The sequence below is a fragment of the Pseudarthrobacter raffinosi genome, assembly GCF_023913735.1.
GTDB lineage: Bacteria > Actinomycetota > Actinomycetes > Actinomycetales > Micrococcaceae > Arthrobacter > Arthrobacter raffinosi.
The window spans coordinates 114068-225982 of sequence record NZ_JAMXBH010000003.1; the positions used below are offsets into that span (position 1 = coordinate 114068).

At 65.6% G+C, this 111915-nt stretch carries 115 protein-coding genes, 2 pseudogenes and 1 riboswitch (2 of these 118 only partly in view); of the genes and pseudogenes, 52 read left to right on the top strand and 65 right to left on the bottom strand.

All coding sequences use genetic code 11. The annotated features are described in order from the left end of the window. Positions 1-485, bottom strand: the 5' end (the start) of a protein-coding gene (locus NG698_RS03765) for a DEAD/DEAH box helicase (RefSeq protein WP_252608129.1). The gene continues 2968 nt to the left of window position 1, outside the view; the window shows 485 of its 3453 coding nt (coding positions 1-485); the start codon lies at positions 483-485; its stop codon lies off the left edge, out of view. A 192-nt stretch (positions 486-677) separates the two neighbouring features. Between NG698_RS03765 and NG698_RS03770 the strand changes: the two genes are divergently transcribed. Next, entirely contained in the window at positions 678-1529 is an 852-nt protein-coding gene (locus NG698_RS03770) for a DMP19 family protein (RefSeq protein WP_252599092.1), read from the top strand. 72 nt (positions 1530-1601) lie between these two features. On the opposite strand, the gene NG698_RS03775 is transcribed toward NG698_RS03770, so the two are convergent. Continuing rightward, complete coding sequence (locus tag NG698_RS03775) at positions 1602-2096, bottom strand: hypothetical protein (RefSeq protein ID WP_252608130.1); 495 nt, start codon at positions 2094-2096, stop codon at positions 1602-1604. 154 nt (positions 2097-2250) lie between these two features. On the opposite strand from NG698_RS03775, the gene NG698_RS03780 reads away from it, so the two are divergent. The 3 genes from NG698_RS03780 (at position 2251) to NG698_RS03790 (ending at position 4428) form a co-directional block, all read left to right on the top strand. Then, complete coding sequence (locus NG698_RS03780; RefSeq protein WP_252608131.1) at positions 2251-2886, top strand: protein tyrosine phosphatase; 636 nt, start codon at positions 2251-2253, stop codon at positions 2884-2886. A gap of 170 nt (positions 2887-3056) precedes the next feature. Beyond that, the gene (locus NG698_RS03785; protein WP_374209992.1) at positions 3057-3620 is read left to right on the top strand and encodes an RNA polymerase sigma factor; all 564 of its coding nucleotides are present in this window, start codon (positions 3057-3059) and stop codon (positions 3618-3620) included. After that, positions 3613-4428, top strand: coding sequence for a hypothetical protein (locus NG698_RS03790; RefSeq protein WP_252608132.1), 816 nt, complete (start codon positions 3613-3615; stop codon positions 4426-4428). Before NG698_RS03785 ends, NG698_RS03790 begins: the two co-directional genes overlap by 8 nt. A 67-nt stretch (positions 4429-4495) precedes the next feature. Here NG698_RS03790 and NG698_RS03795 read toward each other — a convergent pair whose 3' ends face one another. After that, positions 4496-5014 (bottom strand): COG4315 family predicted lipoprotein, encoded by a 519-nt coding sequence (locus NG698_RS03795; RefSeq protein WP_252608133.1) that lies wholly within the window; start codon positions 5012-5014, stop codon positions 4496-4498. A gap of 210 nt (positions 5015-5224) precedes the next feature. On the opposite strand from NG698_RS03795, the gene NG698_RS03800 reads away from it, so the two are divergent. Beyond that, the gene (locus NG698_RS03800; RefSeq protein WP_252599083.1) at positions 5225-5725 is read left to right on the top strand and encodes a sigma-70 family RNA polymerase sigma factor; all 501 of its coding nucleotides are present in this window, start codon (positions 5225-5227) and stop codon (positions 5723-5725) included. Beyond that, entirely contained in the window at positions 5722-6387 is a 666-nt protein-coding gene (locus NG698_RS03805; protein ID WP_252599082.1) for an anti-sigma factor family protein, read from the top strand. Before NG698_RS03800 ends, NG698_RS03805 begins: the two co-directional genes overlap by 4 nt. 29 nt (positions 6388-6416) lie before the next feature. On the opposite strand, the gene NG698_RS03810 is transcribed toward NG698_RS03805, so the two are convergent. Beyond that, positions 6417-6899: a type II toxin-antitoxin system RatA family toxin gene (locus NG698_RS03810; RefSeq protein WP_252608135.1), complete on the bottom strand. Its 483-nt coding sequence runs from the start codon at positions 6897-6899 to the stop codon at positions 6417-6419. A gap of 76 nt (positions 6900-6975) precedes the next feature. Beyond that, positions 6976-7854 (bottom strand): DUF1206 domain-containing protein, encoded by an 879-nt coding sequence (locus NG698_RS03815; protein WP_252599080.1) that lies wholly within the window; start codon positions 7852-7854, stop codon positions 6976-6978. Positions 7855-8042: 188 nt separating this feature from the next. Between NG698_RS03815 and NG698_RS03820 the strand changes: the two genes are divergently transcribed. Together NG698_RS03820 and NG698_RS03825 are read left to right on the top strand one after the other, a co-directional pair. After that, on the top strand, positions 8043-8423 hold the full coding sequence (locus NG698_RS03820; protein ID WP_252599079.1) for a hypothetical protein: 381 nt from the start codon (positions 8043-8045) through the stop codon (positions 8421-8423). Between the two features lie 230 nt (positions 8424-8653). After that, on the top strand, positions 8654-9100 hold the full coding sequence (locus tag NG698_RS03825) for a hypothetical protein (protein ID WP_104063209.1): 447 nt from the start codon (positions 8654-8656) through the stop codon (positions 9098-9100). A 72-nt stretch (positions 9101-9172) separates the two neighbouring features. Here NG698_RS03825 and trmB read toward each other — a convergent pair whose 3' ends face one another. Both trmB and NG698_RS03835 read right to left on the bottom strand, forming a co-directional pair. Continuing rightward, positions 9173-10096: a tRNA (guanosine(46)-N7)-methyltransferase TrmB gene (trmB, locus tag NG698_RS03830; RefSeq protein ID WP_104063208.1), complete on the bottom strand. Its 924-nt coding sequence runs from the start codon at positions 10094-10096 to the stop codon at positions 9173-9175. A 116-nt stretch (positions 10097-10212) separates the two neighbouring features. Continuing rightward, positions 10213-10608: a hypothetical protein gene (locus tag NG698_RS03835; RefSeq protein WP_252599077.1), complete on the bottom strand. Its 396-nt coding sequence runs from the start codon at positions 10606-10608 to the stop codon at positions 10213-10215. 124 nt (positions 10609-10732) lie between these two features. On the opposite strand from NG698_RS03835, the gene NG698_RS03840 reads away from it, so the two are divergent. Then, the gene (locus NG698_RS03840; protein ID WP_374209919.1) at positions 10733-12073 is read left to right on the top strand and encodes a CynX/NimT family MFS transporter; all 1341 of its coding nucleotides are present in this window, start codon (positions 10733-10735) and stop codon (positions 12071-12073) included. Between the two features lies 1 nt (position 12074). Next, positions 12075-13457: an MFS transporter gene (locus NG698_RS03845; RefSeq protein ID WP_252599075.1), complete on the top strand. Its 1383-nt coding sequence runs from the start codon at positions 12075-12077 to the stop codon at positions 13455-13457. 67 nt (positions 13458-13524) lie between these two features. Here NG698_RS03845 and NG698_RS03850 read toward each other — a convergent pair whose 3' ends face one another. Continuing rightward, positions 13525-14250 carry an SAM-dependent methyltransferase gene (locus NG698_RS03850; RefSeq protein WP_252599074.1) on the bottom strand — a complete coding sequence of 242 codons (726 nt, stop codon included), beginning with the start codon at positions 14248-14250 and terminating at the stop codon, positions 13525-13527. Positions 14251-14575: 325 nt separating this feature from the next. Between NG698_RS03850 and NG698_RS03855 the strand changes: the two genes are divergently transcribed. Continuing rightward, positions 14576-16501: a DEAD/DEAH box helicase gene (locus NG698_RS03855; protein WP_252608139.1), complete on the top strand. Its 1926-nt coding sequence runs from the start codon at positions 14576-14578 to the stop codon at positions 16499-16501. A 91-nt stretch (positions 16502-16592) separates the two neighbouring features. Here NG698_RS03855 and NG698_RS03860 read toward each other — a convergent pair whose 3' ends face one another. The 7 genes from NG698_RS03860 to NG698_RS03890 all read right to left on the bottom strand — a co-directional run bounded on the left by NG698_RS03860 (position 16593) and on the right by NG698_RS03890 (position 21260). Then, positions 16593-17243, bottom strand: coding sequence for an MBL fold metallo-hydrolase (locus NG698_RS03860; RefSeq protein ID WP_252608141.1), 651 nt, complete (start codon positions 17241-17243; stop codon positions 16593-16595). A 10-nt stretch (positions 17244-17253) separates the two neighbouring features. After that, complete coding sequence (locus NG698_RS03865; protein ID WP_252608142.1) at positions 17254-18249, bottom strand: aldo/keto reductase; 996 nt, start codon at positions 18247-18249, stop codon at positions 17254-17256. A gap of 66 nt (positions 18250-18315) precedes the next feature. Further along, positions 18316-18954: a nucleoside/nucleotide kinase family protein gene (locus NG698_RS03870; RefSeq protein ID WP_252608144.1), complete on the bottom strand. Its 639-nt coding sequence runs from the start codon at positions 18952-18954 to the stop codon at positions 18316-18318. A 111-nt stretch (positions 18955-19065) separates the two neighbouring features. Then, on the bottom strand, positions 19066-19440 hold the full coding sequence (locus tag NG698_RS03875; RefSeq protein ID WP_252608146.1) for a DMT family transporter: 375 nt from the start codon (positions 19438-19440) through the stop codon (positions 19066-19068). Next, positions 19440-19763 carry a DMT family transporter gene (locus tag NG698_RS03880; RefSeq protein WP_252608148.1) on the bottom strand — a complete coding sequence of 108 codons (324 nt, stop codon included), beginning with the start codon at positions 19761-19763 and terminating at the stop codon, positions 19440-19442. The genes NG698_RS03875 and NG698_RS03880 overlap by 1 nt, the downstream gene beginning before the upstream one ends. 9 nt (positions 19764-19772) lie before the next feature. Beyond that, a riboswitch (guanidine-III (ykkC-III) riboswitch) is annotated at positions 19773-19838 on the bottom strand. Positions 19839-19985: 147 nt separating this feature from the next. Further along, a complete protein-coding gene (locus NG698_RS03885) occupies positions 19986-20516 on the bottom strand; it encodes a ferritin (protein WP_252599062.1) in 531 nt (176 codons plus the stop codon). Between the two features lie 84 nt (positions 20517-20600). Further along, the gene (locus NG698_RS03890; RefSeq protein ID WP_252608150.1) at positions 20601-21260 is read right to left on the bottom strand and encodes a HutD/Ves family protein; all 660 of its coding nucleotides are present in this window, start codon (positions 21258-21260) and stop codon (positions 20601-20603) included. A gap of 53 nt (positions 21261-21313) precedes the next feature. Between NG698_RS03890 and NG698_RS03895 the strand changes: the two genes are divergently transcribed. From NG698_RS03895 to NG698_RS03905, 3 genes are all read left to right on the top strand, one after another. Then, positions 21314-22153 (top strand): phosphotransferase, encoded by an 840-nt coding sequence (locus tag NG698_RS03895; RefSeq protein ID WP_252608152.1) that lies wholly within the window; start codon positions 21314-21316, stop codon positions 22151-22153. 89 nt (positions 22154-22242) lie between these two features. Then, positions 22243-22842 carry a phosphoribosylanthranilate isomerase gene (locus NG698_RS03900; protein ID WP_252608154.1) on the top strand — a complete coding sequence of 200 codons (600 nt, stop codon included), beginning with the start codon at positions 22243-22245 and terminating at the stop codon, positions 22840-22842. A gap of 90 nt (positions 22843-22932) precedes the next feature. After that, on the top strand, positions 22933-23334 hold the full coding sequence (locus tag NG698_RS03905) for a YccF domain-containing protein (RefSeq protein ID WP_248763765.1): 402 nt from the start codon (positions 22933-22935) through the stop codon (positions 23332-23334). On the opposite strand, the gene NG698_RS03910 is transcribed toward NG698_RS03905, so the two are convergent. From NG698_RS03910 to NG698_RS03920, 3 genes are read right to left on the bottom strand one after another with little or no spacing between them, the layout of a single operon-like run. Then, positions 23331-23765, bottom strand: coding sequence for a VOC family protein (locus tag NG698_RS03910; RefSeq protein WP_252608156.1), 435 nt, complete (start codon positions 23763-23765; stop codon positions 23331-23333). The two genes, NG698_RS03905 and NG698_RS03910, sit on opposite strands and share 4 nt — an antisense overlap. A 59-nt stretch (positions 23766-23824) precedes the next feature. Further along, complete coding sequence (locus tag NG698_RS03915; protein ID WP_252608157.1) at positions 23825-24694, bottom strand: DUF4031 domain-containing protein; 870 nt, start codon at positions 24692-24694, stop codon at positions 23825-23827. Positions 24695-24731: 37 nt separating this feature from the next. After that, positions 24732-26066 carry an FAD-binding oxidoreductase gene (locus NG698_RS03920; protein WP_252608158.1) on the bottom strand — a complete coding sequence of 445 codons (1335 nt, stop codon included), beginning with the start codon at positions 26064-26066 and terminating at the stop codon, positions 24732-24734. A gap of 181 nt (positions 26067-26247) precedes the next feature. Between NG698_RS03920 and NG698_RS03925 the strand changes: the two genes are divergently transcribed. The 4 genes from NG698_RS03925 to NG698_RS03940 are packed head-to-tail and all read left to right on the top strand — an operon-like array spanning position 26248 to position 29411. Further along, positions 26248-26658, top strand: a complete 411-nt coding sequence (locus NG698_RS03925; RefSeq protein ID WP_252608159.1) for a TOBE domain-containing protein — start codon at positions 26248-26250, stop codon at positions 26656-26658. A 44-nt stretch (positions 26659-26702) separates the two neighbouring features. Then, positions 26703-27467 (top strand): molybdate ABC transporter substrate-binding protein, encoded by a 765-nt coding sequence (modA, locus tag NG698_RS03930; RefSeq protein WP_252608296.1) that lies wholly within the window; start codon positions 26703-26705, stop codon positions 27465-27467. Positions 27468-27489: 22 nt separating this feature from the next. After that, entirely contained in the window at positions 27490-28353 is an 864-nt protein-coding gene (locus tag NG698_RS03935) for an ABC transporter permease (RefSeq protein ID WP_252608160.1), read from the top strand. Next, positions 28350-29411: a sulfate/molybdate ABC transporter ATP-binding protein gene (locus NG698_RS03940; protein WP_252598998.1), complete on the top strand. Its 1062-nt coding sequence runs from the start codon at positions 28350-28352 to the stop codon at positions 29409-29411. Before NG698_RS03935 ends, NG698_RS03940 begins: the two co-directional genes overlap by 4 nt. Positions 29412-29645: 234 nt before the next feature. Here the strand turns inward: NG698_RS03940 and NG698_RS03945 are convergent, their stop codons facing one another. After that, on the bottom strand, positions 29646-29897 hold the full coding sequence (locus NG698_RS03945; RefSeq protein WP_252598997.1) for a YciI family protein: 252 nt from the start codon (positions 29895-29897) through the stop codon (positions 29646-29648). Between the two features lie 208 nt (positions 29898-30105). Between NG698_RS03945 and clpB the strand changes: the two genes are divergently transcribed. Beyond that, the gene (gene clpB, locus NG698_RS03950; protein ID WP_252608161.1) at positions 30106-32763 is read left to right on the top strand and encodes an ATP-dependent chaperone ClpB; all 2658 of its coding nucleotides are present in this window, start codon (positions 30106-30108) and stop codon (positions 32761-32763) included. A 25-nt stretch (positions 32764-32788) separates the two neighbouring features. On the opposite strand, the gene NG698_RS03955 is transcribed toward clpB, so the two are convergent. From NG698_RS03955 to NG698_RS03970, 4 genes are all read right to left on the bottom strand, one after another. Beyond that, entirely contained in the window at positions 32789-33184 is a 396-nt protein-coding gene (locus NG698_RS03955) for a VOC family protein (protein WP_252598994.1), read from the bottom strand. Beyond that, on the bottom strand, positions 33181-33330 hold the full coding sequence (locus NG698_RS03960) for a ribbon-helix-helix domain-containing protein (RefSeq protein ID WP_252598992.1): 150 nt from the start codon (positions 33328-33330) through the stop codon (positions 33181-33183). Before NG698_RS03960 ends, NG698_RS03955 begins: the two co-directional genes overlap by 4 nt. 223 nt (positions 33331-33553) lie before the next feature. Beyond that, positions 33554-33922, bottom strand: coding sequence for a hypothetical protein (locus NG698_RS03965; RefSeq protein ID WP_252598990.1), 369 nt, complete (start codon positions 33920-33922; stop codon positions 33554-33556). A 98-nt stretch (positions 33923-34020) separates the two neighbouring features. Further along, positions 34021-34662, bottom strand: coding sequence for a septum formation family protein (locus tag NG698_RS03970; RefSeq protein WP_252598988.1), 642 nt, complete (start codon positions 34660-34662; stop codon positions 34021-34023). A 275-nt stretch (positions 34663-34937) separates the two neighbouring features. Between NG698_RS03970 and NG698_RS03975 the strand changes: the two genes are divergently transcribed. Beyond that, the gene (locus NG698_RS03975; RefSeq protein ID WP_056341155.1) at positions 34938-35171 is read left to right on the top strand and encodes a DUF3073 domain-containing protein; all 234 of its coding nucleotides are present in this window, start codon (positions 34938-34940) and stop codon (positions 35169-35171) included. 230 nt (positions 35172-35401) lie between these two features. Continuing rightward, positions 35402-36181: a VOC family protein gene (locus NG698_RS03980; protein WP_252608162.1), complete on the top strand. Its 780-nt coding sequence runs from the start codon at positions 35402-35404 to the stop codon at positions 36179-36181. Positions 36182-36264: 83 nt separating this feature from the next. Here NG698_RS03980 and purM read toward each other — a convergent pair whose 3' ends face one another. The 7 genes from purM to NG698_RS04015 all read right to left on the bottom strand — a co-directional run bounded on the left by purM (position 36265) and on the right by NG698_RS04015 (position 43426). After that, positions 36265-37428: a phosphoribosylformylglycinamidine cyclo-ligase gene (purM, locus tag NG698_RS03985; RefSeq protein ID WP_252598984.1), complete on the bottom strand. Its 1164-nt coding sequence runs from the start codon at positions 37426-37428 to the stop codon at positions 36265-36267. Beyond that, positions 37425-39104 (bottom strand): amidophosphoribosyltransferase, encoded by a 1680-nt coding sequence (gene purF, locus NG698_RS03990; RefSeq protein ID WP_252608163.1) that lies wholly within the window; start codon positions 39102-39104, stop codon positions 37425-37427. The genes purM and purF overlap by 4 nt, the downstream gene beginning before the upstream one ends. An 86-nt stretch (positions 39105-39190) precedes the next feature. Further along, on the bottom strand, positions 39191-39505 hold the full coding sequence (locus tag NG698_RS03995; RefSeq protein ID WP_252608164.1) for a hypothetical protein: 315 nt from the start codon (positions 39503-39505) through the stop codon (positions 39191-39193). A 101-nt stretch (positions 39506-39606) separates the two neighbouring features. After that, complete coding sequence (locus NG698_RS04000; RefSeq protein WP_252598981.1) at positions 39607-40032, bottom strand: ATP-binding protein; 426 nt, start codon at positions 40030-40032, stop codon at positions 39607-39609. Next, positions 40025-40357 carry an STAS domain-containing protein gene (locus NG698_RS04005; RefSeq protein WP_252598980.1) on the bottom strand — a complete coding sequence of 111 codons (333 nt, stop codon included), beginning with the start codon at positions 40355-40357 and terminating at the stop codon, positions 40025-40027. Before NG698_RS04005 ends, NG698_RS04000 begins: the two co-directional genes overlap by 8 nt. Then, on the bottom strand, positions 40347-42317 hold the full coding sequence (locus NG698_RS04010; RefSeq protein WP_252608167.1) for a glycosyltransferase family 2 protein: 1971 nt from the start codon (positions 42315-42317) through the stop codon (positions 40347-40349). The genes NG698_RS04005 and NG698_RS04010 overlap by 11 nt, the downstream gene beginning before the upstream one ends. Next, the gene (locus NG698_RS04015) at positions 42314-43426 is read right to left on the bottom strand and encodes a PP2C family protein-serine/threonine phosphatase (protein WP_252608169.1); all 1113 of its coding nucleotides are present in this window, start codon (positions 43424-43426) and stop codon (positions 42314-42316) included. The genes NG698_RS04010 and NG698_RS04015 overlap by 4 nt, the downstream gene beginning before the upstream one ends. A gap of 194 nt (positions 43427-43620) precedes the next feature. On the opposite strand from NG698_RS04015, the gene NG698_RS04020 reads away from it, so the two are divergent. Continuing rightward, positions 43621-43968, top strand: coding sequence for a hypothetical protein (locus tag NG698_RS04020; RefSeq protein WP_252598977.1), 348 nt, complete (start codon positions 43621-43623; stop codon positions 43966-43968). Positions 43969-44196: 228 nt separating this feature from the next. On the opposite strand, the gene NG698_RS04025 is transcribed toward NG698_RS04020, so the two are convergent. Continuing rightward, positions 44197-44784: a GNAT family N-acetyltransferase gene (locus tag NG698_RS04025; RefSeq protein WP_252608171.1), complete on the bottom strand. Its 588-nt coding sequence runs from the start codon at positions 44782-44784 to the stop codon at positions 44197-44199. 39 nt (positions 44785-44823) lie between these two features. Continuing rightward, positions 44824-45303, bottom strand: a complete 480-nt coding sequence (gene bcp / locus NG698_RS04030) for a thioredoxin-dependent thiol peroxidase (protein ID WP_252598974.1) — start codon at positions 45301-45303, stop codon at positions 44824-44826. A gap of 317 nt (positions 45304-45620) precedes the next feature. Here bcp and NG698_RS04035 point away from each other — a divergent pair, with 317 nt between their 5' ends. Beyond that, positions 45621-46019 carry a cupin domain-containing protein gene (locus tag NG698_RS04035; RefSeq protein WP_056341140.1) on the top strand — a complete coding sequence of 133 codons (399 nt, stop codon included), beginning with the start codon at positions 45621-45623 and terminating at the stop codon, positions 46017-46019. 47 nt (positions 46020-46066) lie between these two features. Here NG698_RS04035 and NG698_RS04040 read toward each other — a convergent pair whose 3' ends face one another. Next, positions 46067-46663, bottom strand: a complete 597-nt coding sequence (locus NG698_RS04040; RefSeq protein WP_252598973.1) for a dTMP kinase — start codon at positions 46661-46663, stop codon at positions 46067-46069. 126 nt (positions 46664-46789) lie between these two features. Between NG698_RS04040 and NG698_RS04045 the strand changes: the two genes are divergently transcribed. Continuing rightward, the gene (locus NG698_RS04045) at positions 46790-47176 is read left to right on the top strand and encodes a hypothetical protein (protein WP_252598972.1); all 387 of its coding nucleotides are present in this window, start codon (positions 46790-46792) and stop codon (positions 47174-47176) included. A gap of 48 nt (positions 47177-47224) precedes the next feature. Here the strand turns inward: NG698_RS04045 and NG698_RS04050 are convergent, their stop codons facing one another. Beyond that, a complete protein-coding gene (locus NG698_RS04050) occupies positions 47225-47878 on the bottom strand; it encodes a LysE family translocator (RefSeq protein WP_252608173.1) in 654 nt (217 codons plus the stop codon). A 65-nt stretch (positions 47879-47943) separates the two neighbouring features. Next, positions 47944-48282, bottom strand: coding sequence for a hypothetical protein (locus tag NG698_RS04055; protein ID WP_252598967.1), 339 nt, complete (start codon positions 48280-48282; stop codon positions 47944-47946). Positions 48283-48493: 211 nt separating this feature from the next. On the opposite strand from NG698_RS04055, the gene NG698_RS04060 reads away from it, so the two are divergent. After that, positions 48494-49438 carry an SMP-30/gluconolactonase/LRE family protein gene (locus NG698_RS04060; protein ID WP_252598965.1) on the top strand — a complete coding sequence of 315 codons (945 nt, stop codon included), beginning with the start codon at positions 48494-48496 and terminating at the stop codon, positions 49436-49438. A 188-nt stretch (positions 49439-49626) separates the two neighbouring features. On the opposite strand, the gene NG698_RS04065 is transcribed toward NG698_RS04060, so the two are convergent. Further along, positions 49627-50265 carry an SRPBCC family protein gene (locus NG698_RS04065; RefSeq protein WP_252608175.1) on the bottom strand — a complete coding sequence of 213 codons (639 nt, stop codon included), beginning with the start codon at positions 50263-50265 and terminating at the stop codon, positions 49627-49629. A gap of 133 nt (positions 50266-50398) precedes the next feature. After that, a complete protein-coding gene (locus NG698_RS21620; RefSeq protein ID WP_256470778.1) occupies positions 50399-50533 on the bottom strand; it encodes a hypothetical protein in 135 nt (44 codons plus the stop codon). A gap of 123 nt (positions 50534-50656) precedes the next feature. Between NG698_RS21620 and NG698_RS04070 the strand changes: the two are divergent. Further along, a pseudogene (locus tag NG698_RS04070) lies at positions 50657-50812 on the top strand (ACP phosphodiesterase); the annotation flags it as partial. Between the two features lie 9 nt (positions 50813-50821). Here the strand turns inward: NG698_RS04070 and NG698_RS04075 are convergent. The 7 genes from NG698_RS04075 to NG698_RS04105 form a co-directional block, all read right to left on the bottom strand. Further along, positions 50822-51295 carry a sensor histidine kinase gene (locus NG698_RS04075; RefSeq protein ID WP_252598961.1) on the bottom strand — a complete coding sequence of 158 codons (474 nt, stop codon included), beginning with the start codon at positions 51293-51295 and terminating at the stop codon, positions 50822-50824. Positions 51296-51415: 120 nt separating this feature from the next. Next, complete coding sequence (locus NG698_RS04080) at positions 51416-52234, bottom strand: aromatic amino acid lyase (protein WP_252608177.1); 819 nt, start codon at positions 52232-52234, stop codon at positions 51416-51418. A gap of 29 nt (positions 52235-52263) precedes the next feature. Beyond that, positions 52264-53961: a urocanate hydratase gene (hutU, locus tag NG698_RS04085; protein WP_252608298.1), complete on the bottom strand. Its 1698-nt coding sequence runs from the start codon at positions 53959-53961 to the stop codon at positions 52264-52266. A 41-nt stretch (positions 53962-54002) separates the two neighbouring features. Continuing rightward, a complete protein-coding gene (locus NG698_RS04090; RefSeq protein WP_374210076.1) occupies positions 54003-54872 on the bottom strand; it encodes an ABC transporter ATP-binding protein in 870 nt (289 codons plus the stop codon). Next, the gene (locus tag NG698_RS04095; RefSeq protein ID WP_252608178.1) at positions 54862-55635 is read right to left on the bottom strand and encodes an ABC transporter permease; all 774 of its coding nucleotides are present in this window, start codon (positions 55633-55635) and stop codon (positions 54862-54864) included. Before NG698_RS04095 ends, NG698_RS04090 begins: the two co-directional genes overlap by 11 nt. Continuing rightward, positions 55632-56429 carry an ABC transporter permease gene (locus tag NG698_RS04100; RefSeq protein WP_252608181.1) on the bottom strand — a complete coding sequence of 266 codons (798 nt, stop codon included), beginning with the start codon at positions 56427-56429 and terminating at the stop codon, positions 55632-55634. Before NG698_RS04100 ends, NG698_RS04095 begins: the two co-directional genes overlap by 4 nt. Positions 56430-56480: 51 nt before the next feature. Continuing rightward, a complete protein-coding gene (locus NG698_RS04105; RefSeq protein ID WP_252608183.1) occupies positions 56481-57509 on the bottom strand; it encodes an ABC transporter substrate-binding protein in 1029 nt (342 codons plus the stop codon). A 181-nt stretch (positions 57510-57690) separates the two neighbouring features. On the opposite strand from NG698_RS04105, the gene NG698_RS04110 reads away from it, so the two are divergent. The 3 genes from NG698_RS04110 to NG698_RS04120 all read left to right on the top strand — a co-directional run bounded on the left by NG698_RS04110 (position 57691) and on the right by NG698_RS04120 (position 61269). Further along, positions 57691-58389: an IclR family transcriptional regulator gene (locus NG698_RS04110; protein ID WP_252608185.1), complete on the top strand. Its 699-nt coding sequence runs from the start codon at positions 57691-57693 to the stop codon at positions 58387-58389. 337 nt (positions 58390-58726) lie between these two features. Beyond that, positions 58727-59926 (top strand): allantoate amidohydrolase, encoded by a 1200-nt coding sequence (locus NG698_RS04115; protein ID WP_252608187.1) that lies wholly within the window; start codon positions 58727-58729, stop codon positions 59924-59926. Continuing rightward, the gene (locus NG698_RS04120; protein ID WP_252608189.1) at positions 59923-61269 is read left to right on the top strand and encodes a formimidoylglutamate deiminase; all 1347 of its coding nucleotides are present in this window, start codon (positions 59923-59925) and stop codon (positions 61267-61269) included. Before NG698_RS04115 ends, NG698_RS04120 begins: the two co-directional genes overlap by 4 nt. 113 nt (positions 61270-61382) lie before the next feature. Here the strand turns inward: NG698_RS04120 and NG698_RS04125 are convergent, their stop codons facing one another. After that, positions 61383-62210: an EamA family transporter gene (locus NG698_RS04125; protein WP_252608191.1), complete on the bottom strand. Its 828-nt coding sequence runs from the start codon at positions 62208-62210 to the stop codon at positions 61383-61385. Positions 62211-62245: 35 nt separating this feature from the next. Between NG698_RS04125 and NG698_RS04130 the strand changes: the two genes are divergently transcribed. Next, entirely contained in the window at positions 62246-62983 is a 738-nt protein-coding gene (locus NG698_RS04130; protein WP_252608193.1) for a LysR substrate-binding domain-containing protein, read from the top strand. Positions 62984-63130: 147 nt separating this feature from the next. After that, entirely contained in the window at positions 63131-63874 is a 744-nt protein-coding gene (locus NG698_RS04135; protein ID WP_252608195.1) for a hypothetical protein, read from the top strand. 190 nt (positions 63875-64064) lie between these two features. Here the strand turns inward: NG698_RS04135 and NG698_RS04140 are convergent, their stop codons facing one another. Then, entirely contained in the window at positions 64065-65063 is a 999-nt protein-coding gene (locus NG698_RS04140; RefSeq protein ID WP_252608196.1) for an aldo/keto reductase, read from the bottom strand. Positions 65064-65386: 323 nt separating this feature from the next. Between NG698_RS04140 and NG698_RS04145 the strand changes: the two genes are divergently transcribed. The 4 genes from NG698_RS04145 (at position 65387) to NG698_RS04160 (ending at position 71328) form a co-directional block, all read left to right on the top strand. After that, entirely contained in the window at positions 65387-66985 is a 1599-nt protein-coding gene (locus NG698_RS04145) for a PucR family transcriptional regulator (RefSeq protein ID WP_252608198.1), read from the top strand. After that, positions 66982-67914 carry a glutaminase gene (locus tag NG698_RS04150; RefSeq protein WP_252608200.1) on the top strand — a complete coding sequence of 311 codons (933 nt, stop codon included), beginning with the start codon at positions 66982-66984 and terminating at the stop codon, positions 67912-67914. Before NG698_RS04145 ends, NG698_RS04150 begins: the two co-directional genes overlap by 4 nt. Positions 67915-67997: 83 nt before the next feature. Then, complete coding sequence (locus NG698_RS04155) at positions 67998-69518, top strand: amino acid permease (protein WP_252608202.1); 1521 nt, start codon at positions 67998-68000, stop codon at positions 69516-69518. 55 nt (positions 69519-69573) lie between these two features. Then, the gene (locus tag NG698_RS04160) at positions 69574-71328 is read left to right on the top strand and encodes a thiamine pyrophosphate-dependent enzyme (RefSeq protein ID WP_252608204.1); all 1755 of its coding nucleotides are present in this window, start codon (positions 69574-69576) and stop codon (positions 71326-71328) included. A gap of 217 nt (positions 71329-71545) precedes the next feature. Here the strand turns inward: NG698_RS04160 and NG698_RS04165 are convergent, their stop codons facing one another. The 3 genes from NG698_RS04165 to NG698_RS04175 form a co-directional block, all read right to left on the bottom strand. After that, positions 71546-72856, bottom strand: a complete 1311-nt coding sequence (locus tag NG698_RS04165) for an alkaline phosphatase family protein (protein WP_252608206.1) — start codon at positions 72854-72856, stop codon at positions 71546-71548. Next, positions 72853-74496, bottom strand: a complete 1644-nt coding sequence (locus tag NG698_RS04170; protein WP_252608208.1) for an alkaline phosphatase D family protein — start codon at positions 74494-74496, stop codon at positions 72853-72855. Before NG698_RS04170 ends, NG698_RS04165 begins: the two co-directional genes overlap by 4 nt. Before the next feature lie 419 nt (positions 74497-74915). Then, a complete protein-coding gene (locus NG698_RS04175; RefSeq protein ID WP_252608211.1) occupies positions 74916-76427 on the bottom strand; it encodes an MFS transporter in 1512 nt (503 codons plus the stop codon). A gap of 84 nt (positions 76428-76511) precedes the next feature. On the opposite strand from NG698_RS04175, the gene NG698_RS04180 reads away from it, so the two are divergent. From NG698_RS04180 to NG698_RS04195, 4 genes are all read left to right on the top strand, one after another. Beyond that, entirely contained in the window at positions 76512-76895 is a 384-nt protein-coding gene (locus NG698_RS04180) for a MarR family winged helix-turn-helix transcriptional regulator (RefSeq protein ID WP_252598947.1), read from the top strand. Between the two features lie 362 nt (positions 76896-77257). Continuing rightward, a complete protein-coding gene (locus tag NG698_RS04185) occupies positions 77258-77710 on the top strand; it encodes a nucleoside deaminase (RefSeq protein WP_252598946.1) in 453 nt (150 codons plus the stop codon). 608 nt (positions 77711-78318) lie between these two features. Continuing rightward, complete coding sequence (exaC, locus tag NG698_RS04190; RefSeq protein ID WP_252608213.1) at positions 78319-79842, top strand: acetaldehyde dehydrogenase ExaC; 1524 nt, start codon at positions 78319-78321, stop codon at positions 79840-79842. 169 nt (positions 79843-80011) lie between these two features. Beyond that, entirely contained in the window at positions 80012-80599 is a 588-nt protein-coding gene (locus tag NG698_RS04195; RefSeq protein WP_252608304.1) for an adenylate kinase, read from the top strand. 160 nt (positions 80600-80759) lie between these two features. Here the strand turns inward: NG698_RS04195 and NG698_RS04200 are convergent, their stop codons facing one another. From NG698_RS04200 to NG698_RS04215, 4 genes and pseudogenes are all read right to left on the bottom strand, one after another. Continuing rightward, a complete protein-coding gene (locus NG698_RS04200; RefSeq protein WP_083510369.1) occupies positions 80760-81839 on the bottom strand; it encodes a LacI family DNA-binding transcriptional regulator in 1080 nt (359 codons plus the stop codon). Between the two features lie 38 nt (positions 81840-81877). Further along, positions 81878-81994: pseudogene (locus tag NG698_RS04205) on the bottom strand (carbohydrate ABC transporter permease); the annotation flags it as partial. 335 nt (positions 81995-82329) lie between these two features. Then, entirely contained in the window at positions 82330-82983 is a 654-nt protein-coding gene (locus NG698_RS04210; RefSeq protein ID WP_252608215.1) for a TetR/AcrR family transcriptional regulator, read from the bottom strand. Positions 82984-83074: 91 nt separating this feature from the next. Continuing rightward, entirely contained in the window at positions 83075-84196 is a 1122-nt protein-coding gene (locus NG698_RS04215) for an alcohol dehydrogenase catalytic domain-containing protein (protein ID WP_252608217.1), read from the bottom strand. A 163-nt stretch (positions 84197-84359) separates the two neighbouring features. On the opposite strand from NG698_RS04215, the gene NG698_RS04220 reads away from it, so the two are divergent. The 8 genes from NG698_RS04220 (at position 84360) to NG698_RS04255 (ending at position 93300) form a co-directional block, all read left to right on the top strand. Continuing rightward, positions 84360-85202, top strand: coding sequence for an alpha/beta fold hydrolase (locus NG698_RS04220; RefSeq protein ID WP_252608219.1), 843 nt, complete (start codon positions 84360-84362; stop codon positions 85200-85202). A gap of 58 nt (positions 85203-85260) precedes the next feature. Next, positions 85261-86775: a flavin-containing monooxygenase gene (locus tag NG698_RS04225; RefSeq protein ID WP_252608221.1), complete on the top strand. Its 1515-nt coding sequence runs from the start codon at positions 85261-85263 to the stop codon at positions 86773-86775. Positions 86776-86839: 64 nt separating this feature from the next. Next, entirely contained in the window at positions 86840-87610 is a 771-nt protein-coding gene (locus NG698_RS04230; RefSeq protein WP_252608223.1) for an SDR family NAD(P)-dependent oxidoreductase, read from the top strand. Between the two features lie 11 nt (positions 87611-87621). Continuing rightward, complete coding sequence (locus tag NG698_RS04235) at positions 87622-88491, top strand: SDR family NAD(P)-dependent oxidoreductase (protein WP_252608225.1); 870 nt, start codon at positions 87622-87624, stop codon at positions 88489-88491. Positions 88492-88599: 108 nt separating this feature from the next. After that, positions 88600-89571 (top strand): tripartite tricarboxylate transporter substrate binding protein, encoded by a 972-nt coding sequence (locus NG698_RS04240; protein WP_252608227.1) that lies wholly within the window; start codon positions 88600-88602, stop codon positions 89569-89571. Between the two features lie 56 nt (positions 89572-89627). Beyond that, positions 89628-90140, top strand: coding sequence for a tripartite tricarboxylate transporter TctB family protein (locus NG698_RS04245; RefSeq protein ID WP_252608229.1), 513 nt, complete (start codon positions 89628-89630; stop codon positions 90138-90140). Positions 90141-90154: 14 nt separating this feature from the next. Further along, positions 90155-91801 carry a tripartite tricarboxylate transporter permease gene (locus tag NG698_RS04250; RefSeq protein ID WP_252608231.1) on the top strand — a complete coding sequence of 549 codons (1647 nt, stop codon included), beginning with the start codon at positions 90155-90157 and terminating at the stop codon, positions 91799-91801. Positions 91802-91869: 68 nt separating this feature from the next. Continuing rightward, the gene (locus tag NG698_RS04255; RefSeq protein WP_252608233.1) at positions 91870-93300 is read left to right on the top strand and encodes an MFS transporter; all 1431 of its coding nucleotides are present in this window, start codon (positions 91870-91872) and stop codon (positions 93298-93300) included. A 123-nt stretch (positions 93301-93423) separates the two neighbouring features. Here NG698_RS04255 and NG698_RS04260 read toward each other — a convergent pair whose 3' ends face one another. From NG698_RS04260 to NG698_RS04315, 12 genes are all read right to left on the bottom strand, one after another. Beyond that, on the bottom strand, positions 93424-94269 hold the full coding sequence (locus tag NG698_RS04260) for a CoA-transferase subunit beta (protein WP_252608235.1): 846 nt from the start codon (positions 94267-94269) through the stop codon (positions 93424-93426). Beyond that, positions 94266-95180, bottom strand: a complete 915-nt coding sequence (locus NG698_RS04265) for a CoA transferase subunit A (RefSeq protein WP_252608237.1) — start codon at positions 95178-95180, stop codon at positions 94266-94268. Before NG698_RS04265 ends, NG698_RS04260 begins: the two co-directional genes overlap by 4 nt. A 17-nt stretch (positions 95181-95197) precedes the next feature. Beyond that, complete coding sequence (locus NG698_RS04270) at positions 95198-95653, bottom strand: MaoC family dehydratase (protein WP_252608239.1); 456 nt, start codon at positions 95651-95653, stop codon at positions 95198-95200. Positions 95654-95729: 76 nt separating this feature from the next. Continuing rightward, a complete protein-coding gene (locus NG698_RS04275; protein ID WP_252608241.1) occupies positions 95730-96719 on the bottom strand; it encodes a tripartite tricarboxylate transporter substrate binding protein in 990 nt (329 codons plus the stop codon). Next, positions 96716-98302 carry a tripartite tricarboxylate transporter permease gene (locus NG698_RS04280; protein WP_252608243.1) on the bottom strand — a complete coding sequence of 529 codons (1587 nt, stop codon included), beginning with the start codon at positions 98300-98302 and terminating at the stop codon, positions 96716-96718. The genes NG698_RS04275 and NG698_RS04280 overlap by 4 nt, the downstream gene beginning before the upstream one ends. Before the next feature lies 1 nt (position 98303). Next, positions 98304-98837: a tripartite tricarboxylate transporter TctB family protein gene (locus NG698_RS04285; protein ID WP_252608245.1), complete on the bottom strand. Its 534-nt coding sequence runs from the start codon at positions 98835-98837 to the stop codon at positions 98304-98306. Between the two features lie 22 nt (positions 98838-98859). Further along, positions 98860-99837, bottom strand: a complete 978-nt coding sequence (locus NG698_RS04290; protein ID WP_252608247.1) for a tripartite tricarboxylate transporter substrate binding protein — start codon at positions 99835-99837, stop codon at positions 98860-98862. A gap of 247 nt (positions 99838-100084) precedes the next feature. After that, the gene (locus NG698_RS04295) at positions 100085-101269 is read right to left on the bottom strand and encodes a thiolase family protein (RefSeq protein WP_252608248.1); all 1185 of its coding nucleotides are present in this window, start codon (positions 101267-101269) and stop codon (positions 100085-100087) included. After that, on the bottom strand, positions 101269-102045 hold the full coding sequence (gene fabG / locus NG698_RS04300) for a 3-oxoacyl-ACP reductase FabG (protein WP_252608249.1): 777 nt from the start codon (positions 102043-102045) through the stop codon (positions 101269-101271). The genes NG698_RS04295 and fabG overlap by 1 nt, the downstream gene beginning before the upstream one ends. Positions 102046-102109: 64 nt before the next feature. After that, on the bottom strand, positions 102110-103303 hold the full coding sequence (locus tag NG698_RS04305) for an acyl-CoA dehydrogenase family protein (protein ID WP_308293015.1): 1194 nt from the start codon (positions 103301-103303) through the stop codon (positions 102110-102112). 69 nt (positions 103304-103372) lie between these two features. Further along, entirely contained in the window at positions 103373-103786 is a 414-nt protein-coding gene (locus NG698_RS04310; protein ID WP_252608250.1) for an acyl-CoA thioesterase, read from the bottom strand. Continuing rightward, positions 103779-104987 (bottom strand): CaiB/BaiF CoA transferase family protein, encoded by a 1209-nt coding sequence (locus tag NG698_RS04315; RefSeq protein ID WP_252608251.1) that lies wholly within the window; start codon positions 104985-104987, stop codon positions 103779-103781. The genes NG698_RS04310 and NG698_RS04315 overlap by 8 nt, the downstream gene beginning before the upstream one ends. 207 nt (positions 104988-105194) lie before the next feature. Between NG698_RS04315 and NG698_RS04320 the strand changes: the two genes are divergently transcribed. From NG698_RS04320 to NG698_RS04340, 5 genes are all read left to right on the top strand, one after another. Continuing rightward, entirely contained in the window at positions 105195-106097 is a 903-nt protein-coding gene (locus tag NG698_RS04320; RefSeq protein WP_252608252.1) for a LysR substrate-binding domain-containing protein, read from the top strand. Positions 106098-106227: 130 nt separating this feature from the next. After that, the gene (locus NG698_RS04325) at positions 106228-107457 is read left to right on the top strand and encodes an acyl-CoA dehydrogenase family protein (RefSeq protein ID WP_252608253.1); all 1230 of its coding nucleotides are present in this window, start codon (positions 106228-106230) and stop codon (positions 107455-107457) included. Between the two features lie 201 nt (positions 107458-107658). Next, complete coding sequence (locus NG698_RS04330; RefSeq protein ID WP_252608255.1) at positions 107659-108537, top strand: 3-hydroxyacyl-CoA dehydrogenase family protein; 879 nt, start codon at positions 107659-107661, stop codon at positions 108535-108537. Between the two features lie 455 nt (positions 108538-108992). After that, entirely contained in the window at positions 108993-110741 is a 1749-nt protein-coding gene (locus tag NG698_RS04335) for an ABC transporter ATP-binding protein (protein ID WP_252608257.1), read from the top strand. After that, a protein-coding gene (locus tag NG698_RS04340) for an ABC transporter ATP-binding protein (protein ID WP_305887087.1) crosses the window boundary here: on the top strand, positions 110738-111915 show its 5' portion. The gene runs 865 nt beyond the window's last position; 1178 of the gene's 2043 nt are visible here — the first part of the coding sequence; it begins with the start codon at positions 110738-110740; its stop codon lies off the right edge, out of view. The genes NG698_RS04335 and NG698_RS04340 overlap by 4 nt, the downstream gene beginning before the upstream one ends.

Sequence of the window (111915 nt, forward strand, 5' to 3'; positions counted from 1 at the left end):
TGCGGCGCCGGTTCCTCGATGTCGAACTGGAGTGCCAGCGGGATGCCGCTGATGGACTGCGTGATGCCGGGCTGCGAAATGAGCGGGCTCAGTGCCTGCTCCCAGTCGGCCAGGTCCAGGTTGGCGGGCTGGCGGGAAAGCCGGGAAACTTCAGCCGGGGCCAGGAGCTGGACGCGGATGGCAGGGTTGTCCTCGGCGGCGAACAGCAGCGCGGCCACATGCTTGCAGTCCTTGCGGACGGGGCAGCTGCAGACACCCACGGTGCAGCTCCAGCCGCCGGATTTCCGCACCAGCTTTGCCGTGGTGGAGTATGGGACGTCGGCACCTCCCCGGACCTTGCCCAGCATCAGTCCGGTGGCGGCGTCGAACGACATTCCGGAAACCCGGCTGCCCATGGCATACGCCAACCCGGCCGCGAGGGAGCGGTCGTTAATGGCGGGGGTCTGTATTGCCAGTGCCGCACTCTCGTCCGGTTGGGATGGCATGGTGCGCGCTACTTTCAGCTGGCCACGGGGGTGCCGTGTCCGATCGGAGGTTATCTGCTTCATCTTAGTTCGCCCGGCGGGAGCCTGAAACTTCGCCTGACGTTCACTTCCGCCTCAACACGGCGCCGCCCCCGCCGACGTAGCGTGAAAGTGTCCTGAGCAGCACCGAAGCATTCAGCAGTGAGGAATCCCATGACCATGAGCCAGAACCCTGTCGTCCTGACCAAGGCCAGCATCGATGCAGGCAGCGAGGAGGTCGTAGATGCCAACGTTCACGTGGTGAACGCCATGTACGGGAAACTGCTCGACGCCGGCGAGATCGCGCCCGCGGCGCTCGGCAGCTACTACGTTGACTTCTACGTCACGCAGTCCTTGGAGGGCGGCTTCGCCCAGTACGTGTTCACCGCGGACCGCGACGAAGTGGACCCGCTCATCCGCGAGGGCCTCGCCGGGATGGGCGCAACCGCCCACCTGGAGCTCTTCAACCGGACCGTAGCGGCCTTTGATGCCCTGTCCGAAGAAGACGAGGAGCGCTACCTCGACGGCGACCTCGACACTGAGGAAGAGTCCAACGACGCCGTGCGCACCATTGAAGAGCTCGACGGCGAGTTCGAGGAGCTGTTCGAAACCGAAAACATCACGGCCCTCAACGCCGCCTGGCTCCTGTCCCAGGAGGGCCTGCTGGTGCTCGACGACGAGGAGCTCGACGCGTACATCGAGCGCCAGGTTGCGCTCATCCCCAACCTGGAGGAGCGCCAGGCCGCGGCCGACGAGGAAGCACTGGAGGACGCCCCGGACTTCGAGGTCATCATCCGCGAACTGTGCGACATCGCCGGCTACACGCTGCAGAAGATCACCATGGGCGACCCCAACTACATGCACGACGGCGAGAAGACGCTGGCCTGGCACTTCACCACGGACCACGGCGACTTCATCATGGTCGAGGATGACGAAGAGGCGTTCATGATCAACCCGGAGACCCAGGAAATCGTCGCCGCCGTTGAGTTCGAGGAAGCGGACGACGACGAGATGATCGACGCGTAGGACCCTCACCACGGTCCCGGGCCGGGTTCGTCGGAAGCTTCCGACGAACCCGGCCCGCCGTCGTTTCAGCTATTAGGTGTTCTGGTCCAGCGCCCTGGCCAGGATGTGGAGTGTGTCCAGGCGCAGCGCGACGTCCACGGCGGTGTTGGTGGTCCGGGTGACCTGGGCGAACTTCCGGCGCGGGCTGTGGAGCGAGACGTAGCCCTTCCGCATCTGGATCTCCACGCCCTCGGTGGCCGCCGCCCACGCCAGGAGCGCGTCGGCGATGGGCCGCAGCTCCGGGTGGTTGATGCACTGGCCATCGATAAGCTCGTCGGCGTCGCGCAGCATGAATTCCGGATAGCCGAACAGCTCCCACGAGACGGCGTACTGCGCATAGCCCGTGACGCCGTGCTCGTCGCGCATCCAGTGGCGGAGCTCGGCGTCGTTCCTTAGGCCCGCGGAGCGTGCCTGCTCGGCCCAGTACCCGACGTCGTGCCCCGTCTTTCGAAGGAGCAGGGCTTTGTTGCTGTCCACCATGGTCTGCCAGGTCTTGGCCGTTTTCTGCTGTTCCGGAGTGATCGCCATGCCTCGATGCTAGTGCGGTCCATGGGCCGGAGCCGGGCCCTGGAAAAGAAAATTGGGAGGCGCCGTAACTTTCCCGGTCCGGCCAGCGATGAAGGGGGTGAAGGGTTCCTCACGGAGCCGGATCTGAATTGTTCTCTAGGTTTTGGAGTGTCACATGTCGTTGTTCACTGTTCTCGCCACCAGCAAAATCGCCGCCGGAGTACTCGCCGCGGGCACCCTGGCCGTCGGTGGAACCGGCGTCGCAGCTGCTTCCGGCGCCCTCCCGGCCGATGCACAGCAGACCGCCCACGAACTGCTCGGCGCCCCGGCCCCCAAGCTGGCCGCTGACGCCACCGAGTCGGCTTCCGCAAACGCTTCCGGTAATGCAGCAGTAACCGGCGAAGCAGCCGTCTCCGAAGATGAGGTCGCAGCCGAGGCCAACGCATCCGCCGCTGCCGGCACCGCCGTGGACGCAGCTGGCGCCGCAGCCTTTGGCCTCTGCACCGCCTTCGCCAACGGTGGACTGAACGAAGCCTCCGAGGGCTTCTCGTCGCTGATCATCGCCGCCGAGGGCGAAGGCAACGTTGACGCCTTCTGCACGGACGTCGTCGCACAGGGCGCCGCCTCGGCCGACGCCGACGCTGCTGGCGAGGGCTCTGCCTCCGCCAAGGCTGAGCGCCCCGAGCTGCCCGCTGTTCCTGCCGTGCCGGCAGTTCCGGGTGTCGACGGCGAGCCGTTCGTTCCCGCCGTTCCTGCTGTTCCCGCCGTACCGGGCGACGTTGTAGACGTTCCCGCCGTTTCGGGCCACTAGGACCTGCGCAGCTAGTGTGGACTGCGGGAACCGGCTCCGGACGGACCGGATTCCCGCAGTCCACATGGCAGCCAGATAGCTGACCGACCGCAGCTGACCCACAGCAGCGGAGCACGCCGCGCCGAATACCGGGATGAGCGACTACGCTGCCCGGGATGGAGGAGCCACTGGTGCTAGACACTTTGGCCGAAGAAGACATAGATACATTTGCAGACACAGCCGGTGCTGATCAGGCTGTGCTCTTCGGCGCTGTCTATCGAACCTTGTCCGGAGCGGTCCTGGGTTACCTCAAGGCCCGTGGCGTGGATGATCCCGAAGCTGTCACCCAGGATGTGTTCCTGGCGTTTTTCCCCAAGATTGGTGAGCTGACCGGCGGCCTCCAGGGCGCCAAGTCGTTGGTGTTTTCCATCGCCCACGCCCGGATGGTGGATTACTACCGGCGGGTTGAACGCAGGCCGGACTTCACTCCGTACGACCCCCTGCAGGACGGGCGCAGCACGGCGTCCGCGGAGGACCACGCCCTGGGCCACAGCGGCGGCGCGGCTGCCCTGCTTGAAGGCCTCGCCGATGAACACCGCGAGGTGCTGGCACTGCGGGTGGTGGCGGACCTTTCCATCGAACAGGTGGCCGGCATCATGGGCAAGTCCCAGGGTGCCATCAAGCAGCTCCAACGCAGGGCCCTGCAAAACCTCAAGGACCAGACTCTTAGAAGAAACCAGGCAGATCATGAGTGACACCGCAGGCTCACGCAACGGTTCCCGCGAGGACGCGTCTGTTGACCGGTTGCTGCTGGAGGCAGGGCTGCACGACGACGGCGGCCTCCGCCCCGTCCTGCTGGAGCTCCGGGCGCTCGCAGCCGAGCGGCCGGTACCTTCCGATGCGGTTGCCGCGCTTATGAGGCCTGCCGTGACACAGACTCCTGCCGTGACACACACTGCTGTCCCGACGCCTGCGCCGAGCCGCGCGGCAGCCACCCGTCACCTGGCGGTGGCGGCATCCCCTCAATCAGAGCCCACCGTAGCCCCCGCCGAGGCAACCGGCCAGCTCACGACCGCCACCGACGAGCTCGCCGCCCGCCGTCGGGCCAAGCGGAGGATCACCCTCACCACGCTGTCCGTGGCCGTTTCGCTGGCGGCTGGCGGCGCCGTTGCCGTGGCCTCCGACCAGGGGATCCGGGATTCCATCGGCCAGGTCAACCACGCAGTAACATCCTTCGTGTCCACCGTTGGCGGCGGGCCTGCCCCCGCGCCGGTGGAGACCCCGGCTCCGGGACCGGGCCAGCCCGCCGTCCCTGCCGTAGGACCCACCGGGACGGCTGACACTGTGCCGGTTCCGGCCGTACCGGGATCCGGTTCCAGCCAGGCCACGCAGCCCGCTCCGGCCCCTTCAGGTTCAGCGCCGGCAGTGCCCCTGCCGGACCTTCCCCTCCCCGAAAACGTCACATCGGGTATGCCGGGTGGGCCGCTGAACGGCGAGGGACAGCCCCCGGCTCTGCCCCTGCCGGCCACGCCTCCAGTCCCGCTGCCCGGCCTCCATCCTTAAGCGGTCAATCCGTAGGCGGTCGATCCGTAAGCGCCAGAACTGTCAGTAGCCTGAACTGTCAGTAGCCTTACGCCGCTGTCCGGATCAGTTCCCCGGCCGGCGTGGCCAGGTACCAGACGTCGTTGACGCCCTGCCCCAGGACGTCGCCGGGCTTCTTGTCCTGTGCGAAGTAGTACAGCGGCAGTCCATTCAGGGTCACCTGCTTGGCCCCGTCCGGCGTCGTGATTGTCCCGAGCGTGCCGGCGACGCCTTCGGCGGCAGGCTTGGCCGCGGTGGTGAGGAGCGGTGGCCACGCGGTCAGGCACGCTCCCGTGCAGGCGCTGGTGCCGGAATCCTTCACGTCCTTGGTGAAGAAATAGACGCTTATGCCCGCGGCATCCACCACGATGTTGCCGGCGCTGGAGGATGCTGTCTTGAGGTCGACGGCGGCCGCTGCGGTTGGGGAGCCGGCGGTCGGGGCGGCGGACGTGGCGGCCGGGCTGGTGGCCGCCGGAGTGGTTGTGGTGGTTCCGGGGCTGCCGCCGCAGCCGGAAAGTGCGGCTATGAGAGCCGCTGCGGCAAGACCTGTGCACAAATGCTGTTTCATGGGATGCTCCTCGGCTGGGGCCCGGTGTCGGATCACCGGGCACTAACCGGTACGACGTGCAGGGGTGAAGAATGGTTCAAGAACCGGCCCCCCTGTTTTCGGCGCCAGTTCCGAGGGACCACGGCCAGTGAACCTTTTGCGCGCGGGGGACGTCGTATCAGCCGGAAGGTACAGTCCGCCGGGACGGGGAACCAGGGACAGGAGGGCGGCATGCCGCTGGACGAGGACGTGGTGGCAGCGATCTACCGCGAACACGGCTCCGCCCTGCGCCGTTTTGTCCTCAGCGCGTCCCGCGACCCGCAGCTGGCAGAGGACGTGGTCCAGGAGACCGTGCTGCGCGTCTGGCAACAGGCCCCGGACATCACCGGAAGCCTCCGCAGCTACCTGTTCCGTACAGCGCGGAACATCATGATCGACAACTACCGCAAGGCCCAAAGACGCCCGGCCGAAGTGATGGAACGCGAACTCGCCGATCCCGCCGAGGCCGTGGAACGCGTGGATGAACTCCTGAACCGTGTGCTGATGGAAGAGGCGCTGCTGCGGCTCAGTACCGAACACCGCGATGTCCTCGTCGCCCTCCACTACCGCCGTTTCACCGTCAACGAGGCCGCCGTGCAGCTGAACATCCCCAGCGGAACCGTGAAGTCCCGGGCCCATTACGCCGTTAGGGCGCTGCGGGCCATCCTCGATGAGATGGGGGTGGAGCGGTGAACGCCTCTGAGCTGCACCAGCTGCTGGGCGCCTACGTGCTCGGCGGGCTTGACCCCGCGGATTCGCAACGTTTCGAAGCCCACCTCGAAGACTGCGCGGACTGCCGGACCGAACTCGCCGAGCTCGAAAGCCTGCCGGCCCTGCTCGATGCGCTTCCCATCCCGGATGCGGTGGCGCTCACCGGGAGCGCCCGCCCCGGGGTGGCCCCTGAGCCAGCCAGCTCCGTGCCGCGCAGGGTCCTCGATGAACTGGCCACCCGGCGTCGTAAATTACGACTGCGGTGGGCGGCCGTGGTGGGCGCCGTCGCCGCGGCGTGCCTCGCCTTGGGGGTGGCCGCGGCCCCGCTGCTCAGCCGGCCGCCGGAGCCGGACGCCAGCTACTCGGTCCAGTCCGGCAATGGCCTTCAGTTCAGCATCGACCTTGCCCGGAAAACATGGGGCACCGAGCTGGCCGTGAACGGCAGCAAACTGCCGCTGGACGGAACCCTCTCGCTCTGGATCCGGGACCGCGACGGCGGCGAGGACCGGGCATTTGCCTGGACCGCGACGCCGAGCGGGAGGGTGAAGGTCATGGGCGCCACGCCACTTCAGCTGGCCAGCATCGCCAGCCTGGAACTGCGGGACGAAACCCAGCACGCCGTGGCTGTGATTACGGTGCCGTGATCCCTTTGCCGGCGATCACGGTCCGGTGTTCACGGTGCTTGGCGGGCGCGGAACTCGGCCACCAGGGCCGGATCCTCGCAGGCCCGGGCAAACGCGTCGATCCTCTTAGTGATCTCACGGCCCAAAAGCCAGGCGCCCATCCGTTCAGCCACCGGCCGCAACCAGGCCGGGCGGCACGAAAAGGTGTACTTCCAGACCGCGCGGGTGCCGCCGTCGTCCGCGGTGAAACGCCAGCCGCCACCGAACTTCCCGAAAAACCACGGTCCGGACACCATGGTCATACCCACGTTCCTGGGTGGCGAATAGGAAACGTATTCGCTCACCATCACCAGGCCCAGGCGGGACACGGTCCGTGACCGGACGCCCTTTCCGGCGGACGTTGCGCTGTTCAGGAAACCTTGGGCCGAGATGAACGGGTCCCATTTGAGCCGGAACGCGCCGGTGGTCTGGGAGAGGGCAAAGACTGTCTCCGGATCGAGGCGGATGAGTCGTTCGGCGCGTACCTGGGGCATGGACCCACCCTAACCGGAGGCCGGGTGTTCCGGGTTGGTGGGCATTCCGGGCCGGTCCCGGAGAATGCGCCCATCCCTACATTTTGGCCAGACGAGCCCGGACCACCATATAGAGTCCGTAGCAGATGAGGCCGGCGCCCACGGCGGCCAGTAAATACACGCCGAAGGGCTGGTCGCGCAGGGCCCTGAGTCCACCGTCCAGGCCCGTGGATTCATCCGGATGGGCCTGCAGGGTGGCGATGGAGATGAGCATCCCGGTCAGCAGCAGGACTATGCCTTTGGCGACGTAGCCGGTCACGCCCAAGGCGGAGACGGCCGTCCGGGCAGAGCGGGAAACGGGCATCGTGAGGTGCTTCTCGAACGTCTTCTTGATTCCGCGGATGCCGTAGATGATCCCGGTGATGGCCATGCCCAGACCCACGAGGACCAGCAGTGCTACGCCGCCGGGGGCCTTCATGACGGCGACGGTGAGGTCGCTCGCCGATTGCTGGTTGTCGCCCCCGGACCCTGTGCCCATGGCGAAGCTGGCCAGTGTCACGGCGAGCCCGGCAAACACCACGGCCTGCGCTGCCGCTTTGGCCTTTTTACCGACTTTGTCCTTGGTGGGCAGTCGGTTGTAGTCGAAGACGGCGTCGCTGGCCTGCCAGACGGCAAGGGCCGCGCAGGCGGCAAAGCTTGCCCACAGGAGGAACGGCCCGGCGGGCTGGCTGGCCAGTTCGGAAACAGCCCCGCTGAAGTCAGCATTCCCCGAACCACCCATGGCGAGGCGGATTGCGATGGCGCCCACCAGGAAGTGCAATAGGCCGCTTACCGCGAAACCCACCCTCGCCAGCAACTCCAGTGCGCGTGAGTTGGTGACGTCCTCCGCCGCACCTGCGGCGTCTTTGAGTTCTCTTTTGATGGCGCTTCCTTCGGGCCAGCGCCCGAGGGGCGCAGATTTGCGTGCCCCCCGCACAACCCCATCGTGCCACGCGAAGCCGGCCCCGAACAGTACCAACTTTTGCGCACCGCGGACCGACAGTAACTGCGTGTGCGTTGGTGTGCCCGGCGATGGGGAGGGTTCCCCATCGCGGGAGAATTGCCACCATGCGACGATATGTCCAGCGATAGAACTAACTCTTAATACTCTCCGGGGGAGACACCATGACTTTTTACGGCGCGGACGTCAGCCAGTTGCGGGAGCTGGCGAGGGCCGTTGACAAGGCGGCCGCGCTGCTCAGCAGCCGGGCCAGCTCCCTGCAGGGCCAGATCCAGTCCGCGCCATGGAAGGGTGCCGACGGCGAGCTGTTCCGGCAGGACTGGTCCGGCAACCACCGCCCCAGCCTGGAGCGGGTGGCATCCAGCCTCCGCCACAACTCCAAGCTGCTCCTGCAGCACGCAAACGAACAGGAACAGTCCTCTGCCGCGACCGGCGGCGGCAGCAGTGGCGGGTGGCGGGACCAGCGTCCTGGACAAAATCAAGGACCTGGGCAGCCGCGCCCAGAACTGGCTGGAGGAACGGGTAGCGAAGGCGGCAGCGGCTGAGGCCTACCGCCAGGAGCTGAAGGAGGACATGGATGGCATGCTCAAGGCCAGCCCGGAAGAGCAAGCCAAGTGGTGGGCCAGCCTGTCCGAGGCGGACCGGAAATACCTGATCGAAGGCGAAGACGGGAACGGCCCGTTCAAACGACACCAAGCTCGAGAAGCTCTGACGTCCCGTGCCGGATCCGCACCTGCCAGCCAGCCCAGCCAAGTCTTACCGCTAAGGAGCAACCATGTCAGTTCATATCGAGTCCCCGCTGGGATTCACGGCAGACTTCCCCGAGCACACCCAGGTTCTGGAGGACTCCGCCGCCGGGCCAAACACCGAGCAGTATGGCCTGCTGGGCGGTGTCCTGGTGACGGTCATCAAGGACGACACCTCCGTGACCGGCGCCGCGCAGGCTAACGGCTGGGCACACCTGATGTCAGGCTTCTACCTTGAAGACCGGGCCGGGACCATCCTCACCGAAGGCGAACTGAACGTACCCGGTAAGTCCTCGTACGCCGTCGTGGTTGGATACACGGATCCGGCAGGCGAGGCGAGGGTCGCGGCCACTGTGGGTGTTTGGGAGAACAGCCGCTTCATCGGTGTTGTGGTGATCTGGCCGTACGTGAACCCGGAGATCGAGCCGCGGCTGGGGATGCTCAAGGAGATCGTCGCCTCCATCAGCGTGAACTGACCCCAACTAAGTAGCGCTAACTGCCGTTTTGAGCCTTCAAAACGGCAGTTAGCGCTACTTACATTTCAAGGCTCAGCGCCGGCGGTAGCAGAGGTCGAAGATCAGCCGACCGGCCTCGTGGGCCTTCGCCTCGAAACTCGTGCGGATCCGGCCTTCAAAGCGCGGCGCCCAGCCGCCCGTTTCATCAACACCCTCGTTGGGGCCTGTATGCGCGGTACTCACCGGCGCCCGGCCTTCGCGGACGGGCGCGCCGCCCACGAGAGTTTCGACGCCGGATTGCCACACCTGGGTGAGCGGACTTTCCGGCCCGTGGCGCTCGCCGGTGTGGAGGTTTTCGAAGTCCGGAGAGTCCGCGAGGACGTCGCGGACGTGGACAGCGTAGTTGGACCAGTCCGTGGCGACCCGCCACAGTCCGCCCTTGGTGAGTGCCCGTGCTGCCAGCTCGGCGAACTCCGGCTGGATGAGGCGGCGTTTGTGGTGCCGTGACTTGTGCCAGGGATCGGGGAAGAACACCCACAGCTCGCTGACGGATCCTGCCGGCAGCATGGTGGCGAGGACCTCGGGCGCGTTGGCTTCCACCACCCGGACGTTGTTCAGCCCGCGGCTGTTGATTTTGATGATGGTGTTGGCCAGCCCCGGTGTATAGACCTCGACCGCCAGGAAGTCCGTGTCCGGGTTCTCCTCGGCCGCGTGGCAGATGGCATCGCCCAGCCCCGAACCGATTTCCACAATCAGCGGTGCCTTGCGGCCGAACTCGGCCTCAGCGTCGAAGGTGTAGTCCGGGTGGACCGACGTGTTCGCGATGTGCCGGGGCACGTCCAGCGCCCACCGGTCCGAGTGTTCTTCCCACGCCGTCTGACGGCGCCCCTGGAGGCGGGTGCCGCGGCGCACAAAGCTCACCGGCCTGCCCCCGTACGTGCCGAAAGACGCCTGGGTACCGGGCGTCACCGGGCGCGGGACATGCGGAGGCTGGGGGGATTCTGGGGATTCGCTCATCCCTTCCAGAATACCCGGGGCCCACGCCCACGGCTTGGGCACTCACCTGAGCCACGAACGGGACGCGATGGAACGCGAAAATGGTCGCCCTGCGAGGTCGGAAAGGAAATGAAATCTCAGAAGAGGATCATAAAGTCCCCGTCCCTGAGCACGAGCACCAGGCCCACGGCAACCTCGGCCGCCGATATCCACAACGCGGCCACACCAGCCCGCCAACCGTTTGACCGACGCACAAATACGCGGAGCGAAACAATTCCGAGCGTCACTGCAAGCAGGCCAAACAGCGCCGGATAGCTCCACAGCACCAACGGTGCGACCCAGTCCAGCCGCCCAGGGCCCTCCGAAGGCCTCGTAAAGAAGGCCGCCAATAGGCTGAAGGGCACAGTCAGAAACATGCTCGCCGGGGCAATGAGGCTGAAGGCGAGGCTGGCTGTCCCCTCGCCACTGCCATGCGCCTTCGGCGAGGCCGGGGCGGACGCAACGGACGGATCGTGCAATGGTGCGAGGCTCATGGCTTCTCCCGAATGTTATGGCTGGGTACCGCATGCTGATCCCACGGTAGGTTCGCTCCAGGCGGGCAACCAGCCCTTTTCTGGTCTATGTGGATAACTCCGCGTGGCAACGAAGCCTGACAGAATGGGTCCCGTGACCCGTGCTGACAACGTTGACGTGCCTGGACTGCTGATCGACGCCGAAATCGACGACATCCCCCCAGCAGCCCCGACGCGCCTTCCGGGCCAATCGGGCAGCGGACCGGAGAGCCCGCAGAGCAGCCGCCGGGCCCTGGCCTATCTGGGCCTCTGCCTGGTGCTTATCGGGCTGAACCTCCGCACGGTTTTCTCCAGTTTCGCCGCGGTTCTTCCGGAGATCACGTCCGACGCCGGCCTCCCGGGCTGGGCCGTTGTGGTGCTCACCACCGTGCCAGTCACGCTCCTGGGTGTTTTCGCACCGCTGGCCCCTGTCCTTGCCCGCCGGTTTGGCGCCGAACGTGTCCTGCTAGGCGCCATGGCAGTACTCACGGCGGGGCTGCTGCTGCGGCCCGCGGACATCGGCGGCCTGGTTCCCGGTGCCGGCCATCTGCCTACCTTGCTGGCGGGAACTGCTGCCTGCGGTGCCGCCATCGCCCTGTGCAACGTGCTGCTGCCAGGGCTGGTGAAGCGCGATTTCCCGCACCGGCTGGGACTCATGGGCGGGCTATACACCACGGCCATCTGCGCCTCTGCCGCCCTCGGAGCCGGCTTTACCTACCCCGTCTTCTCGGCGACGGGGGAGTGGACCTCGGCGCTGTGGTTCTGGGCGGTTCCTGCCGCCGTCGTACTTTTGCTGTTCCTTCCGGTGGCACTTCGCCAGCACCCTGTCCGGCACCAGGCCGGCAACCTCGGCGTCAACGTGTGGCGTTCGGCGGTGGCATGGCAGGTGACCATCTTTATGGTGCTGCAGGCCATGATGTCCTTCAGCGTTTTTGCCTGGCTGGCGCCGATCCTGCGCGAACGCGGCGTGGACGGCGCAACGGCAGGCCTGATGGTGTCCGTTTCGATCGTGCTCCAGATGACGGGTTCGCTGTTTGCCCCTGCACTGGCGGCGAGGTTCCGTGACCAGCGGGCCATCGCGGTGGTGGTGGCGCTGATGACCGGCGGCGGATTTGCGCTGAGCATCTTCGGACCCCTGGAACTCATCTGGGGGTGGACCTCGCTGCTGGGATTGGGGCAGGGAAGCCTCACCGCGGTGGCCCTGACCATGATCATGCTGCGGACGCGCGACGGCCACACCGCCGCGCACTTGTCCGGGATGATGCAGGGCGTGGGCTACGGGCTGGGTTCCACCGGCACGCTGATGGTGGGCCAGCTGCACCAGGCCACGGGATCGTTCACGGCCGCCGGGGTGCTGTTCCTGGTGGTCGGTTCGCTGGCCGCGGTGTTCGGATACCGCGCGGGCCGGAACCGCTACGTCGGCGGCTCCAGCCGATCGGGCCATTAGCGTGCCCGATTCCGCCCTGCCGGCCACGCATTCCGCCACCACAGCCGGGATCCTGCAGCGACCGTACCTGTGGGTGACCATCGGCGCGTGTGCCCTGGTGTTCCTCGCGGCCTTCGAATCGCTCGCCGTGACCACCATCATGCCTGTCGTCAGCCGCGAGCTCGACGGCGCCAGCCTGTATGCGCTGGCCTTCGCCGGGCCGCTGGCCACCGGTGTGATCGGGATGGTGGCGGCCGGAAACTGGTCGGACCGCCGCGGCCCAACAGTCCCGCTGCACGCCTCCGTGGCGTTGTTCGTGCTGGGCCTGATCATCGCGGGCACGGCCGTGTCCATGCCCATGTTGGTTGCCGGCCGCCTGGTGCAGGGGCTTGGCGGCGGGGCGCTGACGGTTGCGCTCTACGTGGTGGTGGCCCGCGTCTACCCGGCCGTCCTGCACCCCGGGATTTTTGCCGCCTTCTCGGCCGCGTGGGTGATCCCGTCCCTGGTGGGCCCGTTCGCGGCCGGCATCGTGGCGGAGGTCCTGAGCTGGCACTGGGTGTTCCTGGGCGTGGTGGGCCTGGTGGTGCCCGCCCTCGTGATGATTGTTCCAGTGCTCCGCGGCATCGACCGGCCTTCTGTGCAGGCCACGGTCCCGCCCTGGGCGCTGGGCCGGCTGGCCTGGGCGGCGCTCGCCGCGCTCGCTGTGCTGGGGCTGAACCTCTCCGCCGGAGTCACTATCGCGGGCGTTCCCGCAGCCCCGGCACTCCTGGCCGCGGCCGCCGTCGTGACTGCCCTCGTGGCCGTGCGGCCGCTGGTACCGCGCGGAACGCTGCTCGCCCGCCGCGGCCTCCCCAGCGTGATCCTGACCCGCGGCCTGGCGTCTGCCGCATTCTTCGGTGCCGAGGTCTACCTGCCGTACCTGCTGATCGAGGAGTACCAGTTCCCACCGACGTTCGCCGGCCTGGCACTCACCGGAGGCGCGTTGTCGTGGGCAGCCGCCGCCGCCATTCAGGGCCGCCTCGGCACCCGGCTGCAGCACCGGGCGGCGGTGCGCATCGGCTCAGCGCTGGTGCTGGGAGCCATTCTCCTCACGTTGGCGACGTCGGCGCTCCACTGGCCCGCCGCCGTCGCGATTGCCGGCTGGCTCTTCGCCGGCGGCGGCATGGGGCTGCTGTATCCGCGGCTCAGCGTGATGACGCTCGCCATGTCCACCAAGGAAAACGAGGGCTTCAACAGCTCGGCGATGTCCATCTCGGACTCGCTGGGCGGGGCGCTGGCGCTCGCCGCCACGGGCATCGTGTTCGCGGCGTTTACGACGACGGCGGGATCGTTCGCGGGGGTCTTCGCACTGACGGCGGTGGTGGCCGTCGCCGCGGTTGCGGTGGCGCCGCGGGTTTCCCGCTAACGCCCGGAGTTTTTGTCCAGATAATCCGAGTTGCGCGCCCGGGAAGGCGCGTTATCTGGACAAAAAGTCAGGCCAGCCGGGTGGCGCGGAGTATGGTGTCGCCGATGATGGCTTCCTCGCCGTCCGGGCCTGTTGCCGTCCGCTCCCGCGTGGTGTTGACCTCCAGCTGCCAGTCCGGCGAGTCCAGGCCGAGTTCCGCCACGAGCTGCGCCGGGGTGTAGAACATCTCCGGTCTGGTGTGGTTTCCCCATGGCGGCAGGTGGTCCGGATGGTGGCCCACGATCAGCAGCGTGCCGCCCGGCTTGACCGCCGCAGCCGCCATCCGCAGCGGACCCTGCCACGCCAGGTGCGGCGAATGCAGGAACTGCGAAGTCACCAGATCAAAGGTGGCCGCGGGCTGCCACTCCTCCAGGTCACACTGTTCCCAGTGGATGCGGCTGGGAATTTCACCGGCTCCCTGCGCGTGCACACTCTCGCGGTCCAGGGCCGCCTTTTCGTGGCCGAGCGCCCGATCCAGCGCGACAGCGGAAACGTCGACGCCGGTGACGGTCCAGCCCTGCTGGGCGAGCCAGATGGCGTCGGCCCCTTCGCCGCAGCCCAGGTCCAGGGCCTTGCCCGGCTTCAGTCCCGCGCCTTCGCGGACCAGTTGCGGGTTGGGTTTCCCGCTCCAGAATTTCGGCTTGCTCCGGTACCTTTCGTCCCACGCCTCGGCGGCACTGCGCTGCGGTGCATCCCCCAGCCGGGTGTCGCCGTCGTCCGTTGTGTGGTGGTGGTCCGCACCCTGTTCAGTCATGCCTCAAGCCTGCGCCTGCCGGGCACCCAAAGGCAACGCCAGCACCCCTGCCCCACCTGCATGAGAGAGGCCAAGGCGCGGGGATGGTACGCTTATGGGACTTGATGTGCAGTGATGCCCGCTCGTCCCTTGATTTGGGAAGCGGGTTTTTTCATGTGAGAGGCACATCCTGCGTCGATGAACGCGTTCCATTTGGTCCCAGCCGCCGCTCTGAATTGGGCAGCAGCACGGTTGATCACCTGACTTTTCTTCGGCGAAACCCTTGAGCCAACCGGCATCGGGGGCCGATATCCGCACGGATACCGCCTGAAAGACCATGAAATATATGACTACTTTTGCTGCCCTCGGCACGCCCAAAGCACTCGCCGACACCCTCACCGCACAGGGAATTGTTGAGCCGTTCCCCATTCAGGTCAAGACCCTCCCGGACACCCTGGCCGGACGCGACGTCCTGGGCCGCGGCCGCACCGGTTCCGGCAAGACCATCGCTTTCGCCATCCCGCTTGTAGCACGACTCGCTGAGCGGGAAGCCAAGCACTTCCGCAAGCCCGGCCGCCCCATGGGCCTGGTCCTCGCCCCGACCCGTGAACTGGCCACCCAGATCAACGCCACCATCGAGCCCATGGCCAAGGCCATGGGCCTGACCACCACCGTGATCTACGGCGGCATTTCCCAGGCTCGCCAGGAAAAGGCACTGCGCGCCGGCGTCGACATTGTCATCGCCTGCCCGGGCCGCCTGGAGGATCTGATCCGCCAGCGCATCCTGACCCTCGAAGGCGTCGAGATCACCGTGCTGGACGAGGCCGACCACATGGCCGACCTCGGCTTCCTCCCGGTGGTCAAGAAGCTCATGGACATGACCCCGAGCCAGGGCCAGCGCCTGCTGTTCTCCGCAACCCTGGACAACGGCGTGGACAAGATCGTCCAGCGTTACCTGTCCAACCCGCTGACCCACGCTGTGGACGAATCACAGGCCGCCGTGACCACCATGGAGCACCACGTCCTGGTGGTCAACGACCAGACCGTCAAGAAGCAGCTGATCGTTGAGCTCGCCTCGGGTGCCGGCCGCCGCGTCCTCTTTATGCGGACCAAGCACCACGCTCGCAAGCTGGCCAAGACCCTGACCGACGCCGGGATCCCCGCCGTCGACCTGCACGGCAACCTCTCGCAGAACGCCCGTGACCGCAACCTGGCCGAGTTTTCCTCCGGTGACGTCCGCGTCCTGGTGGCCACGGACGTCGCAGCCCGCGGCGTCCACGTGGACGACGTCGAACTGGTGATCCACGTGGATCCGCCCACAGAGCACAAGGCATACCTCCACCGCTCAGGCCGTACGGCCCGCGCAGGTTCGGACGGCACCGTTGTCACGCTGACCCTCCCGGAGCAGCAGTCCGACGTCAAGAAGCTGATGAAGGCTGCCGGCGTCGAGGTTAACTTCGAGCGCGTCACCGCCAACTCCCCGCTGGTTGCTGAGCTCGTGGGCGAAATGGCCGACAAGATCGATCCGCGCACCCGCGCCGCTCTGTTGGCCAAGAAGTCCGCGCAGGGTGGCGGCACCTCTATGGGTGCCAACGCCGAGCGCAAGCGCGCCCGTCGCAGCCAGGAAGGCCCCACAGCCGGTGGCCGTGGCGGCCGAGGTGGACGTGGACGCGTCTCCGCTGAGCCGACCCGCACCGATCTTCCGAGGGCCGAGCGCCGCGCTGTTGCCTACGAAGGCCGCACGGAGGCACGGGCAGCATTTGACCGTGTAGCTGAGCAGAACGAGGACCGCGCCATTGCAGCAGCTGCTGCTCGCCGCAATTCCCGCGGCGTCACAGCCTCCACGCACCGCAACGACGTCCCCGCAGCAGGTGGCCGTGCAGCGGCCGGCCGCGGTTCAGACGGCCGTTCTGATTCACGCGTTACCCGCAGCGATGCTCCCCGTGGCGGCACGGGCCGCCCGGCTACCACCGGCGGACAGCGCGGCGGACGTCCGGCAACGGGCCAGCGCGCAGCCGGTGCCCGCACCGCAGGCGCCGGTGCAGGTGCCCGCACGGGTGGATCCGGCCAGCGCGCCGGAGCCTCCACGGGTAACTCGGGCAACGCCGGCAACGCCGGCAACAAGGCTGTTTGGTCCTCCAACACCGGCGGCACGTCCGGTGGCTCGTACGCCGGTAACGGTAACGGTAACGGTGGCGGCAGTGGCCGTCCGGCACGCAGCGGTCCCCGCCGCGCGTCGGCCCCGGCCTCGAACGAACGCCGCAGCCGCTAAGCAGCCCTAACCGCCATCGTGTGCTCCGTAACCGCCGTTTAGAAGGTTCATAACGGCAGTTACGGAGCACTCGATTGGTTGTTAACCGGAACTACCAGCCGCGGGCACGCCACTCCTCAAGGTGCGGGCGTTCCGCACCCAGGGTGGTGGGGCTGCCGTGGCCCGGGTGCACCAATGTGTCATCCGGGTAGGCCTCGAACAATCGCGCGGTGACATCGTCCAGCAGCGACGTGAACCGCTCAGGATCATTGTCGGTGTTGCCCACGCCGCCCGGGAACAACGAATCCCCGCTGAAAATGTGGGCAGGACCTTCCGGGTCCTGATACACAAACGCGATCGATCCCGGAGTATGGCCGCGCAGGTGCACGGCGGTGAGCTCGAAGCCGTCCACGGCGCAGGTGTCCCCATGCTCCAGGGCCCGGTCCACGCGTACTGGCAGCGCCTCGGCGTCGTCCTTTCCGGCAACGGTTGGGGCGCCGGTCGCTTCCACCAACGCCGGCAGTGCCCGCACGTGGTCCCAATGCTGGTGCGTCGTTGCAATCTGCGCCAGTTTGGTTGTGGCCGCGGTATCTGCAGCGGCGTCCGCGAGCATCGCCTGGATGGCCGGAAGGTCGTCTGCGGCATCAATCAGTAGCTGTGCGCCGCTGGCCTTCGCGGTCAGCAGGTACACGTTGTTGTTCATCTCGCTGACGGAGATGCTGCGGATGGTGATGTCGCGTAGGTCGTGAATGAGCGTGTCCATGGGCATCAGTCTATTCACGGCCCTGGGACACCCAGTTGGGGTCCGCCGAGCGGGAGCCGACGACGGCGTCCGCGGCCTGGTCCAGCGCCTCCAGTTGCGCCGGGGTCAGGTCCAGGGACAGGGCGCCCAGGTTTTCGTCGATCCGGTGCGTCTTGCGCGTGCCGGGGATGGGGACCACGGCCAGTCCCAACCGTTTGCCCTGCTCCAGTAGCCACGCGAGTGCAACCTGGGCGGGCGTTGCGGAAAGCTCGGCGGCTATCGTCCGCACGGTGGCCACGACTCCCTGGTTCGCGTCAAAGGCGTCCGCGGCGAACCGCGGGATCCGGCGTCGGAAGTCGTTGGCTCCCAGGCTGGAAGCGTCCACCGTGCCGGTGAGGAATCCCCGGCCCAGTGGCGAATACGGCACAAAGCCCACGCCCAGGCTGGCCGCGGCCGGAACTACGTTGCGTTCCACGTCCCGGCTCCAGATGGACCATTCGCTTTGGACCGCGGCGATGGGGTGCACGGAGTCGGCTTCGGCCAGCTCCTGCGCGGTCACCTCTGACAGGCCAAGGTGTTTGACCTTGCCCTGCTGCACCAGCCCCGCCATGGCCTCCACGGTTTCCACAATCGGAACGCGGAGGTCACGGCGGTGCATGTAGTAGAGGTCGATCACGTCCGTACCAAGCCGCTTCAGGCTGGCGTCGACAGCCTGCCGGACGTAGGCGGCATCTCCCCGGACATCCGTGTAGCCATCAGCCGGCGAGCCCACCAGGGAAAATTTGGTGGCGAGCTGCACTTCACCCCGCCGGTCCTTGAGCAGTTGCGCGATGAGTTGCTCGTTGCTGCCTCCGCCGTAGATGTCCGCGGTGTCAATGAAGCTGACGCCGGTGTCCACTGCATGGTGCAGGGTTCTGAGGGCATCGTGCGGGTCAACGTCGCCGTAGACCGGGGTGAGGGCCATGCCGCCGAAACCCAGGGGGCTGACGTTAAGGCCGTCGCCGAGGTGTACCAATGGTGCAGTCATGAGCGCTCTCCATTCGTTTGTGGACTCTCGTCCCAGCCAAGAACCCCGGTCCTTGCCCCGGTATTCCTAGCCGATGTCCTGGCCCCACGGGATGATCCGGTCGGCGCCCTGGCGCGTGGCCTCGATCATCACCGCGTTGGCCTCATCCGGGCCCGCCGCCCATGCCTCCGCTGCGGCCCGCTCCATGCCGAACTCCACGTGCCGGTCCACCAGCCGGGCCAGCCGCAGCGCGGGAGGGCTGTCCATGAACCAGACCTCATCCAGCTGCGCCCTGACGTCCTTCCACTGAGGCGTCTCCGCCAGCAGATAGTTTCCCTCGGTGATCACCAGCGGCACGGACGCGGGGACTGCGATGGACGCGGCCACCGGTTCGTCCAAAGTCCGCCGGAACTCGGGCGCGTACACCACTGCCTCTTCTCGCCGCACGAGCCGCTGCAACAGCGAGAGGTAGCCGCCGACGTCGAACGTGTCCATTGCGCCCTTGCGCTGCCGCAGCGGTGTGCCGTTGATGATCGCGTTGCCCAGGTGGAAGCCGTCCATCGGCACCACGACGGCGGTATCAGGACCGAACTCCCGCTGCAGCCGGGCCGCAAAAGTCGATTTACCCGAGCCGGGCGCACCCGTGATGCCCAGGAGTGTGCGCCGGCCGCTATCGAGCCTGTGCCGCAGGGCGTCGAGTGCCTGCTGTACTTCGGGGGAGTCCATGGCAAAAGCCTAAACCGGCCGCTGGGTCTCCCCGGCTTTCGCGCGCACCCACGGGATTCCGACGGCGGGTCGCCGGGACACGCAGTCGGACGGCCTCAGAGGTGGGGAGACTCAGCGGGGGGCAGCGGCGGAAGGGACGGGGGCCGCAGCAGGTTTAGCCGGCAGGGCTTTCAGTCCGGCCGCGCAGCCCACAATCCCCCCAATGAAGAGCACCTTCAACAAGCTGAAGGGTTCGACGCCGGTGGCCATCGCCCAGCCCACCGTAAGGGCAGCCCCGATCCCCACCCAGACGGCGTAAGCCGTTCCCAGCGGAATGCTGCGGATGGCCAGGCCGAGACCGACCATGCTCAGGGTGGCCGTCACGGCGAAAACAAGAGTGGGCAGGGGCCGGGTGAAACCGTCGGACTGGCCCAAGGCGGTGGCCCAGACGGCTTCCAGTACGGCGGAGGCCAGCAGCATCAGCCAGGCAGTGGAACGCTGGTTCATTACGCCACCACCTTCAGGCCAACCACGCAAGCGGCGATGCCGGTGAGCAGCAGCAGGCGCGCCGTCGTCGGACGTTCCGCCCTGGTGATGATCGCGTAGGCGGACGTCAGCACCACGCCCACGCCCACCCACACGGCGTACGCGGTGCCGGTTGGGATGGACTGCATGGCGATGGCGAGGCCGGCCATGCTGGCGAGGACGGAGACCAGGAAGAGGAGGGCGGGCGCGAGGCGGCGCCGGCCGGTAGCTTGGAATGTCCGGTGCAGGGCGGCGGCCCAGACGGCCTCCAGCGCCCCGGAAAGAATGAGGATTAACCACGACATGACAGATCCTTTGGCCAGTCTTGTCGCGTGCCGGGTACTGAACCGTCGTCCGGAGGGTCCTTCGCGGAGCCTTGTTTCCAGCTTAGCAACGCCCGACGGAGGGTGGCCGGGTTGGTGGCCAACCTCACCGCAGCGGTCCCCGCCCAACTGAGTAGCGCTAAGTGTCGTTTTGAGGGCTCAAAACGACACTTAGCGCTACCTAGTTGGGGGAGGGCAGGGTGCTTACAGGGCGCCGCCGGCTGTCTCCGGGGCGGAGGAGTCGCGGCCCCCGTTGCCCACGGTTTCGCGGGCGATGAAGTTCTCGATGTCGAACAGGTTGTCCGCGCGCTCGGCGATGTTAAAGAGGGTGGTCATGGCGGCGACCTCCTCCACCTGCTCCTTGAGGAACCAGAGCATAAACTGCTCGCCCAGGGCGTCGTCCTCGGAACGGGCGGCGCGGAACAGGGCCTCGATCGCGGACGTCACTTCCTTCTCCTGCTCCAGCGCCAGGGCCAGCGGCTCGGTCACGGAGGAGAAGTCGTTGCGCACGGTGGGGACGCCCGGGATGGTGAATTCAATGTCGCGGTCCAGCATGTACTGCACCATCATCATGGCATGGTTCCGCTCTTCCACCGACTGCCGGTAGAAGTAGCGGGCCAGCTGCGGGAGGTCCTGGTTGGCGAACCAGGTGGCCACGGCAATGTACTGCTGCGAGGCCGCGAATTCGTTGCCGATCTGGGTGGACAGGAGCGCATTAAAGGGTGTGGAGGTCATAGGCCGAGTCTAGGAGCGCCGTACGCCGCTGACCAGTGTGGAAAGGCTCAGATAACGAAGGCGAGGCTAGCCTGCAGCGCTGGATCAGGCAGTCACGCGGTCGATCGAAACCACGGCCAGGAAGCCGCGGCCCAGGATTTCGGGGGTCCCGGTATCGGAACCGACGACGGCGTCATACCGGTTGAGTGCCTCGGGCTCCCCGGGTACGGGGGCAGCTTCGTCGGCGTCGGCTTCCGGGGCGGCAGCGGCTTCCACTGCGTCCACGGCTTCCGCGCTGACGCTGAGGCTGCCCGCACTGACAGCGGCCTGGCCCTGCAGCAGCACCGCGAGCTGGCCCTCAAAAACCGGGTGCGCGCGCTTTTTGGAGAGCTCGATGATGGACGTGAAGCCCTTAAACGAGCCCGTCCGCGTGATGACATTCAGGTCGCGGATGTCCCCGGTGGGCAGGGCGCCGTGCGCAGCAGCTTCGCCGGAGAACCTGAACGGCCGGGACTTTTCCAGCGGATGCTCGGCGCCGTCCACGGTGAGAAGGAGCAGCTCGCCGTCGATCACGGTCAGCACGCGTTCCATGCCCGGGAACGCCGAGAAATCCCCGGCCTTGCTGACGTCGGCGATGCTGACCCGCCAGTCCCAGGCGCCGTCCTGCGCCGAGGCGGCTTTCGGGTGGCTGGCAAGCTCACGGGTCACCCCGCCGCCGTTACGCCACGGTTCGGACCTGAGTTCTGCGAAGCGGATGATCTCCATCGGACCAGCCTAGTTTGTTTGGGCGTCCCCGCCACGCGTGGCATGCTGGGCAAATGCGCCAGGGGATCACCGACGGACAGAGCCGCCTGCTGACATCCTGGCTCGGGGAATTCAGCGTGGTGCAGGACTACTCGTGGCCCCTGCAGGACACGAACGTCCTCCACGTTGTAACGCCGTCGGGCGAAGGATTCATCGTCAAGGCGAGCACCACAAGCCACCATATCCGCCGCGAGATCGCCGCCCATGCCGGCGGGTTCGACGGGCTCCACGGCCGGGTCCCGGCGTTACGCCATGCCTCGGCGGCGTCGGGCATCCTGGTGACGGAGTTCCTGCCGGGGGTCCTGGTCGAGGGGACGCCGGCCGAGGATGATCCGGAAACGTACCGCCAGGCGGGGGCGCTGCTGGCGAGGATTCACCGGCCCGCCGGGGTCTCGTCCACGTACGCATCAGCCCTCACGGCCAAGACCCGTGCGTGGATGGACCGTGCCCACGGGCTGCTGCCGGAATCGCAACTCGACAGCTTTGAACAGGCGCTCGGTGCACTGCGCCCGGGCGTGGCGCAGCTGGTGGCAACGCACGGCGATTACCAGCCGAGGAACTGGCTGCAGGACCACGGGCAGATCAAGATCATCGACTTCGGCCGTGCCGAACCGCGTCCGTGGGTGCACGATCTGGTGCGGCTCAGCCACCAGCGGTTCGTTGGCAGGCCCGACCTGGCGGACGCGTTCCATTCAGGCCTGGGCAAAACGGTGGCACCGGCGGAGGCTGACCTGTGGCGGCTGGAGAACCTGCACCAGGCCATCGGCACGGTGGTGTGGGCCAACCAAGTGGGCGACACCGCGTTTGAACAGACGGGCCGCGCCATGGTGGAGCGCGTGCTGTCCGGCGCCTGAAATGGAACCGACCCACATCGGCGCAGGGGGCACTTCCCTGCTACTCTCCTCCCGGGGGACGTCACGAAGACAGCCTGAAGGAGCCGGAAATGTTCGTCAAAGTCTGTGGTCTCAGTACGCCCGAATCAGTCCGTGCCGCCGTGGAGGCCGGGGCGGACGCCGTCGGGTTTGTCCTGACGGCCAGCCCGCGGGTGGTCTCGCCGTCGCAGGTTTCCACTCTTCTGGCCGATGTGCCGGAAGGCATGGTTGCCGTCGGCGTTTTCCGGCATGAACCTGTCGCCGATGCCATTGCCATCGCCCGTTCCGCCGGACTCGAGTGGGTCCAACTCCATGCAGACCTCACCGCGGAAGACGTCACAACAGTGCACGGCGCCGGCATGAAGCTGATCAGGGCCGTCACCATGGCAGCCACTGCGGACGCGTTCGCCGACTGGGGCGAGGAACTCCTGTTGATTGACGCCGCCGTGCCCGGCTCCGGACAGGCCTGGGACTACGCCTCCATGGTGGACGTGACAGCACTCCAGGACCGCAAGTGGCTGCTGGCCGGCGGACTGGATCCGGATACCGTGGCGCACGCCACCGCAGCAGCAGGCGCGTGGGGCGTGGACGTCAGCTCCGGCGTCGAGGTTTCCCGCGGCGTGAAGGACCTGGACAAGATCCGGGCCTTCGTGAAGGCCGCCAAGGGCTGAGGCCCGGTCCAAGCTTCAGGTCCCAAGTTCAGGGGCCAATCAGGGCAGACCCGTACGTTTTTGTCAGACCCCGCGGGGCACAATGGACAGATGAAGACACTGCTCAACATCATCTGGCTGGTATTCGGCGGACTCTGGCTTGCCCTGGGCTATTTCCTCGCCGGCATCATCTGCTGCCTGCTGATCGTCACCATTCCGTGGGGCATCGCGTCGTTCCGGATTGCGGCGTACACGCTCTGGCCGTTCGGGCGCATGGTGGTGGACAAGCCGGGCGGGACGGGCGTGTTCCCTCTCCTGGGGAATGTCATCTGGCTGGTGGTGGCGGGCATCTGGATCGCGATCGGCCACGTGCTGACAGCCATTGCCATGGCGGTCACCATCATCGGCATCCCGCTGGCCATCGCCAACCTCAAGCTCATCCCGGTCAGCCTGATGCCGCTGGGCAAGCAGATCGTTCCCACTAACAGCCCGTTCGTTACCGCATACCGCTAGCCGGCGGCGTTCCCAGGGGTTTCGCTGAATCCGGGGACCAGTCCCTGGGCTTCGAGCTCTTCTGACCGCAGCGCGCGCAGCACACAGAACTCGTTGCCGTCCGGGTCAGCCATGACCACCCAGGTGGCCTCCGGCCCCTGCCCGACGGAAATGCGCGACGCGCCAAGGGTTTCCAGCCGCTGCACCTCCTCGGCCTGGTCGTCCGGACGAAGGTCCAGGTGCAGCCGGTTCTTGAGCTCCTTCCGCTCCGGGACTTTCACGAAGAGCAGGTCCGGGCTGACGCCGTCGGCCGGACTGCCTGCTGGCGGCTCCAACACGATTTCGTCCTCCGCCTCATAGGTGCGGCGCCACCCCAGGGCCTTCTCCCAGAAATCGGCGGGCACTTTGGGGTCGGTGGAATCGATGCTGAGGGCTTGGATGCGCAGGTTCATCCGAGCAGTCTTGCACCGGCCGGGGTGCCCGTAAAGGCTCCCGGCGGTCGCGCGGAGAGTCAGGCCAGCTCGCCCTGCAGGTTCCGGCGGGCGGCATCGAGCCACAGTTCCCGTGCGCGGTCGCCGTGGAAAAGGGGGTCCAGTTCCAGCAGATGACGGACGACGGCGGCGCGGCCGGCCGCGAAGTCGGCGTCGCCGATGTGCGCGTAGTCTTCCCGGACGGCGGCCACATACCGGGCGTACGGCTCAGGTTCGCCGCCAAGGACTGACAGGTCCGCGTCGCAGAGGAGGGCGCCGTCGTCGTCCCCTGGCTCGGGGCGGTGGTCCGATGTCAGCCGCACCAGCCGGGCCACCTCGTCAACATCGGCGGCCGGGAGCCCCGCGTCCGTGAGGCGCTCCTCTGCGAGCCGGGCCGATTCCTCCTCGTCCTGGCCGGCGACCCCGCGGTACACGGCATCGTGGAACCAGGCTGCGAGCAGCACTGTCCGCGGCGGATCGGCGGGGTCGGTGAGCAGGTCCATGGCCTCAAGTACGGCCAGCAGGTGCGTGCAGCCGTGATACCGGCGGTGGTCCTCGCTCCAGCGGTCCAGCAGATCCAGGAAGAGGGCGTCGTGTCCGGGCATGATGGCTTCCCAGCGGTTCAGCAACGGGACCTTGAGTGACTTGTTGCGCTGCCGGGCCGGGATGCGCAGCCCGCTGGCGATGAGCTTGCGAACCAGGGTCCGGGCTTCCACGGCGATGGCGCCCGCGGCGACGAGGTCGTCGAACCGGCGCTCGGCAACGTCGTAGTGGTCGCCGTCGAACGCCCGGTCCGGGATGCCGGCCGCGGCAGCGAAGGCGTGCAGTTCCGCCAGCGACGTGTCCGAGATGAGGTGCGAAAAATGCGTGCCGTGGGCGGGCCACAGCGGCGGATCAAGGTAAATCGCCATGGGGGAAGTCTAGTGCGGCGGCTCTCCGCGGGGCCGGTCAGGAGCCGGCCGGCAGGATGTTCTGGTTTCCCTGGAAGACGTTCCGCGGATCGAAGTCATGCTTGACCCTGGCCAGCCGCGCGTAATTCCCGTTTCCGAACGCGGCGCGGATGCGCTCCTGGCCCTCGTTGCCGATGAAATTGAGCCACACCCCGCCTGTGGCATAGGGCGCAATCTTGCCGCGGAAGTCCTTCACCCAGGCCTTGGCCAGCTGGCCTTCCTCGGGTGTTGGCGAGATGCCGTAGGGATGGCTCACCCAGGCCGCGTTCCGGTTGATCAGGGGCGTGGCCGCGCCAGCGTTCCCGCCGACGGCGCCGCCCCACCGGGCGATGAGCTGCTGGGACGTGGCATCGGGAAGGTTCCGGGCGGATTCCACGAACAAGTCCAGGGCCGCGTCGGGAAGTTCGTTGTGGTAGTCCGCGCTCCAGTAGTTGTAGTGGTCCGGCGGATCGTCCAGGGAGGACTGGAAATCGGCGTACGGGGTGTCGGCCACGAGGTCCACTGCAGGCCCGAGCTCGCGGAACGGTCTGGCGTGTTCGGAGCCCTCCTCGGGCTCACCCGCGTAGACGTACGCGATGAGGGTGGCCATCTTTCCTACCAGGTGCTCCGGCACAAACGGCTCCGGCGGTGCCGTGAAATAGAGGAGCGCCAGGCCCACTCGGTCCGGGGCTGCCAGCGCCAGGTCCCGGAACGCCCGGGAAATGTCGGTGGCCGCCTCCCCGGGCCACAGCCACATCCCGGCATGGACCACGGGGCCGAGCCTGTGCGCCTGGAACGTGAAGGACGTGGCCACGCCGAAATTGCCGCCGCCGCCGTGGAGGGCCCAGAAGAGTTCCGGGTTTTCCCGGGCGCTCGCGGTGACGCGCTCGCCGTCGGCCGTCACCAGGTCCACCGAGACGAGACTGTCGCACGCGAACCCGAAGGACCGCTCCAGCCAGCCTGACCCGCCGCCCAGGGTGAAGCCGGCGACGCCGGTGGTGGAGGCCCGCCCGCCGGTGACGGCCAGGGCATGCTCCTGGGTGGCGCGGTCGAACTCGCCCCATGTGACGCCTGCCCCGGCGGTGACGATGCCGGATTCGGGGTCCACGTCGATCGACTTCATGGGCCGGACATCGATTACCAGGCCGTCGTTGTTCATGGACATTCCGGCCACTGAGTGGCCGCCGGCACGGACAGCGATGGCGAGGGAATTTTCCCGTCCATAGCGGAGGGCTTCGGCCACGTCCGCGTCATTCGAACACTGGGCAATCACCGCCGGACGCCGGTCAATCATGGCGTTGAAGACCTTCCGGGCCGGGTCATAGTCGGGGCTGTCAGGCCTGATCCACTTCATCACAAACGCTCCTCAGCGACTGCGGCCCCTCCCCTCCACATAGCGTAGGACTTGGGCCCACCACCTTCCATAGGCAGTTGACCCGAACCCTCAGGCGGAGGCGAAACCAGCGTCCACGTCCTTTTCTGATCCGCGGCGAAAGCTACTAAGAAAACACGCAAATGCGGACTAGAATCATGAAATGCCCACTATTCGCGTATCCGAAGCAGCACGGTTCCTCGGCGTCAGTGACGACACGGTCCGGCGCTGGATAGAGAACGGCAGCCTCACCCCCGTGAAGGACGACGCCGGCCGGCTGGCAGTCGACGGCCTGGAACTGGCAAGGCACGCCCAGAAGCTCGCGCAGCTTCCCGAGGACCCGCACCGTTCAGGAAGTTCGGCGCGCAACAGGTTCGTCGGCCTGGTCACGGGGATCACTGCGGACAAAGTCATGGCCCAGGTGGAACTCCAGTGCGGGCCGTTCCGGGTGGTGTCGCTGATGAGCAGTGAAGCCGTCCGCGACCTGGGCCTGGAACTGGGCTCCGTGGCCACCGCGGTGGTCAAAGCAACCACGGTCATCATCGAAACCCCGCACGGAAAGAGCATCATTTGAGCACCCTCAAACACGGCACCCCCGTCATAATCACGGCTGCCCTCATGCTGGGCCTCGCCGCGTGCGCACCGGCTACGACGTCCACGGCCACACAGCCCGCCGCGTCGCATTCCCCGGACGCCGCCGGCCAGGTCTCCGGGACCATCATGGTCTTCGCAGCCGCGTCGCTCAAGGCCACATTCACCCAGCTGGCCAGCGACTTCGAGGCGAAGAACCCCGGCACCAAGATCGTGCTGAGCTTCGCCGGTTCCTCGGACCTGGTCACCCAGATCACCCAGGGCGCACCGGCCGATGTTGTTGCCTCCGCCGACACCAAGAACATGACCAAGCTGGCCGAGGCCAAGCTCCTGGACGGGACCGCGAAGAACTTCGCCACCAACGTCCTGGAGATCGCCGTCCCGCCGTCCAATCCGGCGTCGATCGCGTCCTTCGCGGACCTGGCCAAGCCAGGCGTCAAGGTGGTTGTCTGTGCCAGCCAGGTTCCGTGCGGGGCGGCTGCGGACACAGTGGAAAAGGCGGCGGGAGTGACCCTTTCGCCGGTCAGCGAGGAGTCATCGGTGACGGACGTCCTGGGCAAGGTCACCTCGGGCGAGGCCGACGCCGGGCTGGTCTACGTCACCGACGTCAAAGGCGCCGGAGGCAAGGTCAAGGGGATCCCGTTCGACGAATCCGGCAAGGCAGTCAACACGTATCCAATCGCCACAGTAGGCTCGAGCCGGAACAAGGAACTGGCGGCAGCCTTCATCGCGATGGTGACCGGCGCCGACGGGCAGAAAACCCTGCGCGCGGCCGGCTTCGGCGCCCCGTAAGTAAGCCGCACCCAAGGAGAGCATGAGACAGGCCAGGAACGGCGGGTATGGCGGCGTCCCACGCTGGATTTACGTCCTTGCGGCTGCGGGTGGCCTGTTCGTGGTGCTACCGCTCGCGGCCATGGTGGCGAAGGTCAACTGGGCCCAGTTCATCCCGCTGATCACGTCGGAAGCGTCGCTGCAGGCCCTTGGGTTGAGCCTGCGCACGTCCGCGGCCAGCACCGTCCTGTGTATCGTGCTGGGTGTGCCGCTGGCCCTGGTCCTGGCCCGCGGCAGCTTCCCCGGCCAGCGCTTCCTCCGCTCACTGGTCCTGCTCCCGCTGGTTCTTCCGCCCGTGGTGGGCGGCATCGCACTCCTGTACACGTTCGGGCGGCAGGGGCTGCTGGGCCGGACGCTGGAAGTGGCTGGCCTGCAGATCGCCTTTTCAACGACGGCGGTCATCCTGGCCCAGACGTTTGTGGCCCTTCCGTTCCTGGTGGTCAGCCTCGAGGGTGCACTGCGGACCGCCGGGAACCGGTACGAAGCGGTGGCCGCGACGCTCGGCGCCGGGCCCACCACGGTGCTCCGCCGTGTCACTCTCCCGCTCGTGCTGCCGGGGCTGGCCTCCGGCGCAGTGCTGTCCTTCGCCCGCAGCCTGGGCGAATTCGGCGCCACCCTCACGTTCGCGGGCAGCCTGCAGGGGGTGACCCGGACCCTGCCGCTGGAAATCTACCTGCAGCGGGAAACGGACGCCGATGCCGCCGTCGCGCTTTCCCTGGTCCTCGTGGCGGTGGCGGTTGCCGTGGTGGCGCTCGCGTACCGCAGTCCCCGCGCCGCCGAACGGGCCCCAGCACTAAGCGGGGAACGCACGACGCCGGCGCCCGGCCAGGGCGGTGCGGTCCGGTGACGTTCTCGGTTCAGGCCGCCGTGGCCAGCCGCGAGTTCGACGTCTCCCTCGCGCTGGGCCCGGCCGAAACGGTGGCCGTTATGGGAGCCAATGGCGCGGGCAAATCCACCCTGCTGAACGTCATCGCGGGCCTGCTGCACCCGGACTCGGGCACGGCCGAACTGGACGGCAAGACGCTGTTCGACCTCACCGCCGGACGCGGCGAATGGACGGCTCCGCACCGGCGCGGCACGGCGCTCCTGGCCCAGGAACCGCTGCTGTTCCCGCACCTGAGCGTGCTGGAGAACGTGGCCTTCGGACCCCGGAGTGCGGGGGCCTCGAAGCAGGCCGCGCGGGAGTCCGCCCTGCGGTGGCTCACGGAAGTGGAGGCGACGGAGCTGCAGTCCCGCCGACCGGCCGAGCTCTCCGGCGGCCAGGCGCAGCGCGTTGCGGTGGCGCGGGCGCTCGCCGCCGACCCCGGGCTCCTCCTCCTGGACGAACCGATGGCCGCTCTGGATATCCATGCGGCGCCGCTGCTCCGGCGCCTGCTCAAGCGCGTGCTGGCCGGCCGCCGCGCCGTCATCATCACCCACGACGTCCTGGATGCCCTGATGCTGGCCGACCGGGTGGTCATCCTCGAAAACGGGCGGATCAGCGAGGAAGGCCCCACCCGCGACATCCTCCAGCGCCCGCGCAGCCGGTTCGCGGCCGGACTCGCCGGGCTCAACTTTGTGGCCGGCCACCTGACCGAACACGGTCTGCGGGCCGGTGCCCTCAACCTCTATGGCCACCGCGACGCAGCCGCCCCGCTCCCTACCGGGCAGCCGGGCGTGGCTGTCTTTCCGCCGTCGGCCGTTTCCGTTTTCCTCACCGAAGCGCATGGCAGCCCGCGGAACTCCTTCGCCGTGACCATTACCGACCTGGAGCCGCACGGGGACGGGATCCGGGTCCGCGCCGGGGAGGGCGGGCAGCTGAGTGCGGACATCACGCCGGCTGCCTCTGTTGATCTCGGGCTGGCGCCGGGCATGCAGGTGTACTTCGTGATCAAGGCCGGCGCCGTCGCCATCTACCCCGGCTGAAGAGGCGGAATACGCGGGTAGGCTGGTCAGCGTCGCAAGCTGGGTCATCACGGCCAAGCACTGCAACTCAACATCGCTGAAGTCCGTCCGCCTGGGCACCACGTACCTGGAAACCGGCGGAACGGTGAAAACGGTGGCCGCCCGCTATCCGTCCTGCGCTGGCGATGTCCTGCTCCTGATCTGACTGGCCTAACAGACCACCGGGCGGGTGGCTCATTGGGGGAGCCGCCTGCCCTACATCCCCGGGATATCGAGGGTTTCGTGGATCTCGATAGTGGCGCCTGCGCCGGACATGAAGTGCGGGTGGCCGTCCATCAGGGCAACGGCGGCGTCCAGATCCTCGGCCTGGATGATGCTGTAGCCGCCCACTGTGGCTGCCGTATCAGCGACGGACGAGCCGTCCATGACTTTGGTGGCGCCCAGCGGTGTGCCGAGGTCAACAATGCCGTCGCCGGCCTTGGCCGCCCAGTCCATCCACATTTTCATGCCGGCTCGGCCGCTTCGGGGCTCGCTTCGGCCAGGGCTTTGCGGGCCGTGGCGGAGGGGTGCCGGGATCGGATTCTTCCATGGGCAGCGCTCGGCTCTGGACAGGCAGTTCGCCGTCGGCAAACATGGGGCGTAGAGGGCATTTCCTCAAAGTTGAGCGTTGTAGACTCAACTTAGCGAAAAAGCGCATCCCCGGAAGGAGCTCTCTTTGGACGTCAAATTCACCACCAAGAGCCAGGAGGCTCTCTCGGCAGCAGCCATGAACGCCTCCACGGCAGGGAATCCCCAGGTGGAACCCGCCCACCTGCTCAAGGCGCTGATGGATCAGCGGGAGGGCGTCGCCGTCGCGCTTCTCCGCGCCACGGGCGCCGACCCGGATACCGTCAGCGTGCAGGCGAGCGGTGCCATCAAGGCGCTGCCGGCAACGTCGGGCGGCTCCACACAGCAGGCGCAGCTGTCCCGGCCCGCCCTGCAGGCCATCCAGAACGCCAAGAATGAAGCGGACCGGCTGGGTGACACGTATGTCTCCACCGAAGTGCTGCTGTTGGGGCTCTCTGCCGGGAGCGACGCCGTCGGGCGGTTAATGCGCGACGCCGGTGCCTCCCATGAAGCGCTGCTCGCCGCCCTGCCGGGTGTTCGCGGCGACCGCAAGGTCACCACGCCGGACCCGGAAAACACATTCCAGTCGCTGGAGAGGTTTGGCACTGACCTCACCGCGATGGCGCGTGCGGGCAAGCTGGACCCGGTGATTGGCCGCGACACCGAGATCCGGCGCATCATCCAGGTGCTGAGCCGCCGCACCAAGAACAACCCCGTCATCATCGGCGAGCCGGGCGTAGGCAAGACCGCCGTCGTCGAAGGGCTCGCCCAACGGATCGTGGCGGGCGATGTCCCGGAAAGCCTGAGGGGCAAGAATCTGATCGCCCTCGACCTCGCGTCCATGGTGGCCGGGGCGAAGTACCGCGGCGAGTTCGAGGAGCGGCTCAAGGCCGTCCTGGAGGAGATCAAGAATTCGGACGGCCAGATTGTCACTTTCATCGACGAGATCCACACGGTGGTGGGCGCCGGTGCCACGGGGGAGTCATCGATGGATGCCGGCAACATGCTCAAGCCCATGCTGGCCCGCGGTGAGCTGCGGCTGATCGGTGCCACCACCTTGGATGAGTACCGTGAGAACATCGAGAAGGACCCGGCCCTGGAGCGCCGGTTCCAGCCGGTGTACGTGGGTGAGCCCAGCGTGGAGGACACCATCGGGATCCTCCGCGGACTCAAGGAACGCTACGAGGCGCACCACAAGGTCACCATCGCCGACTCTGCGCTGGTAGCCGCCGCAACCCTGTCCAACCGCTACATTTCCGGCCGCCAGCTGCCGGACAAGGCCATCGACCTCGTGGACGAGGCCGCCTCGCGGCTGCGGATGGAGATCGACTCCGCACCGGAGGAGATCGACCAGCTGCGCCGTGCCGTGGACCGGCTGACCATGGAGGAACTGGCCCTCGCGAACGAGAAGGATGCCGCCTCGGTGGAGCGCCTGGCCGCCCTCCGCGCGGACAAGGCCGACAAGAGCGAGGAGCTGGACGCGCTGAATGCGCGCTGGGCCGCAGAAAGGGCTGGACTCAACCGGGTGGGCGACCTGAAGGCCAAGCTGGATGAGCTCCGCTCCACGGCGGACAAGGCGCAGCGTGAAGGCGACCTGGAGACTGCGTCGCGGATCCTCTATGGCGAGATTCCGGCAGTGGAGCGGGAGCTGAACGCGGCCGCCGCAGCCGAAGAGGCGGTGACGGACAAGACTGCCCAGATGGTGGCTGACGAGGTCACGGCGGACGACATTGCCGAGGTCATTTCGGCGTGGACCGGCATTCCGGCCGGGCGAATGCTGCAGGGCGAAAGCCAGAAGCTGCTCCATATGGAGCAGGAGCTCGGCAAGCGCCTGATCGGCCAGTCCAAGGCGGTGGCCGCGGTGTCCGACGCTGTCCGCCGTGCCCGGGCCGGCATCAGCGATCCCAACCGGCCCACGGGTTCGTTCCTGTTCCTGGGGCCCACGGGCGTAGGCAAGACGGAGCTGGCCAAGGCGCTCGCGGATTTCCTGTTCGACGACGAACGCGCCATGGTGCGGCTGGACATGTCCGAGTACGGCGAGAAGCACTCGGTGGCGCGGCTGGTGGGCGCCCCTCCGGGATACGTCGGCTACGAGGAGGGCGGCCAGCTGACGGAGGCCGTCCGCCGTCGGCCGTACTCCGTGATCCTGCTGGACGAGGTGGAGAAGGCCCATCCGGAGGTCTTTGACATCCTCCTGCAGGTGCTCGACGACGGCCGCCTCACCGATGGCCAAGGCAGGACCGTGGACTTCCGCAACGCCATCCTGGTGCTGACGTCCAACCTGGGCAGTCAGTTCCTGGTGGACCAGTCGTTGGACGCGCAGGCCAAGCGGGCCGCGGTCATGGCCACCGTCAACGCGTCCTTCAAGCCGGAGTTCCTGAACCGGCTGGACGAGATTGTGCTGTTCGAGGCCCTGACCGTTGACGAGCTGGCGGAGATTGTGGAACTGCAGGTGGCCGAGCTCGGCAGGAGGCTGCGTGATCGCCGGCTCTCCCTGGACGTGTCTGACGGCGCCCGCGCCTGGCTGGCCATGTCCGGCTTCGATTCCGCGTACGGTGCCCGGCCGCTCCGCCGGCTGGTGCAGCGCGAGATCGGTGACCGTCTGGCCAGGGCCATCCTGTCCGGCGACATCGCGGACGGTGACACGGTGCTCGTGGACACCGCGGCCGACGTCGACGAACTCACCATCGAAGGACTGGAGGCTCTGGCAGCGCCCGACGGCGGTGCTCCGGCCGGCACGGGCCTGGTGGTGCGGCGGAAGGAATAGCGGTCCTGCAAGGCTCGGGCGAACCCTATTTCGGGGCAGCAGATTCCCGTATTTCATAGCTGAGGTTTTGGTGGTCCGCATCCATTTCGTTGACTTGGATGCGGTATCCGTCAGGGTCATTGACGGTGATGAAACGGCCGAACGTTTCGTCCATGATGTCCGACGGGGCATATCCGGCAGCTCTTAGTCGCTCTGCGGTGAGCTCCAGCTTTTCGTCCGTGGAGAAGTGCAGCGCTACTGCTCCGGCATCTGAGTGTGTGGTTCCCGCTTGGGCAATGTGGAGCCGAAGTTGCCCGCCGTTGCCGTACAGGTCCGCCCAGGTTCCGCTTGTTGCTGCAGCGTTCTCGTTCAACCCAAGGGTGGAATAAAACTTGTTGGCGAGCTCGATGTTCCGCACGAAGCGGATCGGAGTAACTCTCATTTGGTTGAACCTTCCTTGTTGAGGGCCTGGGTCAGCGTTTCTTCGACGAACGACGACAGTGATAGTCCGCGTTCGATTGCTGCGTGTTTGACCTGCTTGACTAGGTCTGTTGGCAGGTAGATGTTGGACTGTGTCTTGTCGGCCACACCCGCCCCTGAAGGTCCTGAGCCAACGCGATGGTCAGCATGTTCGGCGCCGCCTTGGACATCTTGTAGGCATAACTTGTTGACAGGTCTGCGAACGTACCGCTGGCCTGGCCGACAGGGAGCCCAGGCGCGAGGTCACGTTGACGATGATCGGGTCGGGCGCCGCCAGCAGGCTTGGCAACAGAAACTGCGCCAGTCATCGCGCTCAATTTCCTCCAAGCCGCTACGAAGCGGGAACGAGCCTGAAGGCATAGCGTCCGTCTGGGCCGCTGCCGGGATTCATGGTGAAGTCTGCACCGTCGGTGTCCAGCTTCACTTGCGCCGCGAACACCCCGCCGTCGCACGCGACACGGACTGGTTCCAGAACGGCGGCGCCTGCCCAGCTCGCCAATGACAACTCGACGTCGGCGGGTCCTTCGCACAGGAAGTGCAGTTTGTATTTGCCGGGCTGCGCCGTTGCGCCTTGGGACGAGGAGCCAGCCGCACCCTCAGCCGGGCCACCGTGCTCACAGCCCGTCAGCGATACCACAAGTGCGGCCGAAACGAACAGGACCCGTGTGCGCTGAGTCTGCGTCCCCCAAAGAGCTGACATGCCCCGAGTCTAAACCCCCAGCCCAAAGGTCAAACCAGCGAACCGCCGAATGCAATGAAGCCGTAGGCTCTGTATCCGTTCGCGTGTAATGCGGTCTGTTAGGGCAGTGCGCTGGCGTTGATGACGTTCCCGCCGTCGGCTGTGACGTAGCAGTCCACGCGCCGGTCGCCTGATTCCCAACTGGTGCTGCTGGGGTAGGCCCGCTGGAAGTTCAGCGTGTACTCGTTCGCTGCCGGTCCCAGCTTGGCCGCCTGGCAGGCCTCCAGGGCCTTGGCGGCAAGGGCCTCCCGGCCCGGATAGGAGCCGACGGCGGGGTAGCGGAAAACGGCCACAAGCTGGGCTGAGTGGCCTGTATCGCAGGCCACCACCGTTGACCGCAAAGCCTCGGGGTCAAAATCCTTGAAGCAGTCGCCCAGCCGGTAGTCCGGCGGCTCCACACCCTCACGGGGGAGCGGGAGTGGCGTGACCAGGGGAGTGGGTGAGATTTCCACGATCCCCGAGCCGCCGTCGTCGGACGTCTGGGGCGCCTCGGAATCCAGCCACACGGCGAGCCACACCAGGCCTCCCACCACGCCGAGCAGAACCACCACAAAGACGGCCTTCAGGAAAGTAGACGCGACCTGCCGGGGCTTCCGGACCGGGCCCTCCATGGCAGGCGCCGTGACCGCCACCTGCGGCAACCCCGCGGTGGGCGGAGCGCCGGGTTTGGGCGGGACGGGGCGCGATTCCTGGTTCTCCATCCGGATACCCCTCCTGGGTGTCGCCTCGTGATGCTGCACGCCCCATGCACCCGGATCGGCAGCTGATGAAGAGACTCTATCCAACAAAAAAGCCGGGAACCCCGCGCGTCGCCGCGGATAGGGTACCCGACATGGCGTCCGCGCGCACGGGCCGGGGCGCACCGGGCGCGGAAAGCATGTAATCTAGGTGTTACGACAAATTGACCAAACATTCCGGGGCCTCACCGATAGCCAAGGTGACCACCTCCGGTCCGAGTACAAAAGGGGGTCACGCCATGGGGCGCGGCCGTCAAAAGGCAAAAGCTACCAAGCAGGCTCGGGATATTAAGTACTATTCCCCGAACACTGACTATTCGGCCCTTCAGCGAGAGCTCAAAGGTCCTGAAGGTCGTGCCACGAGCCATTTCGCGAATGACCCGGTTGAACCGGATTATTCGGCTTATGTGGATAAGTACGCGGACGATTTGGAAGAAGACGACGACGAGGTACACACCCGTCGGATCGGCTAGTTGTTGCACGCCGGCCCCGCCGCAAGGCGCCCGGCCCCGCGACGCTGCAGTACGTTCGGACGCCGTTCGTTAGTACAGCGCTTCTTTTCAGCACCCCGGATCCCAGCGGACCCGCGGTGCTGGCCTCAGTTAGCAGGCCCGTTGCCTGCGCCGGAACCCGGTGCCGGTGGCGGGCTTTTTGGTGTTGACTGGAGGCGTTGATGCGTGTGCCGCCCGCGAAAGGACCTCCCATGCCAGGAAACTCCTCATCCACCAGCTACCGCCACGGTGAACCGTGCTGGGCTGACGTCCAGACCCGGGACGTGGAGGCAGCCAAGGCCTTCTACGCAGCGGTGTTCGGGTGGACCTTCAAGGACCTGCCCACGCCCGATGGGCGCAGCTATGCCCAGGCGTTCGTGGGGGAGGACCTGGTGGCCGTGGTGGCGCCGCAGAACCCGCACCAGGAATCTCTCGGCACGCACGCCCAATGGAACATCTACTTCGCGGCCGAGGACGCCGGTGCGCTGGCCGAGGAAGTTCCCCACGCCGGCGGCGCAGTGCAGTTCGGCCCCGAGGAAGTGGCGGACACCGGCGTGATGGTGTTTGTGGATCCTCCCGGCGGCGGGACCACCGGCGTGTGGCAGCCCGGAACGCACACGGGCTCCGGCCGGTACAACGAGGCCGGTGCGCTGTCCTGGACGGAGCTGATGACGCCCGAGCCGCGGGCCGCCGTCGGGTTCTTCCAGCAGCTGTTCGGCCACGAGGTGACCGAGTATCCCCAGGACGACGGCGGGACGTACAGCACGCTGATGGTGAACGGCGCGGAGGTGGCCGGGATCGTCGCGGCCGAGGCGCCTGCCAGGTGGCAGATCTACTTCGGCGTCACCGACGTGGCCGATGCCGTGCGGAAAGCCGTGGCGGCGGGCGCGGAAGTGCTGATCGCGCCGGAGCCGGATGACGACGATACTCCCGGCGCCACGGCCACCCTCAAGGACCCGCAGGGCGGTGTGTTCAGCCTGCTGGAGGTTTAGCGCCTGACGCTTAACGCATCGAGTGCTCCGCAACCGCCGTTTTCAAGGTTCAAAAGGGCGGTTGCGGAGCACTCGATGAGGGTTTAGGCGTAGGCGTTGACCAAGCGGACGGCGCCGCCGTCCACACCCTTGGCGCCCTGGACGTAGTCCGGACCGGTCTTGAGGATGGAATCCGAGTCCGCGGTGACGGTGCCCATGATCCAGGACGGGACGCCGCGGTCGTTGAGGCGGGCCACGGCGGCGTCGGCGGCTTCGGCGGACACGATGGCCACCATGCCCACGCCGAGGTTCAGGGTGCGCTCGAGGTCGGCCAGCGGGACGTTGCCCAGCTCGGAGACCAGCTTGAAGATGGCCGGAAGCTCCCAGGTGGCGCGGTCCACGGTGGCCACGAGGCCCTGCGGCAGGACGCGGGCCAGGTTGGCGGCCAGGCCGCCGCCGGTGACGTGGCTGAAGCCGTGCACGGCGTTGGCGCTGTTCACCGGGAAGGCGCGGGCAAGGTCCAGGCAGTCTGCAGCGTAGACGCGGGTGGGTTCCAGCAGTTCCTCGCCCAGCGTGCGGCCGAGTTCGGAGACCTGGCGGTCCAGTGCCCAGCCGGCGTGGTTGATGACGCGGCGGACCAGGGAGTAGCCGTTGGAGTGCAGGCCGGAGGAGGCCATACCAATTACAACGTCGCCGGCGCGGACGCGGTCCGGGCCCAGCAGGTCGGAGGCCTCGACAACACCGGTGGCGGCACCGGCAACATCGTATTCGTGCTCGCCCAGCAGTCCGGGGTGCTCGGCGGTTTCGCCGCCCACCAGGGCGGTGCCAGCCACGGAGCAGGCCGCGGCGATGCCGCGGACGATGTCCGCGATACGCTCGGGGACAACCTTGCCGCAGGCGATGTAATCGGTCATAAAGAGCGGCTCGGCGCCTACTACGACGATGTCGTCAACCACCATGCCCACCAGGTCAAAGCCAATGGTGTCGTGGATGTCCATGGCCTGGGCAATGGCAACCTTGGTGCCCACGCCATCGGTGGACGTGGCCAGCAGCGGGCGCTTGAAGGTCAGCAGGCGCGAGACGTCGTACAGGCCGGCGAAGCCGCCCACTCCGCCGATGACGGAGGAATTGTGGGTGGCCTTCACGGCACCCTTCATCAGCTCCACGGCGCGGTCGCCGGCTTCAACGTCAACACCGGCGGAGGCGTACGTGATGCCTGCGGGGATCAGTGGGCTGTTACCGGCGGCGGCGGGGGTTGCGGAAGTCATACGGACTCTTTCTTTTCAGCGCCGGGGATGGTGGCTTCGTGGCGGATCGCAGGCACGTGGTCTTCTTCGGTGAGCAGGTTCTCGAACTCGGCGTCCGGTCCCGGATCGCAGCCGGTGGCGCCGGCCTTCTCCGCCGGGTCCTCCTCGGCGTCGATCGCAAGGGCCGCCGTTGCGCCGGGGAGGGCAGAGGGCGACGGGGTGAGGCCGCCGAGGTCGGTACGCTCCAGCAGGTTCTTGCCCAGTTTGTCCGCGCCCGGGAGCTCGATGGGGTACGTGCCGGTGAAGCAGGCCGTGCAGAGGCGCTCGCGCGGCTGCCTGGTGGCGTTGATCATGCCGTCTTCGGAAATGTACGCCAGGGAATCGGCGCCGATGGCCTGGGAGATTTCCTCGATGGTGGCGCCGTTGGCGATCAGTTCCGCGCGGGAAGCGAAGTCGATCCCGTAGAAGCACGGCCATTTGACCGGCGGGGAGGAGATCTTGATGTGGACGGACGCGGCGCCGGCCTCGCGGAGCATCCGGACAATGGCGCGCTGGGTGTTGCCGCGGACGATCGAGTCATCCACCACCACGACGCGCTTGCCGCGGATCACGGACTCGAGGGCGTTCAGCTTGAGCCGGATGCCCAGCTGGCGCAGGGTCTGCGAGGGCTGGATGAACGTGCGGCCCACGTAGGAGTTCTTGACGAAGCCATGCGCGAACGGGATGCCGGATTCCTCGGCGTAGCCCACGGCCGCGGGGGTGCCGGACTCCGGGACCGGGATGACAATGTCCGCCTCCTGGGTGTTTTCGCGGGCCAGCTGGCGGCCCATCTCCACACGGGACTCGTACACGGAGCGTCCCGCGATGGCGGCGTCCGGCCGGGCGAGGTAAACGTATTCGAAAACGCAGCCGGCCGGCGTCGCCTCCGCGAAGCGCTTGGAACGCACGCCGTCCTCGTCGATGGCGATGAATTCGCCGGGCTCGATTTCGCGGATGAAGCTGGCGCCCACGGTGGCCAGGGCGGACTGCTCGGAGGCAACCACCCAGCCGCGCTCCAGCCGGCCCAGGACCAGTGGGCGGATGCCGTAGGTATCGCGTGCCGCGTAGAGGGTGCCTTCGTCCATAAACACGAAACAGAAACCGCCCTTGATCTTCGGCAGCAGCTCCATGGCGGTCTGTTCGAGGGTCTTGCCCTCCTCGCCTTCAAGCAGTGCCGTGACCAGGGCGGTGTCCGACGTGTTGCCCTGCTTCATTTCGCCGCTGAGCTGGCCGCCGTTGCGTTCCATGATCATGGCGTTGAGCTCGGCCGTGTTGGTCAGGTTGCCGTTGTGCGCCAGGGCAACCGTGCCGGTGCTGGTGGCGCCGAGGGTGGGCTGGGCGTTGGCCCAGTGGCTGGCTCCGGTGGTGGAGTAGCGGCAGTGTCCCACCGCCAGGTGCCCGGTGAGGGTGTTCAGCGTGGTCTCGTCGAAGACCTGGGATACGAGGCCCATGTCCTTGTAGACGTTGATCCGCTTGCCGTCACTGGTAGCTATACCAGCCGACTCCTGACCGCGGTGCTGCAATGCATACAGCCCGTAATAGGTTAGTTTTGCTACTTCTTCACCTGGCGCCCAGACCCCGAAAACGCCACAAGCGTCCTGAGGTCCCTTTTCGCCAGGGAGAAGATCATGAGAAAGTTTTCCATCGCCGCGTGCCACTGGTCGATTATCTCACGAGATGCGGTACGACTTTTCCGCCGCCGGCATTGTGACTGTGCCCGGAGGCCGGACGACGGTGTTGGAACCTAGGGCTGCGCGCCGTCGTCGGGCTCTGAATCCGGGACGGCTTCCACGATGGCGCGTTTCTGGCGCTTGACGCTCCGCCGGTCCAGCAGCAGGGCCACCACGGCGCCCAGCACCGCGCCGCCGGCGCCGAACATCACCAGGAAGAAACCGAACACCGAGCCGCGCTCGAAGGATTCGTCACCGGGGAGACCGTATGCGACGGCGGCAGCTACCGCTGCGCCCATCAGGGCGCCGAGGATGAGGAACGGCACATATTTCGGTGCCCGGCGGACAGTGACCTCGCGGCGCTCAGCGGGGGATTCTTCAAAAGACATGCGCTCTAGCCTACTCATCATTGCCGTTGCTCTATCACGTATAGCTGCCAAAACGGCCGAATGGGAGCTATAGGTGATAGAGCAACCGGGGGTGGGGAGGGTCAGGGCTGTGACGTCCGGGACAGGATCCAGGTGTTGGTGCCGTCCTGCCGTTCGAAGGTCACGGTGGTGACCAGCGCCTCGATGAGCGCCAGGCCGCGGCCGGACTCGGAATCGTCGTCCGGGGTTCCCGGTTCCAGGGGGCCGAACGGCGGCTTGGCGAAGAACGCACTGACCCGGGCCTGCAGGAGGGTGGGCTGGACGCTGATGTCCACTCCCAGCTCCACGGGTTTCTGCGCCTTGGCCGGCCGCGCGTGCTGGACGATGTTGGACGCGGCCTCGATCACCGCCGTGGTGAAGGTCATCTGGTCCATGGCCTGGACGAACGGGGCGTCCTCCCAGAGTTTGTCCAGTTCGTTGTGGACGGAGTCGATGGACTCAGCAGCGGACAGTCCCCGGAACGTCCGCCGGGCCAGGACCTCAGTCATTGCTGAACGCATCGTCGGCGGAGGCGTAGGCAGTCAACACCCGGTCCATGCTGGTCAGCTCAAGAACCATTTTGACCTGCGGCTGGACGGCGGCGATGCGCAGGTCCCCGCCGGCCTGACGGGCGGCCTTGAGGCAGCCGATCAGCGCGCCGAGGCCGGAGGAATCCATAAACGCCGTGTTCTCCAGGTTCACCACGATCCGCGAGGAACCGCCGGCGATCACATCGGTGACGAATTCGCGCAGCTTGGGCGCGGACACCATGTTCAGCCGCCCGTCCGCCTTGACCTCCGCGTACGAATCCTTGACCACGTAACTAAACTCCATCGGCTTTCCTCTCTCCAGCATCAACGTCCACAGCGGGTTCGTAGCCCTTGTACAAAACAGCCCGGACCAGGATGCTCATGACCACCAGGTCAAAAATAACCCAGCCCACGTTCACCAGCGTGCCAAGCGGCTCCGCCAGTCCCGTGGCCAGGCGGATAATCCCGACGACGGCGGCCACCGCCAGCAGCACACTCACCGCAATCTGGGGCCGGATGAGGCTCCAGCTGGGGCCGCCGGTCTGGCGGGCTTTGGGGGTGACGGCGAACCCGAGGGGGCGGCCGAACCAGACGTTCCGGGCCGCCGTCGAACACGCCTTGATCCAGGTGGGGAACAGCGCCAGGCTGTACTGCTGCCCGCGCCAGGTGGGGATTCCCCGGCCGGCCACCGCGAACAGCACCTGGTTGGCGACCATAAACGGGATGAACCGCAGGAAGAAGTCCCAGCTGAGGCTGGCCACGGGCAGGACGCCCAGCAGCAGGTAGATGATGGGGGCGGCGAAGTAGATGACCGCCGCGTAGCCGCTCAGGTAGGTCCACATGGTGGCGAAGTACATGAGCCGCTGGCCGATCTTCAGGCCTTTCTGCACCAGCGGGTTCTCGCGCAGCAGCACCTGCATGGTCCCCTGCGCCCAGCGGAGGCGCTGGGTCAGCATGGTCTTGAGGTCCTCGGGCGCCAGTCCATAGGCCAGGATCTCGTGGTGGTAGACGCTTTCCCAGCCCATGGCGTGCATGCGCATTGCCGTGGCCATGTCCTCGGTGACGGAGATGGTGGCCAGCGGCATGACCGGCTGGGCTTCGTCGTTGCGCTCAACGCTCAGGGCATCCAGGACGGCCTGCACGGATTCCAGCGCGCCGAGCGGCGACCAGTCACGGGCCGACATGCGCTGGACGGCGTCGTCGGCCACGACTGGGACGCCGGCGTCACCCACCTGGGCGAGTTCCATGGCGGCGATCTCTTCGAGGTCGGCCTGCAGCGCGGACATGTCAGCCTGGACCAGCGTCTGCACGGCCGCGTCCACGCGCCGGCGGACCCGGTAGGTGATCTCGCTCAACGGCTGTCCGGCGGCCAGCTGCTCCTGGGCTTCGCGGGTGGCGGCCTCCACCGCGTCCAGCACTTCAGCTACGAGCGGGGTGTCCATGTCAGCGGATTTCCGCGCCTGGCGGATGGCGGACCGGGAAGCCGTGAGGGCACGGCGGATGCTCTTTTCAGTCTCCTTGACGTAGCCCACCAGGCCCAGCTGCATCAGTGCGTCGCGGCGCAGGATGGCGTTGGAGCCGCAGAAGAACGCCGCGTTCCAGCCGTCCTTGCCCTGCTGGATGGGGCCGTAGAACAGGGGTGCCTGGCTGCCGAGTGGATCGTGGGCGGGCACGTTGCTGAAGTATTGCGGGGTCTGGACCAGGGCTACCCGGCGGTTGTTGAAATAGCCGAGGGTCTTTTCCAGGATGTCCGGTTCGGGGACCTGGTCCGCGTCCAGGATCAGCAGGAATTCGCCGTGCGTGACCATCAGGGCGTTGTTCAGGTTGCCGGCCTTGGCGTGGCGCGGCACGTTGCTGGTCCAGTCCTCGCTCCGCGTCACATAACCCAGCCCGTGCTCTTCGGCGAGGGCCTTCAGCTCGGGGCGGGCGCCGTCGTCGAGAATCCAGGTGCTGTGCGGGTGCCGGATCTTCTGGGCCGCCAGGGCAGTGGTCATCACCATGTCCAGGTCTTCGTTGTATGTGGTGATGAAGACGTCCACGGTGGCATCGTGGGGCGGCGCGGGGGCTCCCTTGCGGATCTTGAGCTGCCACACGGTCATCCCGAACAGCATCACGTCGATCAGGCTGTAGGTCTCAGCCAGCACCAAGGGCACGGCGATCCACCAGGCGTCCCAGTTCAGCGAGGACGCCCAGCGCCAGCCCACATAGTTCAGGCCGAATATGACCGTCAGGACCACCACCAGGCGGGTCCAGAAGCGCGTCATGCCGGGGCTGGCTCAGGCAGGCGGCGGACCACCACTACGGTGACGTCATCCTCGGCGGTTTCGGCAGGGGCCAGTGCCATGATGGCGTCGCTGGCGGACTGCGCAGAAACCTGGCCATGGGCTGCGGCGAGCACCGCCTCAGTGAATTGCTCCACCGAGTCAAAAACGTCCAGCACGCCGTCGCTGGCCACCACCAGGGAGTCTCCCGGGGCCAGGCCGACGGCGGACTGCGGCCAGGCGGATCCGGCCCAGGCGCCCACGGGCGGACCGCCGCTGGGAAGACGGTGCGCCGACCCCTCTGCGGTGACATGCAGCGCCAGTCCGTGGCCGGCGTCGACATAGCTGACGACGCCGGAAGCGGCGTCCAGGCGGGCGTGGAAGAGGGTGACAAATGAGTTGGAGGAATCCAGGTCCGCCGCGATGGTGGTGCTGGCGGAGGCGAAGGCGGCGTCCAGGTCCTGGCGCTGTCCCGTGGACCGCATGACGGCCCGGACGGTGGCCGCGATGAGGGCGGCGCCCATGCCCTTGCCCATGGCATCGGCGAACGTCAGGTGCAGGCCCTCCCGCGTGCGGTACCAATCGTAGAAGTCACCGCCGACGCTGCGGGAGGGGCGGAAGACGCCGGCGACGTCGTACCCGTCCACCCGGACGTCCTCCTGGGGTAGCAGGCTCTGCTGGACCTCCGTGGCGCGTTCCAGCTCGCTCGCCACGGCTGTGTCCGCGGCGGACGGCTGCCGGCGGCGGAACAGGGCGTTGATCCTGGATTGGAGTTCGCGCGGGCTGAATGGCTTGCTGATGTAGTCATCGGCGCCGTTGTCCAAGCCCGTGAGCTTGTCCAGTTCGTCGGCACGGGCGGTGAGCATCACGATGAAGGCATCAGAGAATTCACGGAGGAGTTTGCAGACTTCCAGCCCGTCCACGTCCGGGAGGTTCAGGTCCAGTGTGATGAGATCCGGCTTGGCGCGGCGGACCTCCTCCACGCCGGGCAGGCCGGCTTCAGCGTGGGTGACCTCGAAACCCTGCTTGGTCAGGATCCGGACAAGGAGGCCTCGGATGTCCGGATCGTCCTCAATCACAACGGCACGGCGCGGTTCGGGCATGGAAGGCATGCCTCTACTTCTACAGTATTAGGGCCCGTGAAGCATGTCATAGACCTGACAACGAGGGTTGAAAGTCGGGTGCAGCACTCGACATTCCGGGGCGGTCGGCCATTGACCGGCCTGGCGTGGCCCAGACTTGCCGGAATACTTGCCCGCCCTTGATGGGACCTTGAGGCTCCTTGGCCACACTCGAAGGACCAGCTTTGAAGGAATTGCGCGGATTGCCGGAGGACGGTGCAGGACTTATGGAACCAACGGAATCCGTCAGACTGCCCGTCAGACTGCCCGGCAGGCTGGGGCGCTCGTGGCGGCGGCTCTTGAAGCAGGGACGCCGCCCGCGCAGCACCGTTCACTACCTGAGCCATTCCTGGAAACTCCGCTCGCTATCCCGCTCGCTGGCCCAGGCCCTGGGGGAGTCCTGGGAGGCCTCGAGCTGGCCGGGGGACCGGCTGGCCGTCGGCGTGGAGCTCTCGGAAAAAGTCGAACAGCTCACCCGCCTCCTCAACCGCGAAACCGAAGTTCACGGCCGCCTGGCGGCGCTCGCAAAGTAGCCGTTCCCTCCTGACCCTTTCCGTGCCACACTTGGTGACAATCGAGTGGCTGGGGGATACCAGGTCAGGAGATTGCCGTGCATTGGTACACCGGGTGGGCTTATCTTTTAGCTGGGCTTCTGACCATGGACGCGGTGCTGCTGGCCTTGTGGTTCATAGACAACGACTGGCCGAGCAGCTGGTGGAAGAAACCCTGATGTAGCGCAGTTTGCGTCAGCTGGTCCCGCGTCAGTACGCGCGGAATCGGCGCAGGTTCCGGCGCATCAGGACGCGCGGGAATCCGTTGAGTACCGAATCCGTATCAGCGGCCTTGACGAACCCGGCCTTCTCGAAGAGCTTGCGCGTGCCCACGTACGCCATGGTGAGGTCCACCTTGCTGCCGCCGTTGTCCACCGGGTACCCCTCAATGGCGGGCGCGCCGTATCCGCGGGCCAGCTCCACGGCACCTTTGAGCAGGTGATGGGAGATCCCTTTGCCGCGGTAACCGGGCCGGACCCGGATGCACCACACAGACCAAACATCGAGGTCGTCCACGTGCGGAATCCTGCGGTTGCGGGCAAAGCTGGTGTCGGCGCGCGGATGGACAGCTGCCCACCCGACTACTTCGTCGCCGTCGTACGCCAGAACCCCTGGCGGCGGATCCTGCGCCACCAGCTCCTTCATCAGGTCGCCGCGGGCTGTTCCGCGCAGCGCAAGGTTCTGCTTGGACGGGATGCGGTAGCTCAGGCACCAGCACACGTTGGCATCGGGCCGCTTGGGTCCAACCAGCGTTTTGACGTCTTCGAACAGCGTTCCGGGACGGACTTCGATCGCCATGCCTGACTCCCGGTTGGTGGGTACCTGTGCCCCGTCAGACTAGACCCCCAGGGACTCCCGCAGGGCAGCGACGTGACCCTGCGCCTTGACCTGGTACTGCGCCAGCGCCACGTTGCCCGCCGGATCCACCACCACGGTGGAGCGGACGAGGCCTTCGACGATCTCGCCGTCGACCAGCTTTTCTCCCCACGCGCCGTAGGCCAGGGCTACTTCGTGGTCCTCGTCGGAGAGCAGCGGGAAGGTCAGGTTGAAGTCGCCGGTGAAGTTAGCCAGCTTCTCCGGGGCGTCGGGGGAGATGCCCAGGACTTCATAACCGGAGGACTGCAGGGATAAGAGGCTGTCGCGGAAATCGCAGGCCTCGGTGGTGCACCCGGGGGTTGCCGCCTCCGGGTAGAAGTACACGATGACGTTCTTGCCGCGGTAGTTGGCCAGGGAGGTTTCCTTGCCCTCGGCGTCCTGCAGCGTGAACTCGGGGGCCTGGGTACCTGGCTGAAGTTTGATGGTCAGTTGGGGGCTCATGGCGTTCCTTCGGGAGACTCTGATGGCAAAAGACAGGAAACCAGTGAATCGGCTTTCCACTTTGAACAACAACTCCGGCGTCATTTGAAGTATTCCGGCTGGTCCGGGGCAGGGACGTGTGCGGGGGTCAGTTACCCGTTCTGCGAATGTCCGGCGGTCCATTGACTTGAGGCGCCGTATGGATACGGTTAGAGGTACGCACTTCTGGTCTCCGCAGTACGTGATCCGCACTACGTAGCCGCTAGCCGGCATCCACGCACAACCGCTTGGTCCCAGCCCTAAGCGCCCGCCGCAAATGATCCCAAGGCTGTTTCCCCATGACCGCAAATTTCATCAGAGCACTGGCTGTTAAATCCCTTGACATCCCGGACAAGAAGCGGTGTCCGGACAAGGCCGAGTTCGATCTCGTCACGGTTGACGACTACTCGGTGGCCCGCCTCATCCTCGCTCCAGGCTGGCGCTGGTCCGAGTCCGCCAAGCCTACTGAACTGACGGACTTCTGCGAGCACAACCACCTCGGTTACTGTGTGTCCGGAAGCCTGGAGATTCAAACGTCCGACGGCGTGAGGTCCACCATCCGCGCCCATGACACCTATGCGTTGCCTCCCGGGCACGATGAGTGGGTGGTTGGCTCCGAGCCGTTCGTCGCCATTGAATTCCTGGGTACGGCGTCCTTCGGTCGGCCGCGGAGCAGGGGATCCCACGCGCTGATTTGAGCGCGCTGATTTGAGTCGGAGCTGGCCTGCCGGGGCTAGGGTGGGGGCTATACAGCCACGGCAATTTCCGCGCGCACGAGCCGCTTGTGCACGATCCGCTTGAGCCTGGCCACAACCTCGGCCGGCGGGCAGTCGGCGTCGAGCTGTACGAAACCGGGGTATTCGGGCATGGAGCGGTAGGCGTCCCGCAGGTCCACCAGGTCAGCCAGCGTCTCAGAATCGGTGCCGCGGGCCACGATGCGCTGGTGTGCCAGCGCGGGCTCAACGTCCAGGTGCACCACGGCGTCAGGCTCCGGCAGGGACGAAATCAGCCAGGGGAGCAGGCGGCCACGCCGCAGTCCTTTGGCCGCGCGCAGGGCCAGCTGGCAGTGGAGGTGCCGGTCCATCACCACCAGTCCGTCGACACGGCCGGCTCGGGCATGGGACACCAGCACGTTGGCCACGCGGAGGGTGGTTTCCACGGCGTCGGCCAGGCGGCGGGGCCAGCGGATGGCCAGCCGTTCAGCCAGCACGGACATGCTCCGCCTGCCGGCATGGTTGCTGAGCAGCAGGGCGTTTTCGCCGTCAGCCTGGGCCGCATCTACCAAGGCGCGGGCGGCCGTGGATTTTCCCGAGCCGTCGATTCCGGTTAAGACAATAAGCACATGGCCTCCTTTCGCCAATGGTTTAACGGAAGGGACAGCGTGATCGTCCCATCATGAGGCGGAGGTCACATTAAGCTTACGTCCGGACGGCGCCTGCAACAGGCACCCGCAGAATGGGGATCTTCGATGCAGTTAGCCCAGCTAGCCGCGATTGTTGCGTGTGTACTTTTGGCCGCGCTCGCGGTTTTTCAGGCCGCCCTGATCGCGGGAGCGCCACTGGGACGGTTCGCGTGGGGAGGCCAGCACAACGTCCTGCCCACCAAGCTGCGGATGGGCAGCGCCACCTCGATCATCCTTTACGTGCTCTTCGCCTATGTTGCCCTGGCCAAGGCTGGCATGGCGGCCCCGCTGGTGAACCAAGGCATCACGGACGTCTTCTGTTGGGTGCTGACGGCCTATTTCGCGGTGGGCATCGTGCTGAACGGAATCTCCCGCAGCAAACCGGAGCGCCTGGTCATGACACCCACAGTGGTGATCCTGACAGTCCTTTACCTGGCCCTGTCCCTGAACTAAAGGCCGGCACGAGGGCCGGCCACAGGGGACCCGTTCCAGGGACCCGTATCAGTGCTGTGGTTCGAGGGCGAGCCGCAGCCCGAAACCGATCAGGATGGTGCCGGTGATGCGGTCGATGGTCCGGAGGCTGCGGGCGCTTTTCAGCCATTTGGAGGCGAAACCTGCTCCGAAAATCAGGAAGGTCAGCCACGCAAGGCCCAGGACGCAGTGGACGCCGGCCAGCAAAATTCCCATCAGCAGCGGAGGCGCCCCCGGCGGGATGAACTGGGGAATCGTGGCGATGTAGAAAACGCCGACCTTCGGATTGAGCAGATTAGTGCCTGTCCCGGTCAGCCAGCCCTGGAACAGTTGATGGCGGGAGGCGGCCGGCGCTCCAACCTCGGCGGCAGGCGAGGCGGACGACGCGTCCTTGGCCCGGCTCTTCCACAGCAGGGAAGCGCCAAGCCAGACCATGTAGGCGGCACCGGCGATGGTGAGCGCCCGGTACGCCAGCTCAGATGCTGCCAGCAGCGCTGAGACGCCCACAGCTGCCGCGATTCCCCACACCATCAGTCCGGTGGAGATGCCCAGGGCCGTGGCGAAGGCGAAACCGCGGGTCCTGGCGAGGGATGAACGGAGCACCAGTGCCGTATCGATGCCCGGAACCAGCGTCAGGAGTCCGGCCACAAGGCCGAACGAGAGCAGTGACTGATAGAGATCCACGAGCCAAGGATGAGCCGACGACGGCGGCCAACCGGCCGCCGTCGAACGTTAACGCGGGAGGCGTCTTAGCTGCAGTGCTTCGTGAAGGCGGCGCCGGCTTCCTGGTACTTGGCCTCCAGCTCGGTGAGCTTGGCCTCGTCCGGGGCTTCCTTGGCGGACTCGTCCGTGAACTCGATGATGGATCCGAGCGCAGGCTTGAGGTCATCCGATGCCACAACTTCGATGGGCCGGATCTGGTTGGCGAGACGCACCAGGCCGGTCTTGCCCACGTTGTTCGCGGGGTTCGCCAGGACAGCCTTGACGCGGTCGCAGGTTTCGGGGGTGGAAAGTTTGGTGGGCGTGGTGCACGCAGAAGCGGAAAGCACGAGGCCGGCAGCGATCAGGGCGGTGGCGAGTTTCTTCATGGGTCCCTCAGTAGTTGATTGAGGTTTCGATTGTAAGCAGAGACCGCGGCAGCTTGCGGATCCGGGGGCTCAGGAGGGCGGAGTGTGACCGCACAAGGAGGGGGCTCCGGACTCTGGCGGGCCGGTTCTCAGGGTGCATAGACTGGCAGGACAATCGTGCGGGCCTGCCGCAGGTTGGCCCGTGCGGATCACCTAAATTCAAGGAAGAATCATGGCCCGCACAACCCAGAATTCAGGAAAAGTACAGCGCCGTACCGCCATTGGGTTCATTGCACTCATGGGGCTGTTGGCGCCTGTCCTCCCGGCCTCGGCGTCGCCGCCGGAAGACTCAGTCATTGTGCTCAAGGGCGCCACCTCCGCCGAGGGGATCGCCGCCGGCAAGGGAAGAACCTTCTACGCCGGAGACCTGGCACTTGGGGACATTTACCGCGGCGACATCCGTGAAGGCAAAGCGCGGTTATTCATAGACGTATCGGACTTTGATTCGCAGCCCAGGGCCGCCGTCGGGATGAAGGCCGATACCCGTAATAACCTGCTGTTCGTAGCGGGCGGCGGCACCGGCAAGGCCTTCGTGTACGACACCGAATCAGGCGAGCCTGTTGAGGATTTCACGCTCGCTCCTGGTTTCATCAACGACGTCGCCCTGACGCGGGACGGCGCCTGGTTCACGAACTCCGCCGCCGGCGAGCTCTACTTCCTCCCGGTGGGCAGGCACGGCGAGCTGGGCACTGTTGAGATCCTGCCGCTGTGCGGGCCGGCTGCCGAGCTGACTCCGGGCTTCGACCTCAACGGCATTGCCGCCGCCAAGGGCGGCCGGGTCCTGATCGTGGCTCATTCGAACAACAGGGCCCTCTACACCGTCGACCCGGAGACCGGCGATAGTGCCTTGATCGAGGGTGTGGATGTGCCGAATGTTGACGGCATCCTAGTCCGGGGCCATACCGTCTGGGCGGTGCAGAACTTCCTGAACCAGATCGTCCGGATTGACCTCTCCAATGATCTCTCCTCCGGCGAGATCGAGGATACCATCACCAGTCCCCACTTCGATGTTCCCACCACGGTTGCGCGGTTCGGGAACACCCTGGCTGCTGTGAATGCACAGTTCATGCGGCCGGCCAGCCCCCACGAAGTAGTGCTGGTGCCGGCCCGCGATTAGGCCGCTTACGTAGGGACGGTGCTGCCCCGCTTGAGCGGTGCGGGGCAGCACCGCTCGTGCGGGGCCGGGCAGCTTGTATGGGGCAGGGCAGCTGATGCCGCGTACTGTTGTTGCAAAGTACGACGGCGGGCGGCACCGTAGGTTCGACTCAGCCAGTCTGCGACTCCGCCAGTCAGCGACTCCGCCCGTCAGCGGTCGCCCAAGGTACCGCCGAGCGGTGGGATGGTGCCGTCGTCGTCCGGTTTCTTGACCTTGCGTTGGGCCGCGCTGCGGATCTCGCCCTCTGCCGAGCCGTCCGACTCGCCCTCAAGATCGACCATCCCGCCGGTCTGGTCGAACGGGTGCGTGTACCGGTTGTGCGCCGACGGCTCGCCCTTGGGGACGGATTCCCGCCAGGCGCCCGTGGCATGGCCCTCGTGTTCGATGAATTCCTTGAACTTCTTCAGGTCGTGCTCCGCCTGGCGGGCCACGACGTGGAGGAGGTCGCCCACCTTCTCCACCATGCCCTCCGGCTGGTACTCCAGGGTGAGGGAGAGCTCGGTCTTGTTGCCGCCGGCGTCGGAGAATTCCACAACGCCGGAGTTCGTGGCCCCTTCGGTGGACGCCCACTCGATCCTGCGGTCCGGGATCTGCTCCACGATGGTGGCTTCCCACTGACGGCGGACCCCGGCGATATGGGCCACCCACTTCAGGCGGTCCGCACTGAGCTGGGTCACGCTCTCCACGCCACCCATGAACTGCGGAAAATCCTCGAACTGGGTCCACTGGTTGTAGGCGGTGCTGACCGGCACGTCAACCACAATCCGCTTCTCGACTTTGCTGCTCACAACGTCTCCTTTGACTGGAACGGTCTGATGACAAACTGAATACAGTCAGTATGCTTACCTATCGCCGTTGTGGGCAAGGCGTCAGAGGCAAGGCTTCAGGGGCGGGGCGAGCCGGAGGGGAGGGAGACGGCGGTTAGTCGTCGTCCGTGTCGACGCCTTCGGCGGGTTCCTGGGAGTGCACTCGGATGTCGGTGGGGTCCGCCAACTCGTCCCCTTCGGCCGGAGCCTCGCTGTGGATGCGCTGCGCCACGACTGGTTTTTCCTTCATCTCAACCGCTCCTATGGTGTGTGAAATGTGCCTCAACCATCATTCAGCGCCTCCCGAAGCGGGGTGTCAAGAACCCTTCCAGAGCTTTGGCCGCGGCACGTGTTCTGTGCTGGACGCGCCCTCTTTGGCGACGACGGCGACGTCCGGAATGAGGGCACCGCCAAGTTCCTGCGGAACTACATGGAGGAATACGGCGCGTTCGTCCAGCGCGTGCTGGCAGCGAACGCCCCGGGCCACATCGGCGACCTCGAACCGGACCCGGAGAAGCTGTCCCGGTAACCAAGCGTGTCAGTCCAGGGGCAGGGTTACCGTCACGGTAGTGCCCTGCCCCGGCTTCGAACGGACGTCAATGGTGCCGCCGGCCTCGTGCACGGCCACCGACATCAGCCGCAGCCCGTACCCGTGGTGCCGGCCGCGCAAGGCGAGCTGGCTGTCAAAGCCCGTGCCGTCGTCGGACACTACAAGACGGATGCCGTGGTCAACGGCGGACAACTGGACGGTGAGCTCGGCGGCGTCGGAGTACTTGAAGGCGTTGCTCAGCGCTTCGCGGGCCGATTGGTAGAGGAGGAGCGCGCAGTCCGCCGGGATCTCGATGCCCCAGTGCGGAGTATCCCAGCGGACTGCTGTTCCTTGCTGACGGAGGGGTCCGGTCAGCCGGTCAATGCAACCGGCCAGCCCCAAGGTGTGGAAGTCGAGGGGGTGGTGATCAGTGATCAGTCCTCCCACCGCGACGACCTCGTCCAGAGCTGATTCCTTCCCCATGAATCTTCCTGCTTCCCCGCCGTTTTGTGGTGATGGATCCAGCGTGGACCGCCAACTGCATGGGTTGCCAAGGGTTAGCTCAAGATTGGATCAATTCTTCGGGGAAGATTCCGTGTTGTTTTACCGGTGTCGTCGCAAGGCCGGCAGCCGGCAACGTGAATCCGGTTTCGAGGGCTCTCCTGAGCAGTAGATTGCCGAACTCGGACGTTTTCCGTCCCTGCATCCGCGGGCCCGCGCTGAACACACCAATTCAACGGCCGTCATGGTCGCCAGCGCCTGGACGGTGGAGTCCAGCCGGGATGCCGCCAGGCTGGCGAAGCTGGCGTCCTCCTCGGCGTCGAGGGACAGGACCACTGCCTGCAGGCTCGCGGGCTGGGCGTTGGCGTGTACAAGCCCCGCGGCGGCTGCAGCGACGTATTCGAGCATCATGACGCCGGATTGGCCGGAATCGTCGGCTGCCAGGAACCGGTTGAGACCCGTGAACGCGGGGTCGCAGAGCAGGTCTATCCGGCGGAGGTTGGTGGCGCAGGCCGTCCCCAGGGCCACGTGCAGTGCGTCTATCCGTCTGGCAAGGGTTGTCATCTGGAAGAGGCCGTGATGGGCCACCCCGTTGGTCCCGTCGGTCTCAGAGCCGAAGACCATCGCCCGGGCCACCTCAGGGCTGAACGCTTCCGGATTGCCTGACATTGCGGTGAAGGACAGAGCACTCACCAGCGTGAGGTTGTCCATCAGGACGGCAAGTTTCTGATGGCCCAGCACAGCCTGGGCAACGGTGAGCGCGCTGGAACTGATAAATGGCAGGGCGTCCTCCGTGGCCCAGCCGTCGAGCGCCTCGGGGATGATGCCGCCGCCCATCGTTGGCCGCTCGCCCAGGAGTGTCAGTGCGGTCCCGGCCAAAGCCGCCAGGTCGGCCGTCCCGATCCCGCCGAATTCCCGCACCTCCCCAGCTCGACCACCGAAGGGGTCGGTTACCGGGTTTCGTTCATCGGGATGCGGACGCCGCGCTCTTTGGCGACGTCGAGTGCGCGGTCGTAGCCGGCGTCGGCGTGGCGGATGACGCCCATGCCGGGGTCGTTGGTGAGGAGGCGTTCGAGTTTCTGCGCGGCGAGGTCGGTGCCGTCGGCGACGGAGACCTGGCCGGCGTGGATGGAGCGGCCGATACCGACGCCGCCGCCGTGGTGGATCGAGACCCAGGTGGCGCCGGAGGCGGTGTTAAGCAGGGCGTTGAGCAGCGGCCAGTCCGCGATGGCGTCCGAACCGTCGGCCATGGCCTCGGTTTCCCGGTACGGCGAGGCGACGGAGCCCGAGTCCAGGTGGTCGCGGCCGATCACGATGGGCGCCTTGACCTTGCCGTCCTTGACGAGCTGGTTGAACAGCAGGCCGGCCTTGGCGCGGTCGCCGTAGCCGAGCCAGCAGATCCGGGCCGGCAGGCCCTCGAACTCGACCCGTTCCTGGGCCGCGTCGATCCAGCGGTGCAGGTGCTTGTTCTCGGGGAAGAGTTCCTTGATGGCCGCATCCGTGACCGCGATGTCCTCGGGGTCACCGGAGAGCGCGACCCAGCGGAACGGGCCCAGACCCTCGCAGAACAGCGGGCGGATGTAGGCCGGGACGAAGCCGGGGAATTCGAAGGCACGGGTGTAGCCGCCCTTGCGGGCCTCGTCGCGGATGGAGTTGCCATAGTCGAAGACCTCGGCACCGGCGTCCTGGAACTCCACCATGGCCTGGACGTGCCGGGCCATCGAGGCCTGGGCCTTCTTGGTGAAGCCCTCCGGGTCGGCGGCGGCCTCGGTATGCCATTCCAGGACCGTGATGCCTTCGGGCAGGTAGGACAGCGGGTCGTGGGCGGAGGTCTGGTCCGTGACGATGTCGACCGTGAGTTCGCCCGCACGGTGGCGGCGCAGGATCTCGGGGAAGACCTCGGCGGCGTTCCCGACATAGCCCACGGACCAGCCGCGGCGCTCCTCCTTGGCCGCCAGGACCTTGGCGATGGCGGTGTCGAGGTCGGTTTCGACCTCGTCGAGGTAGCGTTTGCCGGCGCGGCGGCGGAGGTGGCTTTCGTCGACGTCGACGATCAGGCAGGCGCCCTCGTTCAGGGTGACGGCGAGCGGCTGCGCGCCGCCCATGCCGCCGCAGCCGCCGGTGAGGGTCAGGGTGCCGGCGAGGGTGCCGTCCTCGTCTCCGGTGAGTTTGCGGGCGATCGCGGCGAAGGTCTCGAAGGTGCCCTGCAGGATGCCCTGGGTGCCGATGTAGATCCAGGACCCTGCGGTCATCTGGCCGTACATCATCAGGCCCTCGGCCTCGAGCCGGCGGAACTCGGGCCAGTTGGCCCAGTCGCCCACGAGGTTGGAGTTCGCCAGCAGCACCCGCGGCGCCCATTCGTTGGTCCGGAACACACCGACCGGCTTGCCGGACTGGACCAGCAGCGTCTCGTCGTTCTCCATGGTTTCGAGGGTGCGGGTGATCGCATCAAACGCCGCCCAGGACCGGACGGCACGGCCGGTCCCGCCGTAAACCACCAGATCATCCGGGCGCTCCGCGACCTCAGGGTCCAGGTTGTTCATCAGCATCCGCAGCGGGGCTTCGGTCTGCCAGCTCTTGGCGGTGAGCTCGGTGCCGCGGGCAGCTTTGACCGGGCGGGCACCGGTAGTGAAATCGGCGGGTGAAATAAGGGACTCCTTCAGGTGTGGTGCAGTACTAACCTTGGTGTTTACCTTGCGGCGGCGGCGGGGCGGTGGCCTGCCTTCGCCAGCTGGATTTGCTCGTATACGTGGTGGCGCAGTTCTGTGAAGCGGGGCAGGGACCGAGTGTTGAGCTGGTCGCGTTCGGCAGGGAGGTCGATGACCAGGTCCTCCTGGATGACCGTTGGTGAGGACGAGAGGATGATTACCCGTTCCCCGAGGTAGACGGATTCGTCGATGTCGTGGGTGACGAACAGGATGGTGACCCCGAGCTTTTTCCATACCGTCCGAATCAGATCTTCCAGGTCTGCGCGGGTCTGGGCGTCGACGGCGGCGAACGGCTCGTCCATGAGTAGGACTTCCGGCTGGTAGGCAACGGCGCGGGCGATGGCTACGCGTTGTTGCATGCCGCCGGAGAGCTGCCAGGGATAGGACATCGGAACGTGGGAAAGGCCCACAGCCTCGAGCGCTTCATCCACGAGCCTGTCGCGTTCAGCCTTCGGTATACGCTGGTTTTTCAGGGGCAGTTCGACGTTCTCACGCACCCGCATCCAAGGGAACAGGGAGCGGCCGTACTCCTGGAAGACCACGGCCATTTTCTTGGGCGGACCGGAAACCTGAACCCCGTCCAGCAGCACCTGCCCCTCGGTCGGAGCCATCAACCCCGAGATGCATTTGAGGAGCGTTGTCTTGCCGGACCCGGAGGGGCCCACCAGGCATGCAAGCTCTCCTGCGCGGAGATCGAAGGTCAGGTTCCGGACGGCTTCAATGGGTCCCCCGTCGGTTTGGTAGACCTTCTTCAGGCCGCGGACCGAGAGCATGGCGTCATTGTTCTGCAGTGTTCTGCCGGCCGGCGCAGGTTTGGTCACGTTGTTTTTGTCGGTGGTTTCAGACGGCATTTTCTACCTCTCGCAGGCCGTGGTACCAGCGCAGGATGCGGCGCTCGGTGAATTGGAAGATGAATGACATGGCCACTCCGATCAGACCCAGGATCACGATGCCGGACCACATTTCGGGGATGGCGAAGGAGCGCTGGAACTGAACGATGGTGAAGCCCAGCCCGGAGGAGGAGGCGAACATTTCGGAGATGACCATCAGGATCAGTCCGATGGACAGGCACTGGCGAACTCCAGCCATGATCTGCGGGCCTGCGCTGGGCAACACGAGGTGGCGGATTCGGGCGCGCCCGGTGATCCCGTAGGTGTGTGCGGAATCGGACAGTACCCCGTCGATGGCCCGTACGCCTTCGATGGTGTTCAGCAACACCGGCCAGATGCAGCCGGAGATGATGACCACCACTTTCATGGAGTCCGTGATGCCCATGAGCAGCATGAGCACGGGCACCAGGACCGGCGGTGGGATGGCCCGGAAGAACTCGAGGACCGGTTCCGTCAGGTCCCTCAGCCATTTCACTGAGCCGATCAGCAACCCCGCCACGATGCCGATGATGATGGCGGCGGTCACGCCGACGATGAGTCTACCGATGCTGGGCAGCACATCGGAGAGGATCCTGTCTCCGAACCAGGTCTCTGCAAAGGTGGCCAGGAGAGTGGCTGGGGTGGGGACGAAGAAGTTCGCCTCCCCGGCCGTGGCCACCGCCCAAAACAGGACCAGGATTGTAGGCAGGCCGACGGCGTAGCCGATACCTTTCAGAATTTTCATACGATCACTTCCGCGCGGACCGAGGAGTGCCAGGACAGGGTCTTGCGCTCCACGAAGCGCATGACGAGGTTGATCAGAACCCCGATGAGGCCGGTGGCCAGCACCAGGGCGTACATGCCTGCGATGGCGCCGCCGGATTGGGCTAGGGCAATTTCACGGCCCAGCCCTGGGGAGCCGATCACCAGTTCGGCAGTGATCGCCAGAATCAACGCGACCGACGCTGCCAGACGGACCCCAGTCATCAGGTAGGGCAGCGCTGTTGGAAAGACCACATGGCGGATCCTCGCAAACTGACCCAGCCCGTAGCTTTTGGCTGTATTCATGGCGACGTTATCCACATCGGCCACTCCGTATAAAACCTGGATGAAGATCTGCCAGAACGAGGCGTAGATGATGAGCATCAGTGATGACTCCATCTTGACGCCGAACAGCAGAACAGCCAGGGGGATCAGCGCCACCGAAGGGATGGGCCGGAGGAACTCCACTGTGGAGTTGGTGAAGCTGCGCAGGAAGGCGGAGGAACCAATGATGAAGCCCAACAGGGTCGCGGCAAGGACCGCAATGACCAAGCCGATGAGCCACGCGAGCATTGTTTCACCAACGGCTAGCCAGAACGCGGCCAAGCCGAAGTCACGGACCAAGGCCAGGATCACCTCCGACGCCGGCGGCAGGAACCGGGCGTCCACGATGCCGACTCTGGGAATCACTTCCCAGACCAGCAGAAACCCTATGATCCCGGCGATGCCCAGCAACTCCTTGGTCGGCCGTCGTCGGGCCGTCTTTGTGTTGTCCATTCTTCTTCCTGAAGGATCGGGTGCAGGAACTGACATGAGGTTTTTGTCGGGCTACTTGGCGATCAGTGCGTCGTAGTCCGGGTCCTTCTTCAGGACGTCATACTTCTTAGCGGCAGTGCCCAGCTTCGTGAGGGCGTCCATGTTGACATCCTTGTACCACTTGGACATCACGATACTTTCGGCGAGTTCCGGTGTGACTTTGGCGTAGTCCTGGATGATGGTGCGGACTTTGTCCTCGTTCTTCATGGCGAAATCAAACGACTTCTCCAGGGCCCGGCGGAAGCGCTCCACGAGTTCGGGGTTCTTTTCCAGGGTCTGCTTAGACGTGAAATAGAAGGCCGAGTCAAAGTTTTCGGCCATGTCCGTCATGGGGCTGGCAACTATTTTTCCGCCTGCTTGAAGGATCTGGGTGCGGAAGGGCTCGGTTGTCCACGCTGCATCCACATCTCCGCGTTCGAGGGCGGCCGGCATGTTCGGGTACGGCATCTCCACGAATTTCACGCCCTTGGGGTCCCCGCCTGCCTGTTCGATGGAGTTGCGGATGGTGATGTCGGCGAAGTTGTTCAGGGCATTGACTGCAACGGTTTTGCCCACCAGGTCGGCTGCGTTCCCGATGCCGCTGTCCGGCATGGCTGCCACCTCTGTCGTGTCGCTCCCGGGCTCGTTTGTTGACGTGGAGCCGTTGGACACCACTGTTATAGGGAGACCCTTGTCCTGGGCAACCAGCAGCGAGACGACGTTTGAGTATCCGAACTGGTAGTCCGCGGTCATCACTGCAGGGACGATGGCCGCGCCGCCCTGCGCCAGCTGGACGTCAAGCTCCAAGCCCTCCTCTTCGAAGTATCCCTCCTGCACGCCCAGGTAAACGGGGGCGACGTCGGTGATTGGAATCAAACCAACACTTACCTTTTCCAGGTTGCCGCCTGCCTTGTCACCCTGGGGCGTTGCGGCTGTTCCGGACGAGGACGGGCTGCCCGCACCGCACCCGGTCAAGGTAAGCATTCCGGCAAGTACTGCCGATGCCGCTGTGACAACAGCCCGCCGGCTGGGAGCGGATACGGGAAGGGATTTTGCTGACATGGGGATTCTCCAGGAGGTTCCGGACTCAGATAATTTCGAACAGTAAAATGTAACTGCCATCACATGAAACTACCCCGTGCTGCGGGATGGAGTCAATGGTTCTTGCGCACTAAACTGCCGTAGAGTGAAATGTGAGTTTCAGAGTTGCGCCGTCCCGCCCTTACTGCACGAATGAGGAACCATGACAGTTCGCCCGACCCAGGACCCTACGACCCGGGCCGCGGACCGAGCGCTGGGGTTGTTGCGCGCCGTGTGTGAAAACGATGGCGTAAAGCTCGTCGACGCCGCCAAGGCTGTCGACCTGTCCGCCAGCACAGCACTGCGCCTCCTTCGCACCCTTGAAGCCAACGGTTTCGCGGCGAAAACTGAGGACGGCCTTTACCGCCCCGGATTCCGGATGGTCCAGCTCGGGGTCCAGGCACTGAGCCATGAATCCCTCGTAGCCACGAGCCGCTCTGCGCTGCAGGTCCTCGTCGAGCAGACAGGCGAATCCGCATACTTAAGCGTCCCGGTAGGAAACAACGTGCACGGGTTGTATCTGGCGATCGAGGAGGGAACTCACACCGTGCGCCATATCAACTGGGTTGGCAGGACGTTCCCACTTCAAGGAAGCGCAGCTGGTGCGGTCTTACTGGGGCAAGTGGAGCCCGGAACGTTTACCGTTGTTGCCGACGGCGTGGAGGCGGATGTGACTGCCGTTGCAGCACCGGTCATGGTGGGCTCAAAAGTCGCTGCAGCCCTCAGCATTGTGGCGCCCAGCTATCGGACCACTGCGGAGGCTGCTCAGAAGCTGGGCGCCCTGATCGCCGGCGAGGCCACAAGGCTCTTTGCGACACCCCGCAGCGGGGCAGCCGTCCTGGCCTCACCGCAAGCTTCTTAGCCCTACTCGCAGTCCACTTCACCCGGCATCCGCGGCCTGTTGCCGACTGCCAGGAGTCTGAACGGGATTTTCCGCTACAGATGCTAATCCATTCCGGCTGATGGTGGGAATTAGCGAATCGGCGCCGCTACCTGCGACACAAGAAGGGGAACGGGTCAGCGCAGGCCCGCCGTCTACGACTGCTTGATGGAGTCCATCCACGGCTGCTGACGGAACAGCGCCTCCCGGGCTGGAACGCCTGAACATGCAAAAGGGGGACGTGATCTGTCCCCAGGCCTTGCCATTGAGTGGAAAGTGGATTTTACTTGGTGGCAGTTCGTACCAATCGGAGGTTCATGTGGAAACCGTCAACCAACTCCTCGATTCCATCAAGGACGTGGGGCGCGATGCGGTCCGCGGAGGCTATTCCCGGGCTGTCTACTCGACGGCGGAACTCGACCTGAGGTCCTGGTTCATCGAGCAGGCAGCGCAGCGTGGCCTGGACGTCGAGACCGACCGGAACGGCATCATCTGGGCGTGGTGGGGCAAGCCCCAGGATGGTGCCCTGATTACCGGCAGCCACCTCGACTCCGTCCCCGGCGGCGGGGCCTTCGACGGTCCCCTGGGGGTCGCGTCCGCGCTGGCCGCCGTCGATCTCCTCAAGGCCCGGGGCGTCCAGCCGCGCCGCTCCCTGGCCATTACCGCCTTCCCGGAAGAGGAGGGTTCCCGCTTTGGAGTTGCCTGCCTCGGATCCCGCCTCCTGACCGGAGCCATCGACGTCGACAAAGCGCGGAACCTGCGCGACGGCGACGGCAACACGTTCGCCGACGTCGCCCGCGCCAATGGCCTGGACCCGCGCCACATCGGGCCGGATCCGCAGGCGCTGGCACGGATCGGCGACTTCGTTGAACTGCATGTGGAACAGGGCAAGGGCCTCGGCGCGGGCGGCCCGGCCATCGCCGTCGGCAGTTCCATACTGGGCCACGGGCGCTGGAAGCTGAGCATCAGCGGCCAGGGCAACCACGCCGGGACCACCCCGATGGCGGACCGGGCGGATCCGATGGTGGCGGCCGCCCAGATCATCGTGGCCATCCGGCAGGCCGCCGCCCGCCAACCCGATGCGCGCGCCACGGTGGGGCGCCTGATCCCGGTGCCGGGCGGCACCAACGTCATCGCCTCCCGGGTGGATATGTGGCTGGATGCGCGCCACCCGGAGGACGCCGTCACGGCCCGGCTGATCGAAGCCATCCATGGGAGGGCCCAGCGGGTGTCAGCGGAGGAAGGCTGCACCGTGACCCTGACCGAGGAGTCCTACAGCGGGACGGTGCATTTTGATCCGGACCTGACCCGAAGCATCAGCGGGATGCTGCCGGACGCGCCCCTGCTAGCCACCGGGGCAGGTCACGACGCCGGTGTGCTGGCCGGGTTTGTGCCGTCCGCCATGCTGTTCGTCCGGAACCCCAGCGGAATTTCGCACTCGCCGGAGGAGCACGTCACGGACGAGGACGCCGGCGCGGGGGCTGCCGCCCTAGCCGACGTCCTGGCAGGCCTGCTGTGAAGCGGTACTGGTGCGAGCAGGCGATGGTCGACGTCGGTGCCGGTCCCACAGTTGCTGAACGGGTGGAGATCGAGGCCGAGGACGGCCGGGTCACCCGCATCACCCCCTCCGTTGACGCCTCGCCCGGCGCGCATCTCCTGCCCGGCGTAGTTTTCTCCGCCGCGGCCAACGCCCACTCGCACGCGTTCCACCGGATCCTGCGCGGCCGCACGCACCACAACCGCGGCGACTTCTGGGTCTGGCGGGAGCACATGTACCGCAGCGCAGCCGAGTTGACGCCCGAAGCCTACGAGCAGCTCGCGACAGCGGTCTTCACGGAGATGGTGGTGGCCGGCTTCAGCAGCGTGGCCGAGTTCCATTACGTTCACCACCAGCCCGGCGGCAAGCCGTACGCGGAACCGCATGCCATGGAGCTTGCCTTGGCCAGGGCTGCTGCTGCCGCCGGGATCCGGCTGACGCTCCTGGACACCCTGTACCTGGCCGGCGGCATTGGCATGCCGCTGAGCCCTGAACAGGCACGGTTCGGGGACCGGGACGTGCACGCATGGCTTGACCGGCTGGCTTCCCTTCGGACCCACATCGCAGGGACCTTCCCGCCGGACATGGTCAGTGTGGGGGCGGCGCTGCACTCCGTCCGCGGGGTACCGGAGGCGGACCTGGCCGTGGTGGCCGAACAGCTGCCGCACGACCTGCCGCTTCACATCCACCTGAGCGAGCAGCCCGCCGAGAACGCGGCGTGCCTGGCAGCGCATGGGCTCACGCCCACCGGACTCCTGGCCCGGCACGGCCTGCTCAGCGCGCGCCTGTCGGCAGTCCACTGCACCCACTTGACGGCTGAGGACATCGACTTGCTCGGAAACGCCGGGGCAACAGCTGTCATGTGTCCCACCACCGAGGCGGACCTGGCCGACGGCATCGGCCCCGCCCGGGTGCTGGCCGACGCCGGCGCCTCCATCGCGCTGGGGACTGACCAGCATGCCGTGATCGACCCATGGATCGAGATGCGGGCCCTGGAGTACGGGGAACGCCTGGACTCCGGGGAGCGCGGCCGGTTCTCGCCGGAGGAGCTGCTCCACGCCGCCACGCAGGGGGCAGTCCGCTCCATGGCCACGCCGGTGGCACCGGAGGCCTTGAGGGTTGGTGCTGTCTGCGATCTGGTGGCTGTGGCCGCCGGCTCGGCACGGACCGCGGGATCGAAACCGCAGCAGCTCCCGTTGAGCGCCACCGCCGCCGACGTCACGTCCGTGGTCATCAACGGGGAATTGGTGGCGTCCGACGGCGTGCATCACCGCCTGGGAGCGGCGGGGAACCTGCTGACGGCAGCCCTGAAGAACTTCTCCTGACCAGGGACTTTTAGCTGTTCTCCTCTAATGGTGCAGGGGCTCTGGTCACAACGTGGGGGTTCCGTTTGCCGCCGGCATCCCGGGCACCGGTGGGCGCCGACCGGCCCCGGCGGTCAGGCAGCGTTGGCCGCTGCGATCAGGAAAATGCCGGCCCACTGCACCATGCCCAGGGCTTCACCCAGGGCCAGGGCCCCGACCAATGCCGCGAAGACGGGGTTGATGCTCATCAGGACCCCGAACAGGCTGGTGGGGATACGGCGCAGGGTGATCACGTCCGCGACGTACGGGACCACGGACGCCAGTACGCCGGCGCCTGCTGCGCAGAGGATGGTGAAGGTGTCCGGCTGGTGGTTGATGAACGTCACCAGCCCCACGGGGAGGAAGAGAGCGGCCGACACGCCGGTTGCGGCAGCCGTCCCCTGGATGCCCGGGATCCGCTTGCCCACCGTCCTGTTCAGGAGAATGTAGGCGGCCCAGCTGCACGCGGCGACCAGTCCCATGCCGATGCCCGCGTAGTCCGTGGACGCCTCCGGCTGAGTGATGGCCACAACCCCGGCCGCGGCAAGGAGGGCACAGGCGGCGCTCGCCTTGGTCCGTGAACCGATCAGGGCGAGGGCCAGCGGACCCAGGAATTCGAGCGTGACCGCGAGGCCCAGCCCGATGCGCTCCACGGCCGCGTACAGGGAGAGGTTCATCGTCCCGAACACCAGTGCCAGCAGAAGAATGGGCCACCACTGGTGGCGGGTGAAGGAGAAGACGCGTGGCCGGACAAGGGGGAGCAGCACCGCCGCGGCAATGAACTGCCGCGCCGCGACGACGCCCACCGGGCCGATTGCGGGGAAGGCCAGTGAACCGCTGGCCGCACCCAGCTGGTTTGAGAGCGCGCTCGCCACGAGGATGGCGCCAGCCCGGCCTCGGCCGGCAGTTAATGTGTTGTCCATCCTTGGAGTGTGGGGCCGCAGCAGGTTCCTCCAAAATGCATAGACGGGCTCTCTTATGCGTCGAGCTCATGCACCGCACCACCAGGAGCATTGAGTTCACGGCCGCCGGCGACCGGACCGTCCGGCATGCGCGCCGTGTTCTCTCGATTCTGGAGGCCATCCAGCAGGAGGCGGCCGACGGCGGCGGCACGGTAAGGATCGGCTACGCCTGGTCCGCCCTGGGCAGGCACACCACGGAGTTCCAGCGCAGGTGGGCGGACGCGTTTCCCAACACGGAGCTGCGCCTCATCCGGACCAACACCCCAACGGCGGGACTGGCGGAAGGAACCAGCGACTTCGCCATCCTGCGGCGGGTCCCCGACACGGCGGCCACCAGCCTTGTGCTCATCGGGCTGGAGAGCCGCTTCTGCGCCATGGCAGCGGATGACGCCCTTGCCGGCAAGCGAAGCATCACCCTTGCAGAAGCCGCGGCCAAACCGATTGCACTGGACCGGCGCACCGGAAGTACCAGGCTGGACCTGTGGCCGGAAGGTCAGCAGCCGCAGCGCACTATCGCCACGGACGACGTCGACGATTGGCTGACGGTGATCGGCAGCGGCAAGGCGCGGGGCATCACTGCGGAATCAACGGCGCACCAGTACCGGCGCAAAGGAGTTGTCTACCGGCACGTGCGCGACGCCGCCCCAGTCCCCGTTTACGTCGCCTGGTCCAAGTCCGACCCGCCTGCGGGGACGCAGGGCGTCGTCGAGCTGCTCGCGGCCCTCTATTCCTGAGCCGCGCGTTTGCTTCCTGCCCCGGGCGTTGCGGGATCCGTTCGTTATCCCCGCAACGGTTCGGCGCCAATCGGGCCGCTGCTGGATCCTAATGCGCCCGGCAGCACCACAATTTAAGGACCAAACTCGGACCCAAAGGAGGGTGTGATGCGCAGTCCCGCCGCGTCAGCCGCGGTAATTCCCACAGCTATTCTGATGGCGCTGATGCTGGCGGGGTGCGGCCCGCAGCCAGGCCCGACGGCGAGTCCCAGCCCCACCGTCACGTCCGCGGCCACCGGAACCACCACTGCCGTGCCGACGGCGACAGTCTCGCCGAGCGCCACCGGCGCCGCGCCGGCGTCGGCCGCTTGGTCAAACTACACGACAGCGGACGGCCAACTGACGTTCGAACACCCGGCCGCGTGGAGCGTCCGGGACCCGGCCGGCGAACTGCCGGAGGGCGGCGGTGCCTTCGCCGAGGTGACCAACCAGGCCGGTAAGCCGCTCGCGACGCTCCGGACCAACATGGCCACCGGGTCCACGTGCCTGGAGCGGTTCCCGTACGAGGTGCTGGAGTCTGAAGAATTGCCGCTGCTGGCGCAGGGCGGCCCGGCGCCCTGGTTTGTTTTTGAGACCCGCGGCAACGATGCTGCGCCGGGTCCGGCCAACACGCCGGCCGCGGCCTACGGCATCGCGTGGGCGGCGCCCACGGGCGACTCGGCCTGCGCCATCTTCCACTTCTTCACGTGGCCGCCCACCGCTGCCATGTTCGGCGCGTTCTACAACCCCGAGAACAACGTGACGCCGGGGGCCGAGTCTCTGCCGTACCTGGAGCAGGCCAAGAAGTACGCGGCGACCCCGGAGTACCAGGACATCAAGCGGATGATCACCTCATTGCGGCCAGCGGATTAGGCGCCTGCGGGCTGGCTCAAGGTTCACACAAGATTTGTGCCGGCAGGCCAATTTCGACCTTTGCGCCCGCACGGATTCGGTAGATTGATCTCGGTTTCGGTCCCCCCACCGAAGCCCTGGAAGTCCCCGCGCTTGAGTTCAACTCGCGTGGGGGCTTCCAACCAGGGGGCCTGCAGCTGGGGCTGCCACGTCAGAGGTTGGTCATCCGTTCCCCGGCTTCGTTGTAACGGCCACCCTGAACCTGGATTTTGGCGGCCGCGTCCTCGATGTCAGCGAGTTCGTCCGCGGACAGGGTTACGTTGGCGGCGCCGAGGTTCTCGTCCAGCCGGTGCAGCTTCCGGGTGCCGGGGATCGGGACGATCCACGGTTTCTGCGCCAGCAGCCAGGCCAACGCAATCTGGGCCGGAGTGGCGCCCTTGCGCTCCGCGATCCCGGCCAGCAGGTCCACCACGGCACGGTTGTTCTCCCTGGCCGCGGGGGTGAAGCGGGGGATGGTGGCGCGGATGTCGTTGCCGGCCTCGAAGCTGGTTGAGGTGTCGATCGTCCCGGTGAGGAAGCCCTTGCCCAGCGGGCTGAAAGGCACAAATCCGATGCCCAGTTCCTCGCAGGCGGCCAGGACGTCCTCTTCGGGGCGCCGCCACCACAGCGAGTATTCGCTCTGGACGGCGGTCACGGGCTGGATGGCGTGGGCCCGGCGGATCGTGCCGGCGGCGGCCTCGGACATGCCGAAATACTTGACCTTGCCGGCGTCGATCAGTTCCTTGACGGCGCCCGCCACGTCCTCGATACGGACATCGGGGTCCACCCGGTGCTGGTAGTACAGGTCGATGGCGTCAACGCCGAGCCGCTGGAGCGACCCGTCCACCACGTGCTTGATGACGTCGGGACGGCTGGTGACCCTCCCGCTCGCCTTGCGTTGCGTAGGGTCGATGTCCCAGCCGAACTTGGTGGCAATCACCACCTCATCCCGGTGTGGGGCGAGGGCCTGGCCGACGAGTTCCTCGTTGGCGTGGGGGCCGTAGATCTCTGCCGTATCAAAGAAGGTGACGCCGCGGTCCACGGCCGCGCGGATCAGCGCGATCATTTCCTGCCGGTCGGGCCGGTCGCTGTAGCCGCCGCTCATGCTCATGCAGCCCAGCCCGATGGCGGAGACCTCCAGGCCGCTGGTGCCGAGGGTGCGCTTGTCCATATGTCATGCTCCTGGGGTCGAAGGGAGGGGCGGGTCGCACTTTCTGAGAAGTGGAGTTGCCCGTTCCAACAACGCTAACGGCACTTCGAGACCGGCGGGAGGGCCTGTCAGTACCACCCTTCCACATGGCCGGGGCCTGTGCGCGCTGACAGCCACTTCGGGTTTGGAAGGCCATACAGGGCCATGAACCGTGGAAACTTGGTCCGCAAACCGAAAAGCTGCCACTGCATTTGGGTTCCATTCCATATTTTGGGGGAGCCTGCCTCGATAGCATGAAGTGACCGGACAGAGCCGTCCGGCCAGATCGACGCAGAAGGAAGCCCATGGCAGCGGTTACGGTGGACGATATTCTCTCGGACCTCCCCCTGGGTTTCGCCAGCCTCATCCTCCGGCCTGCCCCGGCCAGCTCTGCGATCGAACGGTTCCTGATCGTGGATGCGGATGATGAAACGTACGACGGCGGCGCAGCCTTTGTCCTGCTGATCGGCGTCCGCGGCCGCTCGGCTTTGCCCACGCTGCGGCGGCTCCTGAAGAACCCTCCGCCGGTGGTCGCCGTCAAGGGAAGATGTGAAGAGCTCGCCGAAGCCGAAGAACTGCTCCGCGATGCCGGCACGGGCCTGCTCCTGGTGGATCCGGGGGCTGACTGGGACCGGCTACTGTCCATTGCCAAGGACCGCATCCAGCCGCGCAGCTACCAGAGCGAAGTGCTGACGCTGCTGGAAGAGGACCTGTTTGCCATCGCCCAGACCACGGCCAGGCTCACATCCAGCCACGTGGTCATCGAAGACGCCGCCAACAAGGTCCTGGCATACTCCACCGTTTCGAACGACATCGACGAGCTGCGCAAGGCCTCCATCCTGGCCCGGCGTGGTCCGCGTAAATACGAGCTGCTGCTGAAGGACCTGGGCGCCTACCGTGAACTGCACAGGACCCGGCTGCCGGTGCGGGTACCGGCCCGGCCCCAGGACGGGCTGCGGGAACGGGTGGCCGTCACACTGTTCGCCGGGGACCGGATCATGGGCTACATCTGGCTGCAGGAAACCGGGGACGGCTTCGGCCCCGACGTTGACTATGTGCTGAAAGGATCTGCTGCACGGGCCTCCGCCGAGCTGATCCGACACCGCAACCAGCAGTCCGTGCACATGCGCGAGGACCGCATTGTGCGGATCCTTTCAGGTTCGGCGGAAGCCGCTGCCAGTGCTTACAGCGAGAAGATCTCCGCTGAGCGCCCGGCCGCACTGATCCTGATAGGAATGCCCGATTCCGAAGCCCAAGCCGACGACGCAGCACTGAAGCACGGCGAACTCGCCAATCTGGCGTCCATCCACGCGGCCGCCTACAAGGCGTCCGCCGTCGTAGGCCAGTTCAAGGGCGACACTGCCGTCATTGTCCCTGGCCTGCAGTCAACCTCCGCGGAGCCCGGACTGCGGAGCCTGGCCGAGTCCATCGTCCGGGATGCCGGCAAGCACCTCGGCATCAGCCCGTTCGCAGCCGTGGGCCCGGTAGTCCCGGACCTGCTGTCCCTGCACACAACCACCCGGATCACCGAGGCCCTGTTGGGTTGCGTAGGCACGTCTCCGGACACATCTGTTGCCACCGTGGACGACTTCGAGGGAGAGATCCTCTTCCGCGAGGCGGTTCAGAATTTCACGTCCTCCACATTCCGCCACCGCAGCCTTTCCGCGCTACTGCGGCAGGACGCCGAACTCGCGGAGACCCTGCACGCATACTTCGAAGCCTCACTCGATGTCGCCGAGTGCGCCAGCAGGATGGGGCTGCACAAGAACACCGTCTACTACCGGATCAGCAAGGCATCCCGGGCGACCGGCCTGAGCTTCGGCAACCCCCGGGACTCGCTGGTGGCCCTGCTCCATATCCAGGAATGGGCCAGCACACACACAGAACAATTGGGCAGGAAATGACCACAGCACTCGAAGCACCGCCGTTGGACGCAATACTGGACGACATCGTCCGCGGACACAGGCCACAGCGGGAAACCGGTTCTGTCCCGGCCAACATCCCCCTCCTGGCAGCGGTACCCTTCGACAGGTTCGGGATCGCCGTCGCCACCACTTCCGGTGGGGTGTTCCGTTCCGGCGATGCCGACGTCCCCTTTTCCGTCCAGAGCATCTCCAAGGTGTTCACACTGGCAATGGCGCTTCGAGGCGACAGCTCAGGAACCCTGTGGTCCCGCGTGCTGCGCGAACCGTCCGGCACCTCGTTTAACTCCCTGGTTCAGCTGGAACTGGAGCACGGCATCCCGCGGAACCCTTTCATCAACGCCGGTGCCCTGGTGGTCACCGATCACCTGATGGAAGAAACGTCCGACGCCGCCACCCAGGTGTTGCGGTTCCTCACCGACCAGGCGGGCAGCGCAGGGCCCTTCATCGATGAGGCCGCGGCAGCCAGCGAGCTTTCCAGCAGCAGCCGCAACCTGGCGTTGGCGCATTTCCTGAAGGGCTTCGGCAACCTGAGGCAGGCCGCGGAATCAGTGGTGGAAAACTACGTCCGCCAATGCTCCATCATGATGACCTGCGTTGAACTCGCCAAAGCCGGACTCTTCCTCGCCCGCGACGGCCAGGGAGCGCTCGGAACAGTGGTGTCCCCCAGCGACGCGAAACGCATCGGCTCCATCATGCTGACATGCGGGATGTATGACGCTGCTGGCGAGTTCGCCTACCGCGTGGGCCTTCCCGGAAAAAGCGGTGTGGGCGGCGGGATCCTAGTCATCGTTCCAGGTGTTTGCGCCATTTGCGTCTGGAGCCCTCGGCTGGACGCCAAAGGAAACTCCCTGGCCGGCACCGCGGCTCTCGCCGACCTTTCCGAACGCACCGGCTGGTCCGTTTTCTAACCTGCTTTCTAACCCGCCGGGTGCACACCCCCACAGCTTCTTCCCAACCCAGCAGGATCTTCTCCGTATCGAAAGGATCAACCATGCCCATCAACCCCAATGACGAGGTTGTACTGCAACAGGCCGACGGCGGCCACGCTCACGCCTCTGAATCGGCGCTGCATGCCGAGGATAAGGGGTACCACAAGAACCTCAAGCCGCGGCAGATCCAGATGATCGCCATCGGCGGCGCGATCGGCACCGGCCTGTTCCTCGGCGCCGGCGGCCGCCTCAACGCCGCCGGCCCGTCACTGGTCATCGCCTACGCCGTCTGCGGCTTCTTCGCGTTCCTTATCCTGCGGGCGCTGGGCGAACTGGTCCTGCACCGCCCGTCGTCGGGCTCGTTCGTCTCCTACGCCCGCGAATTCTTCGGCGAGAAAGCCGCGTTCGTCTCCGGCTGGTTCTACTGGATCAACTGGGCCACCACCACCATCGTGGACATCACCGCCGCCGCACTCTACATGAACTTCTTCGGCAACTACATCCCCTGGATGGCCGAAGTACCGCAGTGGGCCTGGGCCCTCATCGCCCTGCTGGTGGTGCTCTGCCTGAACCTCGTCTCCGTAAAGGTGTTCGGCGAGATGGAATTCTGGTTCGCCCTGATCAAGGTCGCCGCACTGGTGGTCTTCCTCGTGGTGGGCACCTACTTCGTCATCTTCGGCACCCCCGTCGACGGCCAGCCCGTGGGCCTGAGCCTCCTCTCGGACAACGGCGGCGTCTTCCCCAACGGCCTGCTCCCCATGATCATCCTCATGCAGGGCGTCCTGTTCGCCTACGCCTCCATTGAACTCGTCGGCACCGCCGCCGGCGAGACCGAAAACCCCGAAAAGATCATGCCCAAAGCCATCAACTCCGTGGTCTTCCGGATCGCGGTCTTCTACGTCGGCTCCGTCATCCTCCTCGCCCTCCTGCTGCCCTACACCTCCTACGAAAAGGGCGTCAGCCCGTTCGTGACATTCTTCGGCTCCATCGGCATCCAGGGCGTGGACGTCATCATGAACCTCGTCGTCCTCACCGCCGCGCTCTCCTCCCTCAACGCCGGCCTATACTCCACCGGCCGCATACTCCGGTCCATGTCCGTGAACGGCTCCGCCCCGAAATTCGCGGGCCGCATGAACAAAGCCGGCGTCCCCTACGGCGGCATCGCCATCACCGCCGGCGTCTCCCTCCTCGGCGTCCCGCTGAACTACCTCGTACCCGCACAGGCCTTCGAAATCGTGCTGAACGTCGCCTCCGTCGGCATCGTCATGACCTGGGCAACCATTGTGCTCTGCCAGATCCAGCTCCAACGCTGGGCGAACAAAGGCTGGCTCAAACGCCCCTCCTTCCGGATGTTCGGCGCCCCGTACACCGGCTACCTCTCACTGCTCTTCCTCGCGGGCGTGCTGGTGATGGTGTTCATCGACTCACCCCTCACCATGCTCGTCACCGCCATCGCCTCCGCACTCATGGTGGCCGGCTGGTACGCCTGCCGCCAACGAATCCGTGAAATCGCCGAAACCCGCGAAGGCTTCACAGGCACCGCCCCCGTCATCGCCAACCCGCCCGCGGAGACCTTCAGATAAACCCCGCACCATCCACTACGAACGCCAAACCAGTCCAAACAGCCAAAGAAAGCCCATGACAACGGAAACCGAAGCAACCCTGACCGCATCCCACACCCTGCCCGCCGCCGTCGGGAATTCCGAGCAAGGCTCCCGGCAGGCACGCCATTCGGAGGAGCCCCACGCCGGCGCCGGCCAGGCACTGAAATCAGCCGGGCACCTGATTGTTGATTCGCTGGTGGCCCATGGTGTGGAGCGCACCTATGTGGTTCCCGGCGAGAGCTTCCTGGACGTCCTGGACGGCCTGCACAACTCGGATATTGAAACAATCGTCTGCCGGCACGAGGGCGGCGCCGCCTACATGGCCGAGGCCGACGGCAAGATGCACCAGCGCCCGGGCATAGCGATGGTGACCCGGGGGCCCGGCGCGGCCAACGCGCATGTGGGGCTGCACACCGCATGGCAGGACTCCACCCCCATGCTGCTGTTCGTCGGCCTGATCCCGTTCGCGCACCGGGACCGGGAGGCGTTTCAGGAGTTCGACATCAAGGCCTGGTTCGGTACGGGCGCGAAGCGCGTCATGGTCCTTGACCACGCGGAGCGGGCGTCCGAGATCGTGGCCGAGGCGATGTTTGCGGCCATGAGCGGGCGGCCTGGCCCTGTGGTGGTGGGCCTGCCGGAGGACATCATCCGGCAGCAGATTGACCCGGCGCTGCATCCCGCCATTCCGGTGGCGGCCGGGGGCATGAGCAGCTCCGACGCCGCCGCCCTGGAGGCTGCGCTGGCAGAGTCCAGCAAGCCGCTTTTTGTCACCGGCGGCAACGACTGGACGCAGGCAGCGGCGGACCAGCTGACGGGGTGGCTGGAACGGCACCATATTCCGGCAGCAGCTGAATGGCGGACGCAGGGAACGGTGTCCTTCGATTCCTCGTCCTACGTGGGCCCCATTGGCTACGGCCGGCCCCGCCCCACCTACGACCTCCTGGAGGAAACCGACCTGCTGGTGTTTGTGGGGACAGTGCCGGGCGACGTGATTACGGACGGGTTCGTCTGCCGGCAGGACTGGAACAAAAAGAACTTCCTGGTCACAGCCGACCCCTCACTCCGTGGCCGGTCGGGGCCCGTTTCACGGCAGATTCTGGCCAAGCCCGAGGCCTTTGTCCGCGACCTTGTGGGGATCGACCTGCCGGTGAAGGAAGAGTGGAAAGCGTGGACGGACCAGATGCGGGGCGAGCAGGAGCGGTTCGCCGCGCTACCGCCGGCGGCGCCGGCAGCGGGGCAGGCGAGGATGGACACTTTGATGGCGAACCTGGTGCCAAAGCTGCCCGAGGATTCACTGGTGACGTTCGGCGCGGGGGAGCACACCAACTGGGCCCACCGCTACTTCCCCACCCGCCGCTACGCCTCCATGATCAGCGCCCGCAACGGCTCCATGGGCTACTCCGTCCCCTCGGCCATCGCCGCTTCGCTGGCCGAACCCAGACGCCGAGTGGTCACCATCGCCGGGGACGGCGAGTTCCTCATGAACGGCCAGGAACTGGCAACCGCGGCCCAGTACGGGGCCACGCCGCTGGTGATCGTTATGGACAACCAGGAATACGGCACCATCCGCACCCACCAGGAGCGTCACTATCCCTCGCGCGTCTCCGGAACCCAGCTGAAGAATCCGGACTTCGGCCTGATGGCCCGGGCCTTCGGCGGTTTCGGGATCACTGTCACCGAGGACTGTGACGTTCCGGCCGCACTGGAGGCCGCCTTGGCGGCCATCGACGAGGACGGTGTCTTCGCCCTCATCCATCTCATCGTGGAACAGCGCGTTAAGGCCTACTGAGCCCCAGTAATCCTCACAGAACAGCGGACGACGGCGGGACTGCTCAGTACGATCCTTACGCCTTGCCCGAAGTCAGGCATCTGCTCACCCGCCCCGGCTGTGCACAGTCTCAACTAGCCCGGCATCTGCTGGACGCGGAGCCGGAAATTTCCCATGGGCTACGGCGAGACCGCGCATGGGAACCACCAACCAGGCAGCAGAGCCTAACAGCGCGTCCTCAGTTGCGCGGTTTCGTCAGGGCAGAGACCCGGCCCGTGCCGTCGTAGCCTCCCGCAGGGGCCTTGAGTCCGTAGATGCTGCCAACGGTGGGCGCGACGTCGACGGTCCGGGCAGCCTTGGAGGACACCGATCCTTTCACTACCAGCGGGCTGCCGCCTGATACGAAGAAGGGAATGGGCTCTGTGGCGGGGTGACCGTGGTTGCCAGGGATCGGGTTGGATGCGACGTACGGATCGGAGAAGCGCCAGCCCGCCCGGCAGTATGCCACCAGGTCTCCGGCCTCGTCGCCCAGCCGCAGGTCCGCCGGCTTGTTGACCGAGAGCACGCCCTCATGGGCTCTGACCAGCTGTTCGACGGCGGCCAGTCCGGCCATGCGGTCCGGTTCGGGGCCGGTCCAGTAGAGCAGGTCCGCGCCGCCGTTCTGGGCAATCGTGATGTTCGACTGCAGCTCCGGACGGGACTGGAGGATGAGGTTGATCGAGATGAGGTTGCTGGGGATGGACCAGTCCATGGAATGGTCGGCGAGGACCACCACTACGCTGGAGTCCCATTTGCCGGCGTTCTTGAGGTGGTCGATGAAGCGCCCCACCTGCAGGTCTGTTTCCGCCAGGGCAGCCTCACGCGCCGCCCGCAGCGTGGTTCCGGAAAGGTCTGAGTGGCCCACGCGGTCGATGTCGCCCAGATTGGTGAACACAAAGTCCGGGTCCGGCCCGTTCACCATCGCCAGCAGGGCGTCCATGGTGGCGGCGTCGGGCGCGTGGCCGGTTACGGGAAGCACTGGCTGGGGTTCCCACCGATAGCTGGCGCGGGCACCGAAGATGCCGTAAAGGTACTTCTTGCTAAGCACGGAGCCGGTGGTGAGGCCGAGCTCCTGCAGCCGCTCCAGGAGAGTCGGGAAGTGCAGGTCCGTGGGCCGGTCGAGGTTGCGGACAACGCCGTCGGTCCGGTCGAAGATGGAGTTGGCCGGCACGCCCGAGCGGTCCGGGCGGACACCCGTCATCATCATGACGTGGTTGGGGATGGTCTCCATCACCGGCAGGGAGCGTGCCGCCGGGAAATTTGTGCCTGCATCGCGCAGTGCAGCCAGCCTCGGCGTCAGCGCGGGCGTGATTTCGTCCGGCCGGCAGCCGTCCACCACCAGCACGTAGCTTCGGGTCCGTCCAGCGGCGGGGGCAGCCCAGGCGGTGCCCGGTGCCGCCGAAAGGACGACGGCGGCCCCGCCGGCGGCGGCGATTTGCAGGAACTGCCGGCGTCCCGGCGTCGAAAGTCTGCTGCTGGCGGGCGTGCCCTGCTGCGGTGAACGGCTCATTGGAGTCCTCCCTGCGTCGGGGTGACTTTGCCGGAGTTGGCTTGGACGTTGAATGACGTGGACAGTGTGGAGCCTGAGTTGGCGGAGGTGCGTTCGGCGAGGACGTACCAGTCCATCCGAACGCCGGCGGCGGTCACGTCGAGGACGGAGTAGCCGTGCGAGTCGAAGTCCAGGTACTTCACATGCGGGTTGGCCGCCTTGATGGCGTTCTCGACGCCGACGGATCCGGTCCGGGGCGGAACGTTCAGGATGTCGTCGAGGTTGTCGCTCGTGACGGAGGTGCAGACCAGTTCCGCGGCAACGGAATCGCCGGTGGCCGGGTAGCTGGCCGGGTCGGCGGGGATGTCGCATGCCCAGCCGGAGTGGATGTCGCCGGTGAGGAACACGGTGTCCTTGACGGCGTTATCCCGCAGGTGGCGGACCACGCGGTTGCGGTCCGCCTCGTAGCCGTCCCATTGGTCCACGTTATAAGGCACGCCGCTGATGCTCGTGCCGCCCATCAGCTTTTGGACACCGGCCAGTTCTGCGGTGTTCAGGGTCGAGGGAACGCGGACGGGCGCAATCATGACGGGATTGCCCACAAGCTTCCATTGCGGGCCCGTGGACTTGAGGTTGCCCAGCAGCCAGTCCATCTGAGCGGCGCCGGTGATAGTGCGGGCGGGGCTGCTGATAGAGGGATCCGCACCGTTGGCGGCCTGCTGGTCACGGTAGGAGCGCAGGTCCAGCATGGACAGGCTGGCGAGGGAGCCGAAGTCCAGGCGTCGGTACAGTTGGCCCCCCGGCTCATAGCGCACGGGCATCCATTCGGTGTAAGCCTTCTGCGCGGCGGCGACGCGCTCGCTCCACGCGCCTTCGGCGCCCTCGGTGTGGTTTTCGGCGCCGCCCTTCCAGGCGTCGTTGGCCGATTCATGATCATCCCAGGTCACGATGAACGGGGCGGCGGCGTGCAGGGCTTGCAGGTCAGGGTCGGTTTTGTACTGGGCGTGACGGCGCCGATAGTGCTCGAGCTGTGTCATTTCGTGGGCGGGTTCGTGGGGGCGGACGACGACGTCGCGCGCCTGGTATTCGCCGGGCCCGTATTCGTAGAGGTAGTCGCCGAGGTGAAGCACGGCGTCGAGGTCGCCGCGGGCGGCGAGATGCCGGTAGGACGAAAAATAGCCCGCCTGCCAGTTGGCGCACGACACGACGCCGAACTTCAGCCGGTCCACGACCGCACCCGCCGCGGGGGCGGTGCGGGTACGGCCCGCCGGCGATACGGACTGTCCCAGCGTGAAGCGGTACCAGTAGTTGGTGGCGGCGGCCAGCCGGCCGGCGATGACCTTGACCGTATGGTCCCGGGCCGCGCCGGTGGCGGCAGTACCCCTGGCCACGATCTTCTTGAAGCCAGCGTCCGCAGCGATTTCCCAGCCGACGGACACATCCGGGCCCAGCCCGGTGCCTGGCAGCGCTGCGGGCGCTGGTGTCACGCGGGTCCAAAGCAGCACGCTGTCCGCCATCGGGTCTCCCGAGGCGACCCCGTGGCAGAAGACGCCACCATGGGAGGCGGAAAAGCCACTTGCTGCGGTGCCGGAGACCATGGCCCCAGCCACGGCAGCGACCCCTGCTGAGCGCAGAACTTGACGACGAGTAAAGTTAGTCATGCCTTCCAGTATCCGCACGCTCAAAGGGTCAAGGGGCGGCTTTTTGACCTGGTTAGCCAGACGTTCACCCAGTGTTTTCCGTGGCGCAGTCCATATCCTGGCTTATCCAGCACTAGGGAAGCGAGAGGTTCTCCGCCCACATCCCCTCGCTGGTTGGCATCCGCAGTGGATTGACGAGGCCCGCCGTGCCGGCCCGGTCACTGGCCCAGGGTCATCAATCCACTGGCGCAGCCGCAGGACCGGCGAATGATGAGCTCTGCGGGGAGGAGTTGGACCTTGCCGTCGGAATGGTTGGCAGAGAGCGCTGCTTCGGCAATCTGGTCGATGGGCTGCTGGACAGTTGTGAGCTGAGGCCAGCTGAGCTCCGATTCAGGGGGTTCCGTTTGGGTCCGTCTCAGCTGCTCACAGTTCCTCAAGGCTCATTGTGGATCCAATGGACGCCCGTCGCTTTCCGCTCCCGGCTCTTGCCTCGGGCCCCGCGATAGACTGGGCGTCGCGGCGATCAGGAGGGCAGCCACGGCCACCGCGGCGCTCAGGATCAGGCCCGGCCGGTACTGTTCCAGCATCGCGGCCGCATCGACGGCGGCACCTGCCTCGGGCGCATTGCCGTGACCGCTCACCATTGCCGTGGTGACGGCCAGCACCAGGGCGGCGCCGACCTGGGTGCTCGTCTGGATCAGGCCTGCGGCCAGGCCTTGCTCGGCATCCCGGATGCCAGTGGTGGCCTGGACGTTGATGGACGGGAAGGCCAGCGCGAAACCGACGCCCAGCAGCAGGACGGACGGCAGAATGTCGGTCACATAATTGGGCGAGGTCCCTACGCGAAGGAACAGGACGTAGCCAAGCGTCAACGACGCCAGTCCCGTCAGGATCAGCCGCGGGGCGCCGAATCTCTCGATGAGCCGGTCCGCGAAGGGTGCGCTCGAGGCAACCAGCAGGCCGGTCGGGAGCAGCGCCAGGGCCATGCCAAGGGGGCTCCATCCCAGCACGGACTGCAGGTAGAGCGTCAGGATGAACTGGAAACTCAGGTAGGAACCGAACAGCCCCACCGCGCTGAGGTTTGCCCGGGCAACCCAGCCTTCCTTGAGGATGCTGAACCGGATCAGGGGGTGTTTGACGCGGTTTTCGATCACGGCGAACGCTGCCAGGACTGCGGTGGAAGCCACGAATCCGGCGATAGTTGCCACAGATCCCCAGCCGTTCCCCGGCGCCGAAACCAGTGTGTACACCAGCCCCAGCATGCCGCCCGCGAGCGTGATGGCGCCCCAGACGTCATGCCCGCTCTCTGGTTCCCCGTCTGCGGCCTTGCCTGCGGCTCCGTCCCGGGGGATGTACCTCAGGCCAAGGATCACAACGGCGACTGCCACCGGAACGGAGACCAGGAAGGTCCAGCGCCAGCTCAGGGCGGTCATGAGGCCGCCTACCACCAGGCCGAGGGAGAATCCGCTGGCGCCGAACGTGGTGAAGATGGATAGGGCACGGTTGCGTTCGCGCCCTTCAGCGAAGTTGGTGGTGATGATCGAGAAGGCGGCGGGAGCCGTGAATGCGGCGGCCAGGCCCTTGACGAAGCGGGTCGCGATCAGCAGGGCCGGGTCATCCACCAGCCCGCCGAGCAGGGATGCTGCGGCGAAAACGCTGAGCGCAATCAGGAAGATGCGCCGCCGGCCGAGCAGGTCCGCCATGCGACCGCCCAGCAGGAGCAGGCTTCCGTAGCCGAGTACGTAGGCGGAGACGATCCACTGGAGGGATTCGGTTCCGAGATGAAGTTCGGTGCCGATCGAGGGCAGGGCCACGCCGACCATTGATACGTCCAGTGCGTCGAGTGCCAGGACGGTGCACAGGACCAGGAGGAGCATCCATTGTGCGCGGGTCCAGCGCACAGCTGTAAGCCGGCCTCCGGCTGATCTTTCAAGGGTGGAAGTTGAAGTCATGGCTACAACTTATATGACACGTCATTGAATGACAAGGAATATTATGACGTGGACTTTTAATTCGTCATGAACTAGAATCGCTGCATGGCAACACCGCAGGACCGCCAGCTGGTTGATCAATGGCGCGGCATCCAGAGCACCTACTTCCGCACCGCGGCCGCGATCGACCGTGCGCTGGAATCGAAGTTCAGCATCGGCCTGACGGAGTTTGAAATCCTGGACCTCGTGGCCGAAAGTACCGATGCGGCATGCCGCATGAAGCAACTCGGTGAGCGCACGCCCATGACTCAGAGCGCCATGTCCAAGGTGGTGGACCGGCTCGACAAAGCCGGACTCATTTCCCGCCAGTCCTGCGAAGATGACCGGCGCTCGCTGTTCCTGGAACTCACCGACGCCGGCCGCGCGCTCCACCGGGAAGCCGCCATCGAACACCGCGCCCTGCTCAGGGAAAACCTGGGCAACGACTAACCGTCAGCCCTTGCCGTCCTGGCCGGGATCTTCTTCATCCGGGCCCCACTGACTGCGATTCTGGTGAACACGCTGTAGCCGTACGACGCCGGCCCGCACGCGAAGTAGGGAGAGTTCGGGGCCGTGGGTTAGCTGCGAACGGGACGGAGGCTGCGGAGCTTGGAGGTGACGTCGTCGGCGGTTGCCTCGATGCCTTCCTGGGCTGCCTCCACGGCAAGGATGGATAGTTGACCCAGGGTACTCACGTCGCTCCACGTGGTCCACCATCCGATTCCGCATGCTTTCGCGGGACGTTTGCCCGCTGACCGCCTATGTCAGCGGTCAGCAACAATTCTTCGACGCGCGCGATTTAGACTGCACCCATGTCTGAAACTGAACGAACCACAGACCCGGTCTTCGAGGCTGCCTACGAGGCTGCACAAAAGAGCCTCCGAGAGGGCGGCATCCCGATCGGTGCTGCCTTGGCCAGAGGCGGGGTGGTCATTGCCAGCGGCCACAACAAGCGTGTCCAGCATGGCGATCCAATCGCCCACGGCGAGATGTCTGCTCTGCGGGCTGCCGGACGCCAGAAGAGCTACCGGGACACAACCCTCTACACCACCCTGGCGCCGTGTGCCATGTGTGCCGGGACTATCATCCAATTCAAGATTCCGCGCGTGGTGGTGGGCGAGGCCGAGACGTTCCCCGGCGAATTCGAACTTCTCCGCTCACGCGGCGTCGAAGTGGTGGTGTTGAATGATGCCCGATGCGTCGAGATGATGCGCACCTTCCAGGACGAACACCCTGAACTATGGGCGGAGGACATCGCCGAGTAAGGACCTCGCTGCACATCGCCAAGTTACGCCATAACAGCCATCAGCACGCGTGGCAGGACCGACATGTCAGCCTGCGTCGCACGCGCGCTTGTCCGTGGGCCTGATATTTGAGAAGTCTAAGGCGGGTGTCAGTCCGCGCACTGCTGCTTTCATCCCCAGGGGCTCCCTGACACCGGAGGTGGCGACGGTGATCAGGCGTTTGATGAACACGCTCTATGCAAGCGACCTCGCGGCCGCGTGGTGCTGGTGGGCGTCCCGACGCCGGACATGTTCCTTGAGCTGCCCCTGCTGGACGTTTTCGGGCGGGCCAGTAGAAGGCGCTCCGCCCTCGAAGAGGAAATGTGCAAGGTCCGCGCGGATATGCGCAGGAATGTACATAAGGGCGAAAAGCGCAGAAACGCCTGATATCTCGCCCTGCGCCGGAGGTCCCTGGCGGGCCTTTCCGTAGGGAACGGGCCAAGGTTGTCGCGGCCGCCGAGTCAAGTGACGGGGACGACGCGTCCGGTCCGAGGTCGGTAGCTGGCAGTACCCTTCGCAGCCTGGTCGCAACCTTTGAAGTTCTAGCATGGGGGCCAGGACGAAGACGTCTGTTTTCCAGAGGAGTGACCATGACTGTTTATGTACAGCCCGGCCAATCAGGATCCAAGGTCCAGTTCAAGGACCGCTATGAGAACTGGATCGGCGGAGAATGGGTGGCTCCAACGACCGGCCGATACATCGAGAACGTTTCCCCGGTGAACGGAAAGCAATTCACCGAGGTGGCCCGCGGCGCCGCCGCGGACGTTGAGCTCGCACTCGATGCCGCGCACAAGGCCGCACCGGCGTGGGGCAAGGCTTCGGCCACCGAGCGCGCCGCCGTGCTGAACAAGATCGCCGACCGGATCGACGCGAACCTTGAGATGCTCGCCGTCGCCGAATCGTGGGACAACGGCAAGCCGATCCGCGAAACGTTGAATGCGGACATTCCGCTCGCGGCGGACCACTTCCGCTACTTTGCCTCCGCCATCCGCGCCCAGGAAGGACGGCTGTCCCAGCTCGACGACGACACCACGGCCTACCACTTCCACGAACCCCTCGGCGTCGTGGGTCAGATTATCCCGTGGAATTTCCCCATCCTGATGGCCGTCTGGAAGATGGCTCCTGCCCTGGCGGCCGGCAACGCGGTGGTGCTCAAGCCCGCTTCCAACACCCCGGCCTCCATCCTGGTCCTGGCGGAACTCATTGCGGACCTGCTGCCTGCGGGCCTGCTGAATATCGTCAACGGCTTCGGGGCGGAAGTGGGTAAGCCGCTGGCCTCCAGCCCCCGTATCCGCAAGATCGCGTTCACCGGCGAGACCTCCACCGGGCGCCTCATCAGCCAGTACGCCAGCGCAAACCTGATCCCGGTCACGCTGGAGCTCGGCGGCAAGAGCCCGAACATCTTCTTCAACGACGTCGCGGACACCAACGATGCCTTCTACGACAAGGCACTGGAGGGCTTCACCCTGTACGCCTTCAACCAGGGCGAAGTCTGCAGCAGCCCGTCCCGTGCCCTCGTCCAGGACGGTATCTACGATTCCTTCATGGCTGATGCCGTGGCCAGGACAGAACAGATCATCCAGGGCAACCCGCTGGACACCAACACCCAGATCGGCGCCCAGGCCTCCGTGGGCCAGATGGAGAAGATCCTCTCCTACATCGACATCGGACTCGAAGAGGGCGCCAAAATCCTGGCCGGCGGTGCGCGGACGGAGCTTGACGGGGACATGGCTGGCGGTTTCTATGTCCAGCCGACCATTTTTGAAGGTCAGAACTGGATGCGGATCTTCCAGGAGGAGATCTTCGGCCCGGTAGTCTCCGTGGCACGCTTCGGCGACTACAAGGACGCAGTCAGCATCGCCAACGACACTCTGTACGGCCTTGGCGCCGGCGTCTGGTCGCGCAACGGCAACGTGGCCTACCGTGCCGGCCGCGAGATCCAGGCCGGCCGGGTGTGGGTGAACAACTACCACGCCTACCCTGCCGGGGCAGCGTTCGGCGGCTACAAGTCCTCAGGCATCGGCCGTGAAAACCACTCCATGATGCTGGACCACTACCAGCAGACTAAGAACCTCCTGGTCAGCCACTCAGAGAACAAGCTCGGCTTCTTCTAGAAGCACCACCCTTGTCAGGCACGCCCGCACCTGACCGCCCGCTGCACCATAACTACCGGTAGCAGCACAAAAGGCCCGGGACGACGGCGGGACCTCCCGCCGTCGTACCCTGCTTGAGGGCACCACCGACAAAAAAGCGGCACTACGAAGGGACATCTGAATGACCAGAATGCTGATTATTGGCCCGCCCGGTTCGGGCAAGGGAACGCAGGCGGAACAGATCTCCGAACGCCTCGGCGTTGTGGCGATCTCCACCGGCGACATCTTCCGCGCCAACGTCAAGGGCGAGACACCGCTGGGCGTGGAGGCGAAAAAGTACATGGACAACGGGGATTTCGTTCCTGACAGCGTCACCAACGAAATGGTCAGGTCGCGCCTCAGCGAGGATGACGTGGACGCCGGCTTCCTCCTGGACGGCTACCCCCGGACCACGGCACAGGTGGACTATCTTGACTCAATCCTGGCCAACGGTGACCAGAAGCTCGACGTTGTCCTGCAGCTGACCGCTGACGACGAGGAGCTGGTCACGCGCCTGCTGGGCCGTGCCAAGGAAACCGGCCGGAGCGACGACACGGAAGCCGTCATCCGGCACCGGCTGGACCTGTACCACGAGCAGACCGAGGCCGTGGTGGCCAAGTATGCCGGCCGCGGCATCCTGACGAAGGTGGACGGCATCGGCGGGGTCGGCGAGGTCACGGACAGGGTGATGAGCACGCTCGGAGATCTTCTTAGGGTCTCCGCCGTAATCGGACGGTAGTACTCAACCGCCCGCACCGCTGATGAGTAGCGGTGATCGAGCCTGTCGGAAACCACCACCGGAATCCGACAGGCTCGACCTGGCTGTACGGGCGAACGCACGGCTCGTCGCCGTCATCGCTCGCTGGCGGACGGCGGCACTGGCCAATTCCTGGGTGCGGCTAGGCGGGGGCCAGAGCCCGCACCGAGTTTCGTTCCACGGTGGGACAGTGGATTTTTGTGGGGTCAGCGGCCGGTGCTTCTTCAAGGCCCAGCAGCATCCGCACTCCGGCTGCGCCCAGTTCGTAGTGGGGGAGAGCCACGGTGGAAAGTGGGGGCCGGACGTGGGCGGCGATGACTTCCTGGTTATCGAATCCCACCACTGCTATGTCCTCGGGGATGGAGAGCCCGTGCTCGCGTAGCCCGTCGTATAGCCCCATTGCCATTCGGTCGTTGTAGCAGTACACGGCAGTGGCTTCGCGCTTGAGGAGTTCCTCGGTCGCTCCGTACCCGCCTTCCTGGTCTGGGTAGGCTTCCAAAACCAGGCCCGCGTCGAACGGGATGCCTTCCGCTTCCAGCGCTTCCCTGTAGCCCTGGAGTCGTCCGTCCTTAGCTGGGGCCGGGATGGTGGCGTTGATGAAGGCGATCCGGCGGTGACCGTGTTTCAGCAGGATCTCCGTGGCTGAACGGCCGCCCTGTATTTCATCCGGGACCACGGCCCGGGAGCCTGGTTCTGTGGAAAAGCAGTTGACGAGGACGAAGTCCGACTCTTTAAGGGAGGCCGGGATGTCCGTGGGCCGGTGGAACCAGGTGGAGTAGAGGATTCCGCGCACCTTGTATTCGAGCATCATGGCAATCGCGTCCGTCTCCAGCTCGCGGTTGCCTTCGGTGTTGGCGATGAGAAGTGCGTAGCCGTGCTTCCAGGCTTCATCCTGGGCGCCGTGGATGATCTGGCCGGCAAAAGGGGTGGTGGCAATGGCATCGGCTACGAGCCCGATGAACCGCGAACTCCCGCTGACCAGGGTTTGCGCCATGGCATTCGGCCGATAGCCCAGGTCCCGGATGGCGTCCCGCACGCGCTGGCGGGTTTCGTCGGATATCCGGGCAGTCTTTTTCTTGTTCACTACCAGGGAGACGGTGGCAGTCGAAACGCCCGCGGCCTCGGCTACCTGCCGGAGCGTGACGGGTTGAGGGCGCCCGGGACGTTCGAGGGGTGCAGCCGCACCCAGCGGTGTGACCGAACTATTCTCCTGCGAATTCATGAGCCCTCCTTGAGGAGTATATCCGGCTGTTCCTGCTGTCATCCCTTGCTCCCCCCGCTCTCCAGGCCTTGGATCATGGCTTTGTTCAGCACGAGGAAGACCAGCAGCAGGGGCGTGATGGTGATGCAGACAGCGGCAAACGTGGCCGTCCAGTTTTGGGTGTACCCAACTGGACAGTGGTCGAAGAGCCATCCCCAAGCCGAGGGTGGAAGACAAGAGAAATCGGACTCTCACGTCAACAAGACCCGCCCCGATGTCCCAGTAGCCTGCCTCGTCGGCGACGATCGGGTCTCAACCTGCGTAACTTCGGCCTAACTCTGTTCAGAGGTAGGGCTTGCCCCAAGTTCCATCTGCTGCGCCTATTGCTCCATGTGGGAGCAGCTGCGCACGGGAACGGGCTTGGAGGCTTCGTCTTTGCGAACAGTTGGGCGTGTGCGCTCAGGTGCACGTGGCTCCTGATTTAGCATGCAGCTGATTAGCACTGGATCTTTCAAAACCGGAAAAGCGGCTCGATCTGAACGCGAAGGCGCTCGCGGAGTTTTTCCCAGAGATCCTCTGGGCGGAATCCGCGCGCCGGGGTGCGCAGAACTTCGTGGATGTAGGTTCCGTTGCAATTCTGCGCAACGACCAGGGAGTCGACGTCGGCGCTCAGGTACCCTGCGTCCCTCGCGTTGTCGAGGATGGCGGCGATCAGAACGATAACCCGGTCGCCCTGAGAAATGCTTTGGGCCCCAAGCTGGCTTCCGGCCTTGAAGCCGTGGTGCAGGTAGCTCGTGACGTTCTCCGGGTCGGTTGCGTAGAACCGGGCGCGTGCACGGAAGATGGCGTAGAGCCGCTCCACATAGTCCCGCGCGGTGGAAGTATTGGCGGCAAGTTCCTTGTCCGCGTCCTCGATGGCCTGGAGCGTCATATCCATGCGCTCGCCGATAACCAGCAGCAGCAGCTCGTGCTTGTTACTGACGTAGCGGAAGAGGGTGGCCTCTCCGACCCCGGCAAGCTCGGCCACTTCCTTGGTGGTGGTGTGCTCGTAGCCCCGCTCGTTGAAGAGCTGTTCTGCTGCGGCGCGGATGTTCTGGTAGCGCTCGATCCGGGCCTTCTCACGCAGCCCGACGGGAGCACCAGAGGCGGTGGCCTCCGAAGTCATCGTCTTCATCCTTTATTAACGCCCCTATCAGCGGTTAGGTACCGGACGGCCGTTCGCAGCCGCCGGGTTGCAGTTCTGGTGCCGATAACACTCAATTGAACATCACGATCTGGCGGATGGCGTTTCCATCGGCGAGTTCATCCATCGCCTCATTGATCTTGTCCAGGGTGATCACCGACGAGGCCAGCTTTTCGACGGGCAGCCTTCCTTCGCGCCACATCTGCGCGTAGACCGGAATATCCCGGGCGGGCACTGCGGAGCCCAGGTAGGAACCGACGATGGTGCGGGCCTCGGCCGTAATCCCCAGCGGTTCAATGGATGACAGCGCTCCCGGAGCCGGCAGTCCGACCGTCACCGTGGTGCCGCCGGGCGCCGTGGCTTGTACCGCTGTTTCGAAGGCCCGGGGGTGGCCGGCCGCCTCGATGACGAGGTGGGCCCGGATGCCCAGTTCCGCGGCCTCGGCAGGCGAGTACGTTTCTGTTGCCCCCAGTTCCCGCGCTGTGATCAGTTTCTCCGGGTTCGCGTCGATGCCGATGATCCGGGCGGGTTCAGCCCACGCTGAGGAGACTGCGACGGCGGTCAGCAGCGCTGCCATGCCGACGCCTCCAAGGCCGACGATCATGATGTTCTGCCCCTCCTGGGGGTTTCCCGCGTTGATGACGGCCCCGCCGCCGGTCAGCACGGCGCACCCAAGAAGTGCAGCGACCGCCGGCGGCACGTCGCTTCCGACCGGAACCACCGAGCGACGGTTGAGCACGGCATGGGTTGCAAAGCCGGAGACTCCGACGTGGTGACGGACCGGCTGGCCGGCGCGCGTGAGCCGGATGGATCCGCCGGGCAGTGTTCCGGCCCCGTTGGATTCTGTTCCGACGCTGCAAGGCAGCTTGCCCCCGGTGCAACAGTTGGGGCACTCCTCGCAGCGCGGCAGGAAAACCGTGACCACGCGCTGGCCCGGTTCGAGGTCATCGACACCCGCGCCGACACTGACGACCGTACCGGCGGCCTCGTGGCCGAGCAGCATGGGCAGGGGACGGGGGCGGTCGCCGTTGACGACGGAGAGGTCCGAGTGGCAGATGCCCGCAGCCTCCATCCGGATCAGGACTTCCTCGGGCCCTGGCCCGGCAAGGTCAAGCTCCGCAACGGAAAGCGGGCGGGACTGGGCGTACGGACGGGGGGAGCCGATGGTCTCAAGGACCGCGCCGGTAATCTTCATTGTTTCCCTTCCAGGGATTGTGCTTCGTATCACTCTTATGCTTTTATGAGAGTGTAATCCGCACGGAGTGCACTTTCAATATCGCGCGATGCGCGTTTCCTGCACCCGGTCGGATCCCCTCATCGCTATCAGCACCGGCCAGTCAAATTCGAAGGGATTGGAATTGAAGATTCATCCAGATGCAAACGAGGGTGCCGTCCACGTCGGGGGCCTCTCGGTTCCTTTCCACGACACGCTTGCGCCGGAGGACTCGCGGGACACTGTGGTCCTGGTCCACGGAACGGGTGGAAGCGCCAAGACTCATTTCCGTACCCTCTTTCCCATGCTCGCCGCCAGGTACCGTGTCCTGGCCCTTGACCTGCAGAGCCCCGACGGGGAACTGACCCTCGGTGGATTGTCGGCGCAGGTCGCCGCTGTCATTGACCAGCGCGCTCCTGCACAGCCGGTACATGTCGTCGGCTACTCCCTGGGAGCCCTGGTCGCGGCCGACCTCGCCGCTTCCCGCCCCGAGAGCGTGTCAAGCCTGACCCTGGTGGCCGGCTGGGTCAGGGCCGACACCCAGCAGCGGCTTCGCAACCGGATCTGGAAGCAGCTTTTCGAGTCGGACCAGGATCTCCTGCGCGAATTCGTCACCTGGACAGCCTATGGACACCCGTTCCTGGCCGGCCGGGGCGAGGCCGATATCCGGGCCCTGGTTGATGCCCGGACCTTCCCGGACGGGATCGCCGGACAGATGCGGCTCAACGCCGTCGCCGATCTGAGTGGCAGGCTTGCAGCGATTACCGCTCCGTCCCTGGTCATCGCCGGCGCCCACGACCAGATGGTGCCGGCCCGGCAGACCCAGCTCCTCTTCGGAGGCCTTCCCAATGCCCGCTACGCGGTCATCGACAGTGGTCACGCCGTCCCGCAGGAGCGACCGGCCCAGCTGTTCCAGCTCATCAACGAATTCGTGACGGACCCCGCCGCTGCTCCTGCGGGCGGGATCCGGGAAGCACTCTTTGTCTAGCCCGTCGGGACCAGCACACAACAACACACACATTGGAGGAACAGTGGAAAGTACCCCTATGGGATACCCCGCGCCCGGTTCGCCGGTCGATGTCATCATCGTGGGCACCGGCTTCGGAGGCCTCGGCATGGGTGCGAAGCTGGCCCGCGAGGGCGAACGGTCATTCATCATTCTTGAACGGGCGGAGGACGTGGGAGGCACCTGGCGTGACAACCACTACCCCGGCGCGGCCTGCGACGTGCCGTCGCTCCTGTACTCGTTTTCCTTCCGACCCAACCCTGAGTGGTCCCGGATGTTCGCCCCCCAGGAGGAAATCCTGAACTACCTGCGCAGCGTCGCCCGGGAAGAGAACCTCCTTGAACGGATCGTCTTCGGCGCCGAACTGACCGATGCCCGGTGGGATGAGGCGGAAGCGCTGTGGAAAGTCAGCACCCCCAAGGGTGAGTTTGCAGCCAAAACCCTGGTGACCGCCGTCGGGCACTTATCCGAACCGAAGATGCCAGACATAGAGGGACTGGCTGACTTCTCCGGCGAAGTGTTCCACTCGGCGCAGTGGAATGACGGGATTGACCTGGCGGGCAAGCGGGTGGGCATCGTCGGCTCGGGAGCCACGGCCATCCAGGTTTTGCCCGAGGTGGCAAAGATCGCCGGGGAGGTCGTCGTGTTCCAGCGTTCCGCCCCGTACGTGACTCCGCGTCCGGACCGTTCCTACACCGAGGAGGAAAAGGGTCTTTTCCGCAAGATGCCCGAGGTGATGCAGGAACTGCGGGAGGAGATGTTCTGGTCCAACGAGGAGCGCTACGCCCAGCGCCGGGGCACCCCGACGCTGGTCTCCGCCGCAGCCCAGGTTGCCCTGGACCATCTGCACCGGCAGATTGAGGATCCGGAACTCCGCCGGAAGCTGACCCCGGACTATACGTTCGGCTGCAAGCGGGTGCTGAAGTCCAGCGATTACTATCCCACGTTCACGCAGGACCACGTCCGCCTGGAAACCGGCGGCGTCACGCGTGTGGAGGGCAACCGTGTAGTCGGCGGAGACGGGGGCAGCCACGAACTGGACGTCATCATCGCCTGCACGGGTTTTGAAGCGACGGATCTGCCCATCGCCTACCGTATCTTTGGCCGCGACGGCCAGCCGCTCAGTGAACGCTGGGCGAACGGCATGCAGGCCTACGCCACCACGGCCGTGCACGGTTTCCCGAACCTGTGGATCATCAACGGGCCCAACACGGGGCTGGGCCACAACTCCGCCGTCTACATCGCCGAGGCCCAAATCGACTACATCATGGCCGCGGTGACCTTCCGCGACCAAGCCGCGGTGCCGGCACTGGAGGTGAGCAGGGAAGCGGAGGATGCCTTCATGGATCGTGTGGACCAGCTGGCGCAGGGCACTGTATGGCTCGACGGCGGCTGCAGCAGCTGGTACGTGGACCACCGCAACGGGCGGCTGACCACCCTGTGGCCGGAACCGGCCTATACCTTCCGCCAGGTCAACGCACCCTTTGACCCTGAACCCTATCTGGCCGGATCCCTGGACGAAGCCAGGGAAGAAGCCCTGGCCGGAGTGCGCTAACGGCCCCACCGGGGGGGTGCCTAAAAGGAGGCACGCCTCCCGTTCAACGAGGAACGGAGAAAGCATGAGTAACAACCCGCAGCACCAACGAACAGCCGTCGTCACCGGCGCGGCCGGGGGCATCGGCCGCAGCATCGTGGAGTCATTCCTGGCCAGCGGGGACCGGGTGATCGCCGTGGATGCCTCGAACTCCGCACTGGCCGGCCTCCAGGCGGACCTGCATCCGCAGGGCGGATCCCTGCAGACGCTGCACTGTGATGTCACCGAGCCCGGCGACTGGAAGCGGATTGCCGAGGCGGTGGAGGCCACCCCGGAAACCCCTACGGTACTGGTCAACAATGCCGGCATCTCCCCGAAACGGGACGGGCAGAAAATCCCGGGTGATGAAGTCCCCCTGGACGAGTGGACGAGCGTTCTGTCGGTGAACCTCACGGGACCGTTCCTGGGTATCCAGGCGCTGGTGCCGCACATGAAGAACACCGGTTTCGGCAGGATCGTCAATATGTCATCCCTGGCAGGACGGGACGGCGGCAGGCTCGGCGGGGTCCACTATGCCGCGACCAAAACGGGCCTGCTCGGCTTGACCCGCTCCTTCGCCCGGGAACTGGCACCGTTCGGCATCACCGTCAACGCCATCGCCCCGGGGCGGATCGACGCCGGCATGGCGGCCGGCGTCTCCGATGAAGTCAACCGGAACTATCTCAGCCGCATCCCGGTAGGCCGGCTGGGACTCGCCAGTGATGTCGCCCAGGCCGTCCAGTACCTGGCCGCCGTCGAAAACGGCTTCGTCACGGGTGTCACGGTTGACGTCAACGGAGGGTCGTACATGGGATGAGATTCCAATCCATGAATCCCCCGAAGGCGGATGGGAGAGGGGTTGGCCGGTCGCCGGCGCCGGACAGGCTGCGGGGCAAGGTAGTGCTGATCACCGGCGGTGCCGGAGGTATCGCGGTGGCCACGGCTCACCGGCTGGCCGCGGCAGGAGCATACGTATCCCTCGTTGACCGCGACCAGCCAGCCCTGGACCAGCTTGTCTCCACGCTGGGTGACGGCCACCTGGCCACGGCAGCGGATGTGACGGACCACGTGTCCTTGCAGGGCGCAGCCCGACGGACAGTGGAGCACTTCGGCCGGCTGGACATCGTCTTTGCCTGCGCCGGCATCGGCAGTGCCTCCACCGTGGCCGCTTCCAGCACCGAGGACTTGCTGCGGATCGTCGACGTCAATCTTGGCGGGGTAATCAGGACCGTCAAGGCTACCCTGGAGGAGGTCACCGCAAACCGGGGCTATTACCTGCTCATGAGTTCGGCCGCCGCGTTGAAGAATGTTCCGCGGGCCAACGCGTATGCCGCCTCCAAGGCGGGCGTGGAGGCCTTTGGCGGGGCGCTGCGGCTGGAACTGGCCCATAAGGGCGTTGACGTGGGCGTCGCGCATCCGGCATGGGTGAGCACCGGCATGATTTCCGGGGCGGGAAGCCGGGCCGGGGAGAGCCGCTCCCTTCCGTGGCCCTTCAGCGTGGTGTCCAGCACGGACGCCTGCGCCGGCCTGCTCGTCGGTGCGATGGCCGCGCGCCAGCGCAAGGTATTCGTCCCGCGCAGCCTGGCCCTGATGGATCCTCTGCGGTGGCTCTCAACCGGGCCGCTGTGGGACGCCTTCATGAAACCCCGGGCGGCGCTGAGCGTCTCCCTGCTTGAGTCCGCATCTTTTAACGAATGATTAAAATCACCCGCGGCAGTTGTGCCCGGGGTCACAATCCTGTTTACTGAGAGGGCACTCCTTGCGGAGTGCACTCTCAACTTCAGCCCGAAATCATCAGAGGTTACCTTGAATAAGACTCGCGTGTTCTCCGCTGCCGTCACTGTCGCCGGCCTTGCCCTTACCGTTACAGCCTGCTCCGGTGCTTCTAAAGCATCGACCGAGGGCTACCCGACCAAGTCCATTACGTTCGTTATGCCCTATGCAGCGGGAGGTCCATCCGACACGACGGCGCGTGCCTACGGGGCCTGCCTTGGAAAGCTGCTGGGCGGCACTTTCGTGGTGGAGAACCTTGACAGCGGAGCAGGTGCGGTGGCCATGCAAAAGCTGGCCGGCGCCAAGCCCGACGGCTACACCGTAGGCCTCAGCACCAACGGGCCTATGGTCCTGAACCCAATGAGCAACGACCTGGCCTACTCCCAGGACGATTTCCAGGCCCTGGGCACCATGGCAGCGATCCCCACCTTGTTCGCTGTGCCAAAGGACTCTTCGTACAAGACCCTGCAGGAGTTGTTTGACGCCGCCAAGGCGAACCCGGGGAAGATCTCCATCGGTGTTCCCGGGGCAACCAGCTCGCTGGCCACTGAACTCAAGCGCGTGCAGAAGGAGAGCGGCATCGAGTTCGCACTGGTTCCCACCTCCGGCAGCGCCGAACTCATCACCAACCTGCTGGGCGGCCACATCGACGCCGGATTCGTCAACGACTACGTCGACGTTGAGGCCCAGGTGAAGGCCGGCGCCCTCGTCCCGCTCGCTGCTGCCGGTGAAGCGCGCTCGGAGGCCTTCCCCGACGCTCCCACGACCCAGGAGGCTGGCTACGACGTCAAGACGACTTCGGTCTACGGTCTCTTCGCCCCCAAGGGCCTGCCGCAGCAGGTTTCCGACAAGCTCGAAAGCGGCGTCGAAACCTGCAGCAAAGACGCCGAGGTCATCAAGCAGATCGGGGACCGGTTCGTGCCTAACAGCTTCTCAAATGCGGAAGCGACCCAGCAGGTCTTTGCCGACATGCGCACCCGTTACGAACCCCTCCAGGCGGAGTAACAAGACAACGACTCAACCGCCGGCCAACGACGGCCGGCACGAAGAAGGGTGAACCCATGGTTTCTTCTCCCGTGGAAGCGGCCGCCGAGATCAGGGAGCCGGAAAGGCCCCACTCCGGCTCCCTGCGCTGGCAGCGCAGAATCGCTCCGCTCGTCCTGCTCGCACTGGGCCTCGGGGCAGCGTCCGGGTCATGGCAGTTGAAGCTGGGCACCCTGCACAATCCTGCCCCGGGCCTCTGGCCGTTCGTCATCTCGCTGGCCATCGTCCTCAGCGCCACGGCCCTGATCGTATGGCCGGGACATGAGCCGGTGGAGGCTTGGGGCCGGAAGAGCCTGTCGGTAGTGGCCGGCATCGCCAGCCTTGCCGCGTTCGTGGTGCTCTTCGAACTGATCGGCTTCTTCATCCCGGCCGTGTTGATGCTCCTTCTATGGCTGCGCGTTTTCGGCCGGGAGTCGTGGCGCTGGACGGCGGTTTTCGCTGTGGCCGGCCCGGCAGTGCTTTACGTCATCTTCGACCGGCTCCTCGGCGTACCCTTCCCCGCCGACCTGGCGCTTGACGCCTTCGTCTAGAAACGGAAAATGACATGGATATCCTGAGCAACCTCGGTGAAGGCTTCTCGGTCGCCTTAGACCCGGTGAACCTGCTGTTCGTCCTGATTGGCGTGGTGGTGGGGACCGCCATCGGTGTCCTGCCCGGCCTGGGCCCCACCGCGACGATTGCCCTGCTGCTGCCCATCACCTACACGATGGATCCGACCGCTTCGATCATCATGCTGGCGGGCATCTACTACGGGTCGATGTACGGGGGCACCATCACCTCCGTACTGCTGCGCCTGCCGGGCGAGGCAGCCTCGGTGGTGACCACCTTCGATGGCTACCAGATGACCAAACAGGGCCGTGCCGGTGCCGCCCTCGGCATCTCCGCCATAGGTTCTTTCATCGGCGGCACCGTGGCCGTCATCGGCCTGACGTTCCTGGCCCCCGCGCTGGGCAAGATCGCCCTGTCGATGGGTCCGGCCGGCTTTGTTGCCCTCATGGTCATGGGCCTGTTCCTGGTCACGTCCCTGGGCACCGGATCCGCCATCAAGAGCGTGTGCATGGCCGCCGTCGGCCTGCTGCTGTCCACGGTCGGGCAGGATCCCGTCAACGGGTCGGCACGCTTCACGTTCGGCCAGGCGCCGCTGCTGAGCGGCCTGGACTTCGTGGCCGTGGCGATGGGCCTGTTCGGCGTCGCTGAACTCCTGCGGTCCCTGGAACAGACCGAAAAAGCCCAGATCATCAAGACCAAGATCAAGAACATCTGGCCCACGCGGAAGGACATGAAGGACTCCGCCGGTGCCATCGGCCGCGGCTCGGTTCTCGGTTTCTTCATCGGCATCCTTCCCGGTGGTGGTGGTGTCATTTCATCCTTGGCCTCCTACGCGCTGGAGAAGAGGCGGGCGAAGGATCCCAGCCGGTTCGGCAAGGGCGCCATCGAAGGAGTGGCCGGGCCGGAAACGGCGAACAACGCCTCCTCGACCACCGCGTTCATTCCGCTGCTGGTCCTTGGTATTCCCTCCAACGTGGTGCTGGCAATGATCTTCGGCGCCCTGCTGATGCACGGCATCACGCCGGGACCGCGGCTGATGACCGATCACTCCGGACTCTTCTGGGGCGTCATCGCGTCGATGTACATCGGCAACCTGATGCTGCTCATCCTCAACATTCCGCTCGTGGGCATCTTCATCCAGATGCTGCGCGTGCGCCAAGGCATCCTGGTCGCCTTTTCCCTGCTGATCGTGCTGATCGGCGTCTACTCGATCAACAACACGTCCTTTGACATGTGGGTTGTGCTGGCCTTCGGCGTCCTGGGCTGGATCATGTCCAAGACAGGCTTCGACGCCGGCCCGCTGGTGCTGGCCTTCGTCCTGGGCCCGATCCTGGAGAAATCCTTCCGCCAGTCCATGCTGATTTCCGGCGGCAGCCTGGACATCTTCGTGACCGATCCGGCCGCGGCGATCATCTTCAGCCTGATCCTCGCCGGCATCGCCATCAAAGCCATCAGCGGGTTCCGGCACCGCTTTGCCGGAGCCAAGGCTTCCCCACACGTGCCGGTGGCGGAGGAGGAAGATCCGCAGGCCACGTCCGACGGCGGTGACCCTGCAATACTCCCCGCCGCCTCTTCGGGACCGGGTGAGGGGGCGCCGGCAGCCCAGCATGCCGACAAGCAACACAGCCCCACTGCCCGCTGATCGCCAAGGAAATGCCTCTACGCGGGAAAGGCAGAGCATCGAAGCCCAGGGCTGCCGGCAGACTCCTTGTGCCGGTGCTCTGCCTGTGCGGCACAACCGTCACCCTCCAGCAGGCCACGGTCGTTCCCCTGCTTCCCGAGTTGCCGCGCCTGCTCGGAATCACCGTCGAGGACGCCTCCTGGATCCTCACGGCCACACTGCTGGCCAGCGCAGTGGCCACGCCCGTACTCAGCCGTCTGGCAGACATGTTCGGCAAACGCCGGATCATGCTCGTCTGCCTGGTTATGATGACCGTAGGCTCAGCATTGGCGGCGGTCGATCTGGGCTTTCCGGCCATGATCGCAGGCCGCTCGCTGCAAGGATTCGCTGCAGCCCTCGTGCCCGTGGGCATCAGCGTCCTACGCGAGGAGATCCCCGCTACGAAGCTCGGCCCCGCCGTCGCGATGATCAGCGCCACCTTGGGTTTCGGGAGTGCATTGGGTCTTACGCTGGCCGGTGTGCTGTACGAGTTCCTCGGCTGGCAGTCAATCTTTTGGAGCGCCGCTGCAGCCGGGATCGTCCTGATCGCGCTATTGCCGCTGGTCATGTCGAAATCCCGTATCCGCACGCCGGGCACGTTCGACTACGGAGGGGCTATCCTGCTCTCGATTGCCCTGACCGCAGCACTTCTTGCCTTGTCTAAGGGCGGTACCTGGGGCTGGACCAGTGCACCAACGCTGATCACGGCACTAACGGCGGTCGTTGGCCTGGCCTTATGGGTCCCGGTCGAACTGAAAATCAGTCAGCCGATGCTGGACCTGCGAACATCGGCCCGGAAACCCGTGCTGATCACGAACCTGGTTGCGGTCCTTGTGGGTTACTCCATGTACTCCAACCTGCTCTCCACCACCCAGCAGTTGCAGATGCCTGGCGCGGCTGGATACGGCTTCGGCTTGAGCGTGATGGCTGCCGGCCTTTGCATGGTTCCCATCGGCTTGGCAATGGTGATCTTCACTCCCGTATCCGCCCTGAGCAGCCGCCGTTACGGCGCCAAAACCGCCCTCATTATGGGTTCCCTCGTTTCTGCCGCCGGCTACGTTGGCCGCCTCTTCCTGACCGAAGAACTCTGGATGGTGATGCTAGGAGCTGTTGTTATAGGCATCGGCAACGCCATAGCCTATGCGGCGATGCCGATCCTCATCATGGGATCTGTCCCCTTAGCCGTCACTGCCGCTGCCAACGGGCTGAACACCGTGCTGCGCGTCATCGGAACCACTGTCGGGAGCGCCGCAGTAGCCGTGCTGCTGGCCTCAACAACACTGACCCTTGACGGAACAGAGCACCCATCCTTTCGAGCCTTCGAACACGTCTTCTGGATTGCCGCCGCAACAGCCCTTACTGCTGCGGTACTGGCAAGTTTCCTGCCCCGGCAACTCCCCACATCAACCGAGAACTTCGGCCGAATCGATCGGGGCATCAGGAAAACAGCACCGCCGACGCTGCCAGTCGCGGGTCGGTGAGACGAGAACATTGTCCCGAATTCGGCTGCGGTATCGGCCACGGCGGATCAGTGCCGGGCGCCAACGACGACACTCCGTGGCAGGCGCAGGACGCCGAAGGTTTGCGGGATGCCGGACCAGGGCTCAGCGCAGGTATACCCGCTCCGGATCCAGCACGTCCCGCAGCAGGGCCAGCTCCCGGCCGGTCGGCGGCACCGTGGTGACCAGGTTCTCCGAGACCTGCAGGTCCCACCCCGTGGCCGCCCTGACCGCGTCCACCTCGACACCGGGATGCACAGCGGTAAGGACAAGCTCTTCGTCGATACCCCGACGCGTCATGATGCCCAGATCCGTAATGACGGTGGTCACGCCCAAACCCGCAGGCATCACGCCACCGCGGCCCGCCGCCGCCCGGCGAGGTCCGGGCGTGGTGCAGAAGTCGAGCTCCTCCACAAGGGACCGGGGATTGTGCCGGCGCATCACCACGAAGACCTCGCCGGCGCCGGCCATCGCTTCGATGGCTCCCCCGGAGCCGGGAAGTTTCGTAACCGGCGACCCCCAGTCCTTACCGATCAGGCTTGAGTTCAGGCTGCCGAATTTGTCCACCTGGGCGGCACCGAGGAATCCGACGTCCACGCGCTGTCCCTGCAGCACGAAGTTGAACAGCTGCGCCATGGGCAGGACCCCGGCCGCGCCGGTGACGAGGACCGAATCCGAAATACTGCGCGGCAGGTCTGCCGGCTGTGCCCCGGTAACGCCTGACTCATAGATTATTTCGACGTCCGGAGAAACCGTCCGCTGCGCCAAGGACACTGCCAGAGTGGGAAGTCCGTGTCCGGCGAACACCACGTGCTTTCCTTCCAGGGCGCGGGCGGACAGGGTGGTGAGCAGCTCGCTGCTGGTCGCCTCCGGCGGCAAGGGTTCCGTCCGGCGGCCGGGTAAGCGCGCCGGTGATGGTTCCAGCTGATCCGGTAATTTCGTAACGTTCATTTACGGCCTCCATAGTTGACCGGAACGGAAAGTGCCGCTTCGACCTCCAAGCGATCCCAATAATCCGGTCCAAGCCGGGCAATGTACTCCCCGTGATCCCGGGTGCCGCGGATGTTTGCCTGCAGCCAGTCGCGTAGCCGCCGCGGATCGCGGGCGAGCTCGGACCAGCGGCGGCTGAACCCGTCGTCGCGGTCATAGTAGCCCTGGACCGAATGCGGATGCGCGCCACGGGGACAGTGGACCACTGCGTCGACTGCGTGGGACGGAACGATGGTGCGGTTCGGATCGGAGCGGATGACGGCGTCGTCGACTATTTCCTCAACGGTAACGATGACCTTCCTGGCGGCGAACGCAGCTTCGGCCTGCACCCCGAGAATGCCCCAAGCCTGAATGTTGCCCGCCCTGTCTGCCCGCTGCGCGTGAATGATCGTCACGTCGGGATTAAGTGCCGGGACCACGTGGATTTCCTCCCCGCCGTATGGATCCGTGACGGATCGGATCCGGCCGTTCAGCGCCACCAGATCGCTTCCCCGGTAGGAGTTGATCGGATAGAAGGGAAGTTTCGAGGCGCCCGCAAGGTACCGGCAAACCATGCCCCCATGACTGTATTCCTCAAGGTCCAGCGGAGCCGGGTCCGAGTTCTCCACCCGCCGCCGCAGTTCGTGGAGTGAACCCGCCGAACTGTTGCCTACAAAGGAGCCGATGACCCCCTTCAGGCAATCCGATGCCAGGAGCTGATCAATCAGCACGTCCCCGGTCATCCTGGCCAGCGTCAGGTCACGGAACCCCTGCCGGATTATTTCGTGGGCCGCCGCCACCGGAACCAGGTGCCCGAATCCTTCGATGGCCACGATCTGGCCGTCCCGGACGTGTTCCGCGACGGCCTCGCTGAGGGTTGTACTCTTGTCCACCGACATGCCGTTGCCCCTCAGCCGACCATCAAGGAAACTGTTTCGGCCACACAGGCCGGCCGGATCCCGTGCTCGAGTTCAATCTCATGACGGATCACCACCTGGCTGCCTTGGGCGGCCGGCGTCACGGAGACGAGTGTGAGGCGGCTGCGGACCCGGGAACCCGCCGGGACCGGACTGGGGAACCGGACCTTGTTCAGCCCGTAGTTAACGATCATCTTCAGTCCGTGGACCCGGTAAACCTCTTTTGCGAAGAACGGGATCATCGACAGGGTCAGATAGCCATGGGCGACAGGACGCCCGAACGGTCCCGTGGCCGCTCTCTCCGGATCGACGTGGATCCACTGATGGTCACCGGTCACATCGGCAAACCCTTGAATCCGGTCCTGCTGGACACTGTGCCACCCGCTTACACCCAGTTCTGCGCCGATGAGCGGCTCGAGGTCAGATAGGCCATGTAGTTCCCTCACCATGAAAATCTCCCATTTGATTTGTTGCGGATTTGTTGGCCTGAACGTGACCGAAAGCTACTGCGGCCCAGTCGCCGGTTCACCGGCCAAGGATCGGTTCATAAAGCGCCTTGATCTGCGCAAAGTTGGCGCCCAGCTCGTCGGCACCAATAAATTCCTTCGGCACAAAGTTCTTTCCGATCTGCGCAACGACCTTTGGATCACCGAGGCACGTTTCGAGTTCGCGTTCCAGTGTGGAAACGACGGCGTCCGGGAGGCCCTTGGGACCGAACAAGCCGTAAATCGACGTTGCATTCACCAGGTCCGGGAACCCCAGTTCGGCCAACGTCGGTATGTCGGGGAGCCAGCCAAGCCGTTCAGGGGTGGTGGCGGCAAACGGAAGGAAGGACCCGTCGGCGATCCGTGCCTGGACGTCCGGATGGTCATTGATGAAAAGCGCATCCACATGCCCGCCCAACAGATTGGTGGTCATTTCCGCGTTGCCCGAGGCTGGTACGGCGGTGACCTCAACGCCGTAGTCATTTTTCAGCCGCTGCAGTTCGATGGCTGCTGGACTCGTAGCGCCCGGAACCCCCATCGTGATTGCTCCGGGATCCGCCCTGGCCGCTTCGAAGAGCTCTGCTGCGTCCTTATACGGGGAGTCCGTTCCGACGACGATCAGGGTCGGATTATCGGCCATCACACCGATGGGTTCAACGTCCGCAAGACTGTAGCTCAGCGAGTTGACCAGAGGGGCCATGACGAGCGTGCCGGTAGTACCGAGCGCCAGGGTCTGGCCGTCGGGTTTAGCGCTCGCCAGCTCCTGCATCGCCACGGCGCCGCTGCCGCCGGGCTTGTTTTCGACGACGAAGGCCTCCCCGAGGCTGTCCCCCAAACAGGCTGCAACCGAACGGGCGGTAAGATCCGAAGGTCCGCCGGCGGCATAGGGCATGAGGATGGTGACCGGCTTCGCAGGGTAGTCGGATCCGGCGTTCCGGGCGGTGCCGGAACCGTTCGCCCCGCATGATGCCAAGGCCAGGGATGCCAAGGCAAGCCCGGCGGTTATTTGGAGGCGTAATGCGTTCTTCAAGGTGCTCCCTTGTCTTTCTGTCGAATTGAATTTGATAGCGCGGCGGGAGCGTGGACGAGCGTATTGCTCTCTTCCGGGCCTGCAGCGGCTGCGCGGCGCGTGCCCTGCCGCCGCCGGCTGCGGGTGATGAATCCGTACAAAATGAACAGCCCGATCAGGATAAAGATCGCCGCGGACACCGGATCCGAGGCGAAAATGCCGAAGCTGCCTTCGGAGATCAGCATCGTCTGGCGGAAGGATTTCTCCAGGATCGGACCCAGGATGAACGCCAGCACCAGCGGGCCGGGGTCAAAGTGTGCCTTGATCATGACCCAGCCAAGAACCCCGAACACCAACACCACCCACATGTCGAACGGGTTGTTGTTGATGGAGAAGACGCCGACCATGACCACCAGCAGCGCGAAGGTCGAAAGGATCCCCGCCCGTACACGGAGCATCTGGATAAAGACTCCGACCAGGGGAATGTTGAGGATGATCAGCATCAGATTGCCGATGTACATTGACGCCACGACACCCCAGAAGACATTTGGATGGTCATTGATCAGCTGCGGCCCCGGGGTGATGCCGTGCAGCAGGAGCGCTCCGTAGATCAAGGCCAGCACCACGTTGGACGGGATGCCTAAAACGAGCAGCGGAATGAATGCCGAGGTCGAGGATGCGTTATTCGCTGTCTCGGGACCGGCGACACCCTCGATGGCCCCCTTGCCGAACCTGCTGGGATCCTTGGCGCGGCGTTTCTCCATGGCATAGGACGCGAGCGATGAGATGACGCCGCCGCCGCCGGGCAGGACGCCGATGAAGAAGCCCAGCACGGAACCACGGGCTATGGCGCCGGAGGAATCCTTGAAGTCTTTGCGGGAGGGCCAGATATTTTTGATTTTGGTGGTGACGGCCTGGCCCTTTTCGCTCCGCTCGAGGCTGTGGAGCAGTTCTCCTACGCCGAAAAGTCCCATGGCGATAGCGACGAAATCCAACCCGCCCAGCAGCGACGTCTGGCCGAATGTGAAGCGTGCGGTTCCGGTAACGGGGTCCTGGCCCACGGTCGAGAGCAGGAGGCCGACTCCTGCCATGAACAGGCTCTTGACCGTTGAACCGGTGCCGAGGGAGGTCACCAGGAAGAGTCCCAGAATCATGATGGCGACGTAGCCGGCCGGGCCGACCGCGACGGCTACCTTGGAAAGCAGCGGGGCCAGGAAGGTCAGGCCGACAATGGCTACCGTACCGCCGATGAAGGATCCGATCGCGGAAATGCCCAGCGCTGTCCCGGCCCTGCCCTGCTTGGTCATTTGATAACCGTCAAAGGTGGTAACCACCGAGGCGGCCTCGCCGGGAAGACGCAGCAGTACCGAGGTAATCGTGCCGCCGTACATGGAGCCGTAGTAGATACCGGCCAGCATGATCACCGCCCCGACCGGATCCATCGTGTAGGTGATCGGCAGCAGGAGCGCGATGGTGGCGGTCGGACCCAGCCCCGGCAAAACGCCGATGGCGGTTCCGATGACCACGCCGATGAAGACGAACAGCAGGTTCATCGGGTCGAAGGCTACAGAGAAGCCCTGGCCCAGGTTGTTCAGGGCGTCCATATCAGAATCCGATCGTCCGGGGCAGGGTGGTGACTACGATGTCGTCCGGAAACGGAACACCGAGCAGGCCCGCAAAGATAACGTGCAGCACGACGGCGCCTCCGACGGCAAGTGGTATGGTCCAGCGCCACGGCTCACGGCCGAAGGCCCGCAGCCAGAGCATTAGCATCAAAAATGCCGGAATCAGGAAGCCGATGGACTCAAAAAGCACTACAAACACGCACAGGCTGCCCACACCGCCTGCAATACCCGCCGTCCGTCGGGTCCAGGTTTCGGGAACCGCCGAGTCCGGAACGAGTGTGAGGATGGCCGCGGTGATAGTCACCGCTATCGAAACGATAAACGGCCACAGGCCGGGGCCGGGGCTGTTCAGTTCTCCCAGCGAGAGCCGCCACGAACCGATCACGGCCGAGACGCCGGCCGCGACCAGGACAAGCGGAACAAGGCGGCGCTGCTGATGCCCTGGCCGGTCATTCTTTCCTGCCGGCGGGCGGTCATACTCCAGTTCCGCAGGTCCAAGAGCGAGCTTCGTCATATCCATGCCCATTGCTGATTTGCTACTGCCCTAGGATCGGTTTGTAGAGGTCCTGCATTGCGGTGAACGCAGTCTGCAGCTCCTCCGACCCGTCGAACTCGTCGGGTACAAACCGGTCGCCGATCTGCTCGACAATGGCCGGATCAGCGGCGCACGTTTCAAGCTCCGCCTCGAGCTTGGAGAGAACGGCCGCCGGCATGCCCTTGGGACCGATGACGCCGAACACCGAAACGGCGTTGACCAGTTCCTTGAATCCAACTTCGGCCAGCGTCGGAACCTGGGGGTACCAGGCGGCGCGTTCCGGGCTGCTGATTGCAAGCGGCTTAAAGGAACCGTCCTCGATCCGCGCCGCAACGTCGGAATGGTCCGTAATGAACAGTGCGTCGACATGGCCGCCGAGCAGGTTCGTGGTCATTTCCGCGTTGCCGGCGGTCGGAACTGCCGTGACCTCGATGCCGTATTCGTCCTTCAGCCGCTTCAGCTCGATCGCCGCGGAGGTTGTCGCCCCGGGAACCGCGACGCTGAACTTTCCGGGAGTGGCCTTGGCCGCCGCGAAAAATTCCTGCGCATTGGCATACGGCGAATCAGCACCGACCACGAGCACCGTGGGCATCTCGGCCATGACTCCGACCGAGGTGAAGTCAGCAAGGCTGTAGCCCAACTCATTGACGATCGGGTTCATAACCAGCGGGCCGTTGGTGCCGAGCCCGAGCGTGTGGCCGTCCGGCTTGGCGCTGGCCAACTCCTGCATGGCTACCGCGCCGCTGCCGCCAGGCTTGTTCTCAACCAGGACAGGCTGGCCGAGGCTGCCTTCGAGGCAGGACGCGTAAGCCAGGGCCGTCAACGACGAGGGGCCGCCGGCGGCGAAGGGGACCAGGAAGCGTACGGGCTTTTTTGGGTAGTCCGTTCCGCCCTCCTTGGCACTGGCTGCCCCGCCGCCTCCGCAGCCCACAAGAGCCAGGCAGAGCCCCACGAGGCCCACAGAGACCTTCAAATGCATTTCGCTTCGCTTTTTCAACACGGACCTCATCGTCGTTTGGGTTGGTGGTGGTTTTGCACGTTGTTTTGGTTGCTGCTGTGTTAGCTAGATCACTCTCGCAGAGTGTCCCATTCGAATCCAATACCAAATGGGACGCCGATTGATGTGTTGTGAGCATCAATCGCCAGGCGGATTGTCGCGGCGACAACCGGCGCTGCAAAGTCACCCGTCGTCGGCTTTATTCCGCGATTTCAGCGAAAAATCCGCGTCAAACTCTTTCGAGCAACATCGCGGTACCTTGCCCGAGCCCCACGCACATGGTTGCCAGGCCCCTGGCCGCGCCTTCGCGCTCCATCCTGCCCAGCAGAGTAACGGCGATTCGTGCACCGGAGGAACCAAGGGGGTGGCCGAGCGCGATTGCGCCGCCGTCCCGGTTCACGATCTCCTCGTTCATTCCCAGCCTGCGCATGCAGGCCAATGCCTGCACCGCGAAGGCCTCATTGAGCTCGATCGCACCCACGTCATCGAGTGACCAGCCGGCCCGCCCGAGCACCTTGAGCGTGGCCGGCACCGGGCCGATGCCCATGATCTCCGGCGGCACACCCGCGGAGGCGCCATCGACGATTCGTGCCCGCGCGTGAAGGTTCAGCCGCTCGACGGCACGTCCGCTGGCAACGACGACGGCGGAGGCACCATCGTTGAGCGAACTGGAGTTTCCGGCGGTCACGACGCCGCCGGGGCGCACCACCGAGCGCAGACCCGCCAGCGCTTCGAGGGTCGTTTCCCGTCGGGGGCCCTCGTCCTCCTTGACGGCTCCCCTCTTGGTCTCCACCGGAACGATCTCCGCCAGGAAGCGGCCTTCGTCCACAGCAGCCAGGGCCCGTTGATGCGAACGGAACGCGAAAGCATCTGCATCCTCCCGGGAGATACCATCCACACGCGCCAGCTCCTCTGCCGTTTCGGGCATTGAAAAGGTGGATTTGGGGCGTTCATGGAACTTCGGATTTAAGAAGCGTGAACCGATGGAGGTATCGGCTATTTCGCCCGGGCGTCCGAATGCCTTTTCGGGCTTCGCCAGCACCCAGGGGGCCCGGGACATGGATTCCACTCCGCCGGCCACCACAATATCCGCCGCACCTGACTTGATCATCTGCGATGCGATGATGATGGCGCTGAGTCCGGAGGCGCAGAGCCGGTTCACGGTCATCCCCGGGACACTGTCAGGGAACCCTGCGAGCAGGGATGCCATCCGCGCCACATTGCGGTTGTCCTCTCCCGCCTGGTTGGTGTTGCCCAGGATGACCTCATCGACGTCGGCAGCCTCGATTCCTGCCCGCCGGACAGCTTCGCCGAGAACGAGCGCCGCCAGGTCATCCGGCCGGACACCGGACAGTGAGCCACCGTAGCGCCCGACCGGGGTGCGCACCCCGCCCACCAGGAATGCTTCAGCCATCAACGTGCTCCTCCATTGATATAGAGCGTCTGCCCGGAGACATATGAGGAATCATCGCTGGCGAAGAACGCAATGGCGGCGGCCACTTCCTCCGGCTCCCCGACCCGACCCAACGGAGTGCGTTCGGCCACGGATTTCTGGTGCTCCTCCGGCGTGCTGCCGACCCGTCCAGCAGTCGCGGCAGTCATGGCCGTGGCGATGTAACCAGGTGCCACGGCGTTGACGTTGATATTGAACGGACCCAGTTCCAGTGCCAGCGTGGCGGTGAGTCCCTGGATCCCCGCTTTGGCGGCAGCATAGTTAGCCTGCCCGCGGTTGCCGAGCGCGGAGCGGCTGCTCAGGCTGACAATCTTTCCGTACCGGGCCGGCACCATGAACTTCTGCGCGGCCTTGGCGCAGAGGTAGGCGCTGGTCAGGTTCGTGGCCAGGACGGAATCCCAGTCCGGACGGTCCATTTTGAACAACATGTTGTCCCGGGTGATGCCTGCGTTGTTGACCAGGATGTCGACGCATCCGTGATCGGTGAAGATCCGCTCAAAGACCTCGGCAACCTGTTCCTCGCTGGTGACATCGCAGACGGCGCTGACTGCCGAACCTCCGGCCGCCACGACGGCGGCGTTTGAGCTGATCCCGGCGGCCGTGGCCGCTGCCCTCTCGGCATTCAAGTCCAGGATGGCAACTGTTGCGCCCTCCGCGGCCAGCCGGAGGGCCGTGGCAGCGCCGATGCCCTGCGCGCCGCCGGTGACGATGGCAGTCTTGTTTTTCAGCCTGTTCATTGGCTCTCCCTCTTGGTTTGCTTTACGTTTCGATTGGCTTGGTCTTTGCAACAGGGGTGCGGCGTCATCCGGAGAATGCGGAGATCCCGGTGATGTCGCGGCCGATCAGCAGCGACTGGATGGAGTCCGTTCCCTCGTAGGTGTGGACGACTTCCATATCGGTCATATGGCGCGCCACATGGTTCTCCAGCAGCAGCCCGTTGCCGCCCAGGATGTCGCGGGCTTCCTGGCAGATCCAGCGCGCCTTCTGAGCGGTGTGCATCTTGGCCAGGGACGCCATCGGGCCGGTCATCTTCCCCTGGTCGGCGAGCGCGGCCAGCCGAAAGCAGATCAGCTGCATGGCGGTCAACTCGGCCAGCATGTTGGCGAGCTTGTTCTGCACCAGCTGATAACTGGCAATAGGCTTGCCGAACTGCACGCGTTCCTTCGCGTATTTCACTGCGGCCTCGTAAGCGGCGATCCCGTGGCCCACTGATTCCCAGGAAGCACCGCCGCGGGTCGCGGTGAGCACTCGGGTGACATCGCGGAAGGAGTTCGCCTCGACGAGCTTGTTCTCCGCCGGAATCCGCAGGTTTTCGATAGTGATATCGGGCTGCAGGATCGCCCTTTTGCCGATCTTGCCGGTGATCACCTCGGCCTGGTAGCCCGCCGGGTAGGTACCGTCGCTGTTTTTTTCCAGAATGAACGCCTTGACCTTGCCGTCCGCCTCATCCCGGGCCCAGAGCACGACGACGTCGGCGAAGCTCGCGTTGCCGATCCAGCGTTTGCGCCCATTCAGGATGTAGTGGTCACCGTCCCGGCGCGCGCTCGTTTCCAGCCTCACGGAGTCCGAGCCGTGGTCCGGCTCGGTGAGTCCAAAGGCCCCGATCTTTTCCAGCCTTGCCATCCCGGGAAGCCACCGCTGCTTCTGCTCGTCGCTGCCGAGCGTATTGATGGTGCCCATCGCCAGGCCGGACTGGACCCCGATGAAGGTGTTGATGGAGCCGTCGCCCCGGGCCATCTCCATGGCCACCATTCCGGCAGCGAGGCGGCTCATGCCGGGGCAGCCGTAGCCTTCGATGGTGGTGCCGACGATGCCGAGTGCCGCGATCTTGGGGACGAGGACGAACGGAAACTCCGCCCGGTCCCAATAGTCATTGATGACCGGCAGAAGGTCGGTTTCGACAAAATTACGGACCTTCTTCCGGATGATCCGTTCGTCTTCGGAGAGGAAGTCATCGACCATGAAGTAGTCGCTGTTGATCTCTTCTGTAACCACAGTTTTTCCTTTGTTTCTGGACAGCCGGGCTCGCCGGTAGTGTTCGTCCGGTTGTTGTTTGGGTGGCGCTCAGACCGGCACTTCGGTGCGTAGATAGCGCTCCAGGTAGTCTCTTTCCCCGGCGTTCAGCGCGCGGGCCCTCCCGGTCGCGTCGTCGAGCGAAACCATGACCGTTGAGGCGTCCAGGACCAGATTCCCTTCCTGGTATCCGGCGTAGCCCATGGTGTAGGACCTGGCCCCGATGCGGACCACCCAGATGTGCACGTCGACATCCTGGCCAAACTCGATGGGCCGGCGGTAGTGCAGCGTCAGGGACGCCACCAGCGTGGCTGTCTCCGCGGCAGCGGCCGCGGAGGCCGCGTGGCGCCGCCACTGAATCCGGGCCTCTTCCAGCAGCGTTGCCACGCGCGCATTGTTCACATGGCCGTTGATGTCCTGATCGGACCAGCGGACTAACACCTGTGCGCGGAATTCCTCAGCCAACGAGCCGCACCTCCTTGGCGGCCAGCCAGGTGCGGACCAAGTCGGAGCTGGCATTGAGTTCCGGCGGAGCCAGTTCATAACTGACCGGGGTTTGGGAGAAGGCAACCGGGTGGCGCACGGAGGGAATCCGGCGTTCGCCGTTTCCAGCCATGACGACCGGTTCCAGCCCCAGCTTCCGGGCAAGTTCAATGCCACCCCTGACGTCCTGGATGGGAGCGCATGGCAGGCCTAATGCGGAGAGGTGTTCAAACCACTCCGCCGCGGAACGCGCGGCCAGGCGGTCTTGGAGAATGGGCCGCAACTGCTCACGGTTGGCGTTGCGCTCCTGCGGGTTGCCGAAGCGCGGATCGGCGGCAATTTCGGGAATGCCCAGAGCATCGCAGAGTTTGGTGAACTGGCCGTTGTTTCCGGCCACCACGATCAGCATTCCGTCGCCCGTAGGCATCGGCTCATAGGGGTACAGGCTTGGATGCTCGTTGCCCATGCGGGTGGGTACCACCCCGCCGGTGACGTACGCCGCGGACTGATTAACCATTCCTGACAGGGCTGACGAGAGCAGGTTCAGCTCAACACGCTGCCCTTGGCCGGTATTGTCCTTGTGGTGGAGTGCCCCCAGGATGCCGATGCTGGCATGCAGGCCGGTGATCACGTCGAATATGGCCAGTCCGGCGCGGTATGGCTCGGTGTCCTGCCCGCCGGTGAGGTTCATCATTCCGGACACCGCCTGGACCAACAGATCATAGCCCGGCAAGCCTGCGCCACCGGCGGTGCCGAAGCCGGTAATGGACGCGTAGATGACATCCGGGTTCACCGCGGAAACGCAGTCGTAGTCCAGCTTGAACTGATCCAGTCCACCAGGCTTGAAGTTCTCCACGAGGACATCTGCCTTGGCGGCCAGTTCATGGGCGACTTCAAGGTCTGACTCGTCCTTGAGGTCCAGCACAATCGAATGCTTGTTGCGGTTGACCGACAGATAGAACGTGGCTTCGTCTTCACGGACGGGCGGCTTCCAGCCGCGGGTGTCATCGCCGTGCGGGCTTTCGACTTTAATCACCGTAGCCCCCATGTCCGCCAGCAACATGGTGCAGTAGGGCCCGGCCAGGACGCGGGTGAAGTCCGCAACCACCAGGCCGCTCAGCGGCCCGCTGCCGGAGCGGCCGAAAGCCTGGTTCAGCCTTGATGCAGCGTCAGTTCGATTCATGTCATGCCTTCCGGTTTGTGCTCCACATCACCAACTGTCGCAAACCCATTACTTCGCGTCCAATACGTATTCCGGCCCTGTTTGATGCATAAATCGCAACAAACACCTTGGTCACGCTATCCCCGCGCCGCCACGGAAAGAGCGTATTGATGCGCAATCGTTTCTAACGTTTGACGCTTCTATGTGCCTGACGCATAATTTCCCGGTATGGAGATTCAACAGATCCGCGCCTTCCTGGCCGTCGCCAAGGAACTGCATTTCGGGCGGGCCGCCCAGCAGCTGCATATGGCTCAGCCGCCAGTCAGCCGCGCCGTTCAGAATCTGGAACGGGAGCTCGGCGCCGCCCTTTTTGAGCGCAGCACACGCTCTGTCCGGCTGACCCCGGCAGGCGAGGCTCTGGTCCAGCCGGCGACGGATATTCTCGATGCCTGCCGGCGGGCCAGGACCATGGTGGCCAATGCCGGCAAGGGCGAGACCGGACGCGTGCGGGTGGCTTTCGCCGGAGCGTCGTCGCACGTCATGGTCGGAAAGCTGGCAAAACTGGTCCGCAAAACCCACCCGGGCATCGACTTCGAGCTGTACAGCTCCAATTTCGCCATTCCGGCCCTGGACAAAGTGGCCAACGGTGTCATGGAAATCGGCCTGGGAAGGTGGAATTTCATACCGGCCGCCCTCAGCTCCCGGGTCATTGCCAATGAAAGACTCGTCATAGCCGTGCACGCCGGCCACCCGCTGGCCGGGCGGGCGTCCGTGCGGATGGCTGACTTGGCCGGCGAGCCATTCGTGACCCTGCCGGCGGATCCCGGCGCCGTCCTGCGCGACCACCTCCTCAGGCTCGCCAGCGATGCCGGGTTCCTGCCCTCGATTGTGCAGGTGGCCCCGGATTCACTGACGCTGGTCTCACTGGTGGCCGCTGAAATTGGGGTGGCGATGACCGTTTCTTCCGTTGCGGAGAATATCCACTATCCGGGCGTGTTGTTCCTGCCCCTGGAGGACCCCACGGACCCCGTCTTGCTGCGGATGATTTGGCGCAAGGACAACAACAGCCCTGCCCTCCGTGAGGTCCTGAGGCTTTCTGAAATTGCGCTGCCAACGCCGGAACTCGAATGAGAAACTAATGCTCCGAACGGATTAATAGCGCCGCCATTTGGTATTGGATCCGAGCATAAATTGCTGTCAGAGTGAACGGGGGCGAACGCAAACCGACGCCCTTCAGGCCGTCACTGTCGGAGGATCAAAGATGAGCGTCACACCAGAAACCCTGTCCGAACCGGAACTGCAGACCGTTTCCGCCGCTGCCGGCCCTGCCGGCGAGATCCGCTCGGACGTGCTGGATCTGCAGGGGCTGCTCAGCAGTGACGAGCTGAAGCTACGGGACACCGTCCGCCGGTTCGTGCGCGAACGCATCAAGCCAAACATCAAGGACTGGTACGAAGCTGCGCACTTCCCGGTAGAGATTTCCCAAGAGATGGGTGCCCTCGGGCTCTTGGGAATACATCTGAAGGGTTACGGCTGCCCGGGCCGGTCCGCCGTCGAATACGGTTTAGCGGCGATGGAACTGGAAGCCGGAGACTCCGGGCTGCGGACGTTCGTCTCGGTCCAGGGCTCCTTGGCGATGAGTGCCATCCACAAATGGGGTTCGGAGGACCAGAAGAACCACTACCTGCCCGGCATGGCTAAGGGTGAAATCATCGGCTGCTTTGGCCTCACCGAACCCACGGCCGGCTCGGATCCGTCCAGCATGCAGACCTTCGCCCGCCGCGACGGCAACCAATGGGTCATCAACGGCGCGAAACGGTGGATCGGCCTGGCCTCCGTCGCGCAGATCGCCGTCATCTGGGCCGCTACGGAGAACGGCGTCCGCGGATTCCTGGTTCCCACTGACGCTCCCGGTTTCACCGCCACACCGATAGAGCCAAAGCTCTCCATGCGCGCATCGATCCAATGCGATATCACCCTCGAGAACGTCACTGTGGACGACGCCGCCAGGCTGCCAGGCGCCGAGGGCCTCCGCGGCCCGTTCTCCTGCCTGAATGAAGCCCGCTACGGCATCATCTGGGGCGCCATGGGTGCCGCCAGGGACAGCTACGAGCAGGCCCTGGACTACTCACTTGAGCGGATGCAGTTCGATAAACCGCTGGCCGCCTACCAGATCACGCAGCAAAAGTTGGTGAACATGCTGCTGGAAATCCAGAAGGGCACGCTGCTGGCGATCCACACCGGCCGGCTCAAGGATGCTGGCACCCTTGCGCCCGTACAGATCTCCGTCGGCAAACTCAACAACGTCCGGGAAGCCATCAAGATTTGCCGCGACGCCCGCGCCATCCTCGGCGGCAACGGCATCACACTGGACCATTCGCCCCTGCGCCACGCCAACAACCTGGAGTCTGTCCGGACCTACGAAGGCACCGACGAGGTCCACACCCTCATCCTGGGTAACCACATCACCGGCATTCCCGCTTTCCGCTGAGCAGAGGATTGCGCGGCCGCCGCGGAGTCGTTGGCCGGCCTCGGCGGTACATGACTGTCACCTCATCAGACAGGACCCGGCCTGAGGCCGGTCCGCCGTCCCCCAACCGAAACATCGTTGTCCGGGACGGTTTTCCGTGCCGTAATTCTCAGCGCCGGAACGTCATGGAAATCCCCGTTGCGCACTAGGAGAAGAGAAATTATGCAGATCAACAAGATTTTGGTGGTCGGAGCCGGAGCCATGGGCTCACAGATCGGCATGGTGTGCGCCCTGGCCGGATACCAGGTCACTATTCAGGATGTCGCGGCAGACATGCTCGCCGCCGCCCGGAGCCAGCTCACCGACCGGATGGACAGCAGCGTGGTCAAGGGGCGCAGGAGCCGACAGGACGCCGAGGCCGCCCTGGCGCGACTCACCTTCACCACGTCCCTGGAGGCCGGCGCGGCGGACGTCGACTTCGTGATCGAGGCCGCCACCGAGAAACTCGAAGTGAAGCGCAGCATCTTCGCGGCGCTGGGACGGGCAGCCCCGGAACACGCCATTCTGGCCACGAATTCCTCCACGCTGGGCTCCTCAAAAGTGGCCGAAGAGACAGGGCGGCCGCAACAGGTCTGCAATATGCATTTCTTCAACCCCGCCCTGGTTATGAAATGTGTTGAGGTGGTCCGCCACGGCAAAACATCTCCGGACACCGTGGACACCACCATGAAGCTGGCGCGTTCATTGGGCAAGTCGCCCGTGCTTATCGACCGCGAGATCCCGGGTTTTGTGGCCAACAGGCTCATGGGCGCCATCCGGGACGAGGCACTCCGGCTTTACGCGGACGGCATCGCCAGTGTCAGCGACATCGACACTGCAGCCAAGACGGCGCTGGGCCACCCCATGGGGCCGTTTGAGCTGATGGACCTGGTGGGCCTGGACGTGAGCTACCTGATCCGGCAAGCGACCTTCGAGGAAACGCAGGACCCGGCAGACCTGCCTCACCCGGCCCTGAAGGAGCTTTACGAACAAGGGAATTACGGCCGGAAAACCGCGCATGGCTGGTACCGATATGACCAGTCCGGAACCCGCATCCAGTAATGCGCCGGCGAAACCCGGCAGGACCACCCCACAAACCCACGCAAGACCGGTCCTCAGCGTCATCATCATGGCCTCCCCCATGATCAAGGCCGGGGCCGCTGACACTGACGTGGCTGGCGGCGTCGAGTCCACGAGCCGTGCACGGCGCAATTGTCCTCGCGATCTTCGGACCCAAGACAAGGCCGAAACCCTTGGCAGTCTCCCCTCTGCAGATGCTGTTGCCCCTTCTCCCGCACCGTAGGTACTCAGGGCAGCACCACAAAAAGCAGTGATCTTTTCCGCAATCTGACGCGAAGGCGCCCGGCTGGGCTAACTGGCCGGGCGCTTCATATGAGGCTTGTACGCTCTCCGAGAACCAGCACATCTTCTCCGACAGCCAAAGGTCCCGCTCCCAGCCACCGGACGTAAACTGACCTTCGCACCACATCTTGTGGACAATGTGTCAGGAGCCGCCCATGCTCTGGAAACTGCTTGTTGAATACCTGCGGCCGCACCGGCAGCTGCTGATCGCCGTCGTGATTTTCCAGCTGGCGCAGTCCATCGCGTCGCTGTACCTGCCCACCCTGAACGCGGACATCATCGATGAGGGCGTCGCCAAGGGCAACACCGGCGTCATCCTGAGCCTGGGCGCCCTGATGCTGGCGATCACGCTGCTGCAGATCGTGTGCGCCGTGATTGCCGTGTACTTCGGGGCGAAGGCGGCCATGGGCGTGGGCCGGGACCTGCGCGGGGCCATCTTCACCAGGGTGGGGGAGTTCTCCGAGCAGGAAGTCACGAAGTTCGGTGCGCCCAGCCTGATCACCCGCTCCACCAACGACGTCCAGCAGGTCCAGCAGCTGGTGCTGATGGCCGCCACCATGATGGTTGCCGCACCCATGCTGGCCATCGGCGGCGTGATCATGGCCGTCCGGCAGGACGTGCAGCTGTCCTGGCTGATCGCCGTCGCCGTGCCCGTGCTCATGATCGGCGTAGGGCTGATCATCACCCGGATGGTGCCGCTGTTCCGGAAGATGCAGAAGCGGATCGACACCGTGAACCGGGTGCTCCGCGAGCAGCTCACCGGCATCCGCGTGGTGCGGGCGTTCGTCCGCGAGGACATCGAGACCGCCCGCTTCGCCCAGGCCAACGACGACGTCACGGACACCGCGCTGCGGGCCGGCCGGCTGATGGCGCTCGCGTTCCCCGTGGTGATGCTGGTGCTGAACGTCTCCAGCGTGGCGGTGATCTGGTTCGGCTCGTTCCGGATCGAGGACGGCTCCATGCAGGTGGGCACCCTCATCGCGTTCCTGAGCTACCTGATGCAGATCCTGATGTCCGTCATGATGGCCACCTTCATGGCCGTGATGATCCCGCGTGCCGCGGTCTCGGCGGACCGGATCGGCGAGGTGCTGGGGACCGAATCCAGTGTGCGGCCGCCGCTGAAGCCCGTGAGCAGCGCGGTTCCGTCCGGCGGGCGGCGCCGCGGGGAGCTGGAAATGCGCGACGTCGGATTCGCCTACCCGGGTGCCGATCAGCCCGTCCTCTCCGGGATCAGCTTCACGGCCAGGGCCGGGCAGACGACGGCGATCATCGGCAGCACCGGCGCCGGGAAGACCACCATGGTGAACCTCATGCCGCGGCTCTTCGACGCCACCACCGGCTCGGTCCGGATGGACGACGTGGACGTCCGCGAGCTGCACCCGGACCTGCTCTGGGGGCACATCGGCCTGGTGCCGCAGCGGCCCTACCTGTTCAGCGGGACCGTCCGCAGCAACCTGCAGTACGGCAAGCCGGACGCCACCGAGGACGAGCTCTGGGACGCCCTGGAGATTGCCCAGGCCCGCGACTTCGTGGAGGAGATGGAGGGCGGGCTCGATGCGCCCATCTCCCAGGGCGGCACCAACGCCTCCGGCGGGCAGCGGCAGCGGCTGGCCATCGCCCGGGCGCTGGTGAAACGGCCCGAGCTGTACATTTTCGACGACTCGTTCTCCTCGCTGGACACCGGCACGGACGCCCGGCTGCGCCAGGCCCTCAAGCGCAGCACCGCCGGCGCCACGCTGGTGATCATCGCCCAGCGGGTGTCCAGCATCGTGGACGCGGATCAGATATTAGTGCTCGACGACGGCAGGATCGTCGCGCGCGGAACGCACGGCGAGCTGCTGGAGACGTCCGAGACGTACCGCGAGATCGTCTCGTCCCAGCTGGCAGCGGAGGAGACGGTATGAGCGCGCCGCACCGGCCGCCGTCGGGCCCTGCTTCCTCCCACTCTGCCGTCCCCGGCGGAACCGCACCCGCCTCGAAAACCGGGACTGCCGACGTCGTACGCATTCCCCGTCCGGCGGGCGGGCCGGGACGCGGCGGGCCGTTCGCGGGGATGAACGTCCCGGCGGAGAAGGCGATGAACTTCGGGCCGTCGGCCAGGCGGCTGCTGGGTACGCTGCGGCCGGAACGGGCGTGGCTGCTGCTGGTGCTGATCATGGGGATCGCCAGTGTGGCGCTCTCCGTGATCGGGCCGCGGCTGCTGGGGGAGGGCACCAACCTGATTTTCGCCGGGGTGGTGTCCCGGGAGCTGCCGGCCGGGGTGAGCAAGGCGGAGCTGATCGCGCAGCTGCGGGCGGCGGGGGAGAACCAGAGGGCGGACATGCTCACGCCCATGGCGCTGACGCCGGGGGAGGGGATCGACTTCGCGGCGCTGTCCAACGTGTTGCTGTGGGCGCTGGTGCTGTACGTGCTGGCGTCGGCGTTTATGTGGGTGCAGGCGTATGTGCTGAACGGGGTGGTGCAGCGGACGGTGTTCGGGCTGCGCGGGGAGGTCGAGGCGAAGATCCACCGGCTGCCGCTGCGGTATTTCGATTCGATCCAGCGCGGTGAGCTGCTGAGCCGGGTGACCAACGACGTCGACAACATTTCGCAGAGCCTGCAGCAGTCCATCAGCCAGGCGGTCACGTCGGTGCTGACGGTGGTGGGGGTGCTGGTGATGATGTTCATCCTGTCGCCCGCGCTGGCGCTGATCGCGCTGGTGACCGTGCCGCTGACGCTGGGGATCACGGCGCTGATTGCCAAGCGCTCGCAGAAGCTGTTTGTGGCGCAGTGGAAGAACACGGGGGAGCTGAACGGGCAGATCGAGGAGACGTACACCGGGCATGCGCTGGTGAAGGTGTTCGGCCGGCAGCGCGAGGTGGAGGAGCGGTTCCGGCAGAAGAACGTGGAGCTGTACGACGCGAGCTTCGGGGCGCAGTTCATTTCCGGGCTGATCATGCCGGCCATGACGTTCATCGGGAACCTGGTGTACGTGGGGATCGCCGTGGTGGGCGGCCTGCAGGTGGCGTCCGGTGCCATGCAGCTGGGCGACGTGCAGGCGTTCATCCAGTACTCGCGGCAGTTCACCATGCCGCTGGC

Coding starts and splice junctions, on each gene's coding strand:
- NG698_RS03900 (WP_252608154.1), top strand. CDS start 22,243: ATGTTCGTCAAAGTCTGTGGTCTCAGTACGCCCGAATCAGTCCGTGCC.
- NG698_RS03905 (WP_248763765.1), top strand. CDS start 22,933: ATGAAGACACTGCTCAACATCATCTGGCTGGTATTCGGCGGACTCTGG.
- NG698_RS03880 (WP_252608148.1), bottom strand. CDS start 19,763: ATGTCGTGGTTAATCCTCATTCTTTCCGGGGCGCTGGAGGCCGTCTGG.
- NG698_RS04210 (WP_252608215.1), bottom strand. CDS start 82,983: ATGACTTCGGAGGCCACCGCCTCTGGTGCTCCCGTCGGGCTGCGTGAG.
- NG698_RS04035 (WP_056341140.1), top strand. CDS start 45,621: ATGACCGCAAATTTCATCAGAGCACTGGCTGTTAAATCCCTTGACATC.
- NG698_RS03910 (WP_252608156.1), bottom strand. CDS start 23,765: ATGAACCTGCGCATCCAAGCCCTCAGCATCGATTCCACCGACCCCAAA.
- NG698_RS04150 (WP_252608200.1), top strand. CDS start 66,982: ATGACCACAGCACTCGAAGCACCGCCGTTGGACGCAATACTGGACGAC.
- NG698_RS03975 (WP_056341155.1), top strand. CDS start 34,938: ATGGGGCGCGGCCGTCAAAAGGCAAAAGCTACCAAGCAGGCTCGGGAT.
- NG698_RS04315 (WP_252608251.1), bottom strand. CDS start 104,987: ATGAATCGAACTGACGCTGCATCAAGGCTGAACCAGGCTTTCGGCCGC.
- NG698_RS04335 (WP_252608257.1), top strand. CDS start 108,993: ATGCTCTGGAAACTGCTTGTTGAATACCTGCGGCCGCACCGGCAGCTG.
- NG698_RS03970 (WP_252598988.1), bottom strand. CDS start 34,662: ATGGAGAACCAGGAATCGCGCCCCGTCCCGCCCAAACCCGGCGCTCCG.
- NG698_RS04170 (WP_252608208.1), bottom strand. CDS start 74,496: ATGACTAACTTTACTCGTCGTCAAGTTCTGCGCTCAGCAGGGGTCGCT.
- NG698_RS03995 (WP_252608164.1), bottom strand. CDS start 39,505: ATGTCTTTTGAAGAATCCCCCGCTGAGCGCCGCGAGGTCACTGTCCGC.
- fabG (WP_252608249.1), bottom strand. CDS start 102,045: ATGAACAGGCTGAAAAACAAGACTGCCATCGTCACCGGCGGCGCGCAG.
- NG698_RS04095 (WP_252608178.1), bottom strand. CDS start 55,635: ATGAAAATTCTGAAAGGTATCGGCTACGCCGTCGGCCTGCCTACAATC.
- NG698_RS03780 (WP_252608131.1), top strand. CDS start 2,251: ATGTCGTTGTTCACTGTTCTCGCCACCAGCAAAATCGCCGCCGGAGTA.
- NG698_RS04130 (WP_252608193.1), top strand. CDS start 62,246: ATGCATAGACGGGCTCTCTTATGCGTCGAGCTCATGCACCGCACCACC.
- NG698_RS04005 (WP_252598980.1), bottom strand. CDS start 40,357: ATGGAGTTTAGTTACGTGGTCAAGGATTCGTACGCGGAGGTCAAGGCG.
- NG698_RS04060 (WP_252598965.1), top strand. CDS start 48,494: ATGGCCCGCACAACCCAGAATTCAGGAAAAGTACAGCGCCGTACCGCC.
- NG698_RS03835 (WP_252599077.1), bottom strand. CDS start 10,608: ATGAGCCTCGCACCATTGCACGATCCGTCCGTTGCGTCCGCCCCGGCC.
- NG698_RS21620 (WP_256470778.1), bottom strand. CDS start 50,533: ATGAAGGAAAAACCAGTCGTGGCGCAGCGCATCCACAGCGAGGCTCCG.
- NG698_RS03885 (WP_252599062.1), bottom strand. CDS start 20,516: ATGACCTCCACACCCTTTAATGCGCTCCTGTCCACCCAGATCGGCAAC.
- trmB (WP_104063208.1), bottom strand. CDS start 10,096: ATGAGCGAATCCCCAGAATCCCCCCAGCCTCCGCATGTCCCGCGCCCG.
- NG698_RS04250 (WP_252608231.1), top strand. CDS start 90,155: ATGGATATCCTGAGCAACCTCGGTGAAGGCTTCTCGGTCGCCTTAGAC.
- NG698_RS04325 (WP_252608253.1), top strand. CDS start 106,228: ATGAGCGTCACACCAGAAACCCTGTCCGAACCGGAACTGCAGACCGTT.
- NG698_RS04105 (WP_252608183.1), bottom strand. CDS start 57,509: ATGTCAGCAAAATCCCTTCCCGTATCCGCTCCCAGCCGGCGGGCTGTT.
- NG698_RS04295 (WP_252608248.1), bottom strand. CDS start 101,269: ATGGCTGAAGCATTCCTGGTGGGCGGGGTGCGCACCCCGGTCGGGCGC.
- NG698_RS03820 (WP_252599079.1), top strand. CDS start 8,043: ATGACTTTTTACGGCGCGGACGTCAGCCAGTTGCGGGAGCTGGCGAGG.
- NG698_RS04280 (WP_252608243.1), bottom strand. CDS start 98,302: ATGGACGCCCTGAACAACCTGGGCCAGGGCTTCTCTGTAGCCTTCGAC.
- NG698_RS04155 (WP_252608202.1), top strand. CDS start 67,998: ATGCCCATCAACCCCAATGACGAGGTTGTACTGCAACAGGCCGACGGC.
- NG698_RS04100 (WP_252608181.1), bottom strand. CDS start 56,429: ATGGACAACACAAAGACGGCCCGACGACGGCCGACCAAGGAGTTGCTG.
- NG698_RS04195 (WP_252608304.1), top strand. CDS start 80,012: ATGCTGATTATTGGCCCGCCCGGTTCGGGCAAGGGAACGCAGGCGGAA.
- NG698_RS03795 (WP_252608133.1), bottom strand. CDS start 5,014: ATGAAACAGCATTTGTGCACAGGTCTTGCCGCAGCGGCTCTCATAGCC.
- NG698_RS04055 (WP_252598967.1), bottom strand. CDS start 48,282: ATGAAGAAACTCGCCACCGCCCTGATCGCTGCCGGCCTCGTGCTTTCC.
- bcp (WP_252598974.1), bottom strand. CDS start 45,303: ATGAGCCCCCAACTGACCATCAAACTTCAGCCAGGTACCCAGGCCCCC.
- NG698_RS04075 (WP_252598961.1), bottom strand. CDS start 51,295: ATGGGGAAGGAATCAGCTCTGGACGAGGTCGTCGCGGTGGGAGGACTG.
- NG698_RS03770 (WP_252599092.1), top strand. CDS start 678: ATGACCATGAGCCAGAACCCTGTCGTCCTGACCAAGGCCAGCATCGAT.
- NG698_RS04045 (WP_252598972.1), top strand. CDS start 46,790: ATGCAGTTAGCCCAGCTAGCCGCGATTGTTGCGTGTGTACTTTTGGCC.
- NG698_RS03790 (WP_252608132.1), top strand. CDS start 3,613: ATGAGTGACACCGCAGGCTCACGCAACGGTTCCCGCGAGGACGCGTCT.
- NG698_RS03855 (WP_252608139.1), top strand. CDS start 14,576: ATGACTACTTTTGCTGCCCTCGGCACGCCCAAAGCACTCGCCGACACC.
- NG698_RS03810 (WP_252608135.1), bottom strand. CDS start 6,899: ATGCCCCAGGTACGCGCCGAACGACTCATCCGCCTCGATCCGGAGACA.
- NG698_RS04175 (WP_252608211.1), bottom strand. CDS start 76,427: ATGACTTCAACTTCCACCCTTGAAAGATCAGCCGGAGGCCGGCTTACA.
- NG698_RS04140 (WP_252608196.1), bottom strand. CDS start 65,063: ATGGACAAGCGCACCCTCGGCACCAGCGGCCTGGAGGTCTCCGCCATC.
- NG698_RS03945 (WP_252598997.1), bottom strand. CDS start 29,897: ATGAAAATGTGGATGGACTGGGCGGCCAAGGCCGGCGACGGCATTGTT.
- NG698_RS04330 (WP_252608255.1), top strand. CDS start 107,659: ATGCAGATCAACAAGATTTTGGTGGTCGGAGCCGGAGCCATGGGCTCA.
- modA (WP_252608296.1), top strand. CDS start 26,703: ATGCTGGGCCTCGCCGCGTGCGCACCGGCTACGACGTCCACGGCCACA.
- NG698_RS03825 (WP_104063209.1), top strand. CDS start 8,654: ATGTCAGTTCATATCGAGTCCCCGCTGGGATTCACGGCAGACTTCCCC.
- NG698_RS03965 (WP_252598990.1), bottom strand. CDS start 33,922: ATGTCAGCTCTTTGGGGGACGCAGACTCAGCGCACACGGGTCCTGTTC.
- NG698_RS03895 (WP_252608152.1), top strand. CDS start 21,314: ATGCGCCAGGGGATCACCGACGGACAGAGCCGCCTGCTGACATCCTGG.
- purM (WP_252598984.1), bottom strand. CDS start 37,428: ATGACTTCCGCAACCCCCGCCGCCGCCGGTAACAGCCCACTGATCCCC.
- NG698_RS03850 (WP_252599074.1), bottom strand. CDS start 14,250: ATGACTGAACAGGGTGCGGACCACCACCACACAACGGACGACGGCGAC.
- NG698_RS03870 (WP_252608144.1), bottom strand. CDS start 18,954: ATGGACTCCCCCGAAGTACAGCAGGCACTCGACGCCCTGCGGCACAGG.
- NG698_RS04125 (WP_252608191.1), bottom strand. CDS start 62,210: ATGGACAACACATTAACTGCCGGCCGAGGCCGGGCTGGCGCCATCCTC.
- NG698_RS03980 (WP_252608162.1), top strand. CDS start 35,402: ATGCCAGGAAACTCCTCATCCACCAGCTACCGCCACGGTGAACCGTGC.
- NG698_RS04180 (WP_252598947.1), top strand. CDS start 76,512: ATGGCAACACCGCAGGACCGCCAGCTGGTTGATCAATGGCGCGGCATC.
- NG698_RS03890 (WP_252608150.1), bottom strand. CDS start 21,260: ATGGAGATCATCCGCTTCGCAGAACTCAGGTCCGAACCGTGGCGTAAC.
- NG698_RS04000 (WP_252598981.1), bottom strand. CDS start 40,032: ATGACTGAGGTCCTGGCCCGGCGGACGTTCCGGGGACTGTCCGCTGCT.
- NG698_RS03925 (WP_252608159.1), top strand. CDS start 26,248: ATGCCCACTATTCGCGTATCCGAAGCAGCACGGTTCCTCGGCGTCAGT.
- NG698_RS04110 (WP_252608185.1), top strand. CDS start 57,691: ATGACAGTTCGCCCGACCCAGGACCCTACGACCCGGGCCGCGGACCGA.
- NG698_RS03955 (WP_252598994.1), bottom strand. CDS start 33,184: ATGAGAGTTACTCCGATCCGCTTCGTGCGGAACATCGAGCTCGCCAAC.
- NG698_RS03935 (WP_252608160.1), top strand. CDS start 27,490: ATGAGACAGGCCAGGAACGGCGGGTATGGCGGCGTCCCACGCTGGATT.
- NG698_RS03775 (WP_252608130.1), bottom strand. CDS start 2,096: ATGGCGATCACTCCGGAACAGCAGAAAACGGCCAAGACCTGGCAGACC.
- NG698_RS03915 (WP_252608157.1), bottom strand. CDS start 24,694: ATGGCGATTTACCTTGATCCGCCGCTGTGGCCCGCCCACGGCACGCAT.
- NG698_RS04025 (WP_252608171.1), bottom strand. CDS start 44,784: ATGGCGATCGAAGTCCGTCCCGGAACGCTGTTCGAAGACGTCAAAACG.
- NG698_RS03920 (WP_252608158.1), bottom strand. CDS start 26,066: ATGAAGTGGATCAGGCCTGACAGCCCCGACTATGACCCGGCCCGGAAG.
- NG698_RS04160 (WP_252608204.1), top strand. CDS start 69,574: ATGACAACGGAAACCGAAGCAACCCTGACCGCATCCCACACCCTGCCC.
- NG698_RS04135 (WP_252608195.1), top strand. CDS start 63,131: ATGCGCAGTCCCGCCGCGTCAGCCGCGGTAATTCCCACAGCTATTCTG.
- NG698_RS04225 (WP_252608221.1), top strand. CDS start 85,261: ATGGGATACCCCGCGCCCGGTTCGCCGGTCGATGTCATCATCGTGGGC.
- NG698_RS03875 (WP_252608146.1), bottom strand. CDS start 19,440: ATGAACCAGCGTTCCACTGCCTGGCTGATGCTGCTGGCCTCCGCCGTA.
- NG698_RS04285 (WP_252608245.1), bottom strand. CDS start 98,837: ATGACGAAGCTCGCTCTTGGACCTGCGGAACTGGAGTATGACCGCCCG.
- NG698_RS04260 (WP_252608235.1), bottom strand. CDS start 94,269: ATGAACGTTACGAAATTACCGGATCAGCTGGAACCATCACCGGCGCGC.
- NG698_RS03840 (WP_374209919.1), top strand. CDS start 10,733: ATGGGTCCCGTGACCCGTGCTGACAACGTTGACGTGCCTGGACTGCTG.
- NG698_RS04185 (WP_252598946.1), top strand. CDS start 77,258: ATGTCTGAAACTGAACGAACCACAGACCCGGTCTTCGAGGCTGCCTAC.
- NG698_RS04230 (WP_252608223.1), top strand. CDS start 86,840: ATGAGTAACAACCCGCAGCACCAACGAACAGCCGTCGTCACCGGCGCG.
- NG698_RS04090 (WP_374210076.1), bottom strand. CDS start 54,872: ATGCCGTCTGAAACCACCGACAAAAACAACGTGACCAAACCTGCGCCG.
- exaC (WP_252608213.1), top strand. CDS start 78,319: ATGACTGTTTATGTACAGCCCGGCCAATCAGGATCCAAGGTCCAGTTC.
- NG698_RS04245 (WP_252608229.1), top strand. CDS start 89,628: ATGGTTTCTTCTCCCGTGGAAGCGGCCGCCGAGATCAGGGAGCCGGAA.
- NG698_RS04320 (WP_252608252.1), top strand. CDS start 105,195: ATGGAGATTCAACAGATCCGCGCCTTCCTGGCCGTCGCCAAGGAACTG.
- NG698_RS03800 (WP_252599083.1), top strand. CDS start 5,225: ATGCCGCTGGACGAGGACGTGGTGGCAGCGATCTACCGCGAACACGGC.
- NG698_RS04010 (WP_252608167.1), bottom strand. CDS start 42,317: ATGACGCGCTTCTGGACCCGCCTGGTGGTGGTCCTGACGGTCATATTC.
- NG698_RS04165 (WP_252608206.1), bottom strand. CDS start 72,856: ATGAGCCGTTCACCGCAGCAGGGCACGCCCGCCAGCAGCAGACTTTCG.
- NG698_RS04215 (WP_252608217.1), bottom strand. CDS start 84,196: ATGAAGATTACCGGCGCGGTCCTTGAGACCATCGGCTCCCCCCGTCCG.
- NG698_RS03865 (WP_252608142.1), bottom strand. CDS start 18,249: ATGACTGCACCATTGGTACACCTCGGCGACGGCCTTAACGTCAGCCCC.
- NG698_RS04290 (WP_252608247.1), bottom strand. CDS start 99,837: ATGCATTTGAAGGTCTCTGTGGGCCTCGTGGGGCTCTGCCTGGCTCTT.
- NG698_RS04270 (WP_252608239.1), bottom strand. CDS start 95,653: ATGGTGAGGGAACTACATGGCCTATCTGACCTCGAGCCGCTCATCGGC.
- NG698_RS04015 (WP_252608169.1), bottom strand. CDS start 43,426: ATGCCTTCCATGCCCGAACCGCGCCGTGCCGTTGTGATTGAGGACGAT.
- NG698_RS04145 (WP_252608198.1), top strand. CDS start 65,387: ATGGCAGCGGTTACGGTGGACGATATTCTCTCGGACCTCCCCCTGGGT.
- NG698_RS03860 (WP_252608141.1), bottom strand. CDS start 17,243: ATGGACACGCTCATTCACGACCTACGCGACATCACCATCCGCAGCATC.
- NG698_RS04235 (WP_252608225.1), top strand. CDS start 87,622: ATGAATCCCCCGAAGGCGGATGGGAGAGGGGTTGGCCGGTCGCCGGCG.
- NG698_RS04200 (WP_083510369.1), bottom strand. CDS start 81,839: ATGAATTCGCAGGAGAATAGTTCGGTCACACCGCTGGGTGCGGCTGCA.